General features: G+C 60.9%; 109 protein-coding genes and 10 pseudogenes (1 of these 119 only partly in view). 58 read left to right on the top strand and 61 right to left on the bottom strand.

Translation table 11 applies throughout. The features are described 5' to 3' along the window. Positions 1–485 precede the first annotated feature (485 nt). The 7 genes and pseudogenes from ACZ1JM_RS02835 (at position 486) to ACZ1JM_RS02805 (ending at position 5364) form a co-directional block, all read left to right on the top strand. Positions 486–620 carry a hypothetical protein gene (locus ACZ1JM_RS02835; RefSeq protein WP_465131635.1) on the top strand — a complete coding sequence of 45 codons (135 nt, stop codon included), beginning with the start codon at positions 486–488 and terminating at the stop codon, positions 618–620. A 180-nt stretch (positions 621–800) separates the two neighbouring features. Further along, positions 801–1418 (top strand): annotated as a pseudogene (locus ACZ1JM_RS02830) (MFS transporter); the annotation flags it as partial. A 97-nt stretch (positions 1419–1515) separates the two neighbouring features. Continuing rightward, positions 1516–1935: an MFS transporter gene (locus tag ACZ1JM_RS02825; protein ID WP_465131634.1), complete on the top strand. Its 420-nt coding sequence runs from the start codon at positions 1516–1518 to the stop codon at positions 1933–1935. Between the two features lie 141 nt (positions 1936–2076). Further along, the gene (locus ACZ1JM_RS02820) at positions 2077–3666 is read left to right on the top strand and encodes a TonB-dependent receptor (RefSeq protein WP_465131633.1); all 1590 of its coding nucleotides are present in this window, start codon (positions 2077–2079) and stop codon (positions 3664–3666) included. A gap of 34 nt (positions 3667–3700) precedes the next feature. Next, positions 3701–3880 carry a hypothetical protein gene (locus ACZ1JM_RS02815; RefSeq protein WP_465131632.1) on the top strand — a complete coding sequence of 60 codons (180 nt, stop codon included), beginning with the start codon at positions 3701–3703 and terminating at the stop codon, positions 3878–3880. Positions 3881–4147: 267 nt separating this feature from the next. Next, the gene (locus ACZ1JM_RS02810; protein ID WP_465131631.1) at positions 4148–4543 is read left to right on the top strand and encodes a hypothetical protein; all 396 of its coding nucleotides are present in this window, start codon (positions 4148–4150) and stop codon (positions 4541–4543) included. A 134-nt stretch (positions 4544–4677) separates the two neighbouring features. After that, positions 4678–5364, top strand: a pseudogene (locus ACZ1JM_RS02805) (formylglycine-generating enzyme family protein). A gap of 152 nt (positions 5365–5516) precedes the next feature. On the opposite strand, the gene ACZ1JM_RS02800 reads toward ACZ1JM_RS02805, so the two are convergent. After that, positions 5517–6518 (bottom strand): Gfo/Idh/MocA family protein, encoded by a 1002-nt coding sequence (locus ACZ1JM_RS02800; RefSeq protein WP_465131630.1) that lies wholly within the window; start codon positions 6516–6518, stop codon positions 5517–5519. 1154 nt (positions 6519–7672) lie between these two features. Between ACZ1JM_RS02800 and ACZ1JM_RS02795 the strand changes: the two genes are divergently transcribed. Next, a complete protein-coding gene (locus ACZ1JM_RS02795; RefSeq protein WP_465131629.1) occupies positions 7673–9913 on the top strand; it encodes a TonB-dependent receptor in 2241 nt (746 codons plus the stop codon). Between the two features lie 311 nt (positions 9914–10224). After that, positions 10225–10863, top strand: a complete 639-nt coding sequence (locus ACZ1JM_RS02790; protein ID WP_465132562.1) for a thiolase family protein — start codon at positions 10225–10227, stop codon at positions 10861–10863. A gap of 212 nt (positions 10864–11075) precedes the next feature. On the opposite strand, the gene ACZ1JM_RS02785 is transcribed toward ACZ1JM_RS02790, so the two are convergent. Continuing rightward, positions 11076–13598: a beta-mannosidase gene (locus ACZ1JM_RS02785; protein WP_465131628.1), complete on the bottom strand. Its 2523-nt coding sequence runs from the start codon at positions 13596–13598 to the stop codon at positions 11076–11078. Between the two features lie 146 nt (positions 13599–13744). Here ACZ1JM_RS02785 and ACZ1JM_RS02780 point away from each other — a divergent pair, with 146 nt between their 5' ends. Genes ACZ1JM_RS02780 through ACZ1JM_RS02770 form a run of 3 tightly spaced genes read left to right on the top strand, consistent with a single transcriptional unit; the run spans position 13745 to position 16559 of the window. Continuing rightward, positions 13745–14551: an alpha/beta fold hydrolase gene (locus ACZ1JM_RS02780; protein ID WP_465131627.1), complete on the top strand. Its 807-nt coding sequence runs from the start codon at positions 13745–13747 to the stop codon at positions 14549–14551. Continuing rightward, positions 14548–15735: a lipid-transfer protein gene (locus ACZ1JM_RS02775; protein WP_465131626.1), complete on the top strand. Its 1188-nt coding sequence runs from the start codon at positions 14548–14550 to the stop codon at positions 15733–15735. Before ACZ1JM_RS02780 ends, ACZ1JM_RS02775 begins: the two co-directional genes overlap by 4 nt. After that, positions 15732–16559 carry an SDR family NAD(P)-dependent oxidoreductase gene (locus ACZ1JM_RS02770; protein ID WP_465131625.1) on the top strand — a complete coding sequence of 276 codons (828 nt, stop codon included), beginning with the start codon at positions 15732–15734 and terminating at the stop codon, positions 16557–16559. Before ACZ1JM_RS02775 ends, ACZ1JM_RS02770 begins: the two co-directional genes overlap by 4 nt. Before the next feature lie 10 nt (positions 16560–16569). Here the strand turns inward: ACZ1JM_RS02770 and ACZ1JM_RS02765 are convergent, their stop codons facing one another. From ACZ1JM_RS02765 to ACZ1JM_RS02755, 3 genes are all read right to left on the bottom strand, one after another. Then, positions 16570–17460: an SDR family NAD(P)-dependent oxidoreductase gene (locus tag ACZ1JM_RS02765; RefSeq protein WP_465131624.1), complete on the bottom strand. Its 891-nt coding sequence runs from the start codon at positions 17458–17460 to the stop codon at positions 16570–16572. 6 nt (positions 17461–17466) lie between these two features. After that, complete coding sequence (locus tag ACZ1JM_RS02760; RefSeq protein ID WP_465131623.1) at positions 17467–17871, bottom strand: hypothetical protein; 405 nt, start codon at positions 17869–17871, stop codon at positions 17467–17469. 88 nt (positions 17872–17959) lie between these two features. Then, complete coding sequence (locus tag ACZ1JM_RS02755) at positions 17960–19303, bottom strand: MFS transporter (RefSeq protein ID WP_465131622.1); 1344 nt, start codon at positions 19301–19303, stop codon at positions 17960–17962. Positions 19304–19618: 315 nt separating this feature from the next. Between ACZ1JM_RS02755 and ACZ1JM_RS02750 the strand changes: the two genes are divergently transcribed. Continuing rightward, positions 19619–21262, top strand: a complete 1644-nt coding sequence (locus ACZ1JM_RS02750; RefSeq protein ID WP_465131621.1) for an AMP-binding protein — start codon at positions 19619–19621, stop codon at positions 21260–21262. A 68-nt stretch (positions 21263–21330) separates the two neighbouring features. Next, positions 21331–23568 (top strand): TonB-dependent receptor, encoded by a 2238-nt coding sequence (locus ACZ1JM_RS02745; RefSeq protein WP_465131620.1) that lies wholly within the window; start codon positions 21331–21333, stop codon positions 23566–23568. A 53-nt stretch (positions 23569–23621) separates the two neighbouring features. Here the strand turns inward: ACZ1JM_RS02745 and ACZ1JM_RS02740 are convergent, their stop codons facing one another. From ACZ1JM_RS02740 to ACZ1JM_RS02720, 5 genes are read right to left on the bottom strand one after another with little or no spacing between them, the layout of a single operon-like run. Beyond that, positions 23622–24551, bottom strand: coding sequence for an ROK family protein (locus ACZ1JM_RS02740; protein WP_465131619.1), 930 nt, complete (start codon positions 24549–24551; stop codon positions 23622–23624). After that, on the bottom strand, positions 24548–25942 hold the full coding sequence (locus ACZ1JM_RS02735) for a Gfo/Idh/MocA family protein (protein ID WP_465131618.1): 1395 nt from the start codon (positions 25940–25942) through the stop codon (positions 24548–24550). The genes ACZ1JM_RS02740 and ACZ1JM_RS02735 overlap by 4 nt, the downstream gene beginning before the upstream one ends. Before the next feature lie 13 nt (positions 25943–25955). Beyond that, on the bottom strand, positions 25956–26735 hold the full coding sequence (locus tag ACZ1JM_RS02730) for a TetR/AcrR family transcriptional regulator (protein ID WP_465131617.1): 780 nt from the start codon (positions 26733–26735) through the stop codon (positions 25956–25958). 40 nt (positions 26736–26775) lie between these two features. Beyond that, a complete protein-coding gene (locus tag ACZ1JM_RS02725; RefSeq protein WP_465131616.1) occupies positions 26776–27909 on the bottom strand; it encodes a DUF3089 domain-containing protein in 1134 nt (377 codons plus the stop codon). Beyond that, entirely contained in the window at positions 27906–30419 is a 2514-nt protein-coding gene (locus tag ACZ1JM_RS02720; protein ID WP_465131615.1) for a beta-mannosidase, read from the bottom strand. Before ACZ1JM_RS02720 ends, ACZ1JM_RS02725 begins: the two co-directional genes overlap by 4 nt. A 367-nt stretch (positions 30420–30786) precedes the next feature. Between ACZ1JM_RS02720 and ACZ1JM_RS02715 the strand changes: the two genes are divergently transcribed. After that, positions 30787–31197: a MarR family winged helix-turn-helix transcriptional regulator gene (locus ACZ1JM_RS02715; protein WP_465131614.1), complete on the top strand. Its 411-nt coding sequence runs from the start codon at positions 30787–30789 to the stop codon at positions 31195–31197. A 109-nt stretch (positions 31198–31306) separates the two neighbouring features. Here the strand turns inward: ACZ1JM_RS02715 and ACZ1JM_RS02710 are convergent. Beyond that, a pseudogene (locus tag ACZ1JM_RS02710) lies at positions 31307–31726 on the bottom strand (ATP-binding protein); the annotation flags it as partial. A 3-nt stretch (positions 31727–31729) separates the two neighbouring features. Beyond that, positions 31730–32660 (bottom strand): annotated as a pseudogene (gene istA, locus ACZ1JM_RS02705) (IS21 family transposase); the annotation flags it as partial. 203 nt (positions 32661–32863) lie between these two features. Here istA and ACZ1JM_RS02700 point away from each other — a divergent pair. Together ACZ1JM_RS02700 and ACZ1JM_RS02695 are read left to right on the top strand one after the other, a co-directional pair. Further along, positions 32864–33607, top strand: coding sequence for a 2-oxo acid dehydrogenase subunit E2 (locus ACZ1JM_RS02700; RefSeq protein ID WP_465131613.1), 744 nt, complete (start codon positions 32864–32866; stop codon positions 33605–33607). A gap of 328 nt (positions 33608–33935) precedes the next feature. Beyond that, positions 33936–34181: a hypothetical protein gene (locus ACZ1JM_RS02695; RefSeq protein ID WP_465131612.1), complete on the top strand. Its 246-nt coding sequence runs from the start codon at positions 33936–33938 to the stop codon at positions 34179–34181. A gap of 208 nt (positions 34182–34389) precedes the next feature. Here the strand turns inward: ACZ1JM_RS02695 and ACZ1JM_RS02690 are convergent, their stop codons facing one another. The 3 genes from ACZ1JM_RS02690 to ACZ1JM_RS02680 form a co-directional block, all read right to left on the bottom strand. Continuing rightward, positions 34390–35235, bottom strand: coding sequence for an alpha/beta fold hydrolase (locus ACZ1JM_RS02690; protein WP_465131611.1), 846 nt, complete (start codon positions 35233–35235; stop codon positions 34390–34392). Then, on the bottom strand, positions 35232–35432 hold the full coding sequence (locus tag ACZ1JM_RS02685) for a hypothetical protein (RefSeq protein ID WP_465131610.1): 201 nt from the start codon (positions 35430–35432) through the stop codon (positions 35232–35234). Before ACZ1JM_RS02685 ends, ACZ1JM_RS02690 begins: the two co-directional genes overlap by 4 nt. Positions 35433–35552: 120 nt before the next feature. Next, entirely contained in the window at positions 35553–36335 is a 783-nt protein-coding gene (locus ACZ1JM_RS02680) for an enoyl-CoA hydratase/isomerase family protein (protein WP_465131609.1), read from the bottom strand. Positions 36336–36518: 183 nt separating this feature from the next. Between ACZ1JM_RS02680 and ACZ1JM_RS02675 the strand changes: the two genes are divergently transcribed. Beyond that, complete coding sequence (locus tag ACZ1JM_RS02675; RefSeq protein WP_465131608.1) at positions 36519–36767, top strand: hypothetical protein; 249 nt, start codon at positions 36519–36521, stop codon at positions 36765–36767. A 217-nt stretch (positions 36768–36984) separates the two neighbouring features. Here ACZ1JM_RS02675 and ACZ1JM_RS02670 read toward each other — a convergent pair whose 3' ends face one another. Beyond that, positions 36985–37686 carry a nuclear transport factor 2 family protein gene (locus tag ACZ1JM_RS02670; RefSeq protein ID WP_465132561.1) on the bottom strand — a complete coding sequence of 234 codons (702 nt, stop codon included), beginning with the start codon at positions 37684–37686 and terminating at the stop codon, positions 36985–36987. Positions 37687–38048: 362 nt separating this feature from the next. Here ACZ1JM_RS02670 and ACZ1JM_RS02665 point away from each other — a divergent pair, with 362 nt between their 5' ends. Beyond that, the gene (locus ACZ1JM_RS02665; protein WP_465131607.1) at positions 38049–38831 is read left to right on the top strand and encodes an SDR family NAD(P)-dependent oxidoreductase; all 783 of its coding nucleotides are present in this window, start codon (positions 38049–38051) and stop codon (positions 38829–38831) included. Positions 38832–39275: 444 nt separating this feature from the next. Then, positions 39276–39530, top strand: a complete 255-nt coding sequence (locus tag ACZ1JM_RS02660) for a hypothetical protein (protein ID WP_465131606.1) — start codon at positions 39276–39278, stop codon at positions 39528–39530. Between the two features lie 203 nt (positions 39531–39733). Here ACZ1JM_RS02660 and ACZ1JM_RS02655 read toward each other — a convergent pair whose 3' ends face one another. From ACZ1JM_RS02655 to ACZ1JM_RS02635, 5 genes are all read right to left on the bottom strand, one after another. Further along, positions 39734–39874 carry a hypothetical protein gene (locus ACZ1JM_RS02655; protein ID WP_465131605.1) on the bottom strand — a complete coding sequence of 47 codons (141 nt, stop codon included), beginning with the start codon at positions 39872–39874 and terminating at the stop codon, positions 39734–39736. 220 nt (positions 39875–40094) lie between these two features. After that, a complete protein-coding gene (locus ACZ1JM_RS02650; protein WP_465131604.1) occupies positions 40095–41075 on the bottom strand; it encodes an amidohydrolase family protein in 981 nt (326 codons plus the stop codon). Positions 41076–41077: 2 nt separating this feature from the next. Then, positions 41078–41350, bottom strand: coding sequence for a hypothetical protein (locus tag ACZ1JM_RS02645; protein ID WP_465131603.1), 273 nt, complete (start codon positions 41348–41350; stop codon positions 41078–41080). Beyond that, positions 41319–41543: a hypothetical protein gene (locus ACZ1JM_RS02640; protein WP_465131602.1), complete on the bottom strand. Its 225-nt coding sequence runs from the start codon at positions 41541–41543 to the stop codon at positions 41319–41321. Before ACZ1JM_RS02640 ends, ACZ1JM_RS02645 begins: the two co-directional genes overlap by 32 nt. After that, complete coding sequence (locus ACZ1JM_RS02635; protein ID WP_465131601.1) at positions 41537–41836, bottom strand: hypothetical protein; 300 nt, start codon at positions 41834–41836, stop codon at positions 41537–41539. Before ACZ1JM_RS02635 ends, ACZ1JM_RS02640 begins: the two co-directional genes overlap by 7 nt. Before the next feature lie 309 nt (positions 41837–42145). Here ACZ1JM_RS02635 and ACZ1JM_RS02630 point away from each other — a divergent pair, with 309 nt between their 5' ends. From ACZ1JM_RS02630 to ACZ1JM_RS02605, 6 genes and pseudogenes are all read left to right on the top strand, one after another. After that, positions 42146–43318, top strand: a complete 1173-nt coding sequence (locus tag ACZ1JM_RS02630; RefSeq protein ID WP_465131600.1) for an oxidoreductase — start codon at positions 42146–42148, stop codon at positions 43316–43318. A gap of 212 nt (positions 43319–43530) precedes the next feature. After that, on the top strand, positions 43531–43851 hold the full coding sequence (locus ACZ1JM_RS02625) for a 2Fe-2S iron-sulfur cluster-binding protein (RefSeq protein ID WP_465131599.1): 321 nt from the start codon (positions 43531–43533) through the stop codon (positions 43849–43851). A gap of 136 nt (positions 43852–43987) precedes the next feature. Continuing rightward, positions 43988–44248: pseudogene (locus ACZ1JM_RS02620) on the top strand (IS630 family transposase); the annotation flags it as partial. Between the two features lie 478 nt (positions 44249–44726). Next, entirely contained in the window at positions 44727–45659 is a 933-nt protein-coding gene (locus ACZ1JM_RS02615; RefSeq protein WP_465132537.1) for an NAD(P)-dependent oxidoreductase, read from the top strand. Beyond that, a complete protein-coding gene (locus ACZ1JM_RS02610; RefSeq protein ID WP_465132536.1) occupies positions 45656–46039 on the top strand; it encodes a carboxymuconolactone decarboxylase family protein in 384 nt (127 codons plus the stop codon). Before ACZ1JM_RS02615 ends, ACZ1JM_RS02610 begins: the two co-directional genes overlap by 4 nt. Continuing rightward, on the top strand, positions 46036–47466 hold the full coding sequence (locus ACZ1JM_RS02605) for an aldehyde dehydrogenase family protein (RefSeq protein ID WP_465132535.1): 1431 nt from the start codon (positions 46036–46038) through the stop codon (positions 47464–47466). Before ACZ1JM_RS02610 ends, ACZ1JM_RS02605 begins: the two co-directional genes overlap by 4 nt. A 52-nt stretch (positions 47467–47518) precedes the next feature. Here the strand turns inward: ACZ1JM_RS02605 and ACZ1JM_RS02600 are convergent, their stop codons facing one another. Next, entirely contained in the window at positions 47519–48049 is a 531-nt protein-coding gene (locus tag ACZ1JM_RS02600) for a flavin reductase family protein (RefSeq protein WP_465132534.1), read from the bottom strand. A 45-nt stretch (positions 48050–48094) separates the two neighbouring features. Beyond that, positions 48095–48874: an IclR family transcriptional regulator gene (locus ACZ1JM_RS02595; protein WP_465132533.1), complete on the bottom strand. Its 780-nt coding sequence runs from the start codon at positions 48872–48874 to the stop codon at positions 48095–48097. A 93-nt stretch (positions 48875–48967) separates the two neighbouring features. On the opposite strand from ACZ1JM_RS02595, the gene ACZ1JM_RS02590 reads away from it, so the two are divergent. The 4 genes from ACZ1JM_RS02590 to ACZ1JM_RS02575 all read left to right on the top strand — a co-directional run bounded on the left by ACZ1JM_RS02590 (position 48968) and on the right by ACZ1JM_RS02575 (position 52207). After that, a complete protein-coding gene (locus ACZ1JM_RS02590) occupies positions 48968–50110 on the top strand; it encodes an amidohydrolase family protein (protein ID WP_465132532.1) in 1143 nt (380 codons plus the stop codon). A gap of 150 nt (positions 50111–50260) precedes the next feature. Then, complete coding sequence (locus ACZ1JM_RS02585; protein ID WP_465132531.1) at positions 50261–51505, top strand: spinster family MFS transporter; 1245 nt, start codon at positions 50261–50263, stop codon at positions 51503–51505. A 158-nt stretch (positions 51506–51663) separates the two neighbouring features. Then, entirely contained in the window at positions 51664–51987 is a 324-nt protein-coding gene (locus tag ACZ1JM_RS02580) for a nuclear transport factor 2 family protein (RefSeq protein WP_465132530.1), read from the top strand. A gap of 19 nt (positions 51988–52006) precedes the next feature. Next, entirely contained in the window at positions 52007–52207 is a 201-nt protein-coding gene (locus tag ACZ1JM_RS02575) for a hypothetical protein (RefSeq protein ID WP_465132529.1), read from the top strand. 26 nt (positions 52208–52233) lie between these two features. Here ACZ1JM_RS02575 and ACZ1JM_RS02570 read toward each other — a convergent pair whose 3' ends face one another. The 7 genes from ACZ1JM_RS02570 to ACZ1JM_RS02540 form a co-directional block, all read right to left on the bottom strand. Beyond that, a complete protein-coding gene (locus tag ACZ1JM_RS02570) occupies positions 52234–53016 on the bottom strand; it encodes an enoyl-CoA hydratase/isomerase family protein (protein WP_465132528.1) in 783 nt (260 codons plus the stop codon). Beyond that, complete coding sequence (locus ACZ1JM_RS02565) at positions 53013–54590, bottom strand: class I adenylate-forming enzyme family protein (RefSeq protein ID WP_465132527.1); 1578 nt, start codon at positions 54588–54590, stop codon at positions 53013–53015. The genes ACZ1JM_RS02570 and ACZ1JM_RS02565 overlap by 4 nt, the downstream gene beginning before the upstream one ends. Next, a complete protein-coding gene (locus ACZ1JM_RS02560) occupies positions 54587–55420 on the bottom strand; it encodes an oxidoreductase (RefSeq protein WP_465132526.1) in 834 nt (277 codons plus the stop codon). The genes ACZ1JM_RS02565 and ACZ1JM_RS02560 overlap by 4 nt, the downstream gene beginning before the upstream one ends. Before the next feature lie 123 nt (positions 55421–55543). Beyond that, the gene (locus ACZ1JM_RS02555) at positions 55544–57625 is read right to left on the bottom strand and encodes an acetate--CoA ligase family protein (RefSeq protein WP_465132525.1); all 2082 of its coding nucleotides are present in this window, start codon (positions 57623–57625) and stop codon (positions 55544–55546) included. 156 nt (positions 57626–57781) lie between these two features. Beyond that, the gene (locus tag ACZ1JM_RS02550; RefSeq protein WP_465132524.1) at positions 57782–58915 is read right to left on the bottom strand and encodes a phosphotransferase; all 1134 of its coding nucleotides are present in this window, start codon (positions 58913–58915) and stop codon (positions 57782–57784) included. Between the two features lie 115 nt (positions 58916–59030). Next, the gene (locus ACZ1JM_RS02545) at positions 59031–59822 is read right to left on the bottom strand and encodes an enoyl-CoA hydratase/isomerase family protein (RefSeq protein ID WP_465132523.1); all 792 of its coding nucleotides are present in this window, start codon (positions 59820–59822) and stop codon (positions 59031–59033) included. A 29-nt stretch (positions 59823–59851) separates the two neighbouring features. Next, entirely contained in the window at positions 59852–60877 is a 1026-nt protein-coding gene (locus ACZ1JM_RS02540; protein ID WP_465132522.1) for an LLM class F420-dependent oxidoreductase, read from the bottom strand. A 476-nt stretch (positions 60878–61353) separates the two neighbouring features. Between ACZ1JM_RS02540 and ACZ1JM_RS02535 the strand changes: the two genes are divergently transcribed. The 6 genes and pseudogenes from ACZ1JM_RS02535 to ACZ1JM_RS02510 form a co-directional block, all read left to right on the top strand. Beyond that, positions 61354–62829, top strand: coding sequence for an SDR family NAD(P)-dependent oxidoreductase (locus tag ACZ1JM_RS02535; RefSeq protein WP_465132521.1), 1476 nt, complete (start codon positions 61354–61356; stop codon positions 62827–62829). Further along, the gene (locus ACZ1JM_RS02530; protein ID WP_465132520.1) at positions 62826–64016 is read left to right on the top strand and encodes a sulfotransferase family protein; all 1191 of its coding nucleotides are present in this window, start codon (positions 62826–62828) and stop codon (positions 64014–64016) included. Before ACZ1JM_RS02535 ends, ACZ1JM_RS02530 begins: the two co-directional genes overlap by 4 nt. A 25-nt stretch (positions 64017–64041) precedes the next feature. Then, the gene (locus ACZ1JM_RS02525) at positions 64042–64755 is read left to right on the top strand and encodes a glutathione S-transferase N-terminal domain-containing protein (protein WP_465132519.1); all 714 of its coding nucleotides are present in this window, start codon (positions 64042–64044) and stop codon (positions 64753–64755) included. Between the two features lie 9 nt (positions 64756–64764). Further along, entirely contained in the window at positions 64765–66060 is a 1296-nt protein-coding gene (locus tag ACZ1JM_RS02520) for a hypothetical protein (protein WP_465132518.1), read from the top strand. A gap of 37 nt (positions 66061–66097) precedes the next feature. Further along, complete coding sequence (locus ACZ1JM_RS02515) at positions 66098–66976, top strand: LLM class F420-dependent oxidoreductase (protein WP_465132517.1); 879 nt, start codon at positions 66098–66100, stop codon at positions 66974–66976. After that, positions 66867–67280: pseudogene (locus ACZ1JM_RS02510) on the top strand (hypothetical protein); the annotation flags it as partial. The gene ACZ1JM_RS02515 and the pseudogene ACZ1JM_RS02510, both read left to right, overlap by 110 nt. A gap of 42 nt (positions 67281–67322) precedes the next feature. Here ACZ1JM_RS02510 and ACZ1JM_RS02505 read toward each other — a convergent pair. Beyond that, the gene (locus ACZ1JM_RS02505; protein ID WP_465132516.1) at positions 67323–67787 is read right to left on the bottom strand and encodes a PaaI family thioesterase; all 465 of its coding nucleotides are present in this window, start codon (positions 67785–67787) and stop codon (positions 67323–67325) included. Positions 67788–67973: 186 nt separating this feature from the next. Between ACZ1JM_RS02505 and ACZ1JM_RS02500 the strand changes: the two genes are divergently transcribed. From ACZ1JM_RS02500 to ACZ1JM_RS02485, 4 genes are all read left to right on the top strand, one after another. Next, complete coding sequence (locus tag ACZ1JM_RS02500; RefSeq protein WP_465132515.1) at positions 67974–68960, top strand: thiamine pyrophosphate-dependent dehydrogenase E1 component subunit alpha; 987 nt, start codon at positions 67974–67976, stop codon at positions 68958–68960. Further along, positions 68957–69955 carry an alpha-ketoacid dehydrogenase subunit beta gene (locus tag ACZ1JM_RS02495; RefSeq protein WP_465132514.1) on the top strand — a complete coding sequence of 333 codons (999 nt, stop codon included), beginning with the start codon at positions 68957–68959 and terminating at the stop codon, positions 69953–69955. Before ACZ1JM_RS02500 ends, ACZ1JM_RS02495 begins: the two co-directional genes overlap by 4 nt. 15 nt (positions 69956–69970) lie before the next feature. Further along, entirely contained in the window at positions 69971–70201 is a 231-nt protein-coding gene (locus tag ACZ1JM_RS02490; RefSeq protein WP_465132513.1) for a biotin/lipoyl-containing protein, read from the top strand. Between the two features lie 234 nt (positions 70202–70435). After that, positions 70436–70681, top strand: coding sequence for a hypothetical protein (locus ACZ1JM_RS02485; RefSeq protein WP_465132512.1), 246 nt, complete (start codon positions 70436–70438; stop codon positions 70679–70681). A gap of 103 nt (positions 70682–70784) precedes the next feature. On the opposite strand, the pseudogene ACZ1JM_RS02480 reads toward ACZ1JM_RS02485, so the two are convergent. The 8 genes and pseudogenes from ACZ1JM_RS02480 to ACZ1JM_RS02445 form a co-directional block, all read right to left on the bottom strand. Next, positions 70785–71359 (bottom strand): annotated as a pseudogene (locus ACZ1JM_RS02480) (tyrosine-protein phosphatase). Between the two features lie 50 nt (positions 71360–71409). Next, a pseudogene (locus ACZ1JM_RS02475) lies at positions 71410–71526 on the bottom strand (tyrosine-protein phosphatase); the annotation flags it as partial. A 27-nt stretch (positions 71527–71553) separates the two neighbouring features. After that, complete coding sequence (locus ACZ1JM_RS02470; RefSeq protein WP_465132511.1) at positions 71554–73194, bottom strand: MFS transporter; 1641 nt, start codon at positions 73192–73194, stop codon at positions 71554–71556. Positions 73195–73338: 144 nt separating this feature from the next. Continuing rightward, positions 73339–74154, bottom strand: a complete 816-nt coding sequence (locus ACZ1JM_RS02465; RefSeq protein WP_465132510.1) for an enoyl-CoA hydratase/isomerase family protein — start codon at positions 74152–74154, stop codon at positions 73339–73341. Between the two features lie 14 nt (positions 74155–74168). Then, complete coding sequence (locus ACZ1JM_RS02460; protein ID WP_465132509.1) at positions 74169–75074, bottom strand: crotonase/enoyl-CoA hydratase family protein; 906 nt, start codon at positions 75072–75074, stop codon at positions 74169–74171. 200 nt (positions 75075–75274) lie between these two features. Next, complete coding sequence (locus ACZ1JM_RS02455; RefSeq protein ID WP_465132508.1) at positions 75275–75508, bottom strand: hypothetical protein; 234 nt, start codon at positions 75506–75508, stop codon at positions 75275–75277. A gap of 53 nt (positions 75509–75561) precedes the next feature. Further along, positions 75562–76401 (bottom strand): acyl-CoA thioesterase, encoded by an 840-nt coding sequence (locus tag ACZ1JM_RS02450; protein ID WP_465132507.1) that lies wholly within the window; start codon positions 76399–76401, stop codon positions 75562–75564. Between the two features lie 58 nt (positions 76402–76459). Next, positions 76460–77233 carry an SDR family oxidoreductase gene (locus ACZ1JM_RS02445; RefSeq protein ID WP_465132506.1) on the bottom strand — a complete coding sequence of 258 codons (774 nt, stop codon included), beginning with the start codon at positions 77231–77233 and terminating at the stop codon, positions 76460–76462. Positions 77234–77426: 193 nt separating this feature from the next. Here ACZ1JM_RS02445 and ACZ1JM_RS02440 point away from each other — a divergent pair, with 193 nt between their 5' ends. The 3 genes from ACZ1JM_RS02440 to ACZ1JM_RS02430 are packed head-to-tail and all read left to right on the top strand — an operon-like array spanning position 77427 to position 80520. Next, a complete protein-coding gene (locus ACZ1JM_RS02440; protein ID WP_465132505.1) occupies positions 77427–78245 on the top strand; it encodes an SDR family oxidoreductase in 819 nt (272 codons plus the stop codon). Positions 78246–78248: 3 nt separating this feature from the next. Continuing rightward, positions 78249–79370, top strand: coding sequence for an acyl-CoA dehydrogenase family protein (locus tag ACZ1JM_RS02435; RefSeq protein WP_465132504.1), 1122 nt, complete (start codon positions 78249–78251; stop codon positions 79368–79370). After that, positions 79363–80520, top strand: coding sequence for an acyl-CoA dehydrogenase family protein (locus ACZ1JM_RS02430; protein WP_465132503.1), 1158 nt, complete (start codon positions 79363–79365; stop codon positions 80518–80520). The genes ACZ1JM_RS02435 and ACZ1JM_RS02430 overlap by 8 nt, the downstream gene beginning before the upstream one ends. 163 nt (positions 80521–80683) lie before the next feature. Here the strand turns inward: ACZ1JM_RS02430 and ACZ1JM_RS02425 are convergent, their stop codons facing one another. From ACZ1JM_RS02425 to ACZ1JM_RS02400, 6 genes are all read right to left on the bottom strand, one after another. Further along, entirely contained in the window at positions 80684–81004 is a 321-nt protein-coding gene (locus ACZ1JM_RS02425; protein WP_465132502.1) for a 2Fe-2S iron-sulfur cluster-binding protein, read from the bottom strand. Between the two features lie 13 nt (positions 81005–81017). Beyond that, entirely contained in the window at positions 81018–82226 is a 1209-nt protein-coding gene (locus ACZ1JM_RS02420) for a cytochrome P450 (RefSeq protein ID WP_465132501.1), read from the bottom strand. A 46-nt stretch (positions 82227–82272) separates the two neighbouring features. Then, the gene (locus ACZ1JM_RS02415) at positions 82273–83265 is read right to left on the bottom strand and encodes an alpha/beta fold hydrolase (protein WP_465132500.1); all 993 of its coding nucleotides are present in this window, start codon (positions 83263–83265) and stop codon (positions 82273–82275) included. Positions 83266–83274: 9 nt separating this feature from the next. After that, entirely contained in the window at positions 83275–84432 is a 1158-nt protein-coding gene (locus ACZ1JM_RS02410; RefSeq protein WP_465132499.1) for a sulfotransferase family protein, read from the bottom strand. Further along, positions 84432–84842 carry a carboxymuconolactone decarboxylase family protein gene (locus tag ACZ1JM_RS02405; RefSeq protein WP_465132560.1) on the bottom strand — a complete coding sequence of 137 codons (411 nt, stop codon included), beginning with the start codon at positions 84840–84842 and terminating at the stop codon, positions 84432–84434. The genes ACZ1JM_RS02410 and ACZ1JM_RS02405 overlap by 1 nt, the downstream gene beginning before the upstream one ends. A 97-nt stretch (positions 84843–84939) precedes the next feature. Further along, a complete protein-coding gene (locus ACZ1JM_RS02400) occupies positions 84940–86094 on the bottom strand; it encodes an epoxide hydrolase family protein (protein ID WP_465132498.1) in 1155 nt (384 codons plus the stop codon). Positions 86095–86195: 101 nt separating this feature from the next. On the opposite strand from ACZ1JM_RS02400, the gene ACZ1JM_RS02395 reads away from it, so the two are divergent. Beyond that, positions 86196–87116: a metal-dependent hydrolase gene (locus tag ACZ1JM_RS02395; protein ID WP_465132497.1), complete on the top strand. Its 921-nt coding sequence runs from the start codon at positions 86196–86198 to the stop codon at positions 87114–87116. 60 nt (positions 87117–87176) lie between these two features. On the opposite strand, the gene ACZ1JM_RS02390 is transcribed toward ACZ1JM_RS02395, so the two are convergent. After that, a complete protein-coding gene (locus tag ACZ1JM_RS02390) occupies positions 87177–87584 on the bottom strand; it encodes a GlcG/HbpS family heme-binding protein (protein WP_465132496.1) in 408 nt (135 codons plus the stop codon). 15 nt (positions 87585–87599) lie between these two features. After that, positions 87600–87920, bottom strand: a complete 321-nt coding sequence (locus tag ACZ1JM_RS02385) for a hypothetical protein (protein WP_465132495.1) — start codon at positions 87918–87920, stop codon at positions 87600–87602. Between the two features lie 321 nt (positions 87921–88241). Between ACZ1JM_RS02385 and ACZ1JM_RS02380 the strand changes: the two genes are divergently transcribed. Genes ACZ1JM_RS02380 through cofC form a run of 6 tightly spaced genes read left to right on the top strand, consistent with a single transcriptional unit; the run spans position 88242 to position 94410 of the window. Then, positions 88242–89168 carry a TIGR03619 family F420-dependent LLM class oxidoreductase gene (locus tag ACZ1JM_RS02380; RefSeq protein ID WP_465132494.1) on the top strand — a complete coding sequence of 309 codons (927 nt, stop codon included), beginning with the start codon at positions 88242–88244 and terminating at the stop codon, positions 89166–89168. A 16-nt stretch (positions 89169–89184) separates the two neighbouring features. Then, positions 89185–91527 (top strand): 5-amino-6-(D-ribitylamino)uracil--L-tyrosine 4-hydroxyphenyl transferase CofH, encoded by a 2343-nt coding sequence (cofH, locus tag ACZ1JM_RS02375; protein WP_465132493.1) that lies wholly within the window; start codon positions 89185–89187, stop codon positions 91525–91527. Then, positions 91502–92167, top strand: a complete 666-nt coding sequence (gene npdG, locus ACZ1JM_RS02370) for an NADPH-dependent F420 reductase (RefSeq protein WP_465132492.1) — start codon at positions 91502–91504, stop codon at positions 92165–92167. The genes cofH and npdG overlap by 26 nt, the downstream gene beginning before the upstream one ends. Further along, positions 92124–92930 (top strand): coenzyme F420-0:L-glutamate ligase, encoded by an 807-nt coding sequence (cofE, locus tag ACZ1JM_RS02365; protein ID WP_465132491.1) that lies wholly within the window; start codon positions 92124–92126, stop codon positions 92928–92930. Before npdG ends, cofE begins: the two co-directional genes overlap by 44 nt. Beyond that, positions 92927–93859, top strand: a complete 933-nt coding sequence (cofD, locus tag ACZ1JM_RS02360) for a 2-phospho-L-lactate transferase (protein WP_465132490.1) — start codon at positions 92927–92929, stop codon at positions 93857–93859. The genes cofE and cofD overlap by 4 nt, the downstream gene beginning before the upstream one ends. 23 nt (positions 93860–93882) lie before the next feature. Continuing rightward, positions 93883–94410, top strand: a complete 528-nt coding sequence (gene cofC, locus ACZ1JM_RS02355; protein WP_465132489.1) for a 2-phospho-L-lactate guanylyltransferase — start codon at positions 93883–93885, stop codon at positions 94408–94410. Positions 94411–94413: 3 nt separating this feature from the next. Here the strand turns inward: cofC and ACZ1JM_RS02350 are convergent, their stop codons facing one another. Continuing rightward, positions 94414–95079, bottom strand: a complete 666-nt coding sequence (locus ACZ1JM_RS02350) for a nuclear transport factor 2 family protein (protein WP_465132488.1) — start codon at positions 95077–95079, stop codon at positions 94414–94416. A 187-nt stretch (positions 95080–95266) separates the two neighbouring features. Between ACZ1JM_RS02350 and ACZ1JM_RS02345 the strand changes: the two genes are divergently transcribed. Beyond that, entirely contained in the window at positions 95267–96475 is a 1209-nt protein-coding gene (locus ACZ1JM_RS02345; protein WP_465132487.1) for an MFS transporter, read from the top strand. Between the two features lie 184 nt (positions 96476–96659). Here ACZ1JM_RS02345 and ACZ1JM_RS02340 read toward each other — a convergent pair whose 3' ends face one another. From ACZ1JM_RS02340 to ACZ1JM_RS02295, 10 genes are all read right to left on the bottom strand, one after another. After that, a complete protein-coding gene (locus tag ACZ1JM_RS02340; RefSeq protein WP_465132486.1) occupies positions 96660–97418 on the bottom strand; it encodes an SDR family NAD(P)-dependent oxidoreductase in 759 nt (252 codons plus the stop codon). Between the two features lie 5 nt (positions 97419–97423). Next, on the bottom strand, positions 97424–98251 hold the full coding sequence (locus ACZ1JM_RS02335; protein WP_465132485.1) for an enoyl-CoA hydratase/isomerase family protein: 828 nt from the start codon (positions 98249–98251) through the stop codon (positions 97424–97426). A 62-nt stretch (positions 98252–98313) separates the two neighbouring features. After that, positions 98314–99474: an acetyl-CoA acetyltransferase gene (locus ACZ1JM_RS02330; protein ID WP_465132484.1), complete on the bottom strand. Its 1161-nt coding sequence runs from the start codon at positions 99472–99474 to the stop codon at positions 98314–98316. After that, positions 99471–99845 (bottom strand): Zn-ribbon domain-containing OB-fold protein, encoded by a 375-nt coding sequence (locus tag ACZ1JM_RS02325; protein WP_465132483.1) that lies wholly within the window; start codon positions 99843–99845, stop codon positions 99471–99473. The genes ACZ1JM_RS02330 and ACZ1JM_RS02325 overlap by 4 nt, the downstream gene beginning before the upstream one ends. Further along, positions 99842–100612, bottom strand: a complete 771-nt coding sequence (locus tag ACZ1JM_RS02320; protein WP_465132482.1) for an enoyl-CoA hydratase/isomerase family protein — start codon at positions 100610–100612, stop codon at positions 99842–99844. The genes ACZ1JM_RS02325 and ACZ1JM_RS02320 overlap by 4 nt, the downstream gene beginning before the upstream one ends. A gap of 16 nt (positions 100613–100628) precedes the next feature. Continuing rightward, complete coding sequence (locus ACZ1JM_RS02315) at positions 100629–101783, bottom strand: thiolase (RefSeq protein WP_465132481.1); 1155 nt, start codon at positions 101781–101783, stop codon at positions 100629–100631. Continuing rightward, positions 101780–102157 (bottom strand): Zn-ribbon domain-containing OB-fold protein, encoded by a 378-nt coding sequence (locus ACZ1JM_RS02310; protein ID WP_465132480.1) that lies wholly within the window; start codon positions 102155–102157, stop codon positions 101780–101782. Before ACZ1JM_RS02310 ends, ACZ1JM_RS02315 begins: the two co-directional genes overlap by 4 nt. Positions 102158–102185: 28 nt before the next feature. After that, the gene (locus ACZ1JM_RS02305; RefSeq protein ID WP_465132479.1) at positions 102186–103052 is read right to left on the bottom strand and encodes a MaoC/PaaZ C-terminal domain-containing protein; all 867 of its coding nucleotides are present in this window, start codon (positions 103050–103052) and stop codon (positions 102186–102188) included. Between the two features lie 103 nt (positions 103053–103155). Beyond that, the gene (locus ACZ1JM_RS02300; RefSeq protein WP_465132478.1) at positions 103156–103920 is read right to left on the bottom strand and encodes an SDR family NAD(P)-dependent oxidoreductase; all 765 of its coding nucleotides are present in this window, start codon (positions 103918–103920) and stop codon (positions 103156–103158) included. Positions 103921–103979: 59 nt separating this feature from the next. Further along, complete coding sequence (locus ACZ1JM_RS02295; protein ID WP_465132477.1) at positions 103980–105044, bottom strand: glycerol dehydrogenase; 1065 nt, start codon at positions 105042–105044, stop codon at positions 103980–103982. 152 nt (positions 105045–105196) lie between these two features. On the opposite strand from ACZ1JM_RS02295, the gene ACZ1JM_RS02290 reads away from it, so the two are divergent. From ACZ1JM_RS02290 to ACZ1JM_RS02270, 5 genes and pseudogenes are all read left to right on the top strand, one after another. Next, a complete protein-coding gene (locus ACZ1JM_RS02290; protein WP_465132476.1) occupies positions 105197–106063 on the top strand; it encodes a TauD/TfdA dioxygenase family protein in 867 nt (288 codons plus the stop codon). A gap of 108 nt (positions 106064–106171) precedes the next feature. Then, positions 106172–107386, top strand: coding sequence for an acyl-CoA dehydrogenase family protein (locus tag ACZ1JM_RS02285; RefSeq protein WP_465132475.1), 1215 nt, complete (start codon positions 106172–106174; stop codon positions 107384–107386). A 17-nt stretch (positions 107387–107403) separates the two neighbouring features. Then, positions 107404–108528: an acyl-CoA dehydrogenase family protein gene (locus ACZ1JM_RS02280; protein ID WP_465132474.1), complete on the top strand. Its 1125-nt coding sequence runs from the start codon at positions 107404–107406 to the stop codon at positions 108526–108528. A 4-nt stretch (positions 108529–108532) separates the two neighbouring features. Then, positions 108533–109285, top strand: a pseudogene (locus tag ACZ1JM_RS02275) (enoyl-CoA hydratase/isomerase family protein). 99 nt (positions 109286–109384) lie between these two features. Next, positions 109385–110134, top strand: a pseudogene (locus ACZ1JM_RS02270) (SDR family NAD(P)-dependent oxidoreductase). A 220-nt stretch (positions 110135–110354) separates the two neighbouring features. Here ACZ1JM_RS02270 and ACZ1JM_RS02265 read toward each other — a convergent pair. The 3 genes from ACZ1JM_RS02265 to ACZ1JM_RS02255 are packed head-to-tail and all read right to left on the bottom strand — an operon-like array spanning position 110355 to position 111906. Next, positions 110355–111341, bottom strand: coding sequence for a phytanoyl-CoA dioxygenase family protein (locus ACZ1JM_RS02265; protein ID WP_465132473.1), 987 nt, complete (start codon positions 111339–111341; stop codon positions 110355–110357). Positions 111342–111360: 19 nt separating this feature from the next. Then, the gene (locus tag ACZ1JM_RS02260; RefSeq protein ID WP_465132472.1) at positions 111361–111501 is read right to left on the bottom strand and encodes a hypothetical protein; all 141 of its coding nucleotides are present in this window, start codon (positions 111499–111501) and stop codon (positions 111361–111363) included. Positions 111502–111507: 6 nt separating this feature from the next. Further along, positions 111508–111906, bottom strand: a complete 399-nt coding sequence (locus tag ACZ1JM_RS02255) for a carboxymuconolactone decarboxylase family protein (protein ID WP_465132471.1) — start codon at positions 111904–111906, stop codon at positions 111508–111510. 457 nt (positions 111907–112363) lie between these two features. Between ACZ1JM_RS02255 and ACZ1JM_RS02250 the strand changes: the two genes are divergently transcribed. Both ACZ1JM_RS02250 and ACZ1JM_RS02245 read left to right on the top strand, forming a co-directional pair. After that, entirely contained in the window at positions 112364–112699 is a 336-nt protein-coding gene (locus tag ACZ1JM_RS02250; protein WP_465132470.1) for a helix-turn-helix domain-containing protein, read from the top strand. A gap of 12 nt (positions 112700–112711) precedes the next feature. After that, positions 112712–113187, top strand: the 5' portion of a protein-coding gene (locus ACZ1JM_RS02245) for a nitroreductase/quinone reductase family protein (RefSeq protein ID WP_465132469.1). The gene runs 25 nt beyond the window's last position; the window shows 476 of its 501 coding nt (coding positions 1–476); the start codon lies at positions 112712–112714; the stop codon falls past the right edge of the window.

The raw sequence follows: 113187 nt of genomic DNA, 5'->3' as shown, positions 1-113187 counted from the left end.
GTTTTGAACCGCTGTCTGAGCCATTTTGTATCCGCCTTTCGGGCAATGCGGCGGACCCACTGCTCGTCTGCAGAACTATATGGCTTGGATTCGGCCAAAGCGTATGGCGCGCACCCTATTGTGCGACTTTAAGCACAGCCGGTGATTATGTGCTAGACTAGCATCAGTTTTGCACCGGGATTGCGTTTTCGACTTCGGCCTTCAGGATCGTCTAGTCCCGATGAGTTATTTCCGCAGAAGCGTGCAGCGGGTGCTAAACAAGTGGCATTTCGCTCAGGGTTTGCCGCGCGTGGACATCTTGGTCAGGTGCCGCGTTCCATGATGGGGTACGTAGGCGTAGACACTCTGGTGGCAACGTGGCGCCCATGGATTTCAACGGCAGTTCAGTCTTGGGATCAGCACGAACTACTTTCTGGCCCTCGCGCGAGCCCCCGGATGCGGACCAACCTCGAAATAGACCGAAACTTGCCCAACATTCAGAGCAATTGCATGATCCTCCCGAAAGCATTGCCGCGCTGGTGGAAGACGAGGTTGGCTTGCTAAACGTCCCATTGTTCCTGCCGACAGCGACGGACGACGTGCTCTGCGGCGCCATCAGCCACTTTCGCATTCCGTTGTAAAAGGCAGTGTAGACCTCTTTTCGGACATTTTGTTTGGACGGTCGGTGTTGGCGCAAGGCTCTGCTGCGAGCGAATCAATCGTGCAAACTTCCGCTTGGCGATAACTGTTCGCCTGCAGCGGGTTGGTTGATAGCCGTTCGGTTACGTTCGGTTTGGCACAAAGAAGTTGGAGATATTGGCATGCATGGCGTCGGGCCTGAAAGCAGGTTGCTACGAACGAGCACTAAGGCGCTCTACGGCATGGGCAACGTGGGAAATCAGCTGTTTCGCGACGTGCCGATGATCCTTCTGCTCTATTATCTGATCAGCATCGTTGGCATTCCTCCTGCTGTGGCAGGCGCCACAATTTTTGTGCCGAAGGTGATGATTGGTGCGCTGGGCGATTTCTCAGTCGGTGTGGTCTCTGACCGTAATTTGCACCGTTTTGCCCGACGCAATTGGCTGTTGGTCGGAGCATGCCTGGCGCCTTTCGCGATGATCGCAGCCTTCTTCGTGCCTGACGCTTCGCTCGGTATTCAGATCGCGTACGTAGTCGTGACCTTCAGCTTTTACATGATTACGTTCGCGAGCTTTTCTGTTCCATACCTTGCGCATTTTTCGGAGATTAGCAGTGACCCGCAGGAGCGGACGGTGCTCATGGCCTGGAAACATGCTTGGACTGGCGCGGGCCTACTTCTTGGATCAGCGCTTACCCCATGGTTGATCCATGAGCTTGGGGGCGATCGCAGGGCTTATGTGACCGGTGCGGCAGTGCTCGGTGGGCTCACTGCTATCAGTCTTGTTGCTGCGTGGAATGCCGTCCACAAGGTGCCAGTGATCATCCCACTGGAGCGAGAACTTGTCTTTACGGGGTCTACTTCGGACACTGACTTTTCGACCCTTCCGCATTCTTTGCATGTCCTCCGCAGCTATGACCGTCGCAGCCGGGACCTGCTCAGCCGCGATGGCTTTTTTCATCACCTACAACATGGGGCGAAGCGACGCCTTGGTCCAGCTTGGCATCTTGGTCGCAATTGCAGGTGGTGTGGTGATGGTGGTCTCACCGTTTTGGGTGATGGCAGCGCGTGTTCTTGGTAAGCGAAACGCTTATCTATTCGGTGCGCTGGGCCATGTGGTGACCATCTTGATATGGTCGAACGTAGGTACAGGGCCGATCTGGATCACGTATGTTTGCTCAGGCTTTATTGGGCTTTTCAACTCAGGCTGGGGCCTCATAGCATTATCATTGTTAACCGACGAGATGGCGCAAGGTCGTCGAGATATCCGAACAACGGTCAATCTTTGTGGTGTAAATTGTAAGCAACATGGCCTGTGACATGCCAGCATTCTGATAAGGATCACAATTTCGATAAGCGATTATTGTGAGTGAGTGACGTTTAAGGCGTGGCCATTTTGAAGCTGTCCGCCGGACACTTAAACGAACCAGGGGAATAGAATGAGGAATGGTCGACTGCTCATGCGCACGAGCTGTGGTGCCCTATCACTTGCCGCCGCTACGCCGGTTGCTGTCTGTGCCCAGACTGCCAACGAGTCCGGGCAAACAGAGGCATCTTCAAGCGTCGGCGGTGACATCGTCGTCACTGCCCGTAAGCGTGAAGAAAATCTTCTCGAGACACCCGTATCCATATCCGCGTTCTCATCGCAGGCTTTGGAGCAACGCGGCATCGACACGATCATGAAGATGTCCGAAAGTACGCCTGGTCTCAATGTTAATCAAAACGGTTCAGGGCGCACCGACCGAACATATCAGCAATTCATCATGCGTGGCTTCACTCCATCATCCACCCGCTCGACAACTTCGTCGATGTTTATTGACGGCTCGCCGATCTCTTCGGTATCCGCACTTTCGTCCATTTCAGATCCTGCGCGTATTCAGATTCTAAAAGGCCCGCAGGCTACATACTTCGGACGCAGCACCTTCGCTAGCGCTGTAAATGTTGTGAACAAAGTGCCCGGCAACGATTGGATGGGGTCTGTCCGAGGTATGCTCGGCACCCGCAATAATTATTCATTCCATGCCGACATCGAAGGGCCCATCGTCCGCGATCTACTGGCCTTTCGTTTGAGTGGAGATGGTTTCGGCAAGGATGGTTCTTGGCGCAATACCTTCTCACGCGAGACGCTGGGGGACCAGTCAAGCCGCAACATTTCCGCAATGCTCGTGTTTACGCCTGCGTCCAACCTTACCGTTAAAGCGTTCGGCATCTACTCGCGAGACGACGATAATCACCCGGCTAATGGGCTGATTGGTGCTCATGAAATCCGGGATGCAGCAGGCAACTTAGTGGTCGCCAACCAATCGAATTGCACTCTCACTGGCAGCACATCCGCAGTCGCTGGACAAGGTACGCCGACGCCTTACCCGTTTTTTTGCGGCACAACGCCACGCCTTGTCACCGGCCCATCCACCAGTACCCAGTTCGACGATGTAGTCCAAAATTGGGTTCGCAATGTTGCTGGTCGCATCTTCGACTACGATAAGGGGGTAAAGGGCTACGGCCTATTAAGAAATTTTTACCATACTCATCTCGGCATCGACTGGGAGATTGGTGATACAGGTGTGACCGTATCGAGCCTGACGTCATTCAACCGTGAAGAATTCAGCGTTCTTGTTGATCTAGACAATCAAGGATCGGTCCTGCTTCCGAACAACTTCGGCAGCCCGCAGCGCCCCTATTTTGACTATCCATACCTGATCGAGCGCTTGAACCAAGATATTTCACAGGAACTGCGTGCGACCTACGACAATGGCGGCTCGATTCAGGGGACGCTGGGGGTCAGCTATCTTAATGCAACAAGCCGCAGCGGCCTTGGCGGAGGATTCCTGCCCAACGCTACGTATGCAGAAACCGGCAAGACGCGCGCTCGGACAGCGGGTCTCTTTGGTGCGTTGACGTACGAGTTCACTCCAGAATTGTCGGTGAGTGCGGGAGGCCGATATCAGGTGGATAAGCTTTTTGCATATTCGCAACCCACAGGCACGACCATCCTCGCACCAGAAATTGCGGAGCCTGGGTTTTTATCCCGGTGGAAAAGCGCTTCTTAAGCAGAGCTACAAGAATTTTCTTCCTCGCGTCATCGTGAAGTACGAAACGTCGGGTGGGTTGATGGGTTACGCCTCTTGGTCAAAGGGCGTTAATCCCGGCGCTTTCAATACCGAGTTCCTGACACTCACTCAGGATGTCATCCAGCAGGCTATCGACGAAGGCGTGAAGATCGCCGTCGAGCCTGAAAAGTCACCAATTACAAAATTGGTTTGAAGGGAGCTTTTTTGACCGACGGGTTAATTTTTCGCTGGCAGTCTACTACGTCCAGTGGCGGAACCAGATCAACGCAATCTCGCTACTAACGGTTGGCGCTAATGGTCTTCCGGCCGTGCTCGGCGGCAGTGCCAATACAGGTAGCGTCGATATGAAAGGTATTGAGCTGGAAACCAATTGGCGCGTGAGTGACCTTATTACGATCAATGCTGCCGGTGCGGTCAACGACACGAAAATTTTGGGTACACCAATCCCCCCGTTTCGCGCTTGACCGGCATATTCGATTTTCGTGGCAAGGAATTGCCACAAACATCAAAATACTCGGCCAATGTGGGTGTTCAGCTAGATGGAGAACTAAACTCTGGCGATGCAAGCTGGTTCACTCGTGCTGATTACAATTTCAAGTCCGGCTTGTGGTCAAGCGCTGCTAATATAGTGAAGACGCAAGATAGCCACAAAGTGAATTTGCGGGCCGGAACCACCATTGGGGCATTTTCGTATGAAATGTTCGCGACCAATGTGTTCAATAACAAGGCATATACCTCAATCGGTGAGCAGGGGCTTTTTGCTAACGGCTTTCCCTATAACAGCACATTGTCCGCCTTGGTCGTGGGCTTGCCCGATCTTCGTACATACGGGGTGAAAGTAGGCTACAGGTTCTGATGCCTTGGTCCGGTGACATCGTTCGTTTTGTCACCGGATCGTCCGGTTAATGGCCACCAGTAACTTCGGGAAATGGCGGTATGTGAGAGGAGTATTACTTGAAATTACGGCTTTTGCTTTTGGCGGGCGCGATCATGTCTTGTACTGTGGCCGCGCAAGCTCAGGACAAACCTGCTAACAAGGTCCCGAGTTTCCCGCCTACAAGAGTGGGCTCGGCATTTGCCGACTGTCACGATTGTCCAGACATGGTGGTGATTGGTCCAGGCAGTTTCATCATGGGCTCTTCGCAACAGGAGCGTGATGCTCTTGGGGTGCATCAGATGTTCGACATCATGGAAAGCCCACAACATCCAGTGATAATTGCGAAGCGGTTTGCCGTCAGTCGCTATGAGATCACCTTTGATCAGTGGGACGCATGCCTCTCTGAAGGCGGATGTAATGGCTACAACCCATCTGATGAGAGTTGGGGCCGCAGTCGCTGCCCAGTCATCAACGTAAATTACGCCAACGTCATGAGCTATGTAGATTAGATTTCTCGCAAAACAGGCGCTCGCTACCGCTTGCTCAGCGAGTCTGAATGGGAATACTCGGCCCGTGTGGGCACAACTACATGGTTTCTGTTTGGTAATGTCCCCGATCATGAAAAGGCTAATTTCGGCAACCGGTTCGATCGAACTACTCCCGTGGGCAGTTACGCACCGAACGGCTTCGGCTTGCATGACATGACGGGCAATGTCGCCGAATGGGTAGCGGACTGTCACCATGACGATTTTATCGGTGCGCCGACCGATGGCTCAGCATGGCTAACCGGACCATGTTAAGCTGCGCAATGTTCGCGGCGCGGACTGGAGCTTGGTCGATTGGACCATTCGCGCCGCTCAGCGTATTGGTGACCCTCCGGAGCAGCGAAATAGCCACCTTGGCTTTCGCATTGCGCGTGAGTTGCCACAAGATTGATCGAACATGATTAGGCTTATGCTGCGCGACCAGCCACGTTGACGATTGCGCGATTGAGCCGTGTCTGGCGAAGTGCGGAGCCGTGAAGCACACTGCGGTTGGAAAAACCGCGAACGGCTAGTGCAAATTCATGCATCTGCGTTTCAAAGAAGTGCGTTATTCCATCATTAAACAGCGCTTGGTTTTCAACTTGCGCCCGCACTGGCATCACAGCAGGATCGTCATCGATCCATAGCTCGTCACCATTTTCAACGCGCACGGTCGCGCGTTCAAAATGACAAACCTTGCGATTCATCATTTTCTTTTGATTATAGGAAACGTGTATCGAGGCGATTACATCGTCTGGATAGCGCATCAGGATCATCGCTTCATCCTCGGCCTGCCACCCCGGTTGATGACGGGCCGATTCGACGTGGATGCGTAGAGGATCAACCTCTCCCACCACCAATTGCACGAAGTCGATGGCATGGGGAGCAAACAGGCTGAGTATGAGCCCCTCATCATAGGTACGAGTAGCCCACCATGGCGCTTGCGGACCATCCCAGAATACGCACATTGAAACGCTAACCGCTCTGAGGCGGCCAAACTCATGCCGACGGTCCTGAAGTGTTCGTACGGCCTCCACGTGACGAAAAGTGTGTCCCGCCGCAAGCACCAGCCCCGTTGCCTCTGCCAAGGCGGCAATGCGTTCTGCGTCGCTCACCGTCTCAGAGAAAGGTTTTTCCACCAGTACGTGACGCCCCGTCGCAAGGACCTGCTCGACCTGTGCTGCATGTAGTGAATTGGGCGTACACAGCACCACAGCTTCGACAGCCTCAAGCTCGAGCGCCATTTCGAGTGACGTGCAGGCATGCTTTGCGCCGTACTCTGCCGCCACTTCCACCGCGCGGTGCCCATCCGGATCCACCACAGCAACAAGACGGACCATACTCGGGTTTCGGGCGATAGCCTTGAGATGAAGAGGAGCGATGCGCCCACATCCAACGAGGGCGATCCCGATTGGCTGGTCGAATTTCACATGTGCTCCTTGTTGCGATAATTTGATCAAGAAATTGACTTAGCCATCCACGCGCGAATGAGCTGAGTTGTTATCGCCTTGTCTATGACGGTAGTCAGATTGTTCAGCAGGCGATAAGATAAACAGGGTAAGTGGGTCGTAAAAATCCGGTGAACGCGTGATATAGCGGATCAGGCCGCCCAGGATAACGCCCGTCCCAGTTCCCCAACCGACCCGTTCGTTACCGACAAGCCGGTCGCTCGTACCGCGAGGTCTTCAAGGCAGATCGCTCTGCGTTGCGAGAGTAATTGAGGCTGCAGTACCAACACTGCAATTGGTGACTGTCGACGGCGAGATGCTCTTAGGCGGGATGGGGGCGAGACGCCATTAGTCAACGCTTGGTGATTTCTTCCGCTGCGGTCATGGCGTCCTCGCTCGGGATGCGGACAGATCCACCCTTGACCTTCTGCTGCCGTTTTAACCGCCATCCATCCCGAATGCCAAACGTCTCGATTGTGGTCGGGTCCGCGATCTCGACCTCCGCCGATCGAAGCAACTTGATTGTCTGGTCAAGGCACGCTTGCCACATGGCATATTTCGCGAACGACCAAGACTGATGTTACAGGACTTCGTCAGTTCGGTACCACCCGCGATGGCTAAGGCCGAGGTTAACCCCAATGGTCTGGCGATCGAATTGTCCGATGGTACCCATGCGGAACTGACAGCAAACCACGCAGATGTTCGCGAAGCTTTCGACGTGCCAATTTGCGGCTTCAATCGCCCAGTTCGAAAGATTTGTACGGCATGATCGGCAACTGGTATCTGCAAGGCATGATGGTTAGCACGCTTGTCCATTATAACGAGATCAGGGCATTCCGGAAACAAGCTAGACATAGGATTTGTAAGCGATCACCGTACCCATGTTGGTGTTTTCATTCCTCATGACGCATCGAGCCTAATGCTTTGTCGGTGATCGATGTGAAGTAGTCTCACGGCGGCAATGGTGATGTCCCATTTGTTCAAATTATCGTCATCTTTATCCTATCTGTGTGGGCAAACAGGCGCAAGACTGTGCCTTCGATGCCCGAAGCAGCGCCGATCTGTTAGTGTGAGCAAAGTTACAGGGGATCGACAGGGAACATCGAACGATGAGGGGAAATAATATGATCTGCCGAATGACAGACGTCGCCGCAAAAGCGCTTGTTGGCGCCTCGCCGCTTGCCATGATCTTAGGGGCTTTTTTCGGTGGAGGTGCTTACGCGCAGGATCGGAGCGTCAGTTCCCAAGAAAGCAGCTCGAATAAGACTGCGGCCGTCGATTCAACATTTGGCTCAGACATTGTCGTCACGGCAACGCGTCGTTCCGAGGTTGTCCGCGACATCCCGATCAGCATTTCCGCGGTGTCGCAAGCGCAGCTTGAAAGGTCTGGTGCGACAGAAGCCAAAGACGTCGTCAAGATGGTACCAGGCCTCGCCTATACCGAAAACTCTTCGGGTCAGGCGATCCTCGCCGTGCGCGGCGTGCAGTCCACAGCGGTGTTCGGCAATCTGCAACAAACCGTCGCGTTGTATCATGACGACGTTCCAGTTCTTGATCTGGTCATTCCCTGGACCGTCCCGCGTCTCCAGTTGTTCGATGTCGAACGCGTGGAAGTCCTGCGTGGACCGCAGGGCACGGTTTTCGGGGCCGGCGCGCTGAGCGGCGCCATTCGCGTGATCTCCAACAAGCCTGAACTTTCTAACATTGGCGCCGCAGCCGAAGGTAGCGTCACTAGCGTGAAGGGTGGCGGCGTCGGCGCATCAATCAACGGGATGGTCAACCTACCCATCGCGACAGATGTGGCGGCAATCAGAGCGGTTGGCTATTATGACGACAGCACCGGCTGGATCGACAATCCCAATCTGGGCAAGGACACCAACCGAGGCAAACTTTACGGTGGGCGCATTCTGGCTAGAGTCAAACCGGCAGACAATTTTGATGTGGTTGCCAGCTTTTCATTCGAGCGCAATCGCCCGCACGACTCGGCATATACACCCTACCAATCCGACAGCGACGTCGCCAACTATCGCGTCCGCAATTACAACACTGACGAGACGAAGATCGCCAGCCTAAACGCTACGTATGAAATGCCTTGGGCGACACTGACGTCTGCCACTAGTTACCTCAAGCGTAACGCTACATCGTCGCTGGACTTCAGCGAATATGCAAATTTCCTCACCGGTCTAACAACCGTTTCGCCGCTGATCGACAAGTTTTCGACCAGAAACTTCATCCAAGAACTGCGCCTCTCCTCAAGCAGCGAACATCCGTTTAAGTGGCTGATCGGAGGCTTCTACGAGAACTACAAGCTCAACTTGAGCGAGCAGATCGAGCAACAGGGTGTCGCAGGGACCGCATCGCCATATGGAGGGCTCTTTCCGACTGATTTCTTAGAAGACATCGGAGTTCGCACGCGGATCAAAGACTATGCTGTCTTTGGTGAGGCATCCTATGATTTGACGCCTGAGCTTATGTTTACGGCGGGCGCGCGCTACAGCCACTATTCGCTAGAGACCACAAATCTCGGAGGACGTTCAGGTCAGACGCTTTTTGATGGTCCGACATCGGTGGTTGTGAAATCGGCCAAATATAGTGCGGTTACTCCCAAATTCAGCCTTTCGTATAAGCCCAACAGCAACACCATGATCTATGCTTTGACTGCAAAAGGTTTCCGGACGGGCAATACCAATCTTGTATCGCCCATTGATCCATTCACAGGCGAATCACTGCCCCAGGTGTTCAAGCCGGACAATCTGTGGAATTATGAAGTTGGAACCAAGCTGGGTTTGCTCGATAATCGCTTGAGCATCAACGCCGCAGCTTTCTATATCGATTGGAAAAAGATCCAATTGCAGCTCCTTACGTCAAGCCAGCTTCCTTACACGGCGAACGCTGGCCGCGCGACATCAAAGGGCGTTGAAGTGGAGATCGTCGGCAGGCCAACTCCCATGCTCGAAATTGGCACATCGCTCGCCTATACCGATGCCAAGCTGAAGTCGATTGCTGCAGGCGTGCCGACAGCACAGGTTGGCGATCGTTTGCCGGGTTCTGCGCCATTTACGGCCTACGTTTATGGCGAATACGCTATTCCTGTCGGATTGGAATCGAAAGTACGGTTGCGGGCAGACTATTCCTACACAGGTCGTCAGTTCACCAACCTTGGAAACAACAACAATCCGAATGCCATCGAGTACGGCAAGTACAATGAAGTAGGGCTTCGGGCCACACTGCAATCGGGACAGTACGATCTGGGATTGTTCGTTCAAAACCTCTTCAATGAACGGGGCCGTGTCTCAGCGCGCCAATTCTTCTTGTCCAGAGCCGAAATCCGGCAGAAACCACGCACTATCGGTATAACGGTTCGTGGAAAGTGGTAATTAACAGGATATAGTTGATAAATAATATCTGAAACCGGAGTGTAAAAAGTACTCTGGTTTCAAATATGTTCTGATACGTTCATGCAACAGTTAGTTGATATTCGTTAAAGCTGGTGGTTTTTGATGTCGTAAAAATAATTCGTTGCCTCGGCGCAACGGCGGGATCAGTCGATTTTATTTGATATTAAGAATACTACGAGCGTCGCGCGCAACAGGCGATGCGCTCGATTGGGCGGGCGCAGCGGTTGACTTTGATCTTTTTCGCGGACCTGTCTGTGGCGCATACTGCACCACAGATCTAGTGGGAGCATCTGCGTTCCATCCACGCGCAGACCCATCAAGGGATCAGCGCGGACCTTCTCGCTGCCCTTGAAGGCGTATCGCGTGAGGAATTGGACGCATTTGCTCTGCAGAGCCAACAGAAAGCTGCCCGCGCAATAGTCGAAGGTGCTTTTAGTCGGAGCCTTGTTCCCGTCTACCGCGATGACGGAACGCTGGCGTTGGATGTCGAGCAGTACCCTCGTCCCGCGACAACGATCGAGCGCCTTTCCGAATTGAAGCCGGCATTCGAAGGAATGATGGACTATCAATGGAATGCAGAGGGGCTGACGTACCGGCAACTTGTCGAGCGGGACTATCGCGATATCGATATCATGCATGTGCATCACGGCGGGAACTCGTCGGGTATCGTCGATGGCGCCGGCGCTATCGTACTGGCCTCGCCCGAATACCGCATCGCGTGGTGGCCGTCGCAGACACTCTTCCGTTCCTCAATGGCTACGGCATGGGTCGATATGCTTGGACAAATCGACCCGTGCCAAAAGAGGAAAATTGTGTCAGCGAGGAAGTGGGGGGGCGGACCACATTTCTGCATCGTCTACGAACGCCTGCTTGGTGCGTTTGTTGAACAAACACATTTTGGCGCGGCTGGACCCACGAGAGCGGTCTGAAACAAGCATGGCGACCATGCCGACGCGATCGTCGAAGCCGATTATTGTCGAAGGGCGCGCGTTCCGGATGCCCGATGCGTTCACGCAAGCCCGTTCGACTTGTGCATTGAACTGACGCCAAGCCTGATCACTGGCGGCGCTGGCAGAAGTGGAGAAGGCCAAGGTTGCGCCAACGATCGTCAGCAGATTCATAAGTCGCATGTCGTACTCCTTTAATCTTGCAGCGCACATACTGCGGAATTCGCCTGCCGGGGGGCTGGCATCTTGAAATTGAAACAGCTCACTTCGACAGTTTCGGGGTCGACCAGCGCACCTGTTCGATCGTGAACGTGGATTTCGGCGACATCGCCGGCTGCCAGATCGAAATGGTTGTCCTGGAAACGAAGATTCGGGTTGTTCGATCGCAGCGACACGGCGACCGCATAGCTCCTGGCCTCTATCGTATAGCGAAGGCCAGACGACGTTAAGACATGGTCGACGTTCAGGACGGCGCTTGGCTCCAACGGCAGATCCTTGACCGGGGCGAGGAGCAGTCGGTTGCGGGGGAAACGCCCGCCGTCGCTGCGGACCGTGAGCACTCGATCGCTGGACGCCGCCGCCGGACCACGCCAGACGCATTGGCTGGAGTTCGCAGGCACGTCGATCTCGACTTTGCGGCGCCAGTCTTCGCCCCCTGGCACTACCGCCATCGCGATCGTCACGACATCGCGCACCGGTTCCAAGGTATCATTCGTGATCCACAGTTCCGCGGCATCGTCTTCAAGTCGGAACGAGGCAAGCAGGGGGGCGAACGCACGGGTCGTGGCGTAGTAGCTGGCTTTTGCGACGCCGTCATAGTCGATCAAGCTCCAGCTGACACAGGGCCAGCAATCGTTGTGTTGCCAGATCAGCGCCCCGGAGCAATGCGGCTTGCGACGGCGGAAGTGCTCTATGCCAAACTTCAATCCTTCCGCCTGGCAAAGCATGGTGAAGTCCACGAATTGCTCGATCGTCTGAGGTACGCCGGTAACCGGAATCATCATGGCGGTGGCCTTGTCCGCCTTGTCCTTAATGCGATCAAGGAAACCCTGGCTCCCAAGGGTGATGTCCTCTGGCAGCAGCCAGCGCTTCAGGGTGCCGAAATCAGGCGCGCCCTGCAGGCCGAACTCGCTGACGAAGCGTGACATGTCTTCAGCATACCGGGTGTAGGCGACACCCTCCGGATCGGAACGAAAGTCACCGACAGCCTCGGTATCAGGGACCGGGGAAACGCCATGCCAGACGGTCCAGTTGTGAACGTCACCGCCGCGCATGCTGTTTGGGGAAGGGCCGCCCCAAGGGCTGCTCGGCCAATAGGGTGTTTCCGGGTCGGCTGCCGAAAGCAGTTTTGGAATTAGGTCATCGTAGATGACCTGCCCGACGAGCGGATTCGTCTGACCCGTCGCATAGTCATTGAAGAACTGGATAGCCTGATTTTCATTGTTTCCGCACCAGACCGCCAGGGATGCATGGTGACGAAGCCGCATGACCTGCTCAACAACTTCAGCGCGGACGTTATCCAGAAATGGACTTTCTTCGGGATAGGGCGCGCAGGCGAACATGAAGTCCTGCCATACAAGCAGTCCCAGGCGATCACATTCGTCGTAGAACACATCCGGCTCGTAGATCCCGCCGCCCCACACACGCATCATGTTCATGTGGGAGTCTACCGCACGCGTCAGCAGATCGGTGTATATCTCGTCAGGGACAGTGCTTACGAATGAGCTGGCGGGAACCCAGCACGCTCCTTTCGCAAAGATGGGCGTCCCGTTCAGGATGAAGCGGAAGAATGTTGTGCCTGGTTCTTCAGGATCGGGCGATTGATCGATTGTTATGGTGCGAATGCCGACTTTTTGCCGATGCTCAGGCGCGTCGGCTACGCGCGTTACGAGGGTGTAGAGGGGCTGTTCCCCCAGATCCGCAGTCCACCACAGCTTAGGGTCCAAGACGGTAAGCGGGACCGCGCCAGCCCCGCTGCGCTTTCCGCTGCCAGCCAGGGTGCCATCCGGATCAAACAGCTCGACCACCACTTGGCCGTTTCCGTGAAGATCGACCTGAGCTTCTACGTGAGCGACCTTGTCAGCGATGGCCCGTGTCGTGAAGTTGACCGAATTGACTGCCGCAACTTCGCGCCGTTCTATCCGGACGGGCCCACTGATGCCGACGGTCGGCAAGTCTGGCCCCCAATCCCAACCCCAGCCGAATTGCGCCTTCCGCATCAAGGTGCGGCGCGAGGCGCTTATCCGATCGGTGAAGGTAGGCCACACCGGCAAAATATCACCTTCGACAAAATCGATGCTCGGGTGGAAGCAGATGGCCAGATGATGGCGCTCTTTTGGGGTGACGTTCGAAAGGTCGAATTCCCATCGGCGGAACATGTTGTCCGCCTGGCCAACCAGTTCGCCATCCACGAAGACGTTGGCGAACGTGTCCAGACCTTCGCATATCAACAGCAGGCTTTCGTCCGCTCCGGTCGAAGGAAGGGAAATCGACGTGTGCCACCACCATTCACGATCTCTTACCCAGGCTGCCTCTGCCTCATTCCGACCGAAATAGGGGTCTGGCAGTCGTTTCGCCATGATAAGCGCCTGATAGATGTCGCCCGGCGCCTGACCATCGATCCAGCCATCGCCTTCGCCGAACTTAGCGCCCAACGTAACGCCTTCTCCGGGCGAGTAATCGCGGATGCGCCAGCTGCGGATTGATCCTACGTTCATTTGCGCTCTCCCGTCTGCGTGGCCGGCTCTACCGCCGCTATCTGAACCGACGATATAAACTAATTTATTCATTAATCAAGATTGACATTATCAATGAAAAGTGGTGGTTTCACAGCCATGAGTGCAGGCTTGAGGGAGAGGCCGGTATGCCGACCGTTAAAAATGATGGTGCAACTTTGTACTGGGATTCGGCAGGAGAGGGCACGCCCGTCCTGCTTATCATGGGTCATGTCTACAGTTCGAAGCTGTGGTATCCGCTGCTTCCGGCACTGACCAAGAAACATCGCGCAATCTGGTTCGATAATCGCGGCAGCGGTCGTAGCGATACCACATCGCCGACGTCGATCGAACAATACGCGTCCGATGCGCTGGCGGTCATGAAAGCGGCTGGTGTGGAAAAAGTGCACGTCTATGGCGTTTCCATGGGTGGCGGTATCGCTGCCGAATTCGCGATGGCCTATCCACAACATACTATATCTGCGACGCTCGGCTGCACGTTGTTGAAGACCGAGAAGACTGAGTCGGGCGGTCTTCGCGGGCTTATGTATCACCTGCCTCGCTTCATCGTGCGGACCATTATGCGCCGGTCCGCTTCGCCCGAAAACTACGGCTCGGCAGCGCCACGTGCGGCTGCGTTGCATGACATCGGCGTCGTTGCTGCCGATCGTTACACCATGCGCGGTGTGAGGGCGCAGTCCAAAGCGATTGCCAACTATTCCACCACGCGTGACCGAGCGGTGGAGCGTCTGAAAATGCCGGTGCTGATCCTTCACGGTGACGAGGACAAAGCGGTGGCCGTAGAGCAGGGGCGCCTGAGCCATCAGATTATCCCCGGCAGCGAGTATGTCGAATTCAAGGGCGCCGGGCACAACTATCTCGTCGCCACGAACAAGGCCTCGACCGAGGCATTCCTGAACTTCATCGAACGCGCCGATGCGCGAGGAGCAGCATGATGGTGCGCTCGCGTATTGCCGGTGTAGGCATGATCCCTTTCGCCAAGCCCGGCCATAGCGAAGACTGGGATGTGATGGCCGAGAAGGCGATCCGGCTCGCGCTGGCCGATGCCGGCGTAAGCTACGAAAAGGTGCAGCAGGCGTACGCCGGATATGTGTATGCGGATTCCACGGCGGGTCAGTCAGCGGCTTACCGTGTGGGCTGTACCGGCATACCGATCGTCAACGTCAACAACAACTGCTCAACCGGCTCTACCGCTCTGTGGCTGGCGCGTGCCGCGATTGAAAGCGGACAGGCGGATTGCGTACTCGCGTTCGGTTTCGAACAGATGCTGCCCGGAGCATTGGGAGCGGTATTCACCGACCGGAAGCGGACACTCGACTATCATCTGTCGCTGCAGGAACGCATTCAGGGACACGATGACACCGCTCCTTTGGTTGCGCAGCAATTCGGCGGGGCAGGGGTGGATTACCAGCAGCGCTATGGCACTTCCGATGAGGTGTTCGGGCTTATATCAGTCAAGGCTCGTACCCATGCGGCCAACAATCCGATGGCCTTGCTTCGCGCTCCGGTAACGCTGGAGGAAGTGATGGCATCCAAGCACTTGTATGGCCCGATTACCCGTTTCCAGGCGTGCCCGCCAACGTGCGGCGCGGCGGCAGCGCTGATCGTGTCGCCAGCGTTTGCGGCAAAGCACAACCTTTCCGCCAGTGTCGAGATCGTCGCGCAGTCGATGACCACCGACTATGCGGCCACGTTCGAAGGCGCTTCGATGATGAGCGCTGTCGGGTATGAAATGACCCAGGAGGCCGCACGCACGGTCTACGACGTGGCGGGTGTCGGGCCGAAGGACATCGGGGCCATCGAACTGCACGACTGCTTCACCAGCAACGAGCTGATCAGTTATGAGGCGCTTGGCCTATGCCCCGAAGGAGGCGCTGAGGCGTATATCCGCGACGGGCGTAATACCTATGGTGGCGATCATGTCACCAACCCCTCCGGCGGCCTGCTTTCCAAAGGTCATCCGCTGGGGGCTACCGGTCTGGCGCAGTGCTTTGAACTGACCCACCAGTTGCGCGGTGCGGCAGACCGGCGGCAAGTGCCGGACCTGCGCTTCGCCATGCAACACAACCTTGGTCTTGGCGGCGCATGCGTCGTCACATTGTACGGACACGCATCATGAAGACATTGGACGGTAAGGTCGCCATCGTCACTGGATCAGGCCGCGGCATTGGACGCGCGGTGGCGCTGAAGCTTGCGGCGCACGGAGCCGCTTTAGTAATCAACGATCTTGATGACGCTCCTGCGAACGATGTCGTCGCAGCGATCCGTGCCGATGGTGGCACCGCGATTGCGTGCAACGGCAGCGTAACTGCCCCGGACTTCGGCGAGCGGATCGTTCAGGCAGCGCTGGAAGAGTTCGGCAACCTGGACATCATCGTCAACAACGCCGGATATACCCGTGATGGCGTAATCCAGAAACAGACTGATGAGCAGTTTCAGGCGATGCTGGATGTTCACGTCACGGCGCCGTTCCGGATCCTGCGTGCCGCTGCCGACCCGTGGCGCGCACTGGCAAAGGCAGAGGCGGCATCCGGCGTTCAAAGTCTGCGTAAAGTGGTCAACATCTCGTCCATTTCGGGCGTCAACGGGAACCCCGGACAGGTCAATTACGCGGCCGCGAAATCGGCGGTCGTCGGGATGACCAAGACATTGTCGAAGGAATGGGGCCGCTACGGCGTCTGCGTCAACTGCGTGGCGTTCGGGCTGATCGAAACCCGGCTGAACCTCCCTACTGGCCATCCTGACACGCAAGCTCAGATAGAAGGCAAGTCGCTGGTCTTCGGTGTGCCGGAAACCGTACGCGACGCGATCGTTGCACAAATCCCGCTGGGCCGTGCCGGTACGGCGGACGAAGCCGCCGGAAGCGTCTACTTTTTCTGCAGCCCCGACAGCGACTATGTCAGCGGACAGACGCTGCTGGTGGCTGGCGGTCTGGGTTTGTGAACTAGCCCGTTCAGACCGTGTCGGGGTCAAACCCTGCCATGCGAATGCTCCAGTCGAGTAGCGCATCGCATTTGATCATGTCAGTTGCCGCCCCCTTAACAGCGCGGGGGCGGCCATTCGCCAGATAGGCTCCGTTCAGCGCAGCGTCCGGCGCATCGGCGAGATGGACAAGCGTTGCCGCGCCTTTTTCCGGCCGGCTCGCAAATAGCCTGATGAATCGATAATACGGTTCGAAAAGGCCGCCTTCGCCTTTGCCGAAATCCGTTGCCACAAAGCCAGGGCTGAAACAGTTTACGGCGATGCCGGTGTCGGCCCAGCGGTGGGCGAGAGCGCGGGTCGCCATGAGATTGTACAGCTTGGTTGCGGCATAGGTCGCGTTGGTCGAGAAACGTTTCTCTGCTTGCAGGTTCAACGGATCGTACCGCCCCTGCCGGTACACGAACGAACCGGTATTGATGACGCGAGCACCGGGGGCTGCGGCAAGCAGGGGCTTCAGGGCCACTGTCATCCCGATGTACGCGAGGTGATTGATGGCCACGGTCCGCTCGATACCCTCGGCGGTAACGTCGCGATGCTGGAACCACGTCCCTGCATTGTTTGCAAGAACATCGATTGCGGTTTCGCTTGCTTCCAGTTCCGCCGCTGCGGCGCGTACATTTTCCATAAGAGACAGATCGGCCGCAAGGAACCGATGTGCGCGGCCCTGTGCGGGGGGCAGCATCTGAATTGCCGACCGGCCGCGTGCTTCATCCCTTCCGATGAGGATCAGGCGGTGCCCGCGTTCTGCCAGCACTCGGGCGGCCGCAAGGCCGATACCTGCGGTTCCCCCGGTGATGACGATAGTCTTGTTCGCGTGGTTAGCCGCTGACACTGGATCGTCTTTCTTGGTGGTAGTGAACACTTTGCTTCAATGCACAGAACGAGCAGAGCGGCGCAACGTGAAGTGCGCCAGCAGGCTGCCGGCAAGAACCGCAACCGGTGACGCCATCATGACCAGACCCAAGCCAATATTCGCGCCGATCCCGTCATAATGAATGACCGTCCAAACATAATAGGACCAGAATGCCGCCGAGAGGACCAACGCGGTGATCCAGGTTGTTCGTGTATGAATGCCAAACGTCGCCAATACGAGATACGGACACCCGGCAATCAATATTTGAGCGAGCGTTGCGTCAGTCCATATGGTTGTCACTTGGGTTCCGCCGGTCATTAATAGTAAAAAATTGCACGTTACAATTACCACCAGGCCGATCGCCAATGCGATCATGCTCCCGATCGCAACGCGCTTGGCATAGGTCGATACTACATTCATGAGCTATACTCTCGTTTAACTAAGTTCGAAGGGAGCGTCGTTTTTCGGCCGACAGATGGCGATGAACTGGCTACCTTCGACACTTCGGTCAGTTCACTGCCGGAATCACTTTGGCATTGGGGTCACTTGCCACTTCCTGAGGAGCTGCGCGCATAGCGAACCAGAAGCCAATGGTCGACAGGATGCCGGTGACCACTCCCATAATAGCGATCGAATGCCCCAGACCGTTGGCACCTTCGCTATTGCTGGCAATCCATCCGATCAGAGGCGGCGCAGCGCCGGTCATGATCAGTTTGTTGATCATCGACATTCCAGCAAGGGTCAACGCCCGTTCCTCGTTCGGAATGAGCAAGGTAATGGACGTGGAGCAGACCAACGCGACCACTGTTCCGCCCGTCAATAGGGCGAAGAGCATCCAGCCAAACCCGGCCACTGTCGGCATGATCGAAAAGGCGCCAGCCGGGATGGCGAGGGCGGTGGCGATCAACGCGGGGAGAAGAATACCACCCCGCATTTTCAGCTTTCGTCCCGCATCGGATGCAAAACCACCGATGACCGATCCGACCAGCCCCGAAACGACGATCAGGAGACCGACCCACACACCATACTCGCCGGGGCCAAGTCCATACTGTCTAACCAAAAGTGAACCCATCCAAATGGCGGCTGCACCTTCCGCCAATCCACCGGTCAGCTGTGCGACCAACAAAGGCGTAAGGAATTTGCGCCTTTCCCACAGCGCGGACATGGCATCACGCACAGATACTGCTGCCTTTTCCACTTCGTAGCGTGGCGGCTCTTTCAGGAAAAACAGAGGAATCACGGCGGCCAAGGCAAATAAGCCGATGATCAGATGGACTTCGCGCCAGGGACTCAGCCCCAGCAGACCGGAGCCGGGTGTCTTTTCAAGGTAGCCGAACAACGTGCCGCCGATCGCGAATGATGCCGCGATGCCTGCCCACACGCCAATTGATAGAACGAGCATGGCCCGTCCACGTTTGGCGGGGGTGGTTATGTCAGCCAGGATGGATATCAGTACCGGAAAGGCCGTTGCGCCCCCAATGCTGCCAACCAGCTTGGCAATGAACAGGCTGGTGAAGTCCTCCACGAATGCCATGCCGACAGTGCCTGCTCCCCAGAACAGGGCTAGAGCGGCAAGGAGTCGCACGCGAGTGCCATGATCCACCATCCAGGCAATCGGTAGCGACAGCAGCAAGGTGGGCGCCAACGACGCCATGCCCGACAACATGCCGATTTGCAGATCGGAAATACCGAGATCGACTTTGATCGATTCCAGCAGCGGGGCGCCCAGACCGCCGACCGTAGATGCGGAGAACATGGTCAGTGCGAGCAGCATGATCACGCCCCACTTGGTGATGCGCTCGGGGGGAGAGGGGCTGATTTGCACAGCGGTTCCTTCGGTTTTCTTCAGCACGTTACTATCCTGCATCTATGGCTTGGCCGGGTGGCGAAAGCTCCCCGCCCGAAGGAATTTACCGACGGAAGACAACGTCTTGAACGACGCAAGGAATGCCGAAAAGTCGGGCCGATGCTGACACGTTGTCAGATGTCGAATGCAAGATCTTTTTCATTTTGCTTCTCTCCCGCAAAGCATGTTCCCGCCCTGCTGCATGCCATCTGATATCAGTCGAAATTAATATTCACTAGAAAATAAATCAACATTGACATAACTAATATGCTCCTGCCATGATTGGGGCAAGAGAAGAGCGAATAGAGGGAGGGCTGCGAGGTGGGCAACGACCAGCAGATTGCAGCATTGCAGGGCAGGGACATAAGCACCCGGCGTCCATACGAGTTGACGCTCGACAAGTTCATCGACCACGCAGCCAAGTGGAATCCCGAAGCGCAGATCGTTACTGGAGGCGGCGCGGGCGCTCCATCGATGCGCACCGATTACGCGGCGTTGCGGGATCGCAGTAATCGCCTGTCAGGGGCATTCGTGGCACTTGGCATTCGCCCTGGTGAGCGGATCGCCACGCTGGCGTGGAACAGCCATTCCCATATGGAGATCTGGTACGCGGCATTCGGCATCGGTGTCAGTTGTCATACGCTGAACCCCCGCCTCAACGCGAAGCAGATCGCGGACATGATCAGCCAGGCCGGCGACAAGCTGATTGCGATCAGCCCCGATCTGTCGGGCATGGTGGAGGACATACTCCCCCTTTGTCCGGGGATCGAGGCGGTTGTATTGCTGGACGAACCTGGAGCCGCAGATCATCCGCTTCCCCAATGCGGCGACGTGCCGGTTTGGACCGTGGAACAACTGCAAACCAAGTATGGCGCTGCCGTGACATGGGGTGGGTTTTCGGAGGACGAAGAGGCGGCGCTCTGCTTCACCTCGGGCACTACTGGTGCGCCGAAAGGCGTGCCTTATTCGCACCGTTGCAATTACCTTGTCACTCTCGCGCTGCTGCAGAGCGACGTAATGGGGATCGGTGCGGATGACGTCATTCTCGCCGCCGTACCGATGTTCCACGCCAACGGCTGGGGACTGCCGATGGCCGCGCCTGCAACCGGCGCGCGTTTGGTTCTCCCCTGTCGGCACAATGATGGGGCAAGTCTGGCTGAACTGATCCGCCAGGAAGAAGTCACCCTGGCTGTGGGCGTTCCTACCGTCTGGCTTGGCCTGATCGAGCACCTGGAGGCGACAGGGACAACACTGCCGTCCCTCCGCCGCATCATCCTTGGCGGTTCGGGAGTGCCGCAGGCTCTCATCGATCGTATCGAGGCACGACTGGGCGTCAACGTCCAAACGAGTTGGGGCATGACGGAGCTTTCCCCACTTGGCACGGTCACAGCGCCCGGCTTGCCCGGCAACGCAGCCATATCGGGAAGGCCGCCGGTGGGAGTCGACTTGCGGCTGGTCGATGCGCAAGGCATTCCACTGGAGACACAACGCGGCATTGAAGGGCACCTGCAGGTTAGGGGCTCCAGCACCGTCCATGCCTATTTCGGGGAAGCGACCGCAGCGACCGGCGACGGCGGGTGGTTCGACACCGGCGACCTTGGCGTGATCGATCCGGCCGGAAACCTCTCCATAACCGGGCGGGTGAAAGACCTGATCAAGTCAGGTGGGGAGTGGATCAATCCGGGTGAAATCGAAGCGATCGTCGGCAGCCTGCCGGGTGTCTCGCTGGTAGCCGTGATCGGTCGTGTCCATCCAAAGTGGAACGAGCGGCCGGTGATCGTACTGGAGGTCGACGAGAACGCCCCAGACGATGCGGCAGTCCGCAGTGCGCTGGAGGGACGGCTTCCCAAATGGTGGATGCCCGATGCGATCATCCGGGTTGACCGGATGCCGCTCGCCATGACCGGCAAGATCGACAAGCAGGCATTGCGCCGACAGTTTGGCGCGGTGGCGGAATTCCAATAAATACAGTGCGTTAAGCCAAATAATAAAATCAGCGCCCCGATGAGAGTGCGCCATTATAGGAGGGTGTGATGAAGGCGATTTGTTTACTGTCTGTGTCAGCTGTTGCGCTGATTTCTTCGACCGCTGCCTCCGCGCAGTCGGATACGCAGACCACCGACCCTGCTGCAGCAGCGCGTCCCGCTGACGGGGGCGGCTCCTATAGCGACATCGTTGTGACTGCGGAACGGCGCAGCACGAGCTTGCAACGCACCGGCGTTGCGGCGACGGTGCTGACGGGTGACGATCTCGTGCGCAAGAGCGTCACTTCGGTGGAGCAGCTTCAGTTCGCATCACCATCGCTTACGGTCAATACGACCGGCCAGGGCAATAACTTCAACATTCGTGGCATCGGCAAGGGTGAACCGGGTAGCGCTATCGGCGTCGGCGTCGTCACGTATCGGGATGGTGTCGCAACGCTGCCGGGCTATTTCCAGGCTGAACCGTACTACGATATCGCCAGTGTCGAAGTCCTCCGCGGGCCACAGGGCACGTTCGCCGGCGGCAATGCCACGGGCGGTGCGGTCTTTATTACGGAGAAGAACCCTGATCTGGAAAGCGTCAACGGGTATGCGCTTGCGCAGTACGGCAATTACGACGCTGTAAAGCTACAGGGAGCCGTCAATCTCCCGGTCAGTGAGACACTGGCCTTGCGCTTCGCAGGCAACATGGAACGGCGCGACACCTTCTACACCGTCACAGGCCCATGGACTGGTAACCCCGGCAATCGGCGCGACTATAGCGGCCGCGCAAGCCTGCTATGGCAGCCGACTTCGAACTTGCGGGTGTTGATCAAAGGCGATTACAGCAACATCGAATATGGCGGCATCCCTGCCAGTCCCGCCTATTTCGGGACCGCTGCAAACCCGATCCGCAACACGTCCGATCCATTGATCGTGCAAAGCAATGCCTATCTCAATGGACGAGACGAGTTCGGGCGGATCGTCGCCAACATCTCGTACACCTTTGACAGTGGCCTTACGCTACGTTCCATCAGTGGCTTCCAGCGGGGGACAACCCAGGTCGATACCGACAATGATGCGACCGCCGCGGTGGGCACACCGTTGGTACCTGCAAAAGCCGGGCACAACAAGATCACCGAAGTGGTTTGGTCCCAGGAATTTAACATCGTCTCACCCGATACCGGGCCACTGACCTGGGTATTGGGCGGATTTTGGCAGCATGACAAGATCTCGTTCCCGCCGGGCGGTCTGGTGGAAGATGTCACCCCTAACACCTTCGTCCCCTTGAACATCGATACGACTACGACGGGCAGAAACCCGAAGACTGCGCTCGCCGCGTTTGGACAGGTCGGGTACCAGTTGAGTCAAGGACTGCAAGTAACACTCGGCGCACGATGGTCCCGCACCACATCACGCAATGAAGCAGTCGCCAGCACACCGCAAATTCCGTCATTGGTGTTAGTGCAAAGCGACTTCACTTCGAACAAGCGGGTCAACGGCAAGGCAGCGCTGAACTGGACGATAGACGATCAGAACTTCGTCTACGCTTTCGTTGCTACCGGGTCGAAAGCGGGAGGCCTGAACGGCCCGAACCTGTTTGCCATACCCCCGGCGACCTTTGATGCCGAGGACGTGGTCGATTATGAAATCGGCTGGAAAGGGACTTTCCTGGATGGTCGCATCCGAACCCAGCTAGGTGGCTATTATAATACGTACAAAAATTTTCAGGTCAGCATCGTGGATCCGCGGTCGTCGAACATCTCTTCGGTGTACAATGTCCCCGGCAAGACAAAGCTCTACGGCGTAGAGTTTTCCGCACAGGGCAATTTCAACGCTTTCACATTTGATTTTGCAGCATCTGTCTCCCGCTCGAAATTGGGAACGTTCTTCGCGTCGGATGCTAGACTGGGAGCGGCGCCGGCCGGTTGCAATATTCAGTCCGGCCCGGCCACGGCGCGATGCATTGCCATAGGCGGGCGCGATCAGCCCTATGCACCGGAACTTACGGTAAGCGCAGGAGCGCAGTATGCGATTACCTTAAGCGAAAACGTAACGCTCACGCCGCGTATCGACTATTCCCATATCGCTGCGACATGGGCGACACTTTTCCAAAACGAGGCGCTGGGCGATCGCTTGCCCGCGCGTGATATCATCAACGCTCAGCTAACGCTCGCTACCGGCAAGTGGACTGTTGGAGCTTACGCGACCAATCTTACCAACGAACACTACGTGGCAGCGAACAATGGCATACGCAGGCTGGCCGGCGCACCACGACAGTACGGAGTCAGAGCAAGCCTCTCGTTCTGATGCAGGGAGAGGGGGCCGATCTGATCGGCCCCCTCGACGTGTTTGACGCTCGTTCAGCGTCGTTCGTACGACAGAGCATCCAGCGCCAGGGCCAGCGAACCGAGCGGCCCCGCCTGTTCACCCAAATCGGCGACAGATAACAGCAGTTCATCTTCCCGCAGCGATATATAGCCGTTAAGGCTGCGGCGCATCATTGCTTCGGCAGCGCCGATAATGCCGGGATTTTTTATCGTCACCCCGCCGCCAAACGCAATTCGATCGACAGCACCGTAACACAGGATCGCGTGGCAAAGCTGCCCGATATAATCGATCGGTGGATGCCAGCGGAGATCATCCATCGAAGCGGGCGGCACCGACCCGGCGAACCGCGCCATGATCGCCCGGCCGGATGCAAGCCCCTCGGCACAATCCGAGTGGAAGGGGCATACGCTTTCGAATTCGTCATGTGGATGCCGCACAACCCGCAGATGCCCCAGTTCGGCATGGGCGTGGCGCGGGGCCGTGTTGTCGGTTCGCGCAAACCCGACGCCGATGCCGGTGCCGATCGTCACATACGCGAGCGCGCCGCCTTCGCGTCCTGATCCCCAAAGCTGTTCGGCCCGTGCTGCGCCGTTGACATCGCTATCGAGCCGCATGGGCATTGATGCGGAACATGTGAGCCGTTCGAGTACGGCGGCGTGGGTCCAACCAGGCTTTGCGGTATTCCCGATCCGACCGAAATGAGGGGAGCGTGGATCGAGTTCGAGTGGACCGAAGCACGCAATGCCGAGTGCCTTGAAGTTCGCGCTTTCAAACCATTCCGATAGCTGGGTGCTGATAGCGCCGAGGGTCTCGTCCGGCGTCTCGGTAGGTACGGTGAATTGGTCAACGATCTGGCCAGGTCCGTAACCGAGCGTGCCGATGCATTTCGTGCCGCCCATCTCTACACCTGCGACAAGGATACGGTCAGCACGATTCTGCGACGGGTCGGTGTCGGTCATCATGCCATCGTTCCTTGCTGGGTGTTAATCGGGGACAGCGGGATTGGATCGGGCCGTGGCGGACGGCTGCGAATCGTCACCGAGGTCTTCCCCGCTATGGCCTCCTCAAGGCCCAGCAAGGTTTCCATCACGTGGTAAGCCAGTTCGCCGCTGGCACGTGGGGCGCGGCGTTGGACAAGGCCTGTCGCCATATCGATCACCCCGGTGCCCCGCAGGTCGCCCAAACGCAGGCTCGTCTCCTGGTCCACGCGTTGCCCGGTCACCGGATCGATACCCTGCATCAGCCCGGCCACTGCATCGGCCATGGAACCGGCCTTCATTTTCGGAGCGACTGGAGGCTCGCCGTTGACTTCCCATTCCGTAGCGCCAAATCGCTTGATGGAGTTAAATCCGGCGAACTGGTTCGGATCGGGCGCGGCAAGGGTTCCGTATTCGCCATAAAGCTCGATCGGGGGCCGTCGGTGCGCCTGAATGTCCCACGACATCGCCAGCGATACGACAGCACCCGATGCGAACATAAGTGCGCCGGCAACTGTCGTAGGCACCTCAACCTCGATCGTTTCGCCTTCTCGCCCGACCGAAGACACCACACGTTGCTTGCGAGGAGTTTGTGCCAGCGCGACTACTTCCGCCACCGGCCCAAGAAGGTGGACGAGTTGAGTAACGTAGTAGGGCCCTACATCCAGCAGTGGCCCGCCACCTGTATGATAAAACGCTGCCGGATCGGGATGCCATGCTTCCATGCCGGGCGATCCGAATGCGATCGCCCCCCCGATGATTTTTCCGAGATCGCCGGCGTCGATCAGTCGGCGAGATTCTTGATGCCCCTTACCCAGGAAAGTGTCGGGCGCACAACCGATGAACAACCCAAGTGCGTCCGCGCGCTTTAACAGGTCTTCGCCTTGGTCAAGCGTCACCGCAAACGGCTTTTCGCTGTATAGGTGTTTGCCGGCCTCCAGCGCAAGGCAGCTTATCGCGTGGTGAACCGATGGAGGCGTCAGGTTCACGACTATATCGATCGCTGGATCTTCCAGCATCGCATCGATCGTCATCGCCTTCCCGCCGTAGCGCGATGCCTGCAGCTCTGCCGACCGGTGGGTTCGACTTGCGAGACCGACCAGTTCGACATCCGGGCTGCGCGCGATGGTGGCCAAATAAGCGTGGCTGACCATCCCGCATCCTATGACACCGATGCCCGTCATGGGGCGATCGCCAAATTCGCAGCAATGACGTACTGCAGGGATTTGTTGGCGAACATAGCGCCTCCTTGAGCTGAGTTGTTGAACAAAGTGTCTGTGACGACCTTCAATCAACTCTGCTAAGTCATGCGTCAACATTGATTTATTATTTAGTGAGCGTGTATGGCGTGGGTTTTCGAAGGCAACACCCCGCATCTCCCATTCGTCTCTAGGCAGAAAGGCCGGCGCGTTCTTCGTTTCGGTCGCGGCAAAGGCCTTCGAAGCCGAAGGCGAGGAAGCGCGCCATTCTCGCCTTGATCGCGTTAAAATCACTGGATTGGCATAACCCGTCAGACAGGACATCGATGCGCCCCGTGCGCGCGAGCGTATGCACCAGCGATCCGGTGACAAAATGGTACCCCCAGAAGATGTCCTCCTCCGGGCAATCCGGGAGGGCCTGCTTGAGCAGCCCAATAAGTTTCAGCACGACGGGGTCGAAATGGGTGTCAAACAGCTTGGCGCCCCATTCCGGAGCCATCGCCACCTGCGCACCAAGAGCGGCGTAATTGCGCCACCCGTCTCCGCCAGAAATGTACAGATCCAGATCTGTGTCGAGATACGCGCGCAACAGACCCTCGACGGTGGGTGGATCGGTTCGCTTGTCCATATATTCGTCTAACGCCACCGAACGACGTTCCGCCGTCACCCCGGCGCGCCGGGCAAATACGGCGTCAAACATGGCTTTCTTGTCATCGAAATAATAGTGCAGCAACGACGTGTGAACGTCCGCCTGCTGCGCCACTTCCTTCAGCGTGACGCCATAAAGACCGCGCAGGCCGAACAGATATTCCGCTGAATCCAGAATATGGTTTAGCGTCTCCTCGCGCTGTTCGGCCTTCGTGCGGCGAGGTTTACTCTTCGTCATAACCGGTATTCCCATGTCGGGCGGACGGTGGCAATCACTGTCACGCACCCGACTGAGCGATCCTTTTGACAATGCCGGGCGCAATCTTCAAGGATTGCGTGGCTGCGGAGCAACCTTCGGTGGCTTATTGGGTGCCCTTTTTGCTTGGTTGTCCAGATGCTTTCCATGCTTTCACCCGCTCAATCGCGTTTTCGCGCATATTGGCGTAGAACAATCCGTAGTCGTTGCGATGATAGCTTCCGAGCAGGGTACTTAGTTTGTCCTTGAAGCCGACCGGTTCGGGCTTGGGCAGTGAGACTTCCAGCAGACCATCAACGCAGGATGCGCCAGTGAGGGTCGGGATAAGCGGTGGGAGCGGAGCGGCCTGCGCAGGGAATGGCATTTTCGGAAAAGGCAGGCTGCCCTTGTTGCTCGCCGCCGTGGCTGGTCCTTCGATACGCCAGTTCAGGGGATTGACGCAGACTGCTGGTGGCTGATCACGGTCGATGATCTCGCCCTGCCACCAATACGCTTTGTCCTTGATCGCATAGGCCGCTAGCGGTGATCCTTTTCGGGCAGCGTTGTGGGATACCACGCAGCCGATCTGCTTCGGCGCATCGCAAACCGGCAACCCGATGTCCGCGAAGCTTTGCGGGACATAGGCACCGATCAGATAAGCAGCGACCAGCTTTTGTTGGATCGGCTTGCCCAGGATTTCGCGCTGAAGCAGAATTGCCGCATGCTGGGTGCCCTGGCTGTGCGACGCGATGATGAAAGGGCGCCCCATATTGTAATGCTTCAGGTAATAACGGAACGCCTCGGCGACGTCACCGTAGGCGATATCGGACGCTGGAGTCTTGTTCAGTGCCGCGACGGACGTCTGCCTATAGCGAGGAGCGTACATTCGACAGCAGCCGTTGAAGATGCTGACCTGACCCAGCAACACCGCACCGTTATATTCAGCTACTGCTTCTGACTGCGGATATGGCGCATTGTCCACGTCGTTCTTCAGGTACGTCGTGGGGTGGATGAAGAAGACATCCGCCGGCGCTGTCTTCTCGTCTATCGCAGTAAAGCCGGGAGGGGTCGATCGCTCCAGCCCGTTTTGACCTGGTAGCGCCAGCCAGGTGTCGGGCTTCGCATAGTCGGGCGCGGTCGGAACGGCGCCAGTAGGTTTGGCTTTTTTCGCGTTTACTGGAGCGCTGGCCAACACCGCGCCCATCACAGCGACGGAGCAGATGAGACGCCAATGGCGACGATGGCCAATTCGCTTGATCACGATAGGAACTCCTTTTGCATTAGCGTTGCGAGCGATCGACGCTCGCGATTATTCCAATAGGAAATTTGGACGTCCTCGAAAGCGAACCGCGCGCCGTGTCGATGCGTGACTGTGACTGTGCGGCTTTCACCGGCTGCCAGATCGAAGTGGTTGTCGCTGAAACGCAGATCCTTGTCTTCACCGCCGAGCCTGACAGCCAGCGCATAGCGGGCAGTCGACAGCGTCACTTCCAACGCATTGCCGACACGCGTAGTATGCGCCGTCAGACTGGGATCGGCGTCCAAGGGCAGGTCCTTGACTGCCGCAAAGAGCAGCCGGTTAGCGGGGAAAGTCTCCGCATTGTCCCGAACGGTGAGCACATGATCGCCGGGCTGGCCGACCGACCGGCGCCAGACGCAGATGCTGCTATTGGGCGCAACGTCGAACGGTACCCGGTCGGACCAGACTTTCTCTCCGTCGAAAGCCGTCAAGGTGACGCGCGCCACTCCCCGCGCCGGGGTGAGCAGATCGTTGGTAATCCATAGTTCGACCGCGTCATCGTCGCGCCGGAAGGAAGCCAAGACTGGCGCGAACGCGTGGCGTACGGCGTACCAACTGGCCTTCGCCACGCCGTCGTAATCCACGAGGCTCCAACTCACGCAGGGCCAGCAATCGTTGTGCTGCCAGATCAACGCTCCCGAACAGTGCGGCTTGCGGCGGCGATAGTGTTCGATCCCGAATTTCAATCCTTCGGCCTGCGCCAACATGGTGAAATCGACGTAGTCCTCGATCGATCCGGGAGGGCCGGTAAACGAAGCCATCATGGAACTGGCCTTGTCCGCCTCGTCCTTGATGCGTTCCAGAAAACCGGCGCTGCCCAACGTCAGATCTTCGGGTGCCATCCAGCGGCGCAGCGTGGCCATGTCCGGCGCGGCCTGAAGGCCGAATTCGCTGACGAAACGCGCCATGTCCTCCTGATAGCGGGTAAAGTCGGTACCGGCGGGTGACGTTGCATAATCGCCCGCAAGGTCTTCGTCGGGCACCGGAGGGAAGCCATGCCAAACGGTCCAGTTGTGAACGTCGCCGCCACGCATGCTGTTCGGCGACGGACCTCCCCACGGACTGCTTGGCCACCAGGGCGTCACACGGTCGAGTTCGGCCAGAGCTGCGGGGATTATTTCGTCATAAATGACGAGGCCGACATGCCGCTCCGCTATGCCGGTTCTGGCCTCTTGCAGCCAGTGAATGCCGTGACTTTCGTTGTTGCCACACCAAAGCGCCAGACAGGCGTGGTGGCGCAGACGCGCGACCTGCTCGCGCACTTCCAGTTTCACGTTCTCCAGAAAAGCCGGATCATGGTCGGGATCAGGCGCGTTTGCGAACATGAAGTCCTGCCAAACAAGCAGCCCCAGCCTGTCACATTCCTCATAAACCACATCATGTTCGTAGATCCCACCGCCCCAGATGCGGATCATGTTCATGTTGGCATCGACCGCGCGCGCCAGCAGATCACGATAGGTATCTTCGGGGATAGCGCCAACAAAGGAACTGGCAGGAACCCAGCATGCGCCCTTGGCGAAGATCGGGATGCCGTTCAGCAGAAAGCGGAAAAAGGTCGTGCCGGGCTCGTCCGGGTCGGGTGACTGGTCGATTGCGATGGTACGAATACCGACTTGAGCGCGATGATCTGCCGCCCCCTCGACGCGGGCGACCATGGTATAAAGCGGCTGCGCTCCGAGATCGGCGGTCCACCAAAGCTGCGGGTCGGCAACCGTGATTTCGATCGTGCCCGACCCGTATCGCGAAGTCTTCGAAACCAGATCGCCATTTGGGGCGATCAGATTAACCTCCACCAAAGCCGCGTGTGAGAGTTCGACAGCGATCTCAACCTGTGCGCTGTTCTGCGCGATATCCAATGTCGAGAAATTCAGGCTTCTGACGACGGCCGATCGTCGACGCTCGATCCGCACCGCTTTCCATATTCCGACCGTCGGCAGATCAGGTCCCCAATCCCATCCCCAGCCGAACTGTGCCTTACGCATGGCCGTCCGGCGAGATCGTGAAATTCGGTCGGTAGCCACGCTCCAATTGGGGAGGGGGTCGGTGCCGGTCATCGGCAGGGTAGGGTGAAAGCACACGCTGAGCTTATGCCGCCCGGTCGCGAGATCCGTCAGATCAAAGCGCCAGCTACGGAACATGTTGTCGGTACTGCCGACCAAGGTATCGTCCAACCATATGTCGGCGAAGGTATCGAGACCGTCGAATACCAGTTCCACGGTTTCGTCTGGCTCTGCCGCCGGGACGTCTACCGAAGCAGACCACCACCAGGGGCGATCCCGAACCCATGAAGCGGCTGTTTCGTTGCGGTGGCGGAAAGGATGATCCAGCCGATTCCCGGCGACAAGGGCGAGGTAAGCGTCTCCTGGTGCCTGTACAGGAATCCACCCTTTGTCCGATCTCTCCGCCTCCGGGGGGCAATCGCTTAGCTGCCAGTGGACTACATCCTGAGTTACCATTTCTTCCTCTGCCATAAATCCATTCGATCGGTGTGAACCACCGCTTATTGGCCCACAGTTACGTTAATTAAATAATGAATCAACATATATCTGTACAGACGGTACTGATCGCTGCAGTGATTTCAGGCAGATGGTGCCTCAATCCCTCAGCATGCGCAGCAGGCGTGTTGCTTCCGTAAAACGATAAAACAATAGCTTCGGGAAGCAATTTCGGCATGTCGGTCGATTGACTTGTTCGACCACGGTTTCCGAAGGGTCCTCTATTCAGCCGAGCGAGGTCTGCGTATGCGTCCGATAAACTGACCAGTGGGCCACGCTTGTTTACGAGCGCACAGCATCCATCATATCGAACACGATATGGACGAAGGTCAGGAACACAGTGATGGTCGATAAGGATGAGCTCACCAACGCCGACTATGAACTGCTTGCTGACCTACGCTATGTTCTTAGGAAGTTTTTGGTTTTCAGCGAACGCGCTGCGGCGGGCTGCGGGCTGACGCCTCAGCAGCACCAGGCGCTGCTCGCCATTCGTGGGGCTAAGCACGCGGACGTTAACATCGGCTATGTGGCAGAGCGCCTGGCGTTGAAACCGCACAGTGCGACAGGCTTGATTGATCGTCTCGAGACTTTGGAATTGGTTGAACGTCGGCCATCGCCTGACGACGGCAGACGGGCGCTTCTCAAGTTGACGCAGAAAGCTGAGATACTCCTTTGTCAGCTATCGAAGGCGCATCGCGATGAGGTCGTGCGGCTTCGGCCCATGCTGACTGACTTGCTCGTCCGCATGGATTGACAGCAGGCGCGACTGTTCGTCGTTGAAGGGGCGAAAGCTAGACACCCTAACCTTATCCCAAAAATGGAGTGAACTTTCAAAATGTGGGATAGATCTCGCGCTTAGCGCTGCGGGTCACCAGATCGACCGTGTTGAAGTAGCGGCCTCGGGCGCCGGAGCGCACAACTTTGGCGGTGATAGCGATGGCCAGATGGGTCTTTCCAGTGTCTGTTCCGCCGACCAGAACCATATTGCGCCCTGCGGGCAGGAACGCGCCGCTGTGCAATGAACGCACCAGCCCCTCGTTGATCGGGGTGCCCTCGAACCGAAAGGCGTCGATGTCCTTCACGACTGGTAGCCTGGCAGTGGCCATCCGGTATCGGATCGACGCGGCACGACGATGCGTCGCCTCCGCTCGCAAAAGATCGGTCAGTATCTCCATGGTGGTGCGCTGGCGCTGAAGGCCAGTGGTGACGGCATCGTCGAACGCGCCCGCCATGCCCTTGAGACCAAGGCCGCGCATGGCCTCGATCATGTCATGCAGCCCCAGTTGGTCGTAACGGACACAGTCCACGATCGGGGGATGGCGCAGAGCGCTATCCTCGGAGGTGATGATCGTCAGCGGACGCGGGGGTTCCCGGCGTCGTACCAGGGTGTTGAGGATCAGGTCGTCGCTTGCCGTGCCTCACGCACAGCGGCTTCGACAGGCTCCAGGCCATCGCTCAGTACGGCCGACAGTACACAGCCGAACCGGCGATCGGCCCTTCGACTGGTTGGCAAGCCAGTTGCTCAGGACAGGCACGTCGCCATTACCCAGCTTGCGGCGCAGGCGGGCAAGCGCGGGTGGCAGACTCCAGTTCTGGAAGAGAGCGTCGTTCCGCAACGCGCCAGGCTTGGGGGCCAGCACCTGCGCCACGGTCAGGTCGCCCTGTTCGGGATGAGCCAGCCGTTCCGCCCAGCGCCGACACTCGCCCTCCAGCCAGCCATTGAGCTCTTCGAGACTGGCGAACCGCAACCGCAGCCGGAAGAAACGACCTAGGATCGTCTGCACCCGGTTCTCGTGCCTCCCTTCTCCCATCCCGCCGCAGGCGAGCAGGCCGTGGGCTCGACCTTATAATGGTCGGTCATGAGCAGGAACCGCCGGTTGAAGACCCGTTCATTGCAGGTGAACACGCTCGTCACCGCCGTCTTCATATTATCGTGGATGCCACGCCCTGGCACGCCCCGAACAAGGCAAAGCCGCGCGCATGCGCGTCGAAAAACATCTCCTGGCTCTCGCGAGGATTGGCCCGCACATATACCCCGCGTAACGCACACAGTCGCATATGCGCAACCTTGATCCGCATCGGCGCCCCCGCAATCTCGGCATCCTCATGGCTCCAGTCGAACTGTTGGGCCTCGCCTGGTTTGAACATTAACGGGATGAAGGCGGCGACGCCATCGCCAGCCTCCTTGCGCCGCTCGATCTTCCGGCACGTCGCATAAACCAAAATGGGTCATCTATCGCATAGGGTGGTTGTCACTATGCCAAGACGTGGTCTTGGCGGCGTTTGCCTGTCAAGAGGCGCTAGAGGGTGATCATGGCTGCGATTTTGGTCGCCATGCCGTCGGCAAAGGGCATCATGCCGCTGGACAGGTTGATCCGACCATGTTTGCAGTCTGCGCGAATGATAGCGGAGCGTGTAGGATGAATAATTTACTCGATGGGCTGGCGCCTTGGCCCACAAGCGATTTTTCGGCCTTCGGCGAGGTCGAGGTCAGGCCGATCGGCAAGATCCAGAAATTCGTGGCGTCCTTCCTGGGTCGCAACTGGGTGGCGATCCCGCATGTTACACATCAGGACGAGGCCGACATCACGGCACTGGAGGAGCGTCGCAAAACCTATAACGCGACAGGCGGCGCGAAGCTGACGATCGTGCCGATTCTGGTCAAGGTGATAGCTGACGCGCTGGCAGCCTTTCCGCAATTCAATGCATCGATCGATCCCGCTGCGGGCACGCTGATCTTCAAGAAATATGTGCATGTGGGTGTAGCCGTGGACACGCCGGGCGGCCTGCTGGTGCCGGTAATACGCGATTGTGACAAGCGGTCCGTTGCAGAGATCGCGGCGGACATCGTCGCATTGTCAGACAAGGCGCGGACCAAGGGACTCAGCATGGCGGAGATGTCGGGTGGCTGCATGACGCTGACCTCGCTTGGCCATATCGGCGGCACCGGCTTCACGCCCATTGTAAACGCGCCCGAGCTAGCCATTCTAGGCGTAACGCGCGCGCGGCCTGTACCTGTTCCGGCGACGGACGGTGGGCTGGACTGGCGGCAAATGTTGCCCCTGTCACTCAGCTATGACCATCGCGTCATAAACGGTGCAGACGCTGCGCGCTTCTGTCGTTTCGTCGCAGACCGGCTGGCGGCGCACGATTTGTTGGACTGATACAGTATGGACGGCTTCTGGGCCGATAACGCAGGAAACGGGCAGAAACGCCGTCCCTCGCTCATTACATGTCCTTTCCCCCAAACCGGATGCATCCGCGCAGCATCCGGTTTAAGGAGACAAGATAAAATTGAAGGGTGCCGAAGGCTGGGTCGTATCTCGTTTGCGACATCGCCCATATCTTGGCACACCGGCAGCGATCCTGGCGAACAACGGTTTGATATTCGCCAATAGACAGGTGGTGCAGGGCGCGGATCGGAAGAAGGCGGACTGAACAAGATTGGCAAGGCGCGCTTTCTGCCCTATCCTGCATAGATAGGAGAGCATCATGTTGGGTATGGGTGAGGGCGGCGACAACTGCCCGTTCAGCTTTAACTTCGACGCCACTACCTTCAAGGTTGGCGACATCGTGAGCTACCGGGTAACGGGCGATCTGGCGGACTTTCCGTTCGTCGGGACACTGGTGGAGGTCGGCGAGGACCATGTTCTGATCCGGGGCGACGAACGCATACCCGACAAACTGTATCGAGGCACACGCGAAAGCCGGCCGCTGGTAAACGAAAGCGAAATCTGAACGGCGCGAGTACGCAGCTTGCCTGGTGTTGTTTGTTCCGTCTCATAGTGCGATGCAATGGTGCCGCAGCGACGGCGATGCAGGGGCGACCCCGGATATCGCTCAACTCCGATCCAGTTGGCCGACGCCGGGTGGCTAGGGCGTCGGTACATTAATTTGTTTGTTTCTGGGATGTTCGCGCTGTTCGATGATGTCATTTAGCTTGATATCACGCGAGCAGTTCCAGTGCGATTCGGTTGAACGCTTCGGCATTTTCGAACATGCACCAGTGACCGGCGTCGGGTACCACACGAAAGCGCATTGCCGGGCGGAATCGGCGCAACGCATTCTCCTGCACGGCGGGCACGGGATGCGGCCCGTCAAAGGCCCCCCATATCGCGTCCACCGGCGCATGGACATGGGTCAGAGCACGCAGCAAATGATCGGGCATAATAAGTGGCCCCGGATTAGTGCGGGCGCGCAGCATCCCCTGCCGGTAGATGGTTGTCGCCAACTCGTCGGCTTGTGCGGGGTCATGCAGCATGATGTTGAGCATGTTGGCCTGAACGGCATCATTCCATGCCGCGCCCTCCAGTCCCCTCAGACGTTGTAGGCCAATCTCGCCCAGCGGCGTGTCGAGCCCGCCGGGATCGACGAGGATGAGGCGGCGCACCCGACCGGGATGGCGGCTGGCCAAGTGGGTGGCGAGTACGCCACCGAAGGAGAAACCCATGACATCGACCGGCGCCTGGCCGATCAGGATTGCGATGCCTGCGGCAATCGGATCGACATAGGCGGCATGATCATCCCCGGCGGGGAGAGCGGAGTCGCCCGAGCCGGGCAGGTCGGGAATCCACAGCGCGCGCCCGGAGCCGAGCGCCTTAATATTGCGGAACCAGTGCGCCCAGGAGCCATGCGCGCCGTGAATCATCACCAGCGGCGTGCCCTCGCCCCAGACGCGCCAGACCATTTCGCCATCGCCGCGGTGTTTGCGCGCCTGCGTCTCCAGCGCGGCGAGGCTGGCTTCGGCGTCGGTCGTAGCAGGGGAGGCGGGATCGGGGGAGAGGCTGGTCATTGTGGTTGGTTATCCTGTGCCCAGATGAGCAAAGCTGGGCCGTAACCGGCGATCTCAACGCCGATGATTCCGAGGGGCGCTTGCTGCGCGGCCAGTTGAGTGTCGAACGCGCCGCCCTCCTTCTTCAGTGTCCAGCCGCCCGCCCGCTCCATCACCGGCAGCAGCACGGCGGGATGGACGCCAGCGATGTCGGCCATGCGCGTCCGTCCTTTGGGAGACACCGCCTCGCCATACAGTTCGCCCATCTAACCCTCCCAAGTCGTTTTTCGCTCCATTTGGATACCGGCCGGGTTTACCGGAAGGCCGCCTTGCCGTCGTCAGCGGCCGAAGAACACGGGCTTTTCCCGAGCCAGAAAGGCTTTGACCGCACCCTGCGCATCCTCAGTGCGAAGCGCCGCGCCAATAGCCTTCGCCTCCGCATCGAGTTGGTCGGACAGAGTGGCGCCATAGCTTTCGCGCAGCAGTCGCTTGATGCCGCCGAAGGCGCGTAGCGGACCGGCGGCGATCGTGGTGGCGACCGCCAGCCCTTCCGCCTCCACTGCATCATCGGCGACCAGCCGGGTGACGAGGCCGTAGTGCTCAGCTTCTTGCGCGGACAGCCGACGGTTGAGAAAGGCCATTTCCTGCGTGCGTCGCAAGCCGATGACGCGTGGAAGAGTCCATGTAGCACCGCCGTCGCTGGTAAGGCCAAGGGCGATATAGGCCATGCTGAAGCTGGCGCTTTCGCCAGCGATGACGATGTCACCCGCCGCAGCAAGGCTGAGGCCCGCGCCCGCCGCCGCGCCCTGCACCGCGACGATCAGCGGCGCGTCGATCCGCGCCAACGCGCGCAGTCCGTCATGCAGGCGCGCGGCCAGCCGTTCGATGAAGGCGCTGGGGTCAGCCTCTTGGGCGAAGGCGCGAATGTCGCCGCCGACGCAGAAATTGCGTCCCTGCGCCGTCACTAAAACGGCGCGTACGCTAGGCTCGGCGGCGATTGCCTCACACTGTTTCGCCAGCGCGTCGATCAAATCCCAGTGCATCGCATTGCCCGCATCGGGACGGGCCAGAGTGATCCGCGCAAGCCCGTCGGCGATCGCTAGGGTGACCAGATCATTCATGCGCTTCTCCTGTTGGTCGTGCGTTCTGTTCTTCCACCGCGCCAACAAGCCTTAAAAGATATAAATCGTGGCGAAGCGCAAACTGGAGGCGTTCACATCCCTGATTTGTGCAGTGGGCTTCACCTTCACCCATCCGCGGGACACGCGCGGCATCCAGTTCTAATGGCCAGCGCTGGAAGGGGAATGGCATCCACGTTTGGGCGGCATGCGGCCAGAGCCAAAGGGCCTGATAGACGCGCCGCGCATCGCTTGGTGGGGGCGATGGTGCCCGATGCGGCGGCGGCCGTCGCCCGATTGGCGCAGCTTGGCGGGTTGCCCGCGCTTTTCTGTGACGCCGATGCACCACCTGATCGGATAGCGGCCGCCCTGTCATTGGGCGGCGGGGTTCTCGCGCTCTATCGCCTGCCCGACTATCCGCGCGGACCGCTGTAAGGAAACATATCCTGAGTGATCCTTGCCGGCCAAAACGACAGTCGGCGATGGGAAGTAGGGGGCTTATGCCCTGCTTCTGGTGGCCTACACCCGATCGGACGGAGAGGCCCGCATAACCTCAATGCTGAAGATCGAGTGTCCCATTTGTCTAAAGGGGATGCAGGAAGTCAGGCGGCCGAACTGGCTCGGGCAGTTGCCGATGCCGGCGGGCCTAGCCTCATAACCGCGCTTCGCTCGCAATGATCAGACCCTCCCGTCGTGAGCTCCGGCGCGGCGTGAAATCCGCCTCGTGACCGTCGTGCCGCCACGGAGCGCTGCTGAAGCGGCTTGACCTCCCGTCAGGCATCAAGCGCGCAGCGGGGCGGTAGCGGCGGCAATAATTGTCCGCGCACAGATGCAAACCGCCCTTGAGTACCTTGCGCCCGAATGCAGCCCCAGGAACGGTCAGGTCGTGGCTCGCCTCTTCATCGCCCCGCCGCGCAGATTGCGCGGCACGCAGCACGCCTTCTGCGTTGCTAGTGTGGCGGCATCGGCATACCAGTCTAAGGTCCATTCCCACACATTGCCAATCATGTCGCACACCCCGTGACCGTCGGCTCGAAAGTGCCCGACCGGCAATCCGGGCGAAGCGATCCTGTGGATCGTGCGACCAAGGGAATTGGCCGCGCCAGATGTTGTGCTGTTCTCCGGCGATGTTCAGCACGACGACATAGCTGCAACCGCGCACCTCGTCGCCGTCCGCTTCCAGCACGGTGTAGAGGTTGAGGTGCCGTAATGAGGACGCGGACTGCGCCGTCGGCGTCATGAAATCAAGGAGCGCCTGCCGCCCCTCGCAATAGCCGAAAGGGCTGGCCCAAACCGCGTCCCGCGTGAAAAGCTCAGCCATCTTGTCGGGCCGACCTCTGTCTAGGGGCGCAATAGCGTCCCAGAAGATCTCTGATCTCGAACTAATCCTCGGTTTTCAGCATCCCGTCTCTCCATGAATGCGCCCCTTATTTTTCTGTGCAGCGGGCGCGGTCAGGCCATCCCGTGGGTGCGCCCGAACGTGACAAATTCATAAGGTCGGACGAATTGTGCGGGCCAGCCCGAAAGGCAATATCCGCTGCCTGATGACGGCACGGATGCGTCCAGTTTGCGTGGACAAATCCTTGTCCTTGGGACAGGTTTTTACAGTTAGGGAAGCGCCAAGCGATGACTTACGCCAGCGCCGGCTGATGCATCGGGCTGAAGTGCGGTTCTGAACAGGCCGGGCACAATCGGCTTTTCTCGAAGGAGTAATGAATGACGGACCGTGGCGCGGCGCTGAAAGCGGTTTTCGGGCTTGAGGGCAAAAGGGCGGTGGTGACCGGCGCCGGATCGGGCCTGGCCGAGACCATAGCCAAGACGCTGGCTCAGGCAGGCGCGTCCGTAGTGGTGGCGCATGACGATGTTGCAGAGGCGGAGCGTGTCGCCGCCGCGATCCGCAACGGGGGCGGCGTGGCCAGCGCGGCGATTTGCGATCCGACCCACGAGGCTTCGGTGGTCGCGCTGTTCGCCGAAGGTGAAGCGCCTGACATCGTCGTACTGGGCGCGATGATGCAGAGTGGGGTTCCTGCCGTCGAGATGCGTGCGGACCAGTGGGACAGCATGTTCGCGGTCAATACGCGCGGCGCGTTCCTCACCGCGCGAGAGGCGATCAGGCGGATGGTCGTGAGCGGCAATGGCGGGCGGATCATCGCGCTCAGTACCATTGGCTCGGGCCATCCCGTGCTGCGCGGCAATACCGCCTATGGCGCATCTAAGGCCGCGCTCAACCAGATGTGTCGCAACTTGGCGTTCGAACATGCCGGCGACAATATCCGCGTGAACGCGATCCTGCCCGGCGCGATCCCAGGCAACGCGCCCAAGATGGCGGGCTGGGAAGCCTATCCGGCGAGCGGTCCGGGCACTAATGTCGACCGGCATTTGAGCGGCTTTGGCGATCCGGCCGATGTCGGCTGGTTGGCGGTCTATCTCTCCAGCCTTGCGGCACGCTACGTGACCGGGCAGATGTTCGTGATCGACGGCGGGTTCCAGGTGGGCTGACGGATCGCTGGTGGACTTGGCCGCACGCCAAACGCGTACATCGCCTGCGCCCGCACAATGACAGTTTTGTCACACCGCCCAAAGCTGCTTTACGCGGGTTACTGAAGTAATCGTTTCAGTCGTAGGCGATGTCGTAGTCAACGTGCGGCCACTGAGCAACGAGCACTATCGCCCCGGACCGTCGAGCGGCGTCATCGGTGGAGAGGATGAACATCCATATCGACGGCGAACTTTATCAGTTGGGCATCGCGGTGAAAACGTGGAAGCCGCAGTGGCCCATTACGGCCGTCTGCTAGGTGTGGAACCGTTCCTGCGGGTGGATACCGATTATAACGCCCGCTATCGCGACTGGACTGGCCGTGTCGCCAACTGACACGCCTTCGCAAAATGGGGCAATGTCTATCGTGAACTGATCGAACTGGCGGGCGAGACCAACGCGAAGGAATGGCTGAACACGCAGGGCGAGGGCATATTCCATTTGGGCTATGCGGTCGCAATGTGTCGATGCTGCCGACTGCCGCATCCGTCTGTTTCGAGACGCTCGACCAGCGCATGCCCGACGACAGGCCGATGCTGGTTCATCTCGATACGGTGGGCGAACTGGGCTATTTCCTGGAACTGGCCGACCGGCGCATGGTCGATGGGCTGAACGCGACGATCGACAGGTTCGCGGCGACCGGCGAATTGCCAAACTTCTGAACGAGCAGGCGGAGGGAACTTTCTAGATCCGCATCCGCCTCGGGGCAGTAACGCGGGGTGACTGACCAAAAGTAACAGCCTGCCGCGAACATGCCATCCTTCATGGTCGCGGGAAGATAGCGGATATCGAGCTCGGTGCAGTCCAAGGCCGACCGATGGGCCTCCGCCGGGTCGCCAGCGGCGACTGCGTGGAAGATGCGGGCTTATTCATGCCACATCTGAGCAGCGCGTGCCGGCTGATCGCCCCCCAGGTGCAGTTCGGTCAGCATCGCATTATGGTAGGCGCCATGATGTTCGTGCCCGATGCAGAAATCCATCTTCGATCCCTGCGGCTTTTCGCGCATCAATGATGCCGCATCCAATGTCCGCCGCTCTGCCGGCCAATACTCGGCTCTCGGTGACGCCTCCGGAAAATCCTGCCGCAGGTCTTGATGTTTCTCTTATGGTTGTGGCTGGAACCTAACCCGCGCCCATTGAGGGCAGCAAAGCCGCGCCCGGCGCTGCACGGTTATGATCATGGCGAAAGGATCGTCGGGCGCGCTAGCGAGCGGGCGGGGGAAGAAGCTAGATCGAATAGGTTGCAGCGGCGACATCGTGGAACAGGGCGAATCTTTCGACCTGCGGAAAAGGCGCCGCATATCGTTTGTAGGCGTTCCAAAGGACGCCATACTCCAGATGTCGCCCGTCTCCTGGGAAATTGCTTTCGAACATGCAACGGTTCGGGCCGAAACGATCAATAAGATGATCGAACCAGGGGCGACAATGGTCCGCAAGGCCAGCCGATCCTTCTTCCGTGCGGAAATGCACGCCCGGCCTGAGAAAAAGACCGCTTAGCTTGACGACGATGTTCGGCCTCTGTGCGAGGGCGTCGATGTGGCGCTGCCACAGGGCGCGCACCTCGTCTTCCCGTCCGGCATAAGGGCCGGTCAGCGTGACGCCGCCCATATGATCGAGGATGATCGGCAGGTCCGGCACGGCGTCCGCCAGGGCGATCAGATCATCAAGCTGGTGGAAATGCATCCACGTATCGAACGAAAGGCCGCGCGCGGCGACGGTGCGAAGAGCTTGCTGGAAACGGGGTTCGGGGAGCGCGCCGCGCGGCAATCCCTTGCTTTCGAAATTGAGTGACGGGTCGCAATCCCAAGCCGAAATCTGGCGGACGTCGCGCAGCCGATCGCCCGCCGCCCGTCTATGGGCGTCCAGCAGTTCATCGAGCAAGGCCGGAGCCAGCGTCAGATCAATAGCAGTGACGATGCCGCGTGCTAGTGCAACATCCCATCCCACCGTCGCCTCCGCTGCGACACGTGCATAGGCAGACTCGCCAGCCAGCCGCAAATGGGCAGGGCCGTCCGACAGATGCCCGCTTCCCGCCTCCATATAGATTGTCGCGATGATATTGTGGCCGCTTGTCCGCACTGTGCCGACCATGTCGATCACGTTGGAATCGACATAATGAGGAGATGGTGATCTGTCCCATAGATGATGGTGAGGGTCGATGATCGGCAAGTCGGGGGCTAGGGCCGCTTCGGCGAGGGCATGGGGCATCGCTATTCTCCTTCCCACCGGGCCATCATAGTCTGAGGCGTCGGCGAGGTGGCGGCAAATGCCCCCTCAGAGATTTCCTGGCGTGCACGCTGGCGCAGATAATGGTGGAGATCCTCCAGATCGGCGGCCATGAATTTAAGGACATCGGGCAGGCCGTTGGCCTTGCGCAACCCCTTGTGCACAATGCCCTCGAAGATCGCGGGGTCGAGCGGGGCGGTCAATGATCTGCCCGGTGTGCCGATGTCATAAGGCCATTGCAGGCCCAGCCGCTTCACCGTGCCCGCGTATCCTCGCGGCGATCGTGCTGGCGACATTGCGATAGGCGAGCGCGCCGCTTTCGAACCCCTGCCTGTCGATCCAGTTGGCATAGCCCGGGTCGCAGCCCAGCTTCGTTTCATGGCACCATTCAGGCCAGTCGTTCATCAGGCCAGTCACGAACGCCCCGGCCCAGTCGATCGCCTCTACCATGGTGGCGCTGTCGGGCGTCGGGCGGGGGCCCTTCCATATCCGGCCGCGCGATGCGGTAGGATGCCGTGCAGCCAGTCCGTCAGCAGCGAGAGTATGACCCCAGCCGCAGCGTCTCGACCAGCATCCGACGTCACGCCCTCCGCGATCTGGCTGACGGCGGTGCGCAGCCGTTTGGGCAGGCTGTCGTCACCATAGTCGGCAAGGCCGGTCTGCCGCTCCGCTTCTGCCAGCAGCCGTTCGGCGTCGAGCAGAACCGGCTCGGACGTTAGCGGCAGGGTCGCTTTCTCATCCATCTCTCTCCAGCTTTCTCTTATGCAGGCCCAATCAGGATTCTTGGTCTTGAAGGCTCCAACTTTAGGTCTGCGTGAGGCCTGGGCAGCGGGGGTGCGCTTCATGGATATGCTGGATAGGGTGCGTCCCAGGTGAGCCTTCGGACCACCTTTGTCGATGCTCGCCTGTCGATGCGCTGTCGAAACATCGTGACCTATAATGAGCCGGTCGCGATGCGTGCGACAACAGCGATGTGATATGTCGCCGATGGCTTGCCACGCTACGCCGCAACATGCATCGGTTCTGTGATTGCCGATCTGGAAGGGACTATCATGACTTTCGCCGAGGATGCCAAGCAAGTGTCCGACATCGCGCCGCTGCTCCAGCCGTTGACCATCCGTGGCACAACCATTCCCAACCGGCTGGCGATGGCGCCGATGACGCGCAGCTTCTGCCCGGACAATCTGCCCGACGACGATGTCGTGGGCTATTATCACCGCCGCGCAGAGGGCGAGACCGGGCTGATCGTGACAGAGGCGATCGGTACAGATCATCCCGCCGCCGTCGGTGACACCGGGCTGGGCGAAACCAACCTGCCGTTGTTCCGGGGCCAGGACACGGTCGACGCCTGGGCGCGCGTGGTGAGGGCGGTGCATCCCACCGGCGCGAAGATCATTCCCCAGCTCTGGCATCAAGGGCCGATGCGCATGCCCAATGCGGATGCGCCTGCCTTCTCGCCGTCCGGCCGCTATGGCGACCCCGACAAGTCCGCCGGCTATTATGCCGAGAAAGCTAAGATCATGGCGGCGGCCGACATGCCCGTCCCCACGGACGAGGAGATCGCCGACGTAGTCGATGGCTTCGGCCGCGCTGCCGCGCAGGCGATGGCGGCCGGGTTCGACGGCCTCGCCCTGCACGGGGCGCATGGGTATCTGATCGACAGTTTCCTATGGGGAGAAACGAACCGCCGGACCGACCGCTGGGGCGGCGACGCCGTTGCGCGCGCTACCTTCGCGGTTGAAGTGGTCAAAGCCTGCCGTCGCGCAATCGGCGAGGACAAGCCGCTGCTGTTCCGCTTCTCGCAGTGGAAGCAGCAGGATTTTCGCGCTCGTCTTGCCGATACGCCGCAGGCCCTAGAAGCCATATTGGGGCCATTGTCTGATGCTGGCGTCGATCTGTTCGATGCCAGCGTGCGCTACTTTAACACGCCTGCCTTCCCCGACGAATCCGAGCTGTCGCTGGCGGGCTGGGCCAAGAAGCTGACGGGCAAGCTGACCGGCGCAGTCGGTGGCATCGGTTTCAGCAAGGGCATGTACGACACTATGTCGTCGAGCAGCGCGGGTTCGAACAACCTGCCGCTGGTGATTCAGCGGTTCGAGGCGGGCGAATTCGACATGGTATCGATCGGCCGCGCGTTACTGCATGATCCTTATTGGATCCGCAAGGCGCGGCTGGGCGAGCCGCTGCCGGCGTTCGACCCGGAATCGCTGGCGCGGCTGACCTAACCGGTACGGCGGGGCGGGGAAGGGCATCTTTTCTCTAGCCTGCCTGTGGCATTTGGCAGACGACCTGCATGACGGATTGGCGTTCCATGCAGATCGGTCAGTCAGCAATATGATGCGCGGAATAGGCCTGCGGCCCCGATGCCTCGGGGAAGGATAGCATGCAGGGGCTTTAGATGGCAGGATCTACGTTGGACGGGAGCAACGAGGCGAAAATGGCCACTATCATCTTCATCGAATCCGACGGCGCCCGGCGCGCGGTGGATGCGCGCGACGGAGATTCGCTGATGCGCGCGGCGACCCAGGCGGGGGTTGATGGCATCATCGCCGAGTGCGGCGGCGCCATGACTTGCCTCACTTGCCATTGCTATATCGATCCTGCCCGGTTCGACAGCCTGACCCCGCCCGCCGAGATGGAGCGCACGCTGCTGGAAGATGTGCTGGAATCGCGACCCAACAGCCGCCTGTCCTGCCAAGTCGTTGTGCGTGCGGCGATGGAGGGGCTGGAGGTAACGCTGCCCGAATGGCAGGGCTGAATGTCGGTTGGCCCTAGTGATCTGGAACTGAAGTAGGTCTCATTGTATGTGTTTTTGTTGGGCAAGCAGGCGGATTTGGTCGTACTGAGCGGCGAGGACCGGACGTTTCTTGAAGCGCCGGTCCGACGACGCGTAGGTGGCTCAGCTGATCGAGCGTACACTGAACACCACCACGAAGGACGCCACAGATGGTCGATCCGATCAATGGCAGCCGACACCGGGCTGTCGCATATCACCATCCGACGGATCTGGGTCGCATTTGGCCTCCAACCGCAATGGTCCGAGACGTTCAAGCTGTCGACCTATCCTCTGTTTGTTGACAAGGTCCACGATATTGTCGGCCTCTAACATGTCTCCACCGAACCGGGCGGTCGTGCTGTGCGTGGACGAAAAATCCTAGACCCAGCCAGTGGATCGCGAGCAACTGCAACGTGGCGTCCATCGATCCACTACCGAACCCGAAGCCGACATCGCGGCCTTCATCAAGGCGCACAATCCAAACCCTACAAGTGGCGGTCTTCTAGTTGCAGGCGACGCTGGTGGATTTATACCAGCGTTAACGCATATTTTCGAACGAGAAATTTCGGAAACCTCTGGCAGGAGGACTAGGAAGTCCAATAGCGGCCCAGTCTCCTCAGATCCCGAAAACAACGGGCTGCGTCATGACGTTGAAGACGCCACCTCTTTGGAAGACGCAAAGCGCAACGCACGCTATTTGTCGCACCTACCCATTTGGGGATCGCGATGGCTAGCAGTGTCGCTGCAATGCCCGCCACAATCATTGCGCGCAGGGCGGGCCGACCGGCGTGATAGTGCGCGGGACCCTCGCTATGCGCAAACCGGTCGTGACCTGAACGGAAACAGGAGGATATTGCTTGTCTGAAACGCCATCTACCGGCCCCGCAATCGGCTTCATCGGCTTGGGCAATATGGGCCGTCACATGGCGCGGCGGCTGGCCGAGAGTGGCCGCTTGCTCATCGTCTTCGACATCAGCGCTACCGCCTGCGATGAAGCGCGCGCGCTGGGGATGATCGTGGCAGCCTCGCCGCGCGCGGTCGCCGACGCGGCGGGCGTGGTGCTGACCAGCCTGCCGACGCCCGTCGTTGTGCGGCAGGTGTTAACTGGGCAGGACGGCGTAGCAGAGGGTAACGTGGTTAAGACGGTGATCGACCTTTCCACCATAGGGCCGGAACTGGCGGTTGAAAACGCCGCCGCGCTCGCGCATCGGGACATCGCACTGATCGATGCGCCGGTCAGCGGCGGAGCCAGCGGCGCTGCGGCGGGCACGCTGGCGATCATGCTGGCTGGTCCGGCCGCCGCGATTGATCGCGCGACGCCACTACTGAAGGTGCTTGGCCAGACGATCATCCCTGTCGGAGAGAAGGCGGGCCAGGCGCAGACCGTCAAGCTCATTAACAACATGCTGTTCGGCGCGCATCTGATCGCGGCGCTGGAAGGGATGGCGATGGGAGTGCGCTGCGGCGTGGATCCGCAGCGGCTGCTCGATGTCATCAACGCCTCGTCAGGGCGCAGCTTCATCACCGAAAAGCGAGTTGCGGCCAACGTGCTGCATCGCGACGACCAAGTGCGCTTCGCCACGGGGCTGCTGCACAAGGATGTGGCGCTGGGGGTACGGGAAGCGGCGGCGGCTGGCGCGCACCTGCACTTGCACCTGGCCAGCGAAGCCTTTCTGGCGGACGCTGTGGCGCAGGGCTATGGCGAGCGAGACTATTCAGCGCTTATCGAGATTTTCGAGCGGCTCAGCGGCGTCGCCGTACGCGCCGAGGCAAAGGAGACAATAGAATGACGGGTATAAGGGAGCGCGGCCGGGAAATCATGGCCGAAGTGATCGGTCAGGATTATTTCGACAAGCGAGAGGCCAGCACCAACAGCTTCAACGCCGACGCACGCCGCCTGTCGGAGCAATATTGTTTCGGCGCGATATGGGACCGGCCCGGCCTGCCGCGAAAGACGCGATCGATGCTGTGCCTCGCCACGCTGACCGCGCTTAATCGCGGCACGGAATTACGCGCGCATGTGAACGGTGCGCTTAACAACGGCTGCACAGTCGACGAAATCAAGGAAGTGCTGCTCCAACAGATCATCTATTGCGGCCTGCCTGCGGGACTGGAAAGCATCCGCATCGCCGAGGAAGTCTTCACTGCGCGCGGACTGGACTATACATGATGCGCGCCTTTATCTCCGGAGAATGGCAGGAAGCCGATAACGTATCCCGCAACATCAACCCGTCCGACACCGATGACGTCATCGGCGAGTTCGCGAGTTGCACGCCCGAAATGGTCGAGCAGGCGATCGAGGCGGCGGTCGTCGCGCAGCCGCGCTGGGGGGCGATGTCGCCGGTTGCGCGGGCGGACGTGCTCGATCGCGCGGGGCAGGAGATATTGGCGCGCGCCGCAGAATTGGGCGACTTGCTCGCCCGCGAAGAAGGCAAGACCCTGCCCGAGGCGATCGGCGAAGTCGTGCGCGCTGGTCAGGTGTTCCGCTATTATGCAGGGGAGGCGGTGCGCAACGGCGGCACGGCCATCGACGGGCTGCGCGAAGGCGTCGATGTCGAAGTGGTGCGCGAGCCGGTGGGCGTCGTAGGCATCATCACGCCCTGGAACTTCCCGGCAGCGATCCCCGCCTGGAAGATTGCGCCGGCGCTCGCTTTCGGTAACGGGGTTGTGTTCAAGCCCGCCGATCTGGTGCCCGGCTCCGCCGCGGCGATGGCTGACATCATTGTGCGCGCGGGCGTGCCGGACGGCGTTTTCAATTTCGTGCCAGGTCGCGGATCGGTGATCGGTAATGCCATCACCCACTCGCCGCGCGTGGACGCGATCAGCTTCACCGGCTCGGAGGGCGTGGGCATGGGTATCCTCGCTGCGGCCGCGCCGATGGGCAAGAAGCTGCAGCTGGAGATGGGCGGCAAGAATCCGCTCGTCGTGCTGGACGATGCCAATATCGACATTGCCGTCGCGGCGGCATTGAATGGCGCCTTCTTCTCAACCGGCCAGCGCTGCACCGCCAGTTCTCGGCTGATTGTAACCGAAGGAATTCACGACCGCTTCGTTGAGGCGTTGGTCGCCGCGATCGGTTGGCAAGTGGTGGGCGATGCGCGGGGCGCCGACACAACAATCGGCCCCGTGGTCAGCGCCGCGCAACTAGATACTGATCTTGATGCCGTAACCCGCGCGGTGACGGACGGCGCGATACGTATGTGCGGCGGCGAGCGGCTGGAGCGCGGCTCCCCTGGCTTCTACATGGCCCCCGCACTGCTGACGGAAACCCGGGTTGACCAGTGGATCAACCAGAATGAGATATTCGGCCCCGTAGCGAGCGTCATTCGTGTTCGTGATTATGAAGAGGCGTTGGCGGCGGCGAACGGAACCCGCTTTGGTCTCTCGTCCGGTATCTGCACGACCTCGCTCAAATATGCGAACGACTTCAAGCGGAACAGCCGGGCGGGCCTTGTAGCGGTCAACCTGCCGACGGCGGGCATCGACTTCCATGTGCCTTTTGGCGGGCGAGGGGCATCCAGCTATGGCCCGCGGGAACTGGGTCCGGCGGCACGCGACTTCTACACCGTCACCAAGACCCGCTACACATTGGCATGAAAATGACGGCCGACGCCACCTTGATGATGATGTGCGCCGGTCACGCGCCGCGTTATCCCAGCGGGGCCAGCCGCGCAAAGTCGCCGGCGATCCAGCCCAGCGGATCGTCGGATATGGTCTGATCGCCTTCAATGCCTTCGACTTCACCGATGAACAACTCGTGCGTGCCGAAGATCAGCGTCGTGCGGGTGACGCAGAAGATGCTGGCGCGGGCGGCTGGCAGATAGGGCATGCCGTCGCGGGCTGCCCACTCTTGTGACGCGAAACGCGCTTCACGCCGGGCGGGATCGGAAAAGGTCTGAACCAGCGCAGTCTGGCCCGTCGACAGAAGACTGATGCAGAAACGCCCCGCCCGCTCGATCGCGCCGTGTCCGCTGCCGTTACGGTTGACCGCCACCAGCATGGACGGCGGATCCATTGAAACCGGAATCACCGCCGATGCGATCAAGCCCGCGGGCTGGTCTGTCTGCGGGTCGCGCGTGCTGACCAGCGCGACAGGCCCTGGCATCTGGCGCATCGCCGCCTTCAGCGTGGTCGCCAGCATTTCGCGGTCAGGCGCCTGCGTTTGTTCTGAACCGTTCATTTTCCCTTACATCCCCTTAAAAACGGTAGCGCCAGCGCCGTGCCATCATGCTGCAGTGCCCAATACGGCTACTGCAGGTTGGATCAACGCGCGAATATCCTTTAGCTGGCCTGCCGCTCTGGCCAGCGCCTCTTCCGGCCATTGCGACCGCAAGCCGCCGCAACTCAATGTCCAATAACGTCCGTGGGATCCGCTGCCTTCGACCAGCGGCACGGCAACCGCCGCATATTGTCCCTGCATCATAACCAGCGCGACATGCCCGTCCTGTTCGAACTGCGCGCGCGCGGTGTCGATCCGTTCCTGGCGGCGCGGCCAGGCGGCAGGATCGCGCGCTGCAATCGAGATCATCGTCTCCTCCCGTTCCGCTTCGGGCATCACCGCCAGTATTGCGAGGCCGGAGGGGATCGATGTCATCGGCGCGCGCCAGCCGACCGGGCGGTTGGCAAGGACGAAATCGCCATCGACCTGATCCACCGAGACGACATCGAGGCCAGTGCTCAGCCCCAACGTAATCGTCGCGCCCAGCCGTGCGGCGGCCTGCGCCATATAGGGTCGAGCGATGGCGGGCAAATCCTGCCCCTGGATCGCGGCATAGCCCAGCGTCAGTGCGGGCGCCCCCACCCGAAGTGCCGATCCGGTCGGCGCCTTTACCAAGAATCCACAGTCGATCAGCGTACCACACAGGCGCCAGGCAGTTGGCTGGGTCAGCGCGGTACGCCGTGCGATCTCCGACACGGTCAGTTCCAAGCCGGGCCGATCGAAGCATTGCAAGATGCGCAAGCCCCGGACCAACGCCGTGACGCTGCTCTTCTTGTTCTCTTCCACGCCAGATATTGACATCACCCACCTAAACTCGTACCAATCACTAGACGAGTTATATATTCACTGAGCAAATAAGCAAGCCCTGAGGAGGGTGAAATGGACGACTATAGTGGTACCTTTTCGCGGGATATGCCGATCGAGACTGTCGAATGGCCTATGAACCGCGAATCCCAGGATTCCGGCTGGCGTCCGCCGGCGGGCACGCGCGTTATTTCGGTCGATGATCACGGCATGGAAGAAGCGCATCTTTGGGAAAACCGCTTGACCGGGGCTGACAAGCAGCGTGCGCCCAAGCTTTGGCGCGGTGACGATGAGCGCTGGCACATGACCGTCGACGGTATGAGCTATGACGTGCCGGGAATCGAGGGCAATATCGGTGAAGGCCGCCCTGGCATGTGGGATGCCAAAGAGCGCCTGAAGGACATGGATTCGGAGGGGATCGATGTCTCCCTTTTCTTCCACTCGCGCGCCATGTCGCTGGTCCGCTTGGAGGATAAGGCTTTCTTCACGCGCTGCATGGACGTCTATAATGAGTGGCTGGCCGAATATTGCGGCACCAGTCCGGAACGTCTGGTGGGGGTGGGCATCCTGCCCACCATCTACAACCCGACCGATACCGCTGCTTACATCGCCAAGATGAAGGGTATGGGCCTCAAGGCGCTGGAAATTCCGTCCGCGCCCAAGAACGTGCCCTATAATTCGTCGGCGATGGAGCCGATGTGGGAAGCGATCGCGGACAGCGGTATTCCGGTGATGTTCCATGTCGGCGCTTATCTGGAATACCGGGGACAGGGCGCGCTGGGTGCGAACCTGACGAAGAACCTCGGGCCTTATCGTCCGCTATGGTCGCTACTGGCCTTTTCTGGTATCCTGGAGCGGCATCCGAACCTCAAGATCGTCTTCTGTGAAGGCGGCTTTGGCTGGGTGCCTTGGACGTTGCAGGATGCCGACCGCATCTATCAGGTCTATGAGACCGAGATGCGTCCCAAACTGAAGGAACTGCCGAGCTATTATTTCCGCCGCCAGTGCTACACCGCGTTCATGAGTGACGATGTGGGCGTAAAGCTGGCCAAGGAATATGGCTTGACCGACAATCTCCTCTGGTCATGCGATTATCCGCATGGCGAGAGCGTGTTCGGTCAGAGCCGCAACGAGGTTCGCAAAATCTTCGACATATTGGGCGAGGAAAGAGCCAAGGACGTTGTCGGTGGCAACGCGGCGAAGCTCTGGAACCTATAATGCCGATTTAGGGCAGGGATCGCCCGTCGGCTCTGGACAAGCAATCCTTACTCCATCTGGAAGGCCCGCCAGGACATGGTCTGGCGGGCCTATTCGTATCCGTCGACTTTTCGGCTTGTCCCAAGCGGTTCTATCATAGTGGAGAGCCAGATGGACGCGACCCCCGACAAAAATCGCAGTCGCTACGTCTTGGTGGTGCTGACCGCCATCTACATGGTCAACACGATGGATCGCGGCATATTGGCGATTCTGGCCGAACCGATCCGGCGAGACCTGTCGATCAGCGACACGCAGTTCGGGGTGCTGACGGGCCTGGCCTTCGCTCTGTTCTATACGGGCTTTGGCCTGCCGGCGGGATGGCTGGCCGACCGGGTGGGACGTGTGCGGGTGATCGCGGTCGCCTGCGCCATCTGGTCTGCCTGCTCGGCGGCGGGATCGCTGGCGACGAGTTTCGCCACGCTGGCGCTATCGCGAGCCGGGGTTGGCGTGGGGGAGGCGGGCGGTACTGCGCCCTCCTACTCGTTGATCGCCGATCATTATCCACCGGAAAGACGCGGCGTCGCGCTTGGCCTGTTCCATCTAGGCTCGTCGCTGGCGACCCTGATCGGCACCAGTGTCGGGGCCTGGATCGCGTACGCATATGGCTGGCGTTGGGCGCTGGCCGTCATCAGCCTGCCTGGCCTGATCTTCGCCCTGCTGCTGTGGGCGACAGTGCCCGAACCGCGCAGGACGCAGTCAACTGCGGCGCGAGTGCCGATCTGGACTTCGGTGCGCGGTTTCTGTTCCAATCGCCTTCTACGCACGGTTGCGCTGAGTGCGGGCCTCACGGCTTTCTCGACCTATGCGATGATGGCGTGGTTGCCCGCATTCCTGATCCGGGCACGGGATATGACGATGGGCGATATCGCCTTGTGGTACGGTGCGCCCAATGCCATCCTTTTGGGGCTGGGTGTCAGTTCGGCCGGTTGGCTGGCTGACCGGTTTGCGCAGCGTTCCATGCGTGCCTATGCGCTGGTGCCGATGGGCGCCACGCTGGCGATGGCGGGCGCGATCGCGCTGACTCTGATCGTGCCGGGATGGCCGCTGGCGCTGGCGTTCGGGTTGCTTGCCATCGGCCTGAGCCAGATGTTCCTCGCGCCGCTACTGACCATTGTCCAGAATAACAGCCCGGCGGAGCATCGCAGCCTCTATTCCGCGTTGTTCCTGTTGGTGAACAATCTTATCGGCGCGGGCTTTGGCCCGCTCTATGTGGGCATGATCAGCGACTGGTTCGCTGCCGTGATCGGCAATACGTCGCTTGCCGCCGGGATGGCCGCGCTGCTGCCCGTGGCGTCGATCGCTATCTTTGCGCAATGGCGGGTTTCGCGCCTGCTGCCCTCCGGGCCGCTGGCCTGAAATTGCTCGCTTAATCGGCTCGGCGGTCCCTAAACAGGTATCGCGCCGGTGGTCCTCTATCTTTGTTCGGACGCAGAGGGTTTCGTGTCCGGCCAGACCGTCAATATCGACGGCACCTTCGTAATGAGCTGAGACGCGATCTGGACGGGAAGCATGATATGAACAACGTAACATCACTCACCACGGACGAAATCACCGCGCAGTTGGCTGATCGGGAGGCAATCCGCGACTGCCTGGCGCGCTATGCCCGCGGGTTCGACCAGGGCGAGCCGGAACTGGTGGGCTCGGCCTTTTGGCCCGATGCGCGGCACAAGGGATCTGTCGAAGGCACGCCAGAAACCCTGATCGCTGTGTCGATACCGCGCCTTCGCGAGATGGACCTGACGCTGCATCAGCTTGGGCAATCGATGATCCGGTTCGATGACGACCAGGCGGCGGCGGAAGACCTATTTATTCGCCTTTCACCGCATCACCGAAAATGACGTATCGCGCTATTTGCTGATGGGTGGCCGCTATGCCGACATATTGGAAGAGCGCGACCGGGAATGGCGGCTGCTGGACCGGCGGGTCTATTTCAATTGGGCGCACGAAGCGCTGGAAGACAGCACTATCCTGCCGCTTTACAACATCACCACCCATCGGCCCGATCCCGACCGGGCACGTGAGTTGCTGACCCGGTTCGGCTTGTGGGGCGCGCAATAAGGGCGGGGAGCGGGAAGGGGCGTGTTTCACCGCCCCTTGAAGACCGGTGCGCGCTTCTCGCGGAAGGCGGCGATACCCTCGGCATGGTCGGCGGTCATGCTGAGCATCGGCTGCTGCTGCCGTTCCAGCGCAAGCGCATCGGCCAGCGTACCGCCATTTTCAACGAACGCCGCCTTCATGGCGGTGATGGCCAGTGGCGCAACGGCGCGATAGTCCGCAGCCTTGGCTAAGGCCGCGTCCAGTGCTCTGCCCGCCGGTACGATCTGATCGACCAGTCCGATGGAAAGTGCCTCTTCCGCCCTGACCGGGCGGCCGGTGAACATAAGGTCGCGCGCCAGCGAGCGGCCGATGCGTTGTGGCAGTGACCAGATCAGGCCGCAGTCGGCGGTCAGGCCGATCTTGCCGAAGGCCGCGCCGAACCGAACGCCTTCGCCCGCGATCAGATAATCGCTGGCCGCCGCGATCGACAGGCCGGCGCCGAAGGCTGCGCCCTCGATCGCTGCGATCACCGGCTTGGGACCGCCAGCGATCAATTCTATCAGCCGGTGCAGCGGCATCAGTCGGCGGCGCGATCGCGTCGGGTCGGGGCCGCCGGGCAAGCCCAGCTGCCGGATGTCTGCGCCAGCGGTGAAATTACCGCCCGCGCCGGTCAATATGATCGTGCGGATCGCCTCATCGGCCAGCGCCGCCTCGAACTCTGCGAGCAAACCCGCGCGCATGTCGTCCGACAGCGGGTTCAACCGTTCCGGATCATCCAGTGTGATGATCGCGACATGGTCGCGCGCCTCCCGGCGAACAGGAAAGCTCATGCTTCACCATAGAGGCGGCGCAGCGCGAGCTTGTCGGTCTTCCCAGTCCCCTGTCGCGGCATGTCCTCGACGAAGATGATCGTCTTGGGGCATTTGAACCCTGCGATCTGCGTACGGGCAAAGCCGATCATATCTTCGGCGGTCAGTGTTTCGCCCGGATGCAGGATGATCACCGCGCACACCGATTCTCCCCATTTAGGATCGGGCTTGCCGATGACAGCTGACTCGCGCACTGCCGGATGACGGTCCAGCGCCTCTTCAACTTCGCGTGAATAGACATTCTCGCCGCCGGTGATCAGCATGTCCTTCTTGCGATCCACCAAGAAGATATAGCCTTGCTCGTCGGCATAGCCCAAGTCCCCTGTGCGGAAAGCGCGGCCATGCATCGCCGCCCGCGTCGCATTATCGTTGTTCCAATAGCCAATAAAAATGTGCGGATTATAGATGCATACTTCGCCTACCTCGCCGACAGGGCAGGGATTGCCGTCATCGTCCAGGATCACGCCATCGATTTCCGGCTCGAAATGCCCGACCGAACCCAGCCGCCGCGTAACGTCTTCCGGTCCGTCGAGTCGCACCTCATGGCGGGGCAGACGGCAAACGCCGCCGCTCTCGGTAGAGCCGTAGGCGAGGTAGAAGACCGGGCCGAACCGCTCCAGACCGCGCCTCAGCAGTTCGGTCGGGATGGTCGTTGACGCCAGCATGATCAGTTCCAGGGTGGACAGGTCGTAATCGTCGATATGCGGATGGTCGAGCAGCGCGATCAGCATTGCAGGAACCATGAAGCTGGCGTTGATCCCTTCCTTCTGCACTGTTTCAAGGAAGGTGGTGGCGTCGAAGGATTTGAGCAGCACGGTCTTGCCGCCGATCCAGTAGGCGCCGAGCGAGGGGCCACGTCCGCCAATATGGAAGGCGGGCGAGATTTGAAGCAGCGACAGCGCGGGATGATTGGCGGTCGAACGGGCGCTGAGCACCTGCCCACGATGGTTCATCGGTACGCCCTTGGGCTTACCGGTCGTACCGCTGGTGTAGAAGAGATAGACCAGATCGTCTGGTTCCGACCGGAACGAAGGGCCGTCCGGGCTGCCGTCGGCGATCAGCGTTTCAAAATCCAGCGCCCAGTCCGGCGCGTAGCCCCCCACACATACGAAATGGCGCACGCCGTTCAACTTCGTTCGCAGCCCGTCGATCACGGCAGCGTATTCTTTTTCGAAGAACAGGGTGGACGTGCCAGAATCGCTCACTAGGTGCTCGATCTCTGGTGCGGCGGCGCGGAAGCTGATCGGTGTGGCGATGAAGCCGGCGATTTCCGCCGCCGCGAAAAATTCGAAATATTCTATGCTGTTCATTGACAGCATGCCGATGCGATCCTGCTTGCAAACTCCCAGCCGTTCAAGGGCCGCCGCCAACCGCGACGCGCGATCGTATAGTCCGGCATAGGACAGGCGCCGATCTCCCATGACGAAAGCGTCACGGTCGGGCCACCAAACAGCGTTGCGCCGCAGGATGCGGCCCAACGTATCCATGCCGTAGTTACGACAGGTCTGTACTGGCGTATCCATTGCTTCGCTCATGCGGTGAAATCCGTGCTGCGCGTCACCTCTTCCCAGGCCGCGATATTCTTGTTCACGCCGTCCAGCTTGCGCTGTACCCAGGCCAATGCGTCATTGCCGAGCAAGAGGCGAAGCGGAGGCGCGGGGCTGTCTACCACTTTCAGGATCGCAGCGATCGCCTTATTCGGGTCGCCCGGCTCTTTGCCGCCGTAGGCGCTTATCCCGTTTCGCGACTTGCCTGCAGGCGTGTCGTCATAATCGGCCAGTGGTGAACGTGCGATATGTTGCGACCCGCTGGCGAAATTAGTGCGAAAGGCGCCCGGCTCAATGAGCGTCACCTTGACCCCGAACGCGCCCAGTTCTTGCGCCAGCGATTCCGACAGGCCTTCGACCGCATGCTTGGCTGCGCAGTAGATGCTCATGCCCGGGATGCCGACTAGACCGGCCAACGACGACAGGTTGACAATATGGCCCTTACTCGCGCGCAGCGCCGGAATCGCAGCGCGCGTAATATATATGGGGCCATGGAGATTGGTCTCTATCGCGCGATCGATCTCGTCGTCGGCGAGTTCTTCCAGCGAACCGGCCAGGCCATAGCCGGCGTTGTTCACCAAAATATCGATGCCGCCCAGCGTTTCGACTGCCTTGGCGACGGCGGGGGCAATGCGCGATCGGTCAGTGACGTCGAGCAGGACGCCATGCGCCCGCCCGTGGGCCAGCGCCTCGAAATCCGCGATCTGGTCAGTGCTACGCATCGTGCCTACGACACTGTCTCCCCGGTCGAGCGCCGCTTCTGCCAGCAGCCTGCCGAACCCTCCGGAGACCCCGGTAATCAGCCAACGTCGCGCCATCTATCCCTCATCCTGTCATCGTCCCCCCGTCGGGCGATCCAGCCTTATAGCCGATGGTCCAGTATCGCCAGCGTAGCGCCCCCAACTTGGCAATCCCATCGCGAATGTGATGTCTAACCGTGATCAGGCCTCGATCACGGCGTCGAGCGCCATCACGCCCTGGCCTTCGTCAAGCACGAGGAGAGGATTGACCTCGATCGTGCGCACCGTATCGGCATTGGCGGCGGCGAGGCGGGACAAGCCGCTGACCGCTTTCGCCAGCGCGGCGACATCGGCTTTGGCCCGGCCACGGAAGCCGTCCAGCAGCGGATAGCTGCGGACCGAACGGATCATCTCCATCGCTTCGGCCTCGCTGACCGGCGCAAGGCGGGTGGTGACGTCCTTCATCAGCTCCACGGTGACGCCGCCCAAGCCAAACATGATGACGGGGCCCAACAGGGGATCGGTGTGGACACCGACGATGCACTCCGTGCCGCCGGTGATCATCGGCGAGACCAGATATCCCTCGATCCGCGCGTCAGGCATGGCAGTCGTCACTTTGCCGATCATCGTGTCGAGTGTAGCGGCGGCATCCTGCGGCGCGATATCGAGCGCGACGCCGCCGATCTCGGTCTTGTGCAGGATGTCAGGCGAAACGACCTTAATCGCGACCTTGCGGCCGATCGATGTCGCCGCCGCCTCCGCTGCGGCGGGGTCCTGAACCAGATGTTCCGCTGGGGATGGGACGCCGACCTCTGCCAGCAGCGCCTTGCTCGCTGCTTCGGAAAACTCCTTGCCCGCTTCGATCACCGGTAGACCAGCAAGATCGCCGGTGCCAGGCAGTGCCCTGTCCCAGGCTTCGGGGAAAGTGGCGAGCGCCGACAGTGCCTTGATCGCGCGCGCAGGCTCGCGATAACAGAGATAGCCCGCTTCCACATATTCAGTCAGGGTTTCCGCTGGCGCGGTAACGGACGCGGCCATCGGCACGTCGGCAAAGCGCTCGGCCACGGCTTTCAGGCTGTCGACCAGCGGTCGCTTGATGAAGGGCAGGCCAGCGATGAGGCCGACATTGAGATAGGCGGTGTCATATTCGCCCGATCCCAATACCGCGTCGATAGCGCGCGCATACATCGGCGGGTCATTCGCCACCTGTCCGGTCAGGTCGATCGGGTTGAACGGCGCACCATTCGGCGAAATCTCGATCAATTGGGCCTGTACCTCGTCGGACGCCGTCGGAACGTCGAGAGCCTCGTCCGCCGCAAAATCAGCCGCCTGCACACCGATGCCGCCCGAATTGGTGAGGATGGCGAGACGTCGGCCCTTCGGGAAACGGCCCTTGCTTGCGGCGTAGGCGACGTCCAGCATCTCTTCTGTCGTGCGAGCCCGATACACGCCATAGCGTTCGAACACCGCATCATAGACGCCGTCCGATCCGGCGAGCGAAGCGGTGTGCGAAGCGGCGGCTTTCGCACCCTGTTCGGTGCGACCGACCTTGAGTACAACTACCGGCTTGCGCCGGGCATGGGCGACAGCCAGACCGTCGAAAAAGGACTGACGGTCCCGCACCCCCTCGATATACCCGACGACGACATCGACATCGTCGCTCATCGCCATATATTGCATCGCTTCGCCCAGGCCAATATCCGCCTCGTTTCCGGTAGTGATCCAGATACCAAAGTTGAGGCCGACCTCCTGCGCTGACTTCACCACCTCACCGGCATATCCGCCGCTCTGGCTGACGAGACCAAGGCGGCCGAGCGTGCCCTTCACATCGTCGAAGATGCCGGAAAAGGACAGGAAGCTGTTGGCGTGAAGATTGTACATGCCCAGGCAGTTGGGGCCTAGCAGGCGCATGCCCGCGCCACGCGCGATATCCACCATGCGCTGTTGCAGCGCCACGCCTTCGTCGCCCATTTCGGCGAAGCCTGCGCTGAAGATTACTGCACCGCCCACGCCCTTGCGTGCGCACGCCTCAATCGCTGGCAGCACTGCGCCGGTCGGCAGCGCCAGCACCGCACATTCGACCCGGCCGGGAATATCGTCGACGCTCGCGTAGGCCTTGACACCCTGCACTTCATCGCGGCCGGGGTTAACCGGGAAGATGTCGCCGGTGAAACCGACTTCCTTCAGATGGCGCATGGCGCGGCCACCTATGCGGGTCACATCGCCGGAAGCGCCGATCATGGCAACGGAACGGGGGCGCAGGAGAATGTCGAGGCTGGTCATGTCGGGCCCATGCTGTTGAATGTGAATCGGTGACTAGGCGGTGCAGCGCGCAGCCTCAACCATAGGCTTGCGCGCCGATGCACCAATCATCCATGTGCTGCATCGGCCGCCGATTTCGGGCTCGGCGTTGATAGTTGCATTGGCGTCCATCGCCGTTCAGTCCAACAGGCGGACGGTGTCATGGTCGATCGCCGCAATGCCGAAGCGTGCGGCATAGGCGGTGTTGGTCGCTTCAGTCTGAAAGGTCGTCTCGTTGATCAGGAAGATGAAGAGACCATAGATCAGGCCCTGCCGATAGCGCAGCCATGCTTCGTCAAAGTCGATGCGAGGGCCGCCCGCGCGTTCAAGCGCGGTCAGATAGTAAGCGAGGAGGGGACCTTCCCATTCACGCCGGTGCGCGATGTCGATCGCGGCGACCAGATGGTAGGAAATCTCCAGCCACCAGGCCGATCGGGATACGGTGGGATCGAAGAAGCCCGGCACGCCGTCTCGATCTACGAAAAGATTGCCAGGATGGGTGTCTCCGTGGATCAGGCAGAAGGAATCCGCCTTCTCGATCTGGCCGATCCTGTGCAGGGCATGGCGCATCCAGTCGCGGTCCTGCAGCTTGCGCGCCACGGCGACGCCGCGTGGTGCCTCCATGAACTGATCCCAGCGGGCCTGCTCCAGATAATAGTCGATATAACCCATCGCCCAGGGGTCGAAGCGACGGGTCACCCACGACCAGCGGCCACCAGGCAGCAGGTAGGGGCTGTTCCATGTCTGTGCGTGCATCGCGGACAACTGGTCCAGCCGGGCGCGGATGTGATCATAACCGAACGGTTCCTGCGCGCGGCAAAAGACGACATTGCGCTGGACCAGATCCTCCATCAGCGTCGCCGCGCGCCACCCGTCCTTGTCGATGCCCGCCCAGTAGGCGGTGGGCAGGTTGAGCGGCACATGGGGCGCGATCTGCTTGTAGGCCCGCGCTTCCCACTGATACATATCCTGCATTCGTTCGCTGTGATCCTCGAACGCGCCTTTCAGGATCATGCGCGTGGGCAGGCCGATGTCGCGATCGTACGTCAGTTCGAACCGTGCCTTGGTGCAGGTGGAATGGATGACGTCGATCCGCTCCGCGCGCACCACATCGACATCATGGCCCCCCGCGCGGATCGCCTGTCGCAGCCAGTCGGTATCGATATCATAGACGCTTTCGGGCAGCGCCATGGTGAGCATGCCCGCAGCATCGTCCATCGCGCGCTGTTCCTCCGGGCTGGCCGGACGGATGTCGCTCAGATCCACGATCATGCAAACCCTACTCCTTGATAGCGTCTTTTATGATGGCAGTCTGCGCACGATGACCCCGCAAGGCAAGGTCGACTGCAGATATCAAAGTTATATCCCTGACTTACACGGCGGAGGGTCAACTCCCCGTGAAGTTCGGCTTGCGTTTCTCGCCAAAGGCGGCTGCCGCTTCCTTGATGTCGTCGGGAGCATAGACCTTGTTTAAAAAGCTGCCCAGATTCTGGAGCGCCATCTGATCGTCGATATGCTTGCCAAGGCCCCGGTAGACGACCTGCTTGGCCATGGCGAGCGCCACCGGCGGTCCGGACGCGATAATTTTGGCGAGCGCCATAGCACGGTCGAGCAGCGCGCCGTCCGCCACTCGCTCTGACAGGAGGCCGCACGCCAGCGCCTCCTCGCTTTCCACCATCTTGGCGGTGAAGATCATTTCCAGTGCCTTGCTGACCCCTACCGAGTCAGGCAAATAGGCGGCGACGGCATCTTGCGGCGGCATGCCGTGCTTTGCGAATGCTGCGCAGAATTTCGCCGAATGGCTACCGATCCGGATGTCGGACGCCAGTGCGATGCCCAGCCCGGCACCCACCGCGACGCCGTTTACGGCCGCGATGATAGGCTTGGCGTAGCGCCGGATGCGTCCGATCTCGTGATCATTGAAGTCGAGCATGCGATAGGCCGAGCGCCACGTGCCTTTGGACACATTATTTTCGCGGATATCGAGGCCGGCGCAAAAGCCGCGTCCTGCGCCGGTGATGACGATGGCGCGCACCTCGGGATCGTCCGTCATCTCTTCCAGCGCCCGGGTCATGTCGCCCAGCATCGGCAGGGTCAACGCGTTCAGCCGGTCGGGGCGGTTGAGCGTCAGCAGCGCGACATAGCCCTTTTTTTCGACCAGGATATCGGTGGCCATCATCTTTTCCTTTCAGATAGTGATTTCCCGCTTCAGAGCGCGTAACGGCCGATGAGTTCGACGACCTCCGGCGTAGGCTGCCGCAGGTTGATTGCTGTCAGGCCACTGTCACGCCACGCCGCCCAGCGTTCGATGATACGCGCCGACGGGCCGACCAGCATCATCGCATCCACATACTCATCAGGCACCGCCGCCGCCGCTTCATCCTTGCGGCCCGCCATAAACAGCTCTTGAATGCGGTTTGCCGCGTCGCCATAGCCCCGCTGCACCATCGCATCCTTGTGGAAATTCTTCTCCTTCGCGCCCATGCCGCCGACATACAGCGCGACCTCGGGCTTAGACTGCGACAGTGCAGTGGCGACATCGTCCGCGATCGTAACCTTCACGCTCGACCGGATCATGAAGTTGTCGAGCGTCATGCCGTCAGTGCGCCGCGCCAGACCCTCGCGCAGGACGGGCAGGTGCGCGTCCATATCGCCTGGCATGAAATGCATCGCCAGCCAGCCGTCGGCTACCTCCGCCGTCATCGCGATGTTAAGCGGGCTGGACGTGCCCAGCAGGACAGGGATCGCCGGATTGCCGTGCAGGATGCTTTTGAGCGGTTTGCCCAGGCCGGTCGCCCCCGCGCCGCTATAGGGTAGGCTGATTTCCTTTCCGGCGTGGGTTACCGGTCCCTCGCGCTTCCAGATCTTTTTCATGATCGCGACATAGTCCCGCATACGATAATTGGGTCGGCCCCAAGGCTGGCCATACCAGCCCTCCACGATCTGCGGACCGGAAGCGCCCAGTCCTATCATCATGCGGCCTTCGCCGGCCATGGCGTCGATCGTCTGCGCCGCCATGGCCAAATTGGCCGGCGTACGCGCGGCAAGCTGGGCGATACTGGTGCCCAGGCGGATACGGCTGGTGCGCGCCCCGATGAATGCCAGCGGCGTAATCGCGTCGGAACCATATGTCTCGGCAGTCCACACGGATTCAAAGCCAAGCTTTTCCGCCTGCGCGATCATATCGAGCGGCAGTGCCATCTTCGCGCCCGAATAACCGATACCGATCTTCATGCCTGGCTCCTTCCCATGCCCGGTCTTCGCCCGGTTCGTTGCTTCTCATATGATTGCGCGCGGTAAGGGGACAGCGCTCACCGCAACGATCATATATGTGTGACTGTCTCCCGTCCTATCCTCCATGTAATGACGCCGGCGCCGCGTGCGGAGATTGTTGCGCGGCGCCGCGGTAATCCAATAGCCTTGTGCGATCATGCCAATAAAGCAGTCACCAGGAGAGCATCGCAGCGCCCCGTCGTCCGTGGCGTTCGTTGGAGCACGGGCGTTGTGACGCAAGCTGTGCAACGACGTCCGCTCGAACGGTATGCTGGCATCCATCCACCCGCGCCGGACTGGCTCACGGACGCGGTGACGGCTCCGCATGAGAGGCTGAGCGTGCGCCATGGCGGCACCAATATAGAGATACTGGCATGGGGCGGGCGCGGTCTGCCGGGACTGTTGCTGTTGCATGGCAACCGGGCGCATGCGCACTGGTGGACGCCGATCGCCGCGTTGCTGTCATCGCGTTTTCGCGTGGCCGCCCCATTCTGGCCCGGCAGGGCGGGTCAGATTGGCGCACGATTTATCGCGAGGAGGATTTTGCTGGCGATGCGCTGGCGGTGGCACAGGCAGCGGACCTGTTCGTCGAAGGTCCACCAGTCTTCGCCGCGCACAGTTTTGGTTATGGGCCGCTGCTTGCGGGGCTGCGCGAGTATGGCGAGCGACTGGCAGGCGGCATCATCATCGACACGTCGATCGAGCGTAATGCCGTGAATCCTGATGTCGGACAGCAAGCCCGTCATCGCGTCTATCGTTTGGAAATGGATGCCTTGTCGCGCTTCCGCCTGGCGCCGGAGCAGGACTGTCCGAACCATTATTATCTCGACTGGATCGCGCGGCACGCGCTGCGACCGAAGGACGACTGCGTCGTCTGGAGCTTCGATCCGCAACTGTGGGATCGGCTGGAGCGGACCGACAAGTGGGACGCGATCGCCCGGTCGGGCTGCCCGCTTGCGATGATCTATGGTGAACGATCGGCAGTCGTGCACGAGGACGATATCCCGATCCTGCGCGCCCATGCGCCGGCTCTAGGCGAGGTAGAAAGGATCGCCGACGCTGCGCACCATCTGATGCTGGATCAGCCGCTCGCGACGCGCGACGCGATCGTTGACATCGCGATGCATATGCTGGCGGCACGTGGCCAGCCAACGAAAACGTCAGGAGAGAGAGGATGGGTGATACCATCGTGTGGATCACCGGTTCGACGGAAGGCATTGGCAGCGGGCTGGCGGCCTACCGTGCCATGGCAGGACGCGCGGATCATCACAACGTCGCGCCGCAAGCACGCCAGCCTGGAGACAATCCAGTTCGACCTCACCAAGCCGGAAACCTATGGCGCGGTCGAGGAGAGCTTCCGCCGCGAACTGGCACACTTCAAAGGCAAGCGGGCGATCTTCTTCCACAACGCGATCTATCCAGGGCCGGGCAATTTCGGTTTCGTGTCGGAAGTCGATCCGCTGGACTATGCCCGTTGCCTACAGGCCAATGCGGTGGCGCCGATGGTGCTGGGCGACATGTTCCTGCGCCATGTGCGCGACGATTTCGAGACCGGGCTGATCATGATGTCATCGGCTGCCGCCCGGCACCCCTATGTCGGCAGCGTCAATTATTGCGCGTCGAAATCGGCCGTCGAAATGTGGGTGCGCGTGGTCAAGCGCGAGATGGTCGAACGCAAGCGCAATGTGTGGGTCACGGCGGTGCGACCGGGCTTCGTCGATTCCAATAGCACGCGCACGGGTGCGCAATATTCGGAGGACGTCTATCCCGTCGGTCCGCAGATGAAGGCGCAGATGGAGTCAGGCGAGAATCTGCTACAGCCCGTGGACGCGGGACGTGCCATCTGGGCCGGCTTGCCGCCCAAGAACAATGAGTCCGTTTTACTGTTCGGTGAAATGGTGCAGTCCAAATGAGCGAGACGACTGCCACCTTGCCATTGGCGGAAACCATGTTGGCTGACGCCGAATGCGTCACCGGCCTGTCGGACTGGGACGGACCAGACCTGTTCGAGCCGGAATTCCGTACCCTGTTTGCGTCTATGCGCGATTCTATCCTGACCGATGCGCATTTGACGGCGCGGGGCCTGGAAGGCGCGGAATTGCGGATGCGCGATATGGCCGAGGTCCGGCTGGGGATCATCCAGGACCGCAAGCAGCGGCCCGAGATCGCGGCACAGCGCATCGTCGCGCCGATCATTATCCTGGGCCTGCCGCGCGCCGGATCGACGTTCCTACATAACATGCTCGCGCAGGATCCAGCGAACCGCGCGCCGCTAAGCTGGGAAATGCTTTACCCGTCACCGCCGCCCGCGACCGAGACGGACGATCCCCGGATCGGCCGCGCGCAAAAGCTGCTGGAGAGCATCGGCAATACGGCGCCAGCCATGGCCGATTTTCATTCCGGCGGCGCCGACCTGCCGGAGGAATGTCATTTTCTGATGGAAGGCGTCGCTTGGTCGGACAGTTTGTCGGGCCTGTGGAAGATGAGCAGTTACAATCGCTCGCGCGCCGAAATGGACCCGCGCGTCGGATATCAGACCCATTATTTCCTGTTGCAGGCGATCCAGTCGACTACGCCGGGCAGCCGCATCCTGCTCAAAAACCCGGGCCATATCTTTCACGTCGAGACGTTGCTGGCGACCTTTCCCGACGCGCTGCTGGTGCAGACGCATCGCGATCCGGCCAAGGTCATGCCGTCGGTCACTGCTACGATCGCGACGATGCGGCGACAGAACAGCGACCTGTCGACCGACGAAAAGAGCATCGCGCGTGGCAATAATCGCGCCTATGCGGCTGGCCTTGCCAAGGCGATGGACCTGCGTGCGGCGCGGCGTGAGGTGGAACGGCGGTTCTGCGACGTGCATTTCCGCCAACTGATCCGCGCGCCGATAAAAACGGCCCGTATGATCTACGATCATTTCGGGTTGACCCTGAGCGACGAGGCGGTCGCGGCCATGGAAAAATGGCTGGAGACGTCGGACGATCATCATGCCAAGCGCAAGTTCAGGCTGGCAGATTTCGACCTGAACGAGGCGGCGATCGAGACGGCCTTCGCCGACTATATCGACCATTATGCAATTGAACGGGAACGCCCCGCCTGACTGGGCGAGGCTATAGGAAACGACAATGATTGATCTCTATGCCATCGGCAGCCCCAATGTACTTAAGGTCCTGCTCATTCTGGAAGAGCTGGAACTGGCCTACCGTCTACACCGCGTCGATATTTTCGGCGCGGACCAGTTCACGCCGGAATTTCGCGCGCTCAACCCCAACAGCAAGGTGCCGGTGATCGTCGACTCCGCGGGCCCGAACGGTCAGCCGATCACGGTCACCGAGTCGGGTGCGATCCTGTTCTACCTGGCGGAAAAGCATGGCCGATTCCTGCCAGAGGACAGGCGCGCCCGCACTGCCACGCTGCAATGGCTGATGTTTCAGATGGGATCGATCGGGCCTATGTTTGGCCAATCGAACCATTTTCGCCTCTCCGCGCCGGCCGGTCACGACTATGCGATCAGCCGCTATGTCACGGAGGTGCGGCGGCAATATGATGTGCTCGAGATCCGGCTAGGCGAGGCGGAATGGCTGGGCGGCGACGATTACTCGATCGCGGACATGGCGGCATGGCCCTGGATTGCCTTCTACGCCGAACAAAATGGCGTCGATCTCGACACACTGCCCGACGTGAAGCGCTGGGTCGATGCGGTGGCGGCACGACCGGCGACAGCGCGGGCGCAACTCGACTGGCCGGCCTTGCAGGCGTTCGGCCTGGAACGGCGCGCACAGGCTGACCCGGAAAATGTTGACCAGCTCTTTGGGCGTGGCCGCTACGCACGCGCCTGATCCAACCCTATGACCTCGGCCGGTCACGAAGCCGGCGCGTTGATGGAGAGACCGACGATGCAGGAAATCGACAAGCTGGCAATGGCCGTGTTCGAGACGCCTGAGGTCGATGCCGCCCGGCGCGATCTCGAAGCCCTTTATGCCGCCGACAAGAGCGCGCAGTGGCCGGTGACACGCAGTCGCATACCCTCCGCCGTCGCTGAATATGCCTTCGCCGCCGCGCAGAGCGCGGTCAGCGATCCCGCGCGCCCCGTGCTTAACTGGCGCAACGCCTATGCGCGCCGCCATGGCGGGCTGGACGTGCCGGGGGGACGGTTCGGCACAGACAATCCCGACAATGCCTATATGTTCGTCGGCCTGTCGGGAGACTATGCTTATCGCATCGACGGGCAACTGGCGGATATCCCATCCTGCATTTTCACCTATTCGCTGCTCGACGGCGACTATGTGCGCACCAGCCATATCAAGACACTCGGCCTTTTGGGTAACAAGGATCTGGTCGTCGATGCCGAGGGTCGCTTCGTCATCACGATCGATGCCTCGCCTGCCGACGGGCGACCAAATCATATCCAGTCCACTCCCGACACGGTGATGCTGAACCTGCGCGAGACGCTGGGCGACTGGGCCACCGAATTGCCAGCCACGCTGAAGATCAGGCGCACCGACGGCAAGCCCACCCCGCCTGCCGAGACCGTGAGCGATATGGCAACGCGTGCAGCCAGCTATATTCGCGAAGGCGCTCCCTTTTGGGGCCTCAAATTTCATCATGAAAGTTACGAGAAAATCGCGCCCAACCAACCTCAGCCGATCATGTCGTCCGCCAAGCGACTGGGCGGTCTGCTGACCCAATTCTCCTCACATGGCTGCTTCACGTTGGAGGAGGACGAGGCCTACGTGGTGCGGGTCGATCCTTTCGACGCGGACTATGTCGGTTTCCAGCTTGCCGACGCCTGGATGGTGTCGGCCGACTATGTCGATCGGACGGGTAGCCTCAGCAATCGCCAGGCGCTCACTGACGCGGACGGGCGCATCAGCTTCGTTATCGCGCGGCGCGATCCAGGCGCACATAACTGGCTGGACGCGGGCGGCATGGACATGGGCGGCACCACCATCCGCTTTCAGGGCCTCAAGGATATCGAACGCGACTTTTCCGGCGCGTTCGAGGCATGGCATGGCAAGATCGCCAATCTTCGCGACGTCCTGCCGGCTGAAACGACATGGTTGGACGCGACCGGACGCGCAGAACAAATTCGGAAAAGGGTAGAGAGCTACCGGCGACGCGAGCGCCTACTGCTGGGCGAGTGACCCATCAAAACCAGGAATAGAGTATGGAGAGCATCCCATGAAAGTCGGCGTCGTCTATCCGCAGATCGAGTTGCAGGGCGACCCCGCGTCGCTGGTCGCTTATGGGCTAGAGGCGGAAGCGCTGGGGCTGCACCATCTTGTCGCCTATGACCATCCGCTGGGTGCGGAACATGCCAATCGCGATCCCCAGCTGACTGGCCCCTACACACAGGCTGATCCCTTTCACGATCCTTTCGTCATGTTCGCCTATCTCGCGGCGGTAACGAAACGGCTGGAATTTTCCTCGGGTATCATGGTGCTGCCGCAGCGGCAGACGGCGCTGGTCGCGCGGCAGGCGGCGGATGTTGATCTGTTGTCGGGCGGACGGCTGACGCTAGGCGTGGGGCCGGGCTGGAACTATGTCGAATATCAGGCACTCGGCGCGGATTTCCACACGCGCGGCAAGCGTCTCAGCGAGCAGGTCTTGTTGCTGCGCGAATTCTGGTCGGGCAAGGTGGTCGATTTCGAAGGGCAGTTTCACCGCGTTGATCGCGCGGCCCTGAACCCCGCGCCAAAGCGTCAAATCCCGGTATTCATCGGTGGTTTTGCCGATGCCGCCTTCCGGCGCGGCGCGAAAGTCGGCGACGGTTTCATTTTTGCCGACGGCTATGGCGACGTGTTCGAATGCCTGGCTACGGTGGATCGATATCTCGACGAAGAAGGGCGCGACCGCAGTACGTTCGGCAAGCATCTGCTCATGGTAAAGGTGCCAGAGGGGGAAGAGGCCGTCGCCCGCGCCCGTCGCTGGATGGAGGCGGGCGGCACCCATGTGTCAATCGAGCCGCAGCGGCGCCGCTTCGCCACGCTTCAGGGCCATCTGGACTTCATGCGCCGCAGCGTCGATTCTTTCCGCAAGGCAGGTTTGCTCGAAGATTGATGCGTTCAGCGCGGCGCATATGGTTGCGGATCAAAGGCGCCGAATCGGTCACCGACCCCCTCGTGCGGACGCAGCTTCTCACCTACATGTCCGACTTCTGGCTGGCCGGCACGGGCATGGCCGTGCATGCTCGGGGTTGCGCCCTACTCGCCTGCGCATTGCAAGCATCGACCATGCGCTGTGGTCCCATCACCCCACGCAGGTCAACGACTGGCTCCTCTTTACTTCCGACAGCCCGGTAGCTTGCCGACCGACCAGCCTGTCGCGCGGATCGCTCCACCGCCCCGACGGTACGCTGCTGGCCAGTTCGGCCCAAGACAGCATGTTCCGCTGGTTGGCATGCGTTTCATTGGCTCTCCGTTTTGGGGGCGCGATGCGCCAGCGTCATCGTCAGCGTTGCGCACGGGTGCAGTCCGCCGTCCCGTTCCACGCTCACTTCCGCGCCGGTCGTGCTGACAGTGTGGCCGCCCGATAACAGGCGCCCGGTGGCGACCAGGCGAGTCCCACGCGCAGGGCCCGTGAAGTGAATACTTTGCTGAAGGGTGGCCGCCGGCCGGTCTGGCGCGAACGTCATGCCACTCAGCGCGGCGGCATATTCGGCGATGGCACTGGTGACCGCGCCCTGGAACCAGCCGGGCATGTGGCCAAGCTCCGGGCGATTATCGAGCGCCAGCGTCACCGTTCCTTCGCCCCAGGCAAGCAGGCGGATCCCGAACAGGTCGCGGATGCCGGGCGATGCCATCGCTGTGCGCAGATAGGATGGTGCGTCTTCAGGAATGTTCTCTCCAGTCCCCATTTTCTCGATATGCATGTCCATTTTCTCCCGGCGACCTGCGCTCGTTCGGTCGGGTCGCAATTATCAGCTATAGGATGCCTTGGCCGATGGCCGGGCGTGACTTGCCGTCAGCACTTGCCATGGCAGCGGCTTCCTTGCCATAGGTTTGCGCCAATCATTACACTGGCGATCAGGTCGCCGAATGTCGGGAGATGACAGGACGTGACGAGCAATTACGCGCCGGACGGTGCGACCCAGCTGGAAATCTACCGCCGCGTCGCGCTGCTCAAAGCGAACGATGAGCGCAGTCGGAAGGTGATCATGAACGGTCGCCTCGTGATGCCTTACTACAGCTATCGCGGGCAGGAGATCATTCCTTCGGCCATGGCCACCGCCATGACCGATGACGACTATCTGGTCACGATCTATCGCGGCATTCACGACATGCTCGCCAAAGGCATGCCGCTTCGCGATCTTTGGGCGGAAATCGCCGGTCGGGTGGACGGCACTTGCAAGGGCAAGGGCGGTCCAATGCATCTGACCCACCCGAAAAAGGGCATCATGGTGACGACGGGCATTGTGGGATCGTCCATGCCGATCGCCAACGGCATCGCCTGGGGCTCACAATTGTCCAACAACGGCCGTGTCACCGTCGCCACCTTCGGCGATGGCGCATCGAATATCGGCGCTTTCCACGAAAGCCTTAATCTGGCGTCGGTCTGGAAGCTCCCGGTGATCTTCCTGTGCCAGAACAATCTTTACGCGGAACATACCACTTACGAGAAATGTACGTCGGCAGCCCGCGTGGCTGATCGCGCTGCGTCGTACAGCATGCCCGGCGTTCGTGTGAACGGTAACGATCCGATCGAGATGTTCGCTGCCGCACGTGAAGCGGTTGAGCGTGCGCGTGCGGGTGAGGGGCCAACCCTGATCGAAGCCATGACATTCCGCTTCTACGGCCATGTGTTCGGCGATGCCGACGCTTATATGGACAAGGCGCAGAAAAAAGCCGCAATGGAAGCAGACCCCGTTCCAATCTTCCGTGCGCGCCTGATCGCCGAAGGCATAGCAACGGAAGATGAGTTGTCAGCGATCGAGAAGGATGTCGAAGCAAGGATCGATGACGCGGTAGAGTTCGCTCTCGCTTCACCGTTCCCGGAACTGGATGAACTGACCAGGGATGTGTACGCGGAAGGAGTAGCCGCATGACGGACACCGCAATCAAGGCGAAGCCCATCAACACAATCCAGGCGATCAACCTGGCCATCTCTGATGCGATGGCGGAAGATGATACCGTCATTGTGCTTGGCGAAGATGTCGCCGATCCAGAAGAAGGGGGCGTGGTCGGGGTCACGAAAGGCCTCTCGACCCGCTTCGGTGAACATCGCGTGCGGTCCACGCCGATCTCGGAGCAGGCGATCGTCGGCGCCGCCATCGGTTCCAGCTTGGTCGGCTACAAGCCTGTTGCTGAAATCATGCTGATGAACTTCACGACCGTCGCCATGGACATGATCGTCAACCACGCCGCCAAGCTGCGCTTCATGTCGGGCGGGCAGACGCATGTGCCCATCGTCATCCGCACCATGACCGGCACCGGCATGGGATCGGGCGGCCAGCATTGCGACTATCTGGAAGCCTGGTTCGCCCACACGGCTGGCCTTAAGGTCGTGGCTCCGTCCAACCCGGCGGACGCCTATGGCCTGATGCGCGCCGCGATCAAGGATCCTGATCCGGTAATCTTCATCGAAGCGATCATGAACTACTGGACGCCGGGCACTGCGCCGGAGCCAGGCGCTATTGTGCCGATCGGCAAGGCCAATGTGGTCAAGGAGGGCAGCGATGTCACCTTGATCAGCTATTCGCGGGTGTTTGGTGAGGCGCTGGCGGCGGTCGAGGCGATCGAGGCGGCGGGCATGTCTGTCGAGTTGATCGACCTGCGCACCGTTTCACCTTGGGACAAGAAAACGGTGTTCGCGTCTGTCGCCAAGACCGGTCGGTGCGTGATCGCGCATGAGGCAGTGACCGAGTTCGGCGTTGGCGCGGAAATTGCGGCCACCTTGTCGAGCGAGTTTTTCGGCAAGCTCAAGGGGCCAGTGATCCGCCTGGGCGCACCCTATGCGCCAGTTCCCTTTTCGAAGCCGCTGGAATCCGCCTACGCACCGAATGCAAAGCGTATTGCCGATGCGGTAGTCTCTCTCAAATAATAGAGGCATAAATATATGGCTACTGAGGTTCTGCTTCCCAAGATTGGCTTCTCGATGAACGAGGGCGTGCTGTCCGAATGGCTAGTGGCGGATGGCGGGCAGGCGGTTGAAGGTGAACCGCTATTCTCATTGGAGAGCGACAAGTCGACAAATGAGGTCGAAAGCCCAGCCACCGGAACGCTCAAGATACTCAAGGAAGTCGGTGAGACCTATGAGGTTGGCACTGTGCTGGCGACCATCGAATAGCGTTTGATGCTGCCATTTGGCGGCGACGCTATCAACAGACTGCGGGGCGCGCGAAAGCGTTGCCCCCCGCCTTGTTTATCTCGGCTTTGGATGCGCTATCCGCCAGCTGATTTTATCTCGCATGTGCGGAAAGCGTTTGCTGCATCGCACATCTGGTGTAGTAGTCGCTGCACAACTATCGCACGAGAGGGCAAAAATATGCGTGTTCTTTTTTCAGCCGCGATCCTGGCCTGCATGAGCGTTCCTATGGGCGCTCACGCTCAAGATGCGAGTCAGCCGTCGCTGACCGTCAAGGCGGGCCAGGCGATCTTCTTCAGCACTGGTCGTCGTCTCGGTTCGATCAGCCGGGTCATGCCCAATGGCGACTTGCGCGTGATCGCCGAAATGAAGATGGTGTCGGTCCCTGCCGCGAGCCTTTCCATGTCCGGCAAGCGTCTGGTGACGTCGCTCACCCGCGCGGAAGTCGCCGACCAGAATTAAATCTGTGTGGGCGCTCGTATCGACGAGCGCCCCGCAAGCTCGTCCTGCTACAAAGCGAAACACAGGCGAGGCGGCTTTTTAGAACGATCTCTCCCCTGTTGGCTTACGCTACCAACCTGGCCCGCAACGTGTGGCGATCGACCGACAGGCGCGCTAGATAGGCGTCGATGCCCTCGTAATCCCGATAGACAGTTTCCATTACGACCATCAGATTGCTTTCCTTCATGCCATTGATGGTGGCCAGTGCCTCTTCGGTTAGGCTGACCCCACTCGCCGCCGTCAGAGTACGGGTGGAATAGGACACATCCCTGTGCCGCCGGTCGGCGCTGTCCAGATAGTCGCCCAAAACGACCGGCCAGGGAACATTCGCGCGCGACAGGATCATCGCACAGAAAGCCGGTTCGGTCCTTGCCCGCCGTGCAGTGGATCACCATCCGCAGTTCGCTCGATACGATCAGCGTGCAGGCGTGCCGTACGGCATCGCACGCAGCGTGGCAGTTCGCGATAGGTATCGCGCATCATTTGGTCCGCACCTGTCGCGCCGGGATCGACCAGCAGCGCCTTGATCGGGTCGGCCGATGCCCTGAAATCCGCCGTGACGTCAAGATAGTGCAGCACTGCGCCCTGTCCGCGCAGCCAGTCGTTCGGCGCGCTAGTCCGTTCGCGGTCGCTGCGCAAGTCGATGACGCTGCGGATACCCAGCGCGGCGAAGGCTGGTTCTCATCGGCTGCAGGGCCTAGATATTCCGATCGATAGAGCAGGCCCGATCGCGTCGTGCCGCCATTCCCTGACGGAAGGCCACCAATATCGCGCAGGTTGGGCGCGCAGGCAAATGTCGTGGCCATCATCTCTCTCCTGCTAAGTAGGGAGTGTCAGGCGGAGGTGGTCCCGCCATGGGCTAGCAACCCGTCGTCTCGCGTGTCCGATCGCCAGCGAACCGATCCTACGGGCCGTTCCAGCAGGCGACGGATCCGGCCGTGATTGAGGGTAATCGTCTCATCGAGCGCGCGTTGCAGAACGGCCTGCTCACCAATCGTCATCCGGTCGCGCTGACGCAGATAATCATGCCAAGTCGGGCAGGAAAAACGCTCGACCCAGCATTGTTCCGCCTCCAGGTCGCGGGCCAACGACCATTGATAGGCGCCGTTGCGTTGGCGGAAATGAGCGACTTCCAGCATCGCGGTGTAAAAGGCGCGGGCCTGGACAGGATCCACCGCATATTCGATCTCCACCGTGATGGGACCACTGCGCCCGGTGATGGCTAGGCGTGCCTCTGGCAGGGGCAGGGGGTCGCTGTGGCCGCTGTCGATGTTGTCGTCGGGCAACCGCAGAAGCCAGGTCAGCGCGACGCAGCAGACCAGCGCGACGCCGGAAAGGCCGATGGCGCTGGCGACCCCCAGCCCTTCAGCGGCACGTCCCCAAAGCCACGAACCAACCGCTATGCCGCCAGCCATCGACGCCTGATAGGCCGCCAGCGCGCGACCCGTAACCCAGCGGGGCGCCTGCGTCTGGATCGCGATGTTGAACTGAGTAAGCGGTTGCATCCAGAAACCGCCGGCCAGCATCAGCAGCGGTATGGCGGTGATGGGCGAGCGGGTGAAGGACAGCAGGATGACGGATATGCCCATCAATCCCAAGCTGGCGGCGACATGCGACTCCATCGACAGGCGTTGGCGGATCGCGGGCATGACCAGCGCGCCCAGCACCGCGCCTACGCCGAACGCGCCCAGCAGCAGGCCATATACTGCTGCCGATCCGCCCAACATGTCGCGGGCGATCAGCGGCATCAGGGAAGATATGGACGCGCCGGATAGGCCGATTGCGACTGAGCGTATGATGACCTTCCGTGCGGCGGGAGAATGGAAGACGTAGCGGAAACCTGAAATAATGGCAGAGCCGATTCGCTCGGGCGGCAGGCGCGGAGGATCGGGTCGCCGCTTCCACCGATAGAGCGCTAGCATGATCGGCAGGTAGCAGAAGGCGGTGACGCCGAACGCGGCGACCGCGCCGGCGGCGGCGACGATCACGCCGCCGACCGCCGGACCGAAGCTCCGAGCAATATTGTAGCTCACTGAATTGAGCGCTACGGCCGGCGGCAGATCCTCAGGTGGAACCTGCTCGCCGACGGACGACTGCCAGGCCGGAATGAACATGGCGTTGGCGGTGCCCGACAGGAAACAGAGCAGCAGCAGCAGGGAGGGGCTGAGCCATCCGGCGACTGTCACGCCCGTCAGGATTCCAGCGCTCAGGCACGCGAACACCAGCATGACGATACTCACCTTGCGGCGGTCATAGGTGTCGGAAATCGCCCCCGCTGGAACCGCAAACAGCATATAGGGAAGCATCAGCGCGGTCTGCACCAGCGCTACATCTTCCGCTTTTCCGCTCATTTCTGTCATTGCCCATCCGGCACCGACGCCGTTGATTAGCAGCCCGAAATTGCACAATATGCTAGCGGTCCAGATTCGCCCGAAATCGCGATGCCGCAGAGGAGCGAAGGTCGTGCTGGTCATACTGCCGGACTCATGGGAGCGCAGAGGGCCGACATCGATAACTCTTGCCGTTCAGCGCGCCTTGGCGGCATCGGATGTTCCCTGGATGACCTGCTGGACGGTAATGCCGCGGCGGCGCCTTATGACAGGCGCCGCCGCGTCGAATCAACGATGGTTGAAGATCGGTGCGCGCTTTTCGATGAATGACTTGCGCTTTTCTGCCGCATCCTCGCTTGCCTGCGACATGAATACCCCCCGATGTTCCAATTCGATCGCCTGTTCCAGGCTGCCTGCTGACATGTTCGCCCACAAAGCCTGTTTGGTGATCCAAAGGCCGACCGGCACATTTTGCGCTATCGACCGCGCGAGTTTCATCGCCTCGTCTAGCAGCGTATCGCCTGGTACGGCGCGCAGGATCAGGCCGATCCGTTCCGCCTCGTCGGGCAGGACGGGGCGCATGGTGAAAAGGATTTCCGCCGCCTTTTGCGCGCCGACAGCCCGGGGCAGCATATAGCTCATTCCCAGTTCGGTGCCTGTGCCAGCGTTGTGGATGGCGTTGACGAATTTAGCCGTGTCGGCCGCGATCGTCATGTCAGCCGCCAGCGCCAGAGCATAACCCGCGCCCGCCGCCGATCCATTGACGGCGCAGATAACTGGCTGCGGCAACGATCGTAGCGACATGATGATGCGCGTCAGTTCCATCAGGAAATAGCGCGTATATTGCGGCTTACCGATATTTTCGGGAACGCGGCGGGGCTTGCCCATACCGGTCAGGTCCGCGCCCGAACAGAAGCCGCGACCTGCGCCGGTCAGGATCACAACCCGGATCGTGGGGTCCATGCGGATCAGGTCAATCTGATCATTGAGTGAGTCGATAAGGTCGGCGTTGAAGGCGTTGAACTTTTCCGGCCGGTTGAGCGTCAGCGTGACGATGTCATCCTCGGTCCGGTCGACGCGCAGCACTGGTTCCTGGTCCTTCATTCTGCGTCCTCCTTTCAGCGATCTGTCCGCAGATGGACGATACCATCGCCAAACGGGCCGTCGCGGTTGGCGAGCGCCTGCTTGAACCCGCTTTCGGCCATGTCCTTGCGGAAGCCGGCACGGCGCGGGCCGGTGCCCAGATGCGCACGAGCATCCATTTCCACAGCAAACCGCTGCATCGTCATCATGCCCATCTGCTCCAGGGCCATGTTAACGATCCGCTTATGCGTCGAGTTGAGTTCGGGATCGACCAGGGCGACACGTTGCGCCAGGTCCATTGCGAAATCGTCCAGCTCCTCGGCCGGCACTGCGTCCAGCACCAGACCCAGCTTGGCAGCGTCGCGGCCCAGCAGCATGTCGCCGGTCATCAGCAGGCGCTTGGCCCATTGCGGGCCCAGATGATAGGTCCACATATGCGCTGGCGGTGACCCGTTGGCGCGCGTAGCGGGGAATCCGATGCGCGCGGTTTCCGACGCGACCATCATGTCGCAACGGAATGCGAGGTCGGTGCCTCCGGCCAGACAGTTGCCGTGAATCTTGGCGATAACCGGCTTGTGCATGTCGTAGATGATGTTGGGTAGGGACTGGAAACGCTCCATCGACCAGCAGTCATTATCGAAATTGGTGGATGACTTGCGATAGTTAATCATATTGCCCTCAGGGTCCACCTGATCGACGCCATAAGCGGCAACTAGATCATAACCCGCGCAAAAATCCTTACCCTCGCCCGACAGCAGGACGACGTTCACATCCTCCCGGTCGTCCGCTTCCATCAGCGCGTCGCGCAACTCCAGCAGCAACTCGTTGGACAGGGCATTACGGCTCTGCGGCCGGTTCATTTTGATGCAGGCGACCGCGCCCACAATTTCGAACTTCACATATTGCGGCTGCTTGAGCCATTTGCCCGAATAATTTTCCACGCTCGTCTCCCGATATCTATGACAGGCCCGTGCAAAAGACCCGCAACGTACCCATGCGGACAAGTTGCAGTTCTGTTGTGAACGGGTCTATTCGCGAAAGACGCTACAGCGCGCTTCCCGCGATTGGCCAGTACTATCGGCACGGCGGGCGCGGCATCACCATCATGATGATGAAATACTATCGTCGCGACAGCATGTCATCAGTCGTCCGGCTGATTTTCCAGTGGTCGTACATCCTGCGCCAAACTGGCGATCATGCGGCTCTGCTCTTCGTTCAGATCGTCGCGCCCCACCGTGTTGGCGAGCGGATCGTTCGCGGCGATATGACCCGAAGCGGGATCGACATCCTCCTCCAACGGCCTGATGTCCTGCGCGGTCGAAAGAATTGCCGCACTGCGGGCATCGGCGTCGTCTTTGGCTTCCGGGTCGGTCATGGCGCATCTCCTTGGATGCAGATTATAACCCCGCGGCGCAGGCGCGGTTCCGCTTACGCCATGCTCGGCACCAACAGGCATTGCTGCGTGCAGTTGGCGAGCGGTAGCCCGGCGCGGGTCCACGTCCGCGCCTGCATCGTCGACACGGCTCGGCCGACAGCCAGCACCCGCATCTGGACCAGCATCCATTGGGTGCAGTCCGGCTCGGCTTCGAACCATAAGGCGTGATCGAGGCTCGTCGTCACGAAATTCTCCCCCATTGCCGCCCGAGCGCTTGCCAAACGATGGACAGGAAGCGTGCACCAATAATCGCTAATTATGGTCAGCAACCCATAATGGTCGATCGCGTCGAGGCCGCCGGAATCAGGCACCCGGACCCAGAAGTAACTGCACCTGTCATGCATCGTCTCGGCGTCCGGCACGAAGCGGATGTCGAGGAAGGGAAAGCCGGTAAGGATCATTGCCTCGATCGAGCCTGCCGGGGCACCCGCCAGCCGCTCCGCCCGGGTCGGCAGCGTATCGGGGTCGGGTACCGCTGGTGGCGGGATGGCGCAGCCATAGTCAGGGCCATCACCCGAGAGCGCGGGGGTTGCTAGCGTGGCCGTCACTTGCGCGCGTGGCTTGCCACCCTGTGTGATGCGGGTCAGCCGATGGGACAGGCGACGCCCGTCGCGCACCGCCTCGACCAGGATCTCGCAGGGCTGGTTCGGGTCCGGCGCGGACAGGAACAGGATATGGACCGCGCCGGGCCGGGTTCCGGGGGCGGACAGGGCGGCCGCCTTCAGCCCCAAAGCGGCGATCTGGCCTCCCATCATGTTGGTGCCAAGATTGAGCAGCGAGACCGGATTGCGCCAGCCGTCCGCCGTTCGGTCCAATCGGAACAGCTGCGCCAACGCTGGCGCGCCCGCAATGTTTTCGCGCCCACCCAAAATGCGCTGCGTGATAGGCGCCTCAGACGACATCGGGACGCCGGATTGCTTCGCTGCCGCCATCGACGAAAAGTATTTGCCCGACCAGATAGCCACCGGCAAGGTCGGCCAGCGCCAGAATAGCCTCGGCCTGTACGTCCGCTTCGGCGAAATAATCGACCGCGCGAGGAGTTGCCTTTTCGATAATCTTGCGCAACTCGGGATCGTCCAGCAGCGGTTCGGTCATATGCGTAAGGGTAAAGCCGGGCGCAATGCCGTTCAGGAATACGCCCGCCCCCGCCCATTCGGGCCGCACCGCGCTGCACCGCAGCCAGAGACCCAGCGCCCGCTTGGACGTCGCGTATTCAGCCATGCTTTGTAGCTCTGCCGCTCGGGCGAGCGTCTTCGTCTCGTTGCCCGCAAGACAGCCTTCCAGAAGGTCCGGCTCGACATCGTCGATTGCCGACACCGACACCAGCGCGATTGCCTGCGCCGGCGCGCGCAAGGTTAGCAGGGAGCGCAACCCTTCCAACGTAGCGACCATGCCGAAATAGTTGACGGCGAGAACCGGCCCACCGACCGGAAAGGAAATGCCCGCCGCCGCGACGATGAGATCGAGCCCATCGGGCGCCAGCTCCGTGGCGGCATCGATCATGGCCGCCCGCCCCTGCGCGCTCGACAAATCCGCGATTACATCCGCATTGCGAAGATCGACGCCTATCACCCGCCATCCACGCGTCCTAAGCAGGGCCATCGTCGCGGCGCCGATACCGCTGGCTGCTCCTGTCACCAGCGCGACGCCCGGTTGTTTGTTCATCGTCTGATCCTTTTGCCTTGAGCAACTTGCGCGCGACGCTCTTTGTTCACCATCATCGCCGTACAAGGCGGGCCCGTCGAGTCCCTCAGTCATCGCTCCGCGGTTCGATAATATAATGATGATATCGTGTGTAGCCCGCGTTGCCGCTCACGGGGGGCGATCCTATAGGCATGCCATTATCGCCACAGCGATCATGATCAGCACCGGGGATTTCTGCAATATGGACAATAAGGTTTCGGTCAATCCGATGTCGCTCGCTGGCCGGACGATCATTGTGACGGGCGCTGGTCAGGGCATTGGCCGGGCCGTCGCAGAGCTGGTCGTCGAATTGGGCGGCAACGCCGTCGTAGCCGACATGAACCCGGAAACGCTCGAAGCGGCCAAGGCCGATTTCCCCGAGGGCCATTTTCTGGGCGTCGAGGCGAATATTGCCGACGAAGCGGCGGTGCAGAATCTCGTTGCGAAGGCGGTCGAAACCTTCGGTGCGGTGCACGGGCTGGTCAATAACGCGGGCATCACCCGAACCGCGATGATCGACAAGATGACCCTCGAACAGTGGAACCAGGTAATCGCCGTCCATCTGACCGGCGCTTTCCTGTGCGCACAGGCTGTCGGTCGCCACATGATCGAGCGGGCGAAGGCTGGGGACAGCAATCCGGGGGCGATCGTCAACATATCGTCCGACGCTGGCATCCAGGGCACGATCGGCCAGATCAATTATGCCACGGCTAAGGCGGGCATATTGGGCGCGACCATGAGCACGGCACGGGAATGGGCAAAATATGGCATCCGTGCCAACTGTGTCGCATTCGGCGTAGTCGAGACGCCCATGACCGAAACGATCCGCACCAATGAGAAATTCCGCGAAACCTATATGGCAAAAATCCCCCTCGGCCGGTTCAGCACGGCGCAGGAAGTCGCGCAGCCTGTCTGCTTCCTGTTGTCTGACGCTGCCTCCTTCATCACAGGCCAGCGCCTGTCGGTGAATGGCGGCATGCAGATCGCGGTCTGATCCATGGGCTGGCGTGTAGACAATGAATTGCAGCAGATGCTGCGGGACAGCGCGCAAGGCTATCTGGCCGAGGCGGGCGGGGCCGCGCATGCGCGCAGCGTGCGTTCGGGCCAGGATGGGTTTGACCCGGCGGCTTGGGCGAGTTTCGGAGAATTGGGTTGGACCGGCGTGCTGTTGCCCGAACGGTTGGGCGGATCGGAGCTGGGGCTTGAACCCGCCCTGACGTTGGCGGAAGAGCTTGGTCGCACGATCGCGCCCGAGCCGTTCGTGTCCTCAGCGGTGATTGCCGCCACGCTGCTGGCCGCCTCCACCGCCGATGCTGCGACGGAGCTGGCGGGTGCGCTCGCGCTGGGCAAGCGCAGTGTGACGCTGGCCTGGCAGGAAAGTCGGAGTGCGCTGGGTGCGCCCGCGTTCAAAACGCGCTTTGAAGGCGGCGTGCTAACCGGTGCGAAGGTGCATGTGCCCGGCTGGCATCCGGGCGTAGCACTGCTCGTCGCGGCCGGGTCGGACGCTGGTCCGGTCGTGCTGCTGGTCGATCCGACGGCGACGGGCGTGAGCGTCACCGCGCAGCGGCTGACCGACACAAGTTTCGCCGCCGACATCGCTTTTGACAAGGTCGCAATCGCCGACGCCGCCGTACTGCTTTCGGGCGAGGCGGCGGCTGCGACCATCGACTTGGCGTTGGCGCGGGGGACCGTGGCGCTTGCCGCGCAGTTGGAGGGCTTGGCCAGCGCGCTGTGGCATATGACGTCGAACTATATGAAGGACCGTTCGCAGTTTGGCAGCCGCCTGTCGGATTTTCAGGCGTTGCGGCACCAGATGGTCGATCTGTACGCAGAGATCGAATTGTCCGCCGCCAGCTGGCGCGCGGCGGCGACCGCCCTGGAAAGGGGAGAGGGAGCGGCCGTCGCCATTTACGCTGCCAAGGCGCGCTGTTCGCAGGCGGCGCAGGATATGAGCCGTTGGGCGATCCAATATCATGGCGCCTTTGGCTATACCGACGAGGCTGATGTTGGCCTCTTCGTCCATGCCGCGCTCACCTGGTCAACTTGGCTCGGCAATCCGGCGGCACATCGTCGCGCCGCGCTCGTCGCCCATCGCAGCGGGAATGTTCGTCATGGCTGAAGATTTGAACGCACTGTCCAACGATGCCTTTCGCGCGCGCTGGCGCGAATGGCTGCACGCCAACTTCCCGGACGAATGGCGCATCCCGATCATTCACCGGCTTGCCGGTGAGGATGAGCGGCGCTGGCATCGCATGACCTATGCGGCGGGGTGGCGCGCGCCGGGCTGGCCCAAGAAATATGGTGGCCTTGGCCTCGACCTCGAAAAGCAGCTGATCATCAACGAGGAGATGGAGGCGCACCGCTGCGCCCGTGTCCTCGACAGCGGCGGCGCGCTTTTGGCTCCGGTAATGATGAAATATGGCACGGACGAACAGAAGGCGCGCTACCTGCCCGCGATCCTCAACGGTGACGATCTGTGGTGCCAGGGCTATTCGGAGCCGAATTCAGGATCCGACCTGGCCAGCCTACGCACCACTGCGGTGCTGGATGGCGACGAATTCGTCATCAACGGCCAGAAGATCTGGACGACGCTGGCGGCCTTCGCCGACCGCATTTTCGCTCTTGTGCGCACCAATAAGGATGTGAAGAAGCAGGCGGGCATCAGCTTCATCCTCGCCGACATGAACCTGCCGGGCATGACTGTCCGGCCGATCATGAACTTGGCCGACGAAGACGAATTGTGCGAAGTGTTCTTCGACAATGTACGCGTGCCCGCCGAAAATCTGGTCGGCGCGGTCGATCAGGGCTGGACTGTCGCCAAGGCGTTGCTGGGCGACGAGCGCATCACCAACGGCGCGCCGACCCTGCCGCGTCAGTCGTTCGAAATGTTGGAACAGCTGATCGAAGGGCTGGACCAGGGCAGCGATGTGGGCGTCAGTGACCGAGTATCGGTGTTGCTGTGTGACCTGCATGATCTCGCTGCGCTGCACCGGCAAGTGGCTGACGCTGCGATCCGGGGTGAGGTGGACAATGCGGTGCTGGGCTTGATGAAGGTGCTGGCGACCGAACTGTTCCAGCGCGTTACGGAAGAGATGCTACGGGTCAGTGGCGAGAGCGCCGGACTGGTCGAGCCGATCGGGATCGGCGGCGTCGAGATGGATCTGCGCAAGCTGTTCATGGTCGCACGTCCATCGACCATTTATGCCGGCGCTAACGAGGTGCAGCGCAATATCGTGTCCAATATGCTGATGGGACCGGTTGCCAAATAGGCTGCCTGTTTTTGGTCCGAGCATTTGATGAAAAAAAGGGGGGCGGGCCGATGTGTCCGGCCCCCTTTTTCGCCTTGCCGGTTTACGATCATCGGTACCTTCCAACGATGAGTGATCAATGGCCGCAAGGTCGGTTCGCCGTTGACCCCTGCGACGACGGATCTCAGATCTGCGACACGGGCAGCCTGATGCGCGCACCGTCGAAGGCGGGTGTGACCGTCACCTGACAGCTCAGCCTGCTGTCGTCCGCCTCGTCGATCGCGCCTTCCAGCATGTCAACCTCGTCGGCGCTTTTGGGTTCGATCTCGTCCAGCAGCGCCGGGTCGAGATAGCAGTGACAGGTCGCGCAGGCGAGTTCGCCGCCGCATTCGCCGATGATGCCGGGCACGTCATTGTCAAGTGACGCCCGCATCAGCGTGTCCCCCTCGACCGCGTCCACCACCTGTTCGGTTCCGTCATGCTGAACGAATGTGATCTTTACCATGCCCTTGTCCCCTTTACTTCACGGTCCAGACCAGTGGCAGGGCTTTGAGGCCCAGCACCGATCCGGTTTCCCATTTGACGCCGCCCTGGCTCTCGTCGATCGCGAAGTCCGGGATGCGCTTCAGCCATTCCTCCAGGAAGATGCGCAATTCGGCCCGCGCTAAGATGGCACCCGGGCAGCGATGCGTGCCTTTGCCGAAAGCCATATGGTCGCGCGGCTTGCGGTCCAGCCGCACCTCCAGCGCATTGTCCCAGCGCGATTCATCCACGCCGTGCGCCGGCGTAGGCAGCATGATGCGGTCGCCTTCCTTCAGGTCCACGCCGGCGAACGTGGTGTCGCGCGTCACGCGGCGTGAGACCGTGGAGATGGCGTAGCGGCGCAATATCTCCTCAATGGCGTCGGGGATGGCGTCTGGATTGTCGCGCAGAAAGCGGCGATGGTCGGGATTGAGCGCTAGATGCCGCGCCGACATCGCCATCATGCCTCCAACCGTGTCCAGCCCGCCAAGCATCACCGTGGTCATGTAGCCGACTCGCTCCGCCTGCGACAGCGAACGCCCGTCGATGTCCATATTCACGATGGCACTCATCAGGTCATCGCCCCGCGTGGCGACGCGGCGATCAACCCAATCAGACAAATAAGTGTTCATCGCGCCCATCGCTTCGAACCGCAGCCGGTCTTCCGTTCCCTTTATCGCGGTGTTGGCAAGTCCGATCAGATATGCCCGGTCATCCAACGGAAGGTCGACAACGCGCAGGAACAACTCCATCGGCATCTTTAGCGAAAAGTCTTCGACGAATTCACAGCGGCCGTTGAGCGCAATGCCGTCGATTAACCCGATAGTCAGTTCGCGCGCGCTCTTCGCCAGTTCCATCACACCCTTTGGCGACAAGGCAAGGTTGAGCGGGCGGCGCAGTGCTTTGTGATAGGGGTCGTCCGCCTCGATCGGTAGCATCGGCGGGATTTCCGCTGGGGAAGGCGGGATGCCAATGCCCTGCGCGGAGGAGAATAGTTCCCAGTCAGGAAAGGCGGCGTCGAGCAGGTCGGCGTTGTTGATGACCCAGAATCCGCCGGACTGTGGGGTGAAGAACAGATTGGGCCAGTCGTTTACTTGCCGGTGCCAGGCCTGATGCACATCGTCGTCCTCGCCGGCGAAGGTGAAGATGCTGAACTCCCGCACAAGCTCTTCGGGTACATGTGCCGGAATGGTCGCGCTTTCCATCCGTCTCTCCTCCTAAGGGACAATATTCATGCCTCACGTATCGGGCCTATTCCATTTCTCCGTCGATGTGAAGTATTTGCTTGATATCGGTGTTCGCTCGCGACAGCCAGCCTTCGATAATGGACTGAAGTGCTACGGCAAGCGCGATCGGCTGTTCCGCCATTATGTGATGATAGGCGAGCGGTATCTCGACAAACTGGCTGTCGGGCCGCATCACTTGCCGCTGGACTTCAAAATCGTCACGCAACGCCACCGTTGACATTTCGCCGCGCACGAAGGCCAACGGGCAGCGCGCATCCAATATATCCTCCCATGTACGCTCGATGTCGCATCTAAGAAAGAAGTCAGGGTCGAAGCGCCATGTCCATTCACCGCCCCGCTGCATCACGGAGGCGCGGGCGATGGCATCGACGATATAAAGCAGACCGCTTGGTTCATCGGGAGAGAAGCGAAACCGCTCCAGCGCATCCGCCTCACTCGCATAGAACCGGCTCTTATATGGCGGCACCTTGTCAATATCTTCTGGCACGATGAAGGAGTCGACCATGATGCTGCCAAGCAGGCGATCACCATGGGTGCGCGTGACGATCGACGCCGCCTTGCCGCCAAAGCTGTGGGCCAACATGGCGGGCCGTCGCCCCTCCGCGAACAGGCCGCAATCCTCCGCGACGCCGATCGCCTCGCGGGCCATCTGACTGATGGAATAATAGTCGCGCCAGTCCGATCCGCCCATGCCGGAGAACGAGAAGGATACGACTCGATACCATCGCGCCAATAGCTGAGCGACCGGCTGCCACCAGCGGGCATGAGCCATCGATCCGTGCAACAACAGCAGGCCTTGGTTGGCCGGATCGCCCCAAAGAAGCGTCTCGATTTCCGCTCCCTCGACCCGAACACGCCGTTCCTCGACCGGCATAGCTAGCGCCTGGAGAAACCATCGAGGCGCGGGTGGTCGCTGGCCAGCGAGGCCCGCGAGAGGTCTGGGCCGATTGCTCCAGACCGCCCCGCCCCGTGCGATGCTGGGGGTGTCGCGGGTCAAGGGTTCGTCTCAGTCCGCATAGCCGCGCGCGGTGCGATAGGCGGAGTATCGTTTAAGTAACTGCGCGGTGCCGCCGCCAAAATCCTCCGGCGTGAAGCGGTGCATGGTGGTCGAGCGCCGGGGATTGGCGTCCAGCCATCCGCGCATCGCGCATTCCGCCTGAGCCGACAGGGCAAGGCCGAAATGGCCGTAGAGTCCGCGCACAACGCCCATCTGATCGGCGACGAAATCGCGGAATTCGATGTCAATATACTGGCCCGGAATGGTCTGCTTGACTGACTCCGCCCGGTCCATGGCGAGCGCCCAGAACTCTTCTTCGCGAGTAAAAACTTTGTTCATGTCCACGTCCTCGCCCCGAAATGCTCGATGCGCGCCATTCAGCAGGTTGCAGAGCGAAGGGATGGACTGGAGCGGGTCGCGGTGTGTCTGTACGATCATCGCGTCGGGGAAGACGTTTAGCAACTGCCGCATGGAATAGGTGTCGGTCGGATTTTTGAGGAGCCAGGTCAGGTCCGGCCCGTCCGCACCGATCAGCTTCAATACGTCTGCGAAAAAGCGATAGGCAAACGTGTCGTCGCTCGCCCGATACCAGGCATCATAGGCCGGAATTACGAACGAGGAAGGCCACATGTTCGAACAAAAACCGGCAGCCAGGACGTTCAGGGATTCCTCAACGCTGTCGATCGCCATGTCATGATCCTCCAGAACTTCGGGCGCAACCGCAATCATCGCGTCGAGCGCCGCCCCGGCCTCTTGGAAATCGAGATTGGCAGACCAAGCGGCGCGTGGCGGGCGCGGCTGCGGCGCGGCGCACAGCCAATGTTCCGGCCCTTGGAACTGCGGGTCCATTGACAGCAGTTTGTGCAGCGCGGTGGTGCCGGACCGGGGGATGCCGGTGATCACCAGCGGGCGGCGGATCGGACGGGCCATCGCCTCAGGCCGCTGCTTGAAGCCCTCGACGGCCTTCAGCCGGGCAGTCAGGTTCGCGATGATCACCTCGCGCAGCATGACGGCACCCTCGGCGCTCAGTCCGGCCTCGTCGAGTTCGTCGAGGAGCCGGCCATAGCCATCACGAAAATCGTCGCTTCCGAAATCGTTTAGTCCACAGCGCCCGGATGCCTCGGCCAGCAGGGCGTCCTTGGATGCGTGAAAAGCAGGCAACGTCATTACACCATGTTCCTTTCGTGCGGCGTGCGGGTTTGGGTGTCGATGCCCTGTTCGCGCAGCACTTCGATGATGGCTCCCATGGCGGTCGATGCGGCGGGAAAGCCGCAATAGGGAACGGACTGGATCAACACTTCCTCGAGCTCTCGCGCCGTCAGACCATTCCGCAGGCCGATGCGGATATGATTCTTGAGCTCCGCCACTTGCCGCTGCGCGATCAGGATGCCGATCACCACGAGGCTGCGCTGCTTGCGCTCCAGCCCGTCGCGATCCCAGACACTTGCGAAGGCGAAGTTGGTGGCGAGATCGGCCATGGCGCTGCCGAAACCGTCGCTATCCAGGCCCTGCTGCATCATGTCCCGGGCCTGATCACCCATCAGTTCACCGAAAACCCGCAACCCGCGCGTGCGCATGTCTTCCAATTCACCCTCCATATTTTGCCCGCTCTATTTCCCGCGCGGGACCAGCGGGTCAACGACAGGCCGCGATAATCGCGCTTATGATCACCCATCAGTCCAGCGACAGTACAAAGGCGCGCACGTTGTCGGCAAAGGCTTCGGGCTGTTCCATTGCGGCAAAATGACCGCCTCGCGCCATTGGCGTCCAGCGAATGATAGCGAAGCTCTGTTCGCCATAGGCGCGCGGGGGAGGCGGGAAGATGGGATCGGGGAAGGCAGCGACGCCGGTGGGAATGTCGACGCGATGCTCCAGCGCCTGTCCGCCATCGTCGCTGACGGCCTTGTAGATCCAGGTCGAGGTTACGATGCTGCCGGTGGCGACATACAGCATGACGTTGGTCAACAGCTGGTCGAGCGTATAGATCGACTCTAGCATCGGCACGTCGCCCACACGGTCGATGTCGGACCAAACGGCGAACTTTTCCAATATCCACGCCGCCGCGCCAACTGGGCTGTCGGACAGTGCGAAGCCCAGCGTCTGAGGCCGTGTCCCCTGCTGATGGGCATAGCCGCCCTCGATCATGCGCATGCGGTCGACGGTGGCGAGATAGGCCTTGTCCTCCTCCGTCTCCGGAACGACTGTTGCGGTTTGGAGCAGGCACATGTTGAGGTGCAGCGCGACGCAGGCATCAGCATGATCATGCGCGAGCCAACTCGACACGATGCTGCCCCAATCACCGCCCTGCGCCACATAACGGGGATAGCCCAGGATGTCGGTCATCAGCGTGTTGAACAGGCGGGCGATTGTGCGCGGTCCCATCGGCGCTGCGGGACGCCCGGAGAAGCCAAATCCCGGAAGGGAAGGAATGACGAGATCGAAGCCATCCTCCGCGCGTCCGCCGAACCGCTCAGGATGGGCGAGGCGATCGGCAGCGTCCTCGAACTCCAGAAAGGAGCCAGGCCAGCCATGGATCAGCAGTAGCGGCGGCCGGCGGCCCGGGGCGGACCCTTCGATACGCAGAAAATGGATCGACAGGCCCTCCACGTCGGCACGAAAGTGCGGCTGCATGTTCAGTCGCGCTTCCTGCGCGCGCCAGTCGTAGCGCTCGACCCAATAGGCGGCGATCCGGCGCATCTCCGCTTTGGCGATGCCCGCCGTCCAGCCGCCCGCGTCAGGGAAGGCATCCCAGTCGAACGTCGCGACCCGATCGCGGATCGCCTGAAGGCGCTGTTCAGGCAGGGCGATGGGGAAGGGGGTCGCTGGCATGGAACGGGGTTCTCCGGTGATCGTGGACCAACACCAATAGAGCGAGCGGCCCGCAGATGCGCGGGGAGTCCCGCGATATTACAGGCGTGAAATCGCGGCGGTTGGATTATTTCGAAAATGCTGCTATGTTGCAGACGCTCAATAAGCGCAATGTTCTCTGGATAGTCGAGGCAGATATGAAGGTCCGCAAGCCTACAATGGATTACAGCGAAGTGCCGCTCTACTGGTCGGAGAATCGCGAATTTGCCCAGCGATGGAATGCAGGCTCCTTCATTCCGGCCTATATCGAGCCGTTCCTCGTGAAAGTTCTGCACGAGACCAAGCCCCTGCTCGACGCAAGCAATAAAAAGTTGGCGAACGAAGTAGAGATCTTCATCAAACAGGAGATGGAGCACTGCAAACAGCATGTGAAGTTCAACCGCCGCTTCGCGTCTTTCGGCTATGATGAACTCAAGCCGCTGGAGACAGCGTTCGCTAAGGATTACGACGACTGGATGAAGAGCAAGTCGCTGCGTTTCCGCCTCGCCTATTGCGAAGGGTTCGAGGCGATGAGTGCGATTTCCGTCACTGCTATCTTCGAAGAGTCCGACGAATTTTTCGCGACCGCGGACCAGAATGTCGTCGACCTATGGAAATGGCATCTGGCCGAGGAATATGAGCATCGCACCGTGATGTATGACGTATTCCACGAGATGTACGGCAAGAATCCGATCACCGGCTATTTCTGGCGTATTTACGGGCTGTTCTATGCCATGGTCCACATGGGCGGGTTTTCCGCACGTGCAACCAAAGTGCTGCTGGACAAGGATCGGTCCGCGATGACACCCGAGCAACTAGCACAGTCGATCGCGAACGAAAAGCGGGCTAAGAGGGCGCTGGGCCGTCCTGCGCTCAAGCATTTGCTCGAAATCCTGTCGCCCTTCTACAAGCCGGCCAATCGTCGTCCGCCGCGTGGCGTCGAAGCTTATCTGGGTGAGGGCTTCCCGCGCGTGGCTGGGAAGGCTGTGCCCGTCGCGGCCTGACATATCCTCTGAATAGGCCGCGATCAGTGTGTCGCGGCCTGAGCCGGTCAGGGCGATGGATCAGCCTGCTTCGAGCGTGGCGAGGGCCGCCTCAACGCAGGCGATATCCTGTTCTGTCGTGCCGCCGGACACCCCGATGGCACCTGCGACCTCGCCGTCCGATCGCACAGGTTCGCCGCCGCCGAAAGGCATCATGTTAGGCAGGGCGGCCATCGCGGGCGAGGTGCGTGCCGCCTTTTCCATCGTTGCAGTCGATATGCCATAGAGCGCGGCGCAGCGCGCCTTCTCCCGTGCGACGTCGATCGAGGCCAACGGCGCGCTCGTGCCACGTTCCAGTAGCAACAAGTGGCCACCGGCATCAACGACGGCGACCACCACCCCGCAGCCTTCTTCCCCTGCGCGTACCATGGCGGCATCTGTCATAGCACGTGCGGCGATCAGGCTGAGCTCAGTGGTCGTCTTCATCATCGCTCTATGCTACCTTTAATTTGCCGCGACGAAGCGCTCGCCATGGGGACGCAAGAAATCGAAACCGGCGCTTGTCTGGTCCAGCGCGTCGGTTAGCTGAAAGGTGTGGCTGGCCGCCGCCAGCGTCTGCATCAACGCGCCCGGATCATCGGTCTCGACCTCATATTGAGCGATATATTGTGGCGCTTGGCCCTCCACGTCCCGGATATAGCGGGTGCAGGCGTTGAAACCCGGCAGCGCCAGCACTTCACGAACATGGATATTGTCGTACCATTCGTTGAACTCGTCGTCTTGGCCTTCGACAGCCCGTGATGTCACTTGAAGCACATAACGCATCGCATTCTCCCGTTTTCGCCTAGGAATAACAGCTATCGCCTATGCCAGCCGATGTCGCGGCAATACCGTCCATCGTAAAGCAGCATGTCCGCACGTCCCTACAAAATCACGTGCGCGATCCACCCGCGCGGCGCGCAATCCCATATCTGATTTGGGCCTTTTACCGTGACGTGCGGTTGACAGCGCGTGCCAAAATCCCCTCTCGGTAGGGTGTGGACCGTAACGACAGCGCGGTTCGGAGGCGGTGGCTTGCGATCGCGGATACACATATGTCGTGAGAGCCGAAAAAAATGGTTCCGGGCATGGGCGAGAGGAATAGTCATGAAAATCGGTATGCAAACGGTCGTTTCGCGCGGTTGCGTTGAACCGCTGGCGCAGGCCAGGGCAATCGCCGAACGCGGTTTTCACGCCATCTATCAGGGCGAGCACCATCACTTGCCCGCCGCGACGCCGGTGCCGGAATTCTATAAGGATACGGGCATTCCTGAATTCTACAAATATACGCCCGATCCGCTGATTACGCTGGGTATGATGCACGCCATTGCGCCGTCGCTGGAAATGGGCACGTCGATCATGCTGCTGCCGATACATGATACGCTGATGGCCGCGAGCCGGATGGGCACTCTGGACGTCTTGACCGGCGGCAAGGCCAGCTTTGGCCTGGGGATTGGCTGGAACCAGCCGGAGCTGGCACATCACGGCGTGCAGTTCGAAACCCGCCTCGCGAAGCTGGAGGAACAGTTGCGTGCAATTCGCAAGTTATGGAGCAGCGAAATCACCAGCTTCGATGGCGAGTTCGTTAAGTTCGCCGACTCATGGCAGGGCCCAAAGCCTATTCAGCAGCCGCAGCCCCCGCTGTTACTGGGCGGCCGGCTGCTCAAGCGTAATCGCCGTGTCATCGCCGAACTCTGCGACGGATGGCTGCCGACGGACACATATGCGCGCACCTATGGCGAACATATCGAGGCTGATCTCCGGACTCTGGGCGACGCGCTGGAGGAGCAGGGGCGCGAGCGGACGGCGCTCAAAAACGCCTTCCTCTATTCCGAGCTTTTTCTTTGGGACCGCTCGCCGGAGGATTTCGCCAAGGCGATGCCGACACGCGCGGACATCGCTCGCTATGAAGCACTGGGCTTCGAGCGCGTGATTTTGGGAGTGCCGTCTTTTTCCGAAGCGCATTTTCACGGCGCTCTCGATATTGTAACCAAGGTCGTTGAACCCTGGCTACACAGCACCGCAGAACGCTGAGTTGACGGAGGCTTTCATGGATAATCTGCGGTTAGCCCTGCAAAGTGCCGACGTTCCGGAAGCGGTTCGCATCGTCGAGACGCTTTCGACGGCAGATTTGCTCGCCGCGGCTGAGGCGCTGACACTCGACGCCTTCGGCCCGGTTGTGACCTATTCGCGCAAGGTTTTTATCCCGCTGACACGCTTGTGCCGCGACGTCTGCCATTATTGCACCTTTGCGACGACCCCGCGCCACAGCACACCGTATCTTTCGATCGACGCCGTGCTGGACATTGCCCGCCGGGGCGAGGAAATGGGGTGCCGCGAAGCCCTGTTCACGCTGGGGGACCGACCGGAGGCGCGTTACCTCGCCGCGCGCACCGCGCTGGACGCGATGGGGGAAGAGAGCACGTTGTCCTACCTTCGCACCGCCGCCGCCGCGGTGCTGCGCGAAACCAGCCTGCTGCCGCATCTTAACCCCGGCCTTATGGACGCGGCGGACTATGCTGCGCTGCGACCCGTGTCCGCTTCCATGGGGTTGATGTTGGAAACGACAGCCGACCGGCTGGGTGCGCCGGGTGGGCCGCATTATGGATCGATCGACAAGGAACCTGCGCGGCGCATCGCCGCCATCGAGGAAGCCGGGCGTGCAGGCGTGCCCTTCACGACCGGCCTGCTGATCGGCATCGGTGAGACACGGGTGGAAAGGATCGACGCCTTGGTGCGCATTCGCGACCTTCAGGCGCGCTATGGCCATATCCAGGAAGTGATCATCCAGAATTTTCGCGCAAAGCCGGATACCCGGATGGCGGCGCATGACGAACCGGATCTGACCGAGCATCTATGGACCATCGCCGTCGCGCGGCTGATCCTGGGCGCAGACATGACGATACAGGCGCCGCCCAACCTGCACGACGCCGAAAGCCTGGCGCAATTGCTGCGTGCGGGAGTCAACGACTGGGGCGGTGTGTCGCCGGTGACACCCGATCATGTAAACCCTGAAGCGCCCTGGCCGCATCTCGATATGCTGGAGCGGCTGACGACGCAGGCGGGGCGCGTGCTACGACAGCGGCTGGCGATCGGTCCGTCTTATGCGCGCGATCCCGACCGCTGGCTTGATCCGGCGATCCGCGATACGGTCCGCCGCGCGGTCGACGCGCGTGGCCTGCCGGTGACGGACGGATGGCGACCAGGCGCGCCCCGGCTGATGCCGATTGACCTGCCCAAAGGGCAGACGGCGCTGTCGACCCGGATTGACGCTATCGCGGCGAAAGCGAGCGCAGGCGAGCGGCTGGACGAGGCAGAGATAGTGACGCTGTTCAGCGCCGACGGGCCGGACGTGACGCGCATCGCAGCCGCCGCGGATGCACTGCGGGGGGTCACCTGTGGAGACGTTGCAACTTTCGTGATTACGCGGAACATCAACTATACCAATATCTGCCTCTATAAATGTGGTTTTTGCGCCTTTTCAAAGGGCAGCACCCGTTCGGAGCGCGGCCCTGCCTATCGCCTGCCGCTCGAAGAAGTGGGGCAGCGCGCGGCCGAAGCACAGGCGCTGGGCGCCACCGAAGTCTGTCTGCAAGGTGGCATCCATCCGTCTTTCACTGGCGACTATTATCTCGATGTGCTGAGCACCGTGAAGGCGGCGGCTCCCGGCATCCATGTCCATGCCTTCTCCCCGCTTGAGGTGACGCATGGTGCGATGACGCTCGGCCTGTCTATTCCTGCCTTCCTCGAACGGTTGAAGGCCGCCGGCCTCGCCAGCCTGCCGGGCACGGCTGCAGAAATACTGGACGACGAGGTGCGGGACATCATCTGCCCCGACAAGCTGATGACCGCCGAGTGGCTGGACGTCATGCGGTCGGCGCATGGCTTAGGCCTGCGGACCACCGCGACCATCATGTTCGGTCATGTCGACCGCTATGACCATTGGGCGCGACACCTGCTGGCGATTCGCGATCTTCAGGCGGAGACCGGCGGCTTTACCGAATTCGTGCCGCTGCCGTTCGTGCATATGGACGCGCCGATCGCGCGCAAAGGGCTGGCGCGTTTCGGCCCCAGCGCACGCGAGACGATATTGATGCACGCCGTCGCACGACTGGTGCTCAATCCGCTGATCAACAATATCCAGGCCAGCTGGGTGAAACTGGGGCAGGAAGGGGTCGCCGCGCTGCTCGGCGCGGGTGTCAATGACATGGGAGGCACGCTGATGGACGAATCCATCACGCGCGCCGCCGGCGGCACGCATGGCCAGCATTGTGAGCCCGAACGGATGCACGCTATTGCCGCGAGGGCGGGCCGCACGCCGCGCCAGCGCACCACGCTTTACGATATCGCCAAAAAGAAAGAGACCGATGACCGCCACGTCAACGCCGCCTGAACTGATCGCCGTTATCGGCGGCACGGGAAATCTGGGTTCCGCAATTGCCCGTCGTCTCGCCAAGGCTGGCCGCGCCGTCGTCGTCGGCTCGCGCAAGGCTGAAAGTGCCGAAGCAGCCGCTGCCGAACTGGGCTTTGGCATCACCGGCTTGGCTAATGCCGACGCTGCGCAGGCGGCCAGCATCATCATCATTACCGTTCCCTTCGCCGCGCAGGAAGGTACGCTAAACGACATCGCGCCCCATGTCGCGGGCAAGCTGGTGGTCGATACCACTGTGCCGCTGGTCCCGCCTAAGGTGATGCGCGTGCAGCTTCCGGCCGAAGGAAGCGCCGCGATGCGCGCCAAGGCGATCTTGGGCGGCGGCGCGATCATGACCAGTGGTTTCCACAATGTCGCCGCCCATAAGCTGATCACTGACGAGGATGTTGATTGCGACGTGCTGGTCTTCGGCGACGAGAAAGCCGCCCGCGAGCAGGTGGTGGCGCTCGCCCGCACCATGGGCCTGCGCGGCATCCATGGCGGCGCGCTCGCCAATTCGGCGGCGGCCGAGGCGCTTACCTCCGTGCTTATCTTCGTCAACAAAACCTACAGCGCGGATGGCGCGGGGATACGGCTTACCCGTATCGACGCTAACTCCTGATCCGCAGATGCTGGAAATCCATGCCCTGCGCGGCATGCCAGAGGTCGAGCCTGGCATGGACCTGGCCGGACTTCTGACCGACGCGTTGATGGCCAATGATCTGGTGCCCAGATCGCACGACGTCCTGGTGGTGACGCAAAAAATTCTGTCCAAGGCAGAGGGTTGCTTCGTCGATCTCGCGACCGTGGAGCCGGGCGCAGAAGCGCGGTCGCTGGCGACGAGGACTAACAAGGATCCGCGCCTCGTAGAGTTGATCCTGCGCGAATCGAGCGCAGTCATCCGCGCCTCGGCCCATGTGCTGATCACGCGCCATCGCTCCGGCCATGTCATGGCCAATGCCGGAATCGACCGATCGAACATCGGGCCGGGCAGCGAGGATCGGGTGCTGCTGTTGCCGCGAGATTCGGACGCCTCCGCCGCGCGGCTGCATGCTGCGTTCGCAAGCCGTTTCACCGAGCCGCCCGCGATCGTTATTTCCGACAGCTTCGGCCGTCCATGGCGGATGGGCACGGTCAATGTCGCCATCGGCGCGGCCGGTATTCCCGCGATCATCGACCAGCGGGGCGACATCGACCGCGATGGCCGTACGCTGCTGGTGACGCAGGTCGCTCTGGCCGACATGGTGACGAATGCGGCGGGGCTGATCGCGGGCGAGGGGGCGGAGGGCATTCCCGCCGTGTTGGTACGCGGCCTGTCCTGGTCTGCACCGAACGCGCCAGCTGCCGCGCTATTGAGACGAGCTGAAGAGGACCTGTTTCGATGAAGAGTCCGATTGTCGTGCTAAGCGGCGGCGTGGGCGGCGCGAAGCTGGTACTGGGCCTCGCGCGCGCGGAAGAGGGGCAGGTCACGGCGATCGTCAATACGGGCGACGATTTCGATCATCTGGGCCTGCGCGTTTCGCCCGATGTCGATACGCTGCTCTACACCCTGTCGGGCAAGGCGGACGCCGCGCAGGGATGGGGCCGGAAGGGCGAGAGCTGGAATTTCATGGCCGCCGCCAGATCGCTGGGCGCGCCAGACTGGTTCAATCTGGGCGATGGTGATCTTGCACTGCACGTGCTGCGGACGCATGCGCTGCGGCAGGGTGCGCCGCTCTCCACCATCATCGCCCACTTCGCGCGGGACTGGGGCATCGACACGACAATTCTGCCGATGTCAGACGACCACGTCGCCACCATGGTCGATACGGATGAGGGTCTGCTGCCCTTCCAGGACTATTTCGTGCAGCGGCGCTGCGCGCCCGCCGTGCGGAAGGTCTTGTTTGAGGGGCCAGCTGCTGCGCGTCCCGCGCCGGGAGTTCTGGAGGCAATCGTCGACGCGGACGCGCGAGCGATCCTGATCGCCCCGTCTAACCCCTTCCTGTCGATCGCCCCCATCTTGGCGGTGCCGGGCATCGCCGATGCGTTGCGTGCCGCGCGCGCACCGGTGGTGGCCGTGTCACCCTTGGTCGGGGGCAAGGCTGTCAAGGGGCCGACCGACAAGATCATGACGGAACTGGGTCTGCCCACTGATGTCGGCGCGATCGCAGCGGAATATGATGGGATCATCGACGCGATGGTGATCGACGAGCGCGATCCGCCAAGTGCGTCCGATCTACGGCTGCCGGTGGCGCGCACCGATACATTGATGGTGACGCTGGAGGACCGCATACGGGTCGCCCGCAGTGCACTGGCTTTGGCTGATCGGTTGTGAACAGCTGGACGTTTATCGTCCCCTTGAAACGCGCCGCCGACCGCAAGCAGAGGCTCTCCACCCTGTTTCCCGCGCAAAGACGCATGAACCTGACCGAGCGATGGGCGCTCAATACGCTGGCCGCGGCTCGACAGGTCGGCGATGTCCTGCTGCTCTCGGATGAACCGCTGCCGATGGAGGGGGTGGACTGGCGGCCGGACGGGGGGCGCGGCCTGAACGCGGAACTGGATGCGGCCTATGCGGCGCTGCGTCCAGGGCGCGTGCGCGTGGCGATCGTCCATGCCGATCTTCCGCAGGTGACAGGCGAGGATTTGCGGTGCCTGATCGACGCTGCGACACCCGGCGGCGTTGCGATCGCGCCTGATCGCCACGGTTCGGGCACCAATGCGCTGGCCGTTGCCGACGGCCGTCCCTTCGCCTTCGCTTTCGGTACAGACAGCTGTGCGCGCCACCGCGCGGCGGCAGGCCAGGGTGCTGCAATCGTCAAGCGGCCCGGGCTGGGCTTCGATGTGGATACCCCCGACGACTGGATGTTGCTCGCGGCCGGCTGAATATTATTGCTTGCTGGTGTCCGCATTAACCGTGGGCGCGCCCTTTCCGTCGCGAAACGTCTCTAGGAAGCGATAAAGGGGAGCGGGCGGCTTCACCGGCCTTTCACCCACATCCACGTCGGCCCAGAATTCCGCCCAAGTCGGAAAGGCGTCATGAAAGGCACCGGCGGTCCATTCCTGGTCCTTCCAGCGGATCTTGCTTTCACCCCCGCCGATCGGAGGATCGGTTATGTCGCATTGATACCAGAAGAGCGGTGTGCGGCGCTGGAAATACCAAATGCCGTCACGCCGCTCGTAGCGGTCGAGATAGGCCATCATCTCGATCATCCATTGGTCGGCGGTTTCCAGGTCGTTGCGCGAATAGACGAGGCCTGTGGCCAGATCTTCATCTTCCTCGAAATCGATGATGTGCCCCGCAACGCCATGAGCAGAACCGATAACGTGGCCGCGCAGCGCCCCTGCATACCATCTCTTCATCGCCGCCCGACCTGATTTGGAGCGGGAGACGGTAACATCCTCCACGAACAGATTTGCCACCGCGTCAAAATTGCGCATATCGACCGACAGCGCATATTTGGCGGGCAGCTGCCTGATCTGTTCTAGCGACTCCAGTCGATCGATGCGTCGCATTAACTGTTCGATGTCGCTCGCCGTGGCGGGTGTTGCCATGCCTGTTCTCCATTCATCTATGTCGCGCGACGCTAACCGGTGCGAAAACCTCCGCAAACGATATGCTTGTCCGCTGTTGCAGATAGCATGAGTCTGATTCGTTCGTGCAAAGCGACATCTTTGTTGTCCTGACGTCCATTCGAGGCGAACCTGCTGCGGCAGATGAAAAATGGTAAGAGGACGAAAAATGGCGGACGCCGAAGATAGGGATTGGGCCGAACTCGGCCTGCTGGGAAAGGGGGCATTGGCCTTTGCCGGGACGTTTATCGCCATCGGTCTGTTCGTCATGGGCGCAGCGCTGCCGGTGCTGCAACGCGATTTTGCCGACACGTCGAACGTCGGCCTGCTGATACAGTTGCTGGGCGGCATTGTCGCGCCGGTCTTTGCGATCATGTCGCCGCTGGCTGGGCGGATGGTCGCGCGACTAGGCGTGCGCAGCACGTACATGCTCTCCCTGCTATTGTTCACGATCGGCGGCATTGGCCCCGCCTTCTGTACGGAACTATGGCAAATGTTGCTGTTTCGCGTCCTGCTCGGCTGCGCCGTGGCGGGCGGCTTCACCGCCGGTATGTCCGGCATCGCTCGCTTGCCCGAAAGTCAGCGGCATATCCTGTTCGGCCTGACTAGCTTCTTCGGCGGGGCAATCTGTATCTTGGCGCTGCCCATGGTCGGCGTGCTCGCGAAAGAGAGTTGGCGCTATGCCTTCGCAGTGCATCTGATCATGCTGCCCGTGGGGCTGCTCGCGCTGGGTTTGCCACGTCGCAAAGGCGGACCGATCGTGGCCGGGGCACATGCGGGCGTTGCGGCCCAGGCGAAGCGGGTGATTGTGCCCGTGCCGTTACTGATCAATGCCGCGATCGTCGGCTGGGCGATGGTATCGAGCACCATCTATGCACCGTTCCGGCTTGCGGCGATCGGCCTGACCGATCCGGCGCAGGTTGGCACCGCGCTCGGTTTCGTGTCGATTTGTTCGCTCATCGGATCCGGCACGTACGGCTTTATCCACAAATTCTTCGGCACACGCACCATGATGCTGCTGGGTATGGGTGGCATTGCGGCGGGATGCGTGGTGGTCGCGACTGGACAGGCGCTGCCGCTGGTCATTCTGGGCTATGTCATCATCGGCCTTGGTCTGTCGCTTTTCACCGCCTCCATCTATGCGTCGGCGATCGACGCGGTCGCGTCGGCGGGCGGTACGGATGCGGCGGCGACCGGCATGGTCAGCTTCGCTCTCTATCTACCGCAGATCTTGTTTCCGGTGATCGCCAGCTACGTCGGCGCGCGGTTCGGAACGGGATATGTCTATATCCTGCTGAGCGGCCTGATCATCGCCGGTTTCGTGTTGCTGATTATGCGGCGGCCAGCGTCGGGCCGACCTTCGACAGTCGCTGCCTGAAAAAAGCCAGGCCCAGGCACCTGGACTGCCGCTAACCGATGACTGGACGGCGCTTCGCGCCCGCGCCAGCATCGGAAGCGAGTTTGGTCTTGCACGGCAATCATTGGTATTTGCACGATTGCTGTTGAAGAGGCCGGTCGGCGGCGGATGGCATCCGGATAGTGCCCCGCCGCCGGATCGCCTATCAGTTCATCCAACGACCGCCGTTCACGATCAGGCTCTGGCCAGTGACATAGCTGGCGCCTTCACTGGCGAAGAAGGACACGGCATGCGCGATGTCCTCCGGCTTGCCCAGGAAGCCAACCGGCGTTTCACTGATTGCCTTTTCCACGAAGGCGGCGGGCAAAAGATCGGTCGCGCGGGTGCGGATATACCCCGGCGCGATCGCGTTCACCGTGACGCCATATTCTGCAAGCTCGCGGGAGAGTGATCGTGTGAAGCCGATTACGCCTGCCTTGGCGGCAGCATAGGACGCGGCCGACTTGCTGCCGATATAGGCAGAGTCGGATGCGATATTAACGATGCGGCCATAACGGCGCTCACGCATGCCCGGCACGGCTTCACGGGCTGCGTCCATCGCCGTGCGCAGGCATATGTTGACTAGGAAATCGGCCAGATCGGGGCTGGCTTCCCAGAAGGGCGCGGCATTTTCCCGCGCGCTCTGACCGACATTATTCACCAATATCTCGATCGGCCCGAGCGTTTCCGTCGCTTTGGCGAAGGATGACTTGATCGCCGCGCGATCCAGCATGTCGGTCTTCAACGCCACGGCGCGCCGCCCAAGCGCCTCGACTTCGGCGGCGACGGCGTCGATGCCGTCACCGTCGATGTCGAGGAGTGCAACATCGCAACCGTCCTGCGCCAGACGCAGGACGATCGCCCGGCCGATCCCTTGCGCCGCGCCCGAAACGAGCGCGACGCGGGTACCGTTTTCGCTGGCCATTTGCCTTAGCCCCGGAAGTTGGGTTTGCGCTTCTCGACGAAAGCGGTCGTCGCTTCGCGGTGGTCGGGGAGGCGGCTGGTCAGGGTTTCCAGCGCGAAGCCAGCATCGACCGACGAGGCGAACAACTGCCGTATACCGATGTTCAGTACATGCTTGGTATAGGTGATCGAGGGCAGCGAACCATTGTTCAGCTTGTCTACGATACGGTTGACCTCTGTATCCAGATCCGCCTCGGTCGTGACCTTAGCAATCAGGCCCATGGCCTGCGCTTCGCGTGCGCCGACAAGATCGCCGGTCAGCAGGAAATATTTGGCTGCTGCATAACCGGCATTCTTGGGCCAGATGATCGCGCCGCCGTCGCCCGCGACAAGGCCAACCTTGACGTGCGGATCGGCGAAGCGCGCATTTTCCGATGCCACGCAAATGTCGGAGAAGAGCGCGAGCGTCGCACCCAGGCCGACGGCGTCGCCATGAACGCGCGCGATGATCGGCTTGTCGCAATCGATCATCGCCTGCATGAACCGCTTGCCGTTCTTGATGCCGACTACGAAATTATTGATGTTGTCGACACCTTCCTGCATTGCGGCGATGTCGCCGCCGGCGCAGAAGGACTTGCCTGCACCCGCGAGTACGATCACCCGAACCTCGGGATCGGCGTCCGCGTCCCAGAAAATGCGCGTCAGCGCCTCGTCCATGTCAGGACGGATGGCGTTGCGGAAATCGGGATTGTTAAGCGTGATTGTCAAGACGTTGTCTGTCAGGTCCAGTTTTACCGATTCAGGATATTTCGAGAAATCGATAGGGCGGCCCTGATGGTCGTAGGAATTGCTCATGAATCTTACCTTTCAGCGCTTTTCGTTCGGGGCGTCCGGCCCCGAGGTTGTTGTTATTCTTTTCAAACCGTGTCGGGCGTGCCCAGGATGACGGTGGCTTGGCTGGAGAGGACGCCGCCATTGCCATGTGCAAGCGCCAGATGCGGATCTGCTGCCTGCCGTTCGCCGCATTCGCCGCGCAGCTGACGGATCGCTTCCACCAGCGTGAACATCCCGTACATGCCCGGGTGGCAACAGGACAGGCCGCCACCATTAGTATTGACCGGAAGGCTGCCGCCTGGCGCTATCCTGCCGTCTTCCACAAAACGGCCACCCTCGCCCTTGGGACAGAAGCCGAGATCTTCTAGAAATAGGATCGTGTTGATCGTGAAAGCGTCATAGACCTGCACGACGTCGATATCCTTGGCAGTGACGCCGGCGGCAGCGTAGGCGCGCGCGCCGCTGTCTTTTGCGCCAGTGACGGTGAGATTCTTCATCCAGGCGATCTCGCGGTGCGTGGTAGCCGACGCCGCGCCCAGCACGGCGATGGGCTTAGCCACCAGATCGCGCGCCCGGTCGGCGCGGGTCAGCACGATCGCTGCCGCGCCGTCAGTGACGAGGCAGCAGTCCAGCACCTTGAGCGGCGAGCTCACCGTGCGCGACGCCATATAGGTTTCCATGTCGAGCGGATCGCGCTTGAACGCTTCGGGATTGAGTTGCGCCCAGCCGCGCGCAGCGAGCGCCACTGCGCCCAGTTGCTCCTGCGTAGTGCCAAATTGGTGCATGTGCCGGGCGGCAGCGAGCGCATAGGAGCTGACCGGGTTGATCGGCTTGTAGGGCGCCTCGTAGGTCATCGGGAAAATAGTGGTCGAGAGCTTGCCGGTCGCGGTCGCCTGATTGTTTCCGAAAGCGATCAGCGCGACGTCGATCATCCCTGCGTCGAGCAGGAAGGCGGCCTGTTCAATATAGGCCTGGAATGCGGATCCGCCGACCCGATTATTGTCCGTGATCTTGGGATGTATGCCCAGATATTGCGCGAAGCTTAAACCGCCGAATGTGTCGGTCGGGTGGCAGAAGAACAGGCCGTCGACATCGGCAGGCGTCAGTCCCGCCTGCGCCAGCGCATCGCGCGCCGCGATGGCGGCGAGGTCGGCGGACTGGAAGCCGGGCGCCCGGCCCTGGCCGAAGGTCGCGGCACCGACGACGGCCACCTTGCCGCGCGGGAAAGGGGAAGTGCTCATCATGCCTCCTCGGCGGGAACGAAGACGACGAAATGACGCTCATCCTCCTCGACAATGCGGGCGGTCACGGCCATGCCGATGTGGATGGCGGCGGGATCGATACCGTCGATCCGGCTCATCATACGTGGTCCTTCGGCGAGGTCCACCAGCACCACATTATACGGTTCGAGTGGGGGCTTGCGGTTGACCACGGTAATCGAATGGACGGTGCCCTTGCCGGACGCGGCGACCCATTCGAGAGCGCCGCCGGTGCCCGGCTCGATCGCGCGGGGATAGAAATGGTGCGCGCCGCTGGCCGTTCCGCGCTGGATCATGAAGCGCCCCTCGGCCAGGTGCGCCTGATATTCGATGTCTGGCTGAACCTCTGCCATCATTGTCCCCTGAACTGCGGCTTACGTTTTTCCTTGAAGGCGGTGGTGCCTTCGCGAAAATCTTCCGACCGGATCATCAGCGGCTGCATCACCATTTCGGCTGCCAGCGCCTCCTCATAACTCTGCGTCTCGGCGGCTGCAAACTGCCGCTTTGACATTTTGAGCGAGAGGGTGGCGGCGTTCGACCAGTCCGTGGCCAGCGCCTGCGCCCGCACCACCACATCGGAGGCAGGCACGACTTCGCTCACCAGTCCCAGTGTGGTGGCTTCCTCGCCCGAGACAAAGCGCCCCGAATACACCAGCGCTTTGGCACGGACCGGTCCCAGGTTACGGGACAACAGGTGAATCGCGCCGCCGTCCGGTGCCAGACCGATATGGCGGAAGGCGAACTGGAACCGGGCGTCGGGCGCGGCCACGATATAGTCGCAGGCCAGCGCCATCGACCAGCCGACCCCAACGCAAACACCCCGTACCGCCGCGATGATCGGGATATCGGTATGGATGATTCCACGCATCATGCGGTGAAGTATTTCCACTCGCGCCATACCATCGGCGATCCCGCCGCCGCCCATCTCGCCGACATCGGCACCGGCGCAGAAATCCATGCCGCCGCCAGCCAACACGACCGCTCGGATCGATACGTCATCCTGGATGCGTTCGAAAACGCGCGGCAGTTCGACCCGCATCGCCCGATCGAGCGCATTCTTCTTTTCGGGACGGTCTAGCGTGACCATGGCGACACTTCCGGCGATATGCAGTGTGATAGGCACCTGTCTCTCCCTACGCTCAGACCGTCTCGGGCAGACCGAGAATGCAGGTCGCCTGGCTCGACAGCGTGCCGCCATTGCCATGGGCCAAGGCCAGCTTCGCGCCCGCGATCTGCCGGTCTCGGGCTTCTCCACGCAGCTGGCGGATTGATTCAACCAGGGTGAAAAGGCCATACATGCCCGGATGGCAAAACGAAAGGCCACCACCATTGGTGTTGACCGGCACGCTGCCACCCGGCGCGATTGCGCCACTGGCGACGAATTGGCCGCCCTCTCCCTTGGGACAGAAGCCCAGATCTTCCAGAAAAAGGATCGTGTTGATGGTAAAGGCGTCATACAGGTTGACGACGTCGATGTCCGCTGGGGTCAGACCCGCCTGCGCAAAGGCGCGTTCCCCCGATTCCTTGGCTGCTGTAACAGTAAGGTTGGACAGCTGCGCGATTTCCGTATGCCAAGTCGCTGACGCCGCACCCAGCAGTGGAATTGGCGTTTTCCTGCCATCTTTCGCGCGGTCGGAGCGAGTCAGCACGACCGCCGCGGCGCCGTCTGTCACCAGGCAGCAGTCGGCAACGTGCAACGGGTCGGCGACCAGCCGGGTCGCGAGCACGTCTTCGATTGCCAGGGGCCCCTGCTTGAAGGCTTCGGGGTTGAGATTGGCCCATTGCCGCGCAGCGACAGCGACCGAGGCGAGTTGCTCCGACGTGGTGCCATATTCGTGCATGTGTCGTGACGCGGCTAGCGCATAGGAGGCAACCGGATTATTGGGCCTGTAAGGAAATTCGAAAGGGGAGGGGGCCTGTGCGCTCACCAACTTGCCAGCGCCGGTGCGCTGGTTGGAGCCATAGCAGATCAGCGCATAGTCGATCAGCCCAGCGTCCAGGGCCAGCATTGCCCATTCGGCATGAGTCAGGAACGCCGAACCGCCGGTGCGACTGTTGTTCGTCATCTTAGGGCGGATGCCGTAATATTCGGCGATCGTGAGGCCCGATAGAAAGTCGTTGGGCAAACAAATGAACAGCCCATCGATATCCGAAAGCTTCAGGCCCGCATCCTCGACCGCAAGACGGCCGGCCTCGGCCGCCAGTTCCATCGCGGTGTAGCCGGGAGCCTCGCCGCAGCCGAAGGTGGCCGCACCGACAAAGGCGGCCTTGCCGCGAAGATGAGAAGCGCTCATGCTGCAGTCTCTGGTTCGAATATGACAATCTTGTTGTCATCAAGTCCATCAACAATCTTTACGCGCACGCGCATGCCGATCTTCACCTGATCGGCTTCTATCCCCTGCACATGGGTCATCAGGCGCGGCCCTTCATCCAGTTCGACAATGGTGATGCTGATGTTGGGGGCTGGCGGTTTCACGCGCTTAACGGTGGTAGCATAGACGGTGCCAAGGCCGCTCGGCTCCATCCATTCCAGGTCTGTCACGCCGCTTACGGGAGCGACCATGCGGGGATAGAAGACCCATTCGCCGGTGCTGGGCGAACGCTGGATCATGAAGCGGCTTTCAGCCAGATGCTTGAAATACGTTGCGGTCGGTGGTGCTTGGGTCAAGCTCCGTCTCCTGCTGTCGAATGAAGGATCATTCTTGGGTGAATGCGGCGCGGCCACGGTCCAGCACGACTGTGTCGCGCTCGATCGCGGTGCAGCGGAACAGGACGGCCCCGTCCTCGTCCCATATGTCGGTGCGCAGCGTTTCCCCAGAGAAGAAAGGGGATGTGAAGCGGCAGTCCATGCCCTCGAGGCCAACTGCATGTCCATTCGCACACGCAGCGATCAGCGAATGGCAAGCGACGCCAAAGGTGCCGAGGCCATGGAAGATGGGACGGTCGAAACCGGCGGCGCGCGCGACGTTGGGGTCAGCATGTAGCGGATTGAGGTCAGCGCTTAGCCGATAGATCAGCGCAGCCTGCGGCAGTGTCGCACGGGTCACCGTGCGGTCGGGCACGCGATCAGGAATCGTCACGGTGGTTGTCGGCCTGCCTGTCGCTGGCCCGCCAAAGCCACCGTCCCCGCGACAGAACATCGACATGACCTGACTCGATTGCAACGCGCCCGTCGCCGCGTCGTGCAGGTCGCGGCGCACGCGCAAGATCGCGCCGCGCCCCTCGCCCTTGTCGATGATCTCGTCGATCGAATTTTTCGCGATCATTTTAGCCTCGGGCGCGAGCGGGGCATGGATCAACAAAGATTGTTCGCCATGCACCACCTTGCGGAAATCGATGCCGGTTTCCGGCTCGCTGATCCAGAAGCCGGGATGGCCAAGCACTACCGCCATGCTGGGCATGGCCTGCATGTCCTTTTCATAGACATACCGCAATTCGTCAGCCGACAGCGGGTCGCTGCCCAGCCCCAGCCCGAGCGCATAAAGCGCACTGTCCCGCCAGCCATAGGAGCACGCAATGTCGGGGAAGACACGGGCCATCAGCCGGTCGTAATCGATCGCCAAAATACATCTCCCGCCACAGCCAGTCGCTCTAGGGTACGACCAGCCTTAAGCAACCATGCTGCATGCAAATCACATATATGCGCCAGTATGCGCATTCGTTTACTCAGTAAGGAAACTGCACGCCCAGCCCGCCGTCGATGGCCAGAACCGCGCCCGCCACGAAGCTGGCCGGGGCAGATACCAGGAAGACGATACCAGCCGCGATTTCCTCTGGCTGGCCCCACCGGCCGAGCGGAATCGCGTTCGTGACCTTGGCCGCCTGATCGGGATACATCGCGCGATACGACTCGGTGCCTTCGGTCGCGATCGACCCGACCTGGAGCGTGTTGACGCGGATGCCCTTTGGCGCGCCCTCGACCGCAGCGACAGCATTTAGGTGGTTGAGCGCCGCCTTGGACGAAGCATAGCTGCTCGACATCGCCTGCGCGCGCGCGCCCATGATCGAGGTGACGTTGACGATGGTGCCACCGCCCTGTCGCTCCATGATCGGGAACAGCGTCCGCATCGAGGCGAGCGGCGCGAAGACGTTCAGCCTATAGGCATCGACGAACGCTTCATCAGTCATCATCTCGATCGGGCCGAACTGCCCCGCGCCGGCGTTGTTGACCAGGATGTGGATGGCCCCATGGCGCTTCGCGATATCCTCAAGCGCGGCGGTGTAGGCTGCGCTGTCGCACACGTCGATCGCGATAGCCTCGACCGATCCGGCTGTAGCGATATCGGCGCGGGCCTGCTCCAGCACATCGGGGCGGCGGGCCATCATCACGACATGCCCGCCTTCTTGGGCCAGCAGGCGGGCGGTGGCGCGCCCGATGCCGTTGCTCGCCCCCGTCACGACCGCGATCTTGCCTTTTATACCAAGGTCCATATCCATTCTCCTGCGTTAGGGCCGCCGCGCTGGCGTGCGCGGCCGATCAATATCTAGCTTTAGGCCCGCGTCAGCGTTTCTACTGTACGCAGCGCAGCGACGACATCCGCCTGGGTCAGCGGAGTGGCGACATTGCCGATATGCGGGCTGTTCATAATGGCGGTGGCGATGGTCTCAAACTCCTCGTCGGTCACATCGGCCACGCCCAGATCGCCAAGTGCGGCGGGCAGGCCGACATCGCGCAGGAAGCCCGCGAGATCGACCAGCGCCTCTTGCGGGTGGCCGTCTACGGCCAGTTGGACCATCGTACCATAGGCGACATGCTCGCCATGCAGTCGGTCTTCCGCCGTGCGCAGGGTCATCAGGCCGCGCGTTGTCGAATGCGCGATGGAAAGGCCGCCATTTTCAAAACCCATAGCGCTCAGCAGCACCGACGCCTCGATCGTCGCTTCCAGATCCTCGGTCACCTCATGTCGTTCAGCCGCTGCGATTCCGGCGACCGCATGGGCGCGCAGCATGCGATAGGCCGCGTCCGCGATAGCGCGGGCAGAATGGGTTGGGCGCGTCCCGTGCTTGGTCCGCCCCCCGCCGGCCCAGCATCCTTCCCCCTCAAACTTCTTGGCTATCGCGTCGCCGATTCCCGCGCGCAGAAATCGGGCCGGCGCTCCGGCGATGACGGCGGTATCCACGATCACTGCCGCAGGATTGGCCGGCATTTGGTCGACCCGGATCAGGCGATGAGCGTCGTCATACATGGCGATGCCCCGGCTTGCGGGGCCGTCGGTCGATGCAATGGTGGGAACCGAAATCACCGGCACGCCTAGCTTGAGCGCAACCGCCTTGCCCGCATCCAGTGCCTTGCCGCCGCCGACCGCCACGATCACGCGTGCGTCAGACAGACGCTCCGCGATCGCGCCGACATTGGGGTCCGTCACCTCGCCTGAAAATTCCTCGACCGGCACTGGGCCTGCAAAGCCGGATTCCAGCGCCGTGCCGACCAGAGGCCGCACCAGCGCGTCGATGACGATGGCGGGAGCGGTGCTGATCCGCGTCGCGACCTCCCCCACTTTTGCCATGGCATCGACCCCCTGGAGATAAAAGGGCGTGGAAGCGAATATCCGCATGACTTGCTGCAATCCTTACGCGTCGAAACGCGGTTGGAATGGCGATTAACGGCCTGATGCGCAATCGAGGTCGCCGCCAATCATCTACGTGATGACGGTCATGATTGCGCGCGGCGGCGCGCAGGATCACAATGCGGCAAGGAGAGTGAGCGATGAAAATTGCACCGCTAGAAGGTCCGTTTGGTGCTGCCGTGGACGGGCTGGATATTGCACGGCTCAATGACGCGGAAATCGTTGCGCTGATGGATCTGCTGTTCGAGCATCAGATATTGGTCGTGCGCGGGCAGGCGCTGGACAAAGCACCCTATGTCGATTTCGGTCGCCGATGGGGCGAGCCGATCGCCTTTTTCGCACAACAGACGCTCAAGAGCGACTACCCCGACCTGATCCATGTCGATAACGACCCCGACCTGCCCGCCGCAAAGCGCAACGGCGCGCAACATTGGCACAGCGATAGCACCTTCGACGCGGTGCCCGCGCTGGTAACAATGCTGCTTGGGGTAGAGACGCCGATGGCGGGCGGCGAGACGCTGCTCGCGAGCACCCGTATGGCCTATGCCGCATTGCCCGTGGCGGAGCGTGCGCGGCTCGATGGTCTCACCGCGATCCACAAGCTGAGCGGCGCGCCGCGCCTGCCAGGTGAAACCTTCGTCGCAAAGCATGAGGAGCATCCTGAAATGGGCGTTCACGCCCGCCCGCTGGTGGCGCAACATCCGGCCACAGGCGCGCGGGCGCTGGCCCCATCCGGCTCCGCTTATGCGATCAAGGGGATGGACGAGGCGGAGGGTATCGCGCTGTTGCGGTCGATGCGCGAACACATCACCGGGCCGGATTTCGTGACGCGTTACAAGATCCAGCCAGGCGAAATCCTGCTGTGGGACAATTTCCAGACGATGCACAGCGCCACACCGATCGAATATTCTAGGGCGGAAGGAAAGCGGCGGCTGCTCTACCGCATCAGTACAAAAGGGCTGCCTGCGACATGGTGCGCCGCCAAGGGATTGCAGTCTGCGGCGTGACCGTTCCTGCGACTCAATCCCTTATGTGATGTGTCCAGCGCCGGGCTGGCATGGCGCTGCGTTGGCGGATAGATGCGCAATCCAGACCTAAACCGAGGAAAGTGCCGAATGGATTTCCAACCCGATCCGGAATTGCAGCGGTTCCGCGATGAAGTGCGCACGTGGATTCGCGAGAATCTGCCCGAAGATGTCAGGAAGCGGGCGTGGCGCGATTATCATATCGATCGGGACGGCGTGCGCGAATGGATGAAAATACTGCATGCCAAGGGTTGGTCCGCGCCGCACTGGCCCAAGGAATATGGCGGCCCCGGCTGGAGCCAAGTGCAGAATTTCATCTTCCATGAAGAGCTGCGCGCGGCGGGCGCCCCCGTGCTGGATCGCGGCGCGCTCGAACTGGTAGGGCCGGTCATCTACAGCTTCGGCGACGAGGACCAGAAGGCGCGTTTCCTGCCGGGTATCCTGTCCGGCGACGTATGGTGGGGTCAGGGTTTCTCCGAACCCGGCGCTGGTTCCGACCTCGTATCGCTCAAGACTCGCGCAGACTATGACGCGGCGACCGACGAATATGTCGTCAACGGCACGAAAATGTGGACGTCCGACGCCCAGCATGCCGACATGATGTTCACGCTGGTCCGCACCGATCAGGAAGCCAAGCCCCAGCGGGGCATCTCGTTCCTCATGATCGACCTGAAATCGCCCGGCGTTGAGCGGCGTCCGATCTACACGATCGATGAAGGGCTGACCGTCAATCAGTTCTTCTTCGACGATGTGCGCGTTCCTGCGAACAACCTGATTGGCGAGCCGGGCAGGGGATGGACCTACGCCAAATTCCTGCTGACCAACGAGCGGACCATGTCCGCCGAGGTGCCGCATTCCGAGCGCGACATGATTCAGTTGGAGCGGATCGCGCGCCAGGCGACGAAGAACGGTCGCCCGGTAATCGAAGACCCACTGTTTCGTGGGAAGCTTGCGCGGCTGTCTATCGACCTCACTGCGCTTAAATGGTCGGTGATGCGCGTACTCTATGCCGAACATGGTGACGCCCGCCTTGATTCGGTCGCCTCCGTGCTCAAGATCCGCGGTGCGGAACTACGCCAGCGCACCGCCGAATTGGCAGCTGAGGCGCTGGGCGATCATGGCCTGGCGGTCGTTCACGACCCCGACAACCATGATCATATCAAGAATGATGGACTGGCCCCTGACATCATCGATGACGGCCATGGCATCACCCACAAGTGCATGTACCGACGCACCACCACGATCTACGGCGGCAGCAACGAGATCCAGCGCAATATTATCGCCAAGGCAATTCTCGGACTCTGAAGGGGCAGACAAGCCAGATGGACTTCAATCTTACCACCGAACAGGAAGCCCTTTCCGACAGCGTCCGTCGCTTTATCGAGCGGGACTATGGCTTCGATAAGCGTCGCGCGATCATGGACAGCGCCGACGGCATCAGCGCGGACATATGGAATGCGATGGCCGAACTGGGTTGGTTCGGCGCAGGTCTTGCGGAAGATGCCGGCGGTTTCGGCGGCGGCGCGGTCGAAAACGCGCTGATCGCGGAAGGACTGGGCAAGGGCCTTGTCGTCGAGCCGTTCATCGCCAATGCGGTGCTGACCCTCCAGACCCTAGCGGTACTCGGTGCTTTCGAGGGTAGCGAGACGTTAGTCGAAGGAATCGTGGCGGGTTCGCGCAAGGCGGTCCTGGCCCATGGCGAAGCGGACGCGCGCGGCAATGCGCGTGTCGTCGCGACCACGGCTACGCGCGCAGGCGACGACTGGCGTCTCACTGGCGCCAAATCGCTGGTGCTGGGAGCGCCATCGGCCGACACGCTGATCGTTTCCGCACGCACCGGCTCGGACGAGGCGGATATCTCGCTGTTCCTGGTCGATTCCGGCGCGGCGGGCCTGTCTGCCAACATCTATCGGCTGCTCGACAACAGCCGCGTGTCCGATCTGACGCTGGACGGGGTAACCGGTACGCTGATCGGCCCCGAGGGTGGCGCCCTGCCTGCGATCGAGGCGGGCCTCGACCATGCGACAGTCGCCATCTGCGCCGAGGCGGTGGGCGCGATGGATACGGCGTTGTTCATGACGCGCGACTATCTGAAGACCCGTCAGCAGTTCGGCCAGGCTATCGGCAATTTTCAGGCGCTTCAGCATCGCATGGCGGACATGCTCATCGAGCTGGAACTGGCCCGGTCGATGGTCTTCCAGGGCCTCGCTGCGTTGACCAGCGACGATGCGGACGAGCGCCGTCGCGGTGTCTCCGCGTCCAAGGTTATGGTGGGCGACGCCGGCCTGTTCGTCGGCCGCCAGTCGATCCAGCTGCATGGCGGCATCGGCATGACCGAGGAATATGCGATCGGTCATTATTACCGTCGCCTGTTCGTGATCGCCGGGTTGTTCGGTAATGCCGATACCCATCTGGTCCGCTACGGGGATTTGAGCTGGGCCGCCTGAGCCTATGAGCGACGACGCGCCCGTCCTGATCTGCGAGGAGAATGAGGGCGTCGTCACGCTGATACTAAACCGGCCCGCACGGCATAACGCGCTCGACAGCGCCCTGTTCGCAGAGATCGATGCCGCGTGCGCCATGCTGGAGGACGCGGCCGATCGTATCGGCTGCGTCGTGCTGCGCGCCAATGGCCGGTTCTTCTGCGCCGGGGCGGACCTGGAAGAGATCGACCAGGTCGCGGGTCTCAATACCGCATCGCGCGCGCGTATCGTCAATCGGCTAGCCGCGCTGCCCCAGATCGTCGTCGCGCAGGTGCATGGCCTGTGCGTGACCGGCGGGCTGGAACTGGCGCTGGCGGCGGATATCATCGTCGCCGGTCGTGCTGCCTCCTTTGCCGACACGCACGGGCGTTTCGGTCTTGTCGCCCTGTAGGGCATGAGCCAGCGGCTGCCCCGCCGGATCGGCCGGTCGCAGGCAAAGCTGATGAATGCTACGGCCCGGCGTATCGACGCGCAGGAGGCGCACCGGATCGGCCTTGCCGACCTGCTGTTCGAGGATGACGCGCTGGCCGACGGCGTGGCCGATATCGCTCGCGCCATTGCGGGCCACAGCCCGCATACCAATCGTGAGATGAAGCGGATGTTGGTCGCCACCGATGGCCTGTCGCTGGAAGAGGGGCTGGCCTACGAACTAGCGCACTATCCTGGCCGCGCGCCCGATTATCTGGACCGGATCGCGGCCTTCACCCGGCGCGCACGCTGACCTCAAAGGTAATTCAGGTGCCGTTGCCGCTACAGACAATAGACAGGCGCACTCTCCCGCACTAACTCCCCCCCCCAGAAGAGTGATCGGGAGAAGGACATGGACCTGGGAATCCGGGACCTGACCGCCGTTGTATCGGGCGGCGCACGCAGCACCGGACTAGAAATCGCCAAGCGACTGTCGGCGGAAGGCGCGAATGTCGTCCTGACGGGCCGTCCCCCCGACATGGTCGCCGATGCGGAGCAGGCAGTCCGGGCCGAGGATGGCCAAGCGCTGGGCGTCGTCACCGACGTTTTGTCGAAGGAAGAACCGGCGGTCATCCGCGCCGCGGCCTAAGATGCATTTGGCCCGGTCGCGATCAACATCTCCAACTTCGCCATTGTGACCACCGACGAGGAATTCCACGCCTGTATCGAGGGCCATTATATGGCCATCATCCTCATGCTGCGGCAATTTCTGCCCGGCATGCAGAAGCTCAACTGGGGCCGGGTCATCCTGTTGGGGTCGGCCAATATGAAGAATGCCAGTATCATGGACCCGCTGACGGCGCAGAGTGTCCGGGGGGCCGCGCCGCTGTTGTTCAAGAACCTGACTTACGAGTTCGGCAAGCATAATATCGCGTTCAACACGATTGCGATCGGCGCGATCAAGACCGATCTCGCCCGCGCTTATCTGGACACTGCCCGGCCCGGATCGGAAGACGGCTATGCCGAGGCAGTGCCACTCAAGCGTTGGGGCTTGCCAGCGGAACTGGCGACGTTCGTCACTATGCTATGCGCCCAAGATATGGCCTATCTGAATGGTGAGACCATCCGCTTCGACGGCGGCCAGACCCGTTCGGCATTCTGAGATCGTATCCGACAAAAGCGGCATTCTTGAGGACAGCCGGACGACATCGCCTATGCCGCGCTGTACCCGGTCAGCGACGAGCCCACCTATGTGAACGGCACGGTCATCGACATGAACGGCGGCATCGGCATCCCCCGCCGACCGCCGCGCTCCCGCGAACGCTGCGGGGTGGTGGCTGAAAACAAAAGGGCAGAGGGCAGGCGTTCCTGCCCCCTTGTCCTTAATGCTGCGGGCGGATGAAGACCGCGGTGCCATGGTCGGCAGCGACATAGACCGGCGCGCCGACTTTCAGCATCACCGGAATCTCGTCGCGTTCCAATGGCATGCCGGTTTTCATACCCCGGCTGATGCGCGCGAATGTATCGTCGTCGATGCGGAATGTCTGCTGCGTGCCATTGTCGGCGTCGATGACGATGGCGTTACGATCCACCGCCGCAATCGTGCCGACAGTTGGGATATTGGCGGAACTACACATGCCGCGGATGTCCATGGACAGCCGGAAATAGCGATCCGACCGATTGGCAAGGCCGGTGTGTGGAGTTTCCAGACTGAAAACAATCAGGTCGCCAGGCTGATAGTGCGCACGCCGCCAGGAATCGACCGGAACGGCGTCGTCGGGAATGCCTTCGGGCGGACGAGCGAAATCGTTGATTCGGGGTTTGTGCCACCCTTCCGCCAAGGCAAGGCCGCCAACTTCCTCGTCAATCGGCACGAGCGGCATCCAGCAGATACGCAGCGGCAGACCCTTGTTGTTGGGACCATCGCAGTGGACGAAATTAAACAGCCGGCCTTCACGGCTGGTGCCTGGCGGCACAGCATGAAATTCGGTGTTTGGCACCCAGAAGGGTTCTTCGCCGAAAAGTTCGGCAAAGAAAGTGGCAATGGCGGGATGCTTCAAGAAGTCGTCGCGCGGATAGAGGGCGAGGAGGGGGTCCTCCTCTTTGCTCGCGGTCGCCTTGATCGGATATGTGTCCAGAGGCGCACCGTTATAAACGGCTACGTCGCGATGCGCAGGGTCGATGACGCCCAACCCGTCTAACGTGTCGAGATAGGTTTCGCGCAGCTGGCTGATGGCGTCCTGATTGAGCACGTCGCGAAAGAACCAGTAGCCGTCCCGCTCCCATGCGTCGTTCAACGCGGTGCGGTCGCCCAGCAGATGGTTCGACACCTTCAGTTCACCCATCTTCAATTGTATGATCTTTTCCATCGATCCGTTCCTTTCTTTTTCAAGGGCCTGCGGCGCCCGCAATCCAATCAGTCTTTTTCTTCCAGAAACTTGCGCCTACGGTGCCTTCCACCGGCAGTTCGACCGCTTCGGTCAGGCGTAGGATTATCATATAGTTGGTGATGACGAATATCGTCTCCACAATCTGTCATCGGTCGTAGAATGCGGCGACAGCGTCGAAAGTCGGTCCGTCGACGCGGACTGATTTCACCACCTGCCGCGTGAAGGCGAGTAGCGCCCTTTCGCGCGCGTCGAACATCGGATCGCCATAGCGTTCGTCTGCGATCGCCTGCACTTTCGCATCGGGGATGCCCATCATCCGCGCGACTCCCCGGTGCTGCACAATCTCATATTGGCCGCGTTCCAGATGCAATACCGCGAGCGCCACGATTTCCCGCTCCAGCGGCGGGACGGTAATGCTGGTCGCCATAGCCACGTTCAGTGCTTTGAGTGGTGGGGCCATGGTTGAGGCGATGGAAAAAAGGCGGCTGATGTTGGTTCGCCCGGTGGCCTGGGTATCATATTCAGCCTGCTCGGCTGGGGTCATCTCCCTCCGCTCGCGCAGGGGAATGCGGGCGGAGGGGCGGACCTAGTGGAGGATCATGCGGCGATCATTTGATGGCTGCATGTCCAGCGTGCGAGCGGCGCCAGCATTTCCGCGACGGGCGAAGTCGTTAGGCTGCTGGCGATGGCTAATCTGCTGTAGGAAGGGACGGTCTAGCTGCCCCGGCGGCTCATTCCGTGCTTTTGCGCAAACCATCCGCGCATACAGGCAGAACCCTTCGCGCCTTTCATTGACCGGGGCGGCATCGCTACCGCAGGTAGCGCTGCAGGGGAAGCCTATGTGATGATGCACCTTATCGATCGGCTTATCTCGCCGTGGATCGCCTGTTTGGTAGCCGCACATCTGGGGAAGACCACCGAATACGGACTTGGGGGAACAATCGATGATGGCGTGACGACCGAAGATCTGCATAGGGCGCAACTCGACGGCCGATGTCCGGTTGTCAACGCTGGCTGCAGATCTGGGCATCAGCCAATCGACCCTGACACGCCGCTTTCGCGACCATTTGGGCATGACGCCGGGCGCCTATCTGCAGGAGATCAGCATCGCCTCGGCCGAGCAGCAGTTGGTTCATACCGGGCGACCGATCGGTCAGATCGCCAACATAGTGGGCCATGACGACGTTAAATCCTTCCGCGCTGTATTTCGCGCACACACCGGATCAAGCCCTACCAATATCGCGTCGCCATCCGAAGAAATGTCGGGCGGGACACAGCGTCGTGATGACGCTCGACAGGACGCCAAATTTGGGAAATCATCGCGGTATAAGAATTAAGGGAGAGCCATTATGAGCGACCAAACGTCGAAGGCGATGTTCAGAAGCGGCGTGGACTGGTTGTCAGACCATCGTCACCGTTACATCTCTTCTGGTGGAGCCGACGGGCATATCATCGACCTCAGCTTCAGCGGCGGCCGCACCTTTTCGCCCCATCTGCTCATCCGCTACAAGGGCCGAAAGAGCGGTCGTACCTTCATCAACCCGCTTTTTTACGGCGCGATAGGCGGCGAAGTAGTGATTGCAGCGTCGAAGGGAGGCGCTGATCATCATCCCTCCTGGTATCTCAATCTGACCGCCAGCGACACGATCTGCTTCCAGATGGGGACACAGGCGTTCCGTGCTCCTTGGCGGGAGCCGGAGGGTGAGGAACGGGATCGGATATGGGATTTCATGACCATCAACAATCCATCCTTTCACCAGTATCAGTCAACCACCGAGCGCCGTATTCCGCTGGTCATGATGCGTGCGGTCGAACCCATTGCGCC

Source organism: Novosphingobium sp. BL-S-24 (assembly GCF_055521575.1).
This window is presented reverse-complemented; position numbering and strand designations above follow the sequence as displayed.

Coding starts and splice junctions, on each gene's coding strand:
- ACZ1JM_RS02525 (WP_465132519.1), top strand. CDS start 64,042: ATGATTGATCTCTATGCCATCGGCAGCCCCAATGTACTTAAGGTCCTG.
- ACZ1JM_RS02495 (WP_465132514.1), top strand. CDS start 68,957: ATGACGGACACCGCAATCAAGGCGAAGCCCATCAACACAATCCAGGCG.
- ACZ1JM_RS02685 (WP_465131610.1), bottom strand. CDS start 35,432: ATGGCCGACATCGCTGGCGTCCATCCCGCCGTGCTGCTGCCGGTGATG.
- ACZ1JM_RS02440 (WP_465132505.1), top strand. CDS start 77,427: ATGATCAGCACCGGGGATTTCTGCAATATGGACAATAAGGTTTCGGTC.
- ACZ1JM_RS02760 (WP_465131623.1), bottom strand. CDS start 17,871: ATGAATGTAGTATCGACCTATGCCAAGCGCGTTGCGATCGGGAGCATG.
- ACZ1JM_RS02490 (WP_465132513.1), top strand. CDS start 69,971: ATGGCTACTGAGGTTCTGCTTCCCAAGATTGGCTTCTCGATGAACGAG.
- ACZ1JM_RS02430 (WP_465132503.1), top strand. CDS start 79,363: ATGGCTGAAGATTTGAACGCACTGTCCAACGATGCCTTTCGCGCGCGC.
- ACZ1JM_RS02690 (WP_465131611.1), bottom strand. CDS start 35,235: ATGACCAGCCTCTCCCCCGATCCCGCCTCCCCTGCTACGACCGACGCC.
- ACZ1JM_RS02605 (WP_465132535.1), top strand. CDS start 46,036: ATGATGCGCGCCTTTATCTCCGGAGAATGGCAGGAAGCCGATAACGTA.
- ACZ1JM_RS02780 (WP_465131627.1), top strand. CDS start 13,745: ATGCCGACCGTTAAAAATGATGGTGCAACTTTGTACTGGGATTCGGCA.
- ACZ1JM_RS02265 (WP_465132473.1), bottom strand. CDS start 111,341: ATGGAAAAGATCATACAATTGAAGATGGGTGAACTGAAGGTGTCGAAC.
- ACZ1JM_RS02575 (WP_465132529.1), top strand. CDS start 52,007: ATGGGTGGCCGCTATGCCGACATATTGGAAGAGCGCGACCGGGAATGG.
- ACZ1JM_RS02425 (WP_465132502.1), bottom strand. CDS start 81,004: ATGGTAAAGATCACATTCGTTCAGCATGACGGAACCGAACAGGTGGTG.
- cofE (WP_465132491.1), top strand. CDS start 92,124: ATGGCGCGGGGATACGGCTTACCCGTATCGACGCTAACTCCTGATCCG.
- ACZ1JM_RS02350 (WP_465132488.1), bottom strand. CDS start 95,079: ATGGCAACACCCGCCACGGCGAGCGACATCGAACAGTTAATGCGACGC.
- ACZ1JM_RS02385 (WP_465132495.1), bottom strand. CDS start 87,920: ATGCGTTATGTGCTTCAAGTGACATCACGGGCTGTCGAAGGCCAAGAC.
- ACZ1JM_RS02405 (WP_465132560.1), bottom strand. CDS start 84,842: ATGCGCACGCGCGGGTTGCGGGTTTTCGGTGAACTGATGGGTGATCAG.
- ACZ1JM_RS02410 (WP_465132499.1), bottom strand. CDS start 84,432: ATGACGTTGCCTGCTTTTCACGCATCCAAGGACGCCCTGCTGGCCGAG.
- ACZ1JM_RS02330 (WP_465132484.1), bottom strand. CDS start 99,474: ATGATGAGCACTTCCCCTTTCCCGCGCGGCAAGGTGGCCGTCGTCGGT.
- ACZ1JM_RS02530 (WP_465132520.1), top strand. CDS start 62,826: ATGAGCGAGACGACTGCCACCTTGCCATTGGCGGAAACCATGTTGGCT.
- ACZ1JM_RS02285 (WP_465132475.1), top strand. CDS start 106,172: ATGGATTTCCAACCCGATCCGGAATTGCAGCGGTTCCGCGATGAAGTG.
- ACZ1JM_RS02515 (WP_465132517.1), top strand. CDS start 66,098: ATGAAAGTCGGCGTCGTCTATCCGCAGATCGAGTTGCAGGGCGACCCC.
- ACZ1JM_RS02825 (WP_465131634.1), top strand. CDS start 1,516: ATGTCCTCCGCAGCTATGACCGTCGCAGCCGGGACCTGCTCAGCCGCG.
- ACZ1JM_RS02335 (WP_465132485.1), bottom strand. CDS start 98,251: ATGAGCAATTCCTACGACCATCAGGGCCGCCCTATCGATTTCTCGAAA.
- ACZ1JM_RS02255 (WP_465132471.1), bottom strand. CDS start 111,906: ATGACCCCAGCCGAGCAGGCTGAATATGATACCCAGGCCACCGGGCGA.
- ACZ1JM_RS02390 (WP_465132496.1), bottom strand. CDS start 87,584: ATGATGAAGACGACCACTGAGCTCAGCCTGATCGCCGCACGTGCTATG.
- ACZ1JM_RS02520 (WP_465132518.1), top strand. CDS start 64,765: ATGACCTCGGCCGGTCACGAAGCCGGCGCGTTGATGGAGAGACCGACG.
- ACZ1JM_RS02565 (WP_465132527.1), bottom strand. CDS start 54,590: ATGAGCGAAGCAATGGATACGCCAGTACAGACCTGTCGTAACTACGGC.
- ACZ1JM_RS02695 (WP_465131612.1), top strand. CDS start 33,936: ATGTTGGGTATGGGTGAGGGCGGCGACAACTGCCCGTTCAGCTTTAAC.
- ACZ1JM_RS02785 (WP_465131628.1), bottom strand. CDS start 13,598: ATGAACGTAGGATCAATCCGCAGCTGGCGCATCCGCGATTACTCGCCC.
- ACZ1JM_RS02680 (WP_465131609.1), bottom strand. CDS start 36,335: ATGAATGATCTGGTCACCCTAGCGATCGCCGACGGGCTTGCGCGGATC.
- ACZ1JM_RS02570 (WP_465132528.1), bottom strand. CDS start 53,016: ATGAGCTTTCCTGTTCGCCGGGAGGCGCGCGACCATGTCGCGATCATC.
- ACZ1JM_RS02715 (WP_465131614.1), top strand. CDS start 30,787: ATGGTCGATAAGGATGAGCTCACCAACGCCGACTATGAACTGCTTGCT.
- ACZ1JM_RS02545 (WP_465132523.1), bottom strand. CDS start 59,822: ATGATGGCCACCGATATCCTGGTCGAAAAAAAGGGCTATGTCGCGCTG.
- ACZ1JM_RS02505 (WP_465132516.1), bottom strand. CDS start 67,787: ATGCATATCGAGAAAATGGGGACTGGAGAGAACATTCCTGAAGACGCA.
- ACZ1JM_RS02540 (WP_465132522.1), bottom strand. CDS start 60,877: ATGAAGATCGGTATCGGTTATTCGGGCGCGAAGATGGCACTGCCGCTC.
- ACZ1JM_RS02610 (WP_465132536.1), top strand. CDS start 45,656: ATGACGGGTATAAGGGAGCGCGGCCGGGAAATCATGGCCGAAGTGATC.
- ACZ1JM_RS02560 (WP_465132526.1), bottom strand. CDS start 55,420: ATGGCGCGACGTTGGCTGATTACCGGGGTCTCCGGAGGGTTCGGCAGG.
- ACZ1JM_RS02590 (WP_465132532.1), top strand. CDS start 48,968: ATGGACGACTATAGTGGTACCTTTTCGCGGGATATGCCGATCGAGACT.
- ACZ1JM_RS02625 (WP_465131599.1), top strand. CDS start 43,531: ATGGCCACTATCATCTTCATCGAATCCGACGGCGCCCGGCGCGCGGTG.
- cofD (WP_465132490.1), top strand. CDS start 92,927: ATGAAGAGTCCGATTGTCGTGCTAAGCGGCGGCGTGGGCGGCGCGAAG.
- ACZ1JM_RS02635 (WP_465131601.1), bottom strand. CDS start 41,836: ATGGATGAGAAAGCGACCCTGCCGCTAACGTCCGAGCCGGTTCTGCTC.
- ACZ1JM_RS02630 (WP_465131600.1), top strand. CDS start 42,146: ATGACTTTCGCCGAGGATGCCAAGCAAGTGTCCGACATCGCGCCGCTG.
- ACZ1JM_RS02665 (WP_465131607.1), top strand. CDS start 38,049: ATGACGGACCGTGGCGCGGCGCTGAAAGCGGTTTTCGGGCTTGAGGGC.
- ACZ1JM_RS02735 (WP_465131618.1), bottom strand. CDS start 25,942: ATGCGGGGTGTTGCCTTCGAAAACCCACGCCATACACGCTCACTAAAT.
- ACZ1JM_RS02585 (WP_465132531.1), top strand. CDS start 50,261: ATGGACGCGACCCCCGACAAAAATCGCAGTCGCTACGTCTTGGTGGTG.
- ACZ1JM_RS02340 (WP_465132486.1), bottom strand. CDS start 97,418: ATGGCCAGCGAAAACGGTACCCGCGTCGCGCTCGTTTCGGGCGCGGCG.
- ACZ1JM_RS02770 (WP_465131625.1), top strand. CDS start 15,732: ATGAAGACATTGGACGGTAAGGTCGCCATCGTCACTGGATCAGGCCGC.
- ACZ1JM_RS02290 (WP_465132476.1), top strand. CDS start 105,197: ATGAAAATTGCACCGCTAGAAGGTCCGTTTGGTGCTGCCGTGGACGGG.
- ACZ1JM_RS02580 (WP_465132530.1), top strand. CDS start 51,664: ATGAACAACGTAACATCACTCACCACGGACGAAATCACCGCGCAGTTG.
- ACZ1JM_RS02420 (WP_465132501.1), bottom strand. CDS start 82,226: ATGGAAAGCGCGACCATTCCGGCACATGTACCCGAAGAGCTTGTGCGG.
- ACZ1JM_RS02795 (WP_465131629.1), top strand. CDS start 7,673: ATGACAGACGTCGCCGCAAAAGCGCTTGTTGGCGCCTCGCCGCTTGCC.
- ACZ1JM_RS02550 (WP_465132524.1), bottom strand. CDS start 58,915: ATGATCGTGGATCTGAGCGACATCCGTCCGGCCAGCCCGGAGGAACAG.
- ACZ1JM_RS02455 (WP_465132508.1), bottom strand. CDS start 75,508: ATGACCGACCCGGAAGCCAAAGACGACGCCGATGCCCGCAGTGCGGCA.
- ACZ1JM_RS02435 (WP_465132504.1), top strand. CDS start 78,249: ATGGGCTGGCGTGTAGACAATGAATTGCAGCAGATGCTGCGGGACAGC.
- ACZ1JM_RS02400 (WP_465132498.1), bottom strand. CDS start 86,094: ATGCCAGCGACCCCCTTCCCCATCGCCCTGCCTGAACAGCGCCTTCAG.
- ACZ1JM_RS02345 (WP_465132487.1), top strand. CDS start 95,267: ATGGCGGACGCCGAAGATAGGGATTGGGCCGAACTCGGCCTGCTGGGA.
- cofH (WP_465132493.1), top strand. CDS start 89,185: ATGGATAATCTGCGGTTAGCCCTGCAAAGTGCCGACGTTCCGGAAGCG.
- ACZ1JM_RS02315 (WP_465132481.1), bottom strand. CDS start 101,783: ATGAGCGCTTCTCATCTTCGCGGCAAGGCCGCCTTTGTCGGTGCGGCC.
- ACZ1JM_RS02675 (WP_465131608.1), top strand. CDS start 36,519: ATGGCATCCACGTTTGGGCGGCATGCGGCCAGAGCCAAAGGGCCTGAT.
- ACZ1JM_RS02745 (WP_465131620.1), top strand. CDS start 21,331: ATGAAGGCGATTTGTTTACTGTCTGTGTCAGCTGTTGCGCTGATTTCT.
- ACZ1JM_RS02600 (WP_465132534.1), bottom strand. CDS start 48,049: ATGAACGGTTCAGAACAAACGCAGGCGCCTGACCGCGAAATGCTGGCG.
- ACZ1JM_RS02295 (WP_465132477.1), bottom strand. CDS start 105,044: ATGCGGATATTCGCTTCCACGCCCTTTTATCTCCAGGGGGTCGATGCC.
- ACZ1JM_RS02650 (WP_465131604.1), bottom strand. CDS start 41,075: ATGCCCCATGCCCTCGCCGAAGCGGCCCTAGCCCCCGACTTGCCGATC.
- ACZ1JM_RS02300 (WP_465132478.1), bottom strand. CDS start 103,920: ATGGACCTTGGTATAAAAGGCAAGATCGCGGTCGTGACGGGGGCGAGC.
- ACZ1JM_RS02325 (WP_465132483.1), bottom strand. CDS start 99,845: ATGATGGCAGAGGTTCAGCCAGACATCGAATATCAGGCGCACCTGGCC.
- ACZ1JM_RS02655 (WP_465131605.1), bottom strand. CDS start 39,874: ATGCGCGAAAAGCCGCAGGGATCGAAGATGGATTTCTGCATCGGGCAC.
- ACZ1JM_RS02820 (WP_465131633.1), top strand. CDS start 2,077: ATGCGCACGAGCTGTGGTGCCCTATCACTTGCCGCCGCTACGCCGGTT.
- ACZ1JM_RS02640 (WP_465131602.1), bottom strand. CDS start 41,543: ATGGTAGAGGCGATCGACTGGGCCGGGGCGTTCGTGACTGGCCTGATG.
- ACZ1JM_RS02280 (WP_465132474.1), top strand. CDS start 107,404: ATGGACTTCAATCTTACCACCGAACAGGAAGCCCTTTCCGACAGCGTC.
- ACZ1JM_RS02700 (WP_465131613.1), top strand. CDS start 32,864: ATGAATAATTTACTCGATGGGCTGGCGCCTTGGCCCACAAGCGATTTT.
- npdG (WP_465132492.1), top strand. CDS start 91,502: ATGACCGCCACGTCAACGCCGCCTGAACTGATCGCCGTTATCGGCGGC.
- ACZ1JM_RS02660 (WP_465131606.1), top strand. CDS start 39,276: ATGGCTGAACACGCAGGGCGAGGGCATATTCCATTTGGGCTATGCGGT.
- ACZ1JM_RS02485 (WP_465132512.1), top strand. CDS start 70,436: ATGAGCGTTCCTATGGGCGCTCACGCTCAAGATGCGAGTCAGCCGTCG.
- ACZ1JM_RS02445 (WP_465132506.1), bottom strand. CDS start 77,233: ATGAACAAACAACCGGGCGTCGCGCTGGTGACAGGAGCAGCCAGCGGT.
- ACZ1JM_RS02555 (WP_465132525.1), bottom strand. CDS start 57,625: ATGACCAGCCTCGACATTCTCCTGCGCCCCCGTTCCGTTGCCATGATC.
- ACZ1JM_RS02775 (WP_465131626.1), top strand. CDS start 14,548: ATGATGGTGCGCTCGCGTATTGCCGGTGTAGGCATGATCCCTTTCGCC.
- ACZ1JM_RS02470 (WP_465132511.1), bottom strand. CDS start 73,194: ATGACCAGCACGACCTTCGCTCCTCTGCGGCATCGCGATTTCGGGCGA.
- ACZ1JM_RS02380 (WP_465132494.1), top strand. CDS start 88,242: ATGAAAATCGGTATGCAAACGGTCGTTTCGCGCGGTTGCGTTGAACCG.
- ACZ1JM_RS02465 (WP_465132510.1), bottom strand. CDS start 74,154: ATGAAGGACCAGGAACCAGTGCTGCGCGTCGACCGGACCGAGGATGAC.
- ACZ1JM_RS02720 (WP_465131615.1), bottom strand. CDS start 30,419: ATGGCAGAGGAAGAAATGGTAACTCAGGATGTAGTCCACTGGCAGCTA.
- ACZ1JM_RS02740 (WP_465131619.1), bottom strand. CDS start 24,551: ATGATGACCGACACCGACCCGTCGCAGAATCGTGCTGACCGTATCCTT.